This is a genomic window from Haloarcula amylovorans (assembly GCF_004681185.1).
GTDB classification, from domain to species: domain Archaea; phylum Halobacteriota; class Halobacteria; order Halobacteriales; family Haloarculaceae; genus Haloarcula; species Haloarcula amylovorans.
This window is the reverse complement of record NZ_SRIF01000010.1, coordinates 1-115,343: the sequence shown is the minus strand read 5'-3', so window position 1 is coordinate 115,343 and position 115,343 is coordinate 1. Positions and strand designations below refer to the sequence as shown.

The window sequence follows — 115,343 nt, the reverse complement described above, 5'->3', positions numbered from 1 at the left end:
CACTGCTCCAAATCATTACTGGATTACTCACTCCTTCAGAAGGAACAATCGCTCGCCCCTCCGGGTCAGCTCGGCCAATCGGTTATTTGCCACAGCATCCTAATCTTCGCGCTTCACAGACTGTGCGTGAAACCCTCGAATTCTATGGCACTCTCTTAGCCGATGCAACCGATACCGGCAGAATACTTGAGACCATCGGCCTCGATGCTGTATCAGAGCGCCGCGTTGGTTCGCTCTCGGGCGGCATGCGCCAACTGCTCGGACTCGGGGTCGCAGTTCTCGGAGATCCCTCCCTCGTTGTCTTAGACGAACCAACAAGTGGCCTCGATCCGCGGAATACCGAACACATCTTCGATGTAGTGGACACGCTCACCAACACCGAAACCAGCGCGCTGATGACGACGCATGACCTCACGTACGTCTCTGCCGCTGACGAAGTTGGGATTCTCAATGACGGCCGATTGGTCGTCCAAGCTTCACCCACGGACCTCCGAAACCGGACAACTGAAACGGACATGGCTGGCGTCTTCGGCTCGGTTTTAGGGCGTGACCCGTCGGTACAAACAGGGCACAAAGACTGATGCTGTAAGGGTTGGTTGAATTTGCCGCCCTGCTCAGCACCGCACGGCATTTCCGTACGCTCACCATACTGTATAGCACGGACCACAGATGCGACCGCAGATCATCACTTTGGCGCTCATCGTGGTCATCGTGATAGGGAGCGCCTCGTTTGTCGTCGATGTCAAACGCGAAGAGCCACGACCGGTTCCGTTCGAAGGAACCAACGAGGGTGGTCTCGCATATGGCGCAGTCTACGAAGCCAGCCAGACGCCGGCTGCTATTCCACGGGCGGAGGTGTATTACTCGCAGTATCAGTACGTCGCCGGGTACTACGGGATCTCCTTTCTCATCAACGATCTCCACGAACCAGGACACACCAGAGAGTTCGGCCGTCTGCTCACGGTTTACGTTTCTGATTTCACAGATACCGGTGTGAAGCTACGCTCTAACTCGACACTGAGCGTCCCCCCACCGAACGCCGCAGGCTGGGTCGCGGCCGAAAATGCCTACTTTGTCGTTGAGAGTCGCGCTCAAACCCCTGGAGAAACGCAAGCTATCGTTCCGTTTTCCACTCGACAGAGTGCGCATAATTTCACCCAGAAGTATGGTGGAAGCGTGATTCGATGGAACTCGCTTCGCAACAGACAATTCGATAGTGTAGATCGTACTCGGGACGAGTGGGAACAGACGGTTACAATGCGACAGACGTGGGCGAATCAGACAGCGACACGACGCCAAACGCTACTAGACCGTCCGGTAGAAACGGTCGTGGGGACCGATGCACCGACAGTAGCTGCGGCGATAGAACAAGCCCCGCCGAATACTACCGTTCGTGTTCCACCAGGAAGCTACAATGTAACCACGCTAACAATCAGCAAACCACTCACGGTTCGTGGTGCGGGACCGAACAGCACAACGATTACCGGTGATGGCAATGGCCATGTCTTCAGTGTCACCAGCGACCAAGCTGCTATCGCTGGGCTTCGAATAGCCGGTATCGGGACAAATGGCAGCGCTGCACGACCGATCGTTACGAACGGGACGTTCGCGAAGATATGGAAATCATACGGCCGTGGGGCCGCTGGCATCGCGTTTACACGCGCATCCGATTCACTCGTTGCGAACGTGACAATAGCGACGAATCAGACCGGACTTCTCATTCGAGAGAGCCCCCGAACCGTCGTTACTGACACCTCGATTTACGGCCCACCAGAAGCGGATGACGGCTCGATCGGAATCAGCGTGATGTCCTCCCGTATCCTGGTACAGGACTCAGCTATCTATGGCGGCTTTCACTCGTTCATCATCCACGATACGTCTGGCATAGTCGTCAGAGATATACACGCAGAGGGGGCGGTCACAGGATTTCACGGCCTCTATTTGCAGCAGGGGCTTGTGGCCAACAGCACATTTCGGGACATGTTCAAACCCGTCATGACCGCAACCGAGGGGTCTGCGAACGCCGCAATAGGAAACGACGTCCGGAATGCGGCCCTCGGAATCGACTTCGCGGGGAGTCGGAACTATATCGCCAGAAACACCGTCATCCACAATAGAGCCGGCATCCTTGTAGAAGGCCGCAGAAGCGTCTACACCGAGAACGTGGTCGGCTACAACCGCATCGGTTTCCAGGTTGCGAATCCGTTCCCGACGAATCGAATTACTCGAAACGACTTCGTCGGCAATGTCCGCCATGTGAAAATCACCGACGAGAATACACGCTACGTCTGGACCGAAGACAATCGAGGCAACTACTGGGGAGGATACACACGCTTCGACAGCGATGATAATGGCCTCCTCGATCAACCGATACGTCCCACTAGTACCAGTGGTAGAATGTCGTATCAGACGCCAGGCGGAGATACCCTTGTCCGGTCGCCAGCCGTAGCGATGCTTCGGGCACTTCAGACGGTCGTTCCGGGCCTCCGATCGAGTGGCGTTATCGATACAGCGCCACTCGCCTCACCAGTGTCTCCACAGGAAACTGCACAACTTGCGGACGAATATTCCTATGCAGAGCAGTATCGTCCCGCTACAGACACGGACCCGTACGACTATCATACGTCAGACCGAACGTACGGGTAAGGCCTCGAACTCCAGAGAGATGGCGTATTCAGAGAACCGACTGCTCGCTGTCTTCGAGCGGGAATTTCGGACAATTATTCGGTCTCGGACCTACGGGGTTATCGCGCTGGGTTTTGCAGTTGCGGTTCTCACACTCAGTGTGATCGGCGGTGTCTCCGGGTACATTTCCGTCATTCTGGGTATCCTCACGCCACTGGAAGTCCTTCTAGTCGTCTTAGGGGCCGCGTTTGGCTATCGTGCACTTCTAGCCGACGACCTCTCAGGAGAGCTCGATATGCTTCGTTCGTTTCCGATTCCGCGAGTAGCGTATACCGGTGGTATCCTTCTCGGCCGAATGACTGCTATCGTCAGCATCGTCCTCGCATCATTATTCATAGTCGGAGTAGTAGTTCAGCTCTCGCCTAGCGGTTCGACTGACTATCTCCTCCGCCGAACAGCGTACAATGGCGCACTGTTGTTCGTCCGTTTTAGCGTGCTGACGACGATAGCTGCAGTAGTGTTTTTCACAATCATAACGGCTGTCTCGGCTGCCGTGAACCGGTTGCAGCAAGCGATTTCGATGGTCGTCTTAGTTGCCGTCATGCTCGCACTCGGGCTAGATATGGCGATTCTCACCGGACTTGCAACGAACGTCCTGTCTCCTAGCTCACTTCCATGGCTCCTCGCGCTGAGTCCTCTCAGCGCGTACCGTGGCCTCGTATTAGCACTCGTTATTGAGCCGGCATCTGCAGCGACGCTCCAGTCAGGGTCGGTCCTCGCGAACAGTATCGGTCTGCTCGGGTGGGCTATTGGTTCCCTAGTAGTTAGTGTTCGCTTGGTCTGGTAGTAACCTCTGGGAGCGAGTATCCGAAAGTTCTCCTGATGTCCCCGGTGAACATCTTCCAACACAATGTCGTCTCATGCTGGCAATATCTGGGTTGGAATCAGTCAAACGTGGCTCGAAATCACCCTTTGTTCAGGACCAGTACTGATTGGCGTGAGTGCGCTGATATGGACCGGAATAGTGTCGATAGCCTTGCTCTCGCTTCCGATCAGCGCGATAACCGTCCTCGCGGTCGTGATTGGATACGATAGGGTGTCTCCATCTGTTGAGTGGTTCTCTCAGTGGCCACACGAAAGACGCAGTCCAGATTTGATTGTCTCAGTTATTGGATATCTTGGCGTGGTTGCGCTCTCGACACTGGTAGCTGTCGTTGCATACGAGATCACACGGACGCTTGCTGTCGGGATGGTCGTGGCGTCGCTCAGCGGGATTTGGTTCTTCAAGCATCTCCACTTTTTTCTCTCGCTTGACTCGAACACCGAGAAACAGGTCCACACTGAACGAGACTGAAAGGGTTACCTACAACCGGAGTTCCAGTACGTACGTTCATAGCAGTTTCAAAAGACAAATGACGATTCAGTAGCCAGCAAGACTATGCGACGTCGTCGATTCCTAGTGACTGGCGGGACGGCGTTCTTTACTGGGATCGCTGGTTGTGCACGTACGTCAGGTCAGTCGGCAGCGAATTTCAACGCCTCAAGCCCAGCATTCTCTACTAATAGTGAGTTACCAACCCGATTCACATGTGATGGGGCGGGGATTTCTCCACCACTTGTTGTCGAAAATATCCCCAAGCCGACAGCTGCACTAGCTGTCGCACTCGAGTATGATCGCGGCGTGATCAATGAGCCAGTACTCTGGACGCTCTGGAACGTCCCGACGCAAAATCGGATTCCCGCGGATATTCCTCGAACAGCAACCGTTGACTCGCTTGATGGCGCTCGGCAGGGACGACGGCCCGGACAGCCACCCGGATACGATCCGCCGTGTCCGCCAGCCGGGAAAGTATACGAACATCGGTTCCAAGTGCATGCACTCAGTGAGAAACTCCCGGTAAAAGGTGGCGCAACCCACGACACAGCGAGAGACGCGATCGGGAATAACGTCCTTGCAAGCAGTCGAATCACGGTTACATACACTCGTTCGGCTGAGACTACCGAACAGGAGTAGCGTGACGACTTCAGCAGCCGATAATCCGCCAAGAATCTACTGATTTAAATTATGCTGCTATTTTTCACCGAGAACAATCTCTCCATTTTCGACGCCGTATGCCAGTTGCTTCAATCGAATCTGTGGCAATGGCTTCTGTGACTGTTCGAAAGAAATCAGAACTTCTCCATCTAAGTCGGTTTTTCTGCCCTCTGCAACGAGTATTTCATTTACTTCACGCTCGGTCCCCAACCCCGGATTCCCGCGAAATTGTGTGAGTGTGGAGAGTACAACGATGGTTGAGCCAGTCCGTACTGTAGCACCATTCGGGAGTTCGACTTGGTCAAGAGTAATCGTCATACGAACTCGTAACTCCTGCAGTTCTGTAAGACCACGGTTTGTTCTAAATAGCACTCTCCTAGCTACAAAAGATACGAAATCGACATGTCGGCTTTAATAATATAGAGTGAATATTTTAATAACTATAGGGCAATTATACCCCCATATATAGCAGCTAGATTAATAACATTGGGCTGTCTAGCGTTCCATAATGACTTCGTCTGGTCGGGATTCACACGACGCGGCCGCTGAATCCCATGCACACGACCACGATGACGAAGAGCACGATCACGACCACAATCATGATCATGATCACGAATATGGCGAAGCAACCAGGACAGCAATAGAAGATGGTACCGTCGCTCAGTTCTCAGTTCCCGAGATGGATTGTCCGTCCTGTGCTGGGAAAGTCGAGAACAGCGTCCAGAAAATCGACGGCATCAACGATGTTGACCCGCAGGTGACGACGGGGACGCTCACTGTCTCCTACGAGAGCGACCAGACGACAGCAGACGCCATCGCCGACCGTGTGGAGAAAGCGGGATACGATGTCGACAATTCCGGGGCGGTCACGGCGAAATTCACAGTCCCGGAGATGGACTGCCCCTCGTGTGCTGGCAAGGTCGAGAACGCGCTCGAGGGGGTCGCTGGTGTGTCGATGTCGGACCCGCAGCCAACGACCGGCAAGGTTGCGGTCACGTACGATTCGACGACCGTTACTGCGGACGACATCGTCGCCGCCATCGAGAGCGCGGGCTACGAGGTCACAAACACCACCGCTGACGGCACCGAGGGCAGCGACGACCGCGATTCACAGGAGCGGATCTGGACGGGCGCACGTGCAATCAAAACGTGGATCAGTGGTGGCTTCGTCGCACTCGGTCTCCTCTTCGAGTTCGTTCTCCTTGGACAGAATACCCTGGTCGCAAGTTTCGTCGGCAGCGAACTCCTCGTTGCAGACGTATTATTTCTAATCGCCATCGCCGTTGGCGGCCAGGAAATCCTCCGGAACGGGTACTATTCCGCCCGGAATATGAACCTAGACATTGACTTCCTGATGTCGATCGCCATTCTCGGGGCGCTCGTCGCAAGTCTCGCGTTCGGGGAGGCGCTCTATTTCGAAGCCGCCACACTCGCGTTCCTCTTCAGTATCGCGGAACTCCTCGAGCGCTACTCGATGGACCGTGCACGCAATTCGCTCCAAGAGCTGATGGATCTCTCTCCGGACGAGGCGACCGTCAAACGGAACGGAACCGAAGAGACGATTCCAGTCGACGAGGTTGCGGTCGGTGATATCGTGGTCGTTAAACCTGGAGAGAAGATTCCGATGGATGGTGCGGTCGTTGACGGCGAGAGCGCAGTAAACCAAGCACCGATCACTGGTGAGAGCGTGCCCGTCGATAAGACCAACGGCGACGAGGTGTACGCCGGCACCATCAATGAGGAGGGCTACCTCGAAGTGGAAGTCACCTCGAATGCAGGCGACAATACGCTCTCCCGCATCGTCGAGATGGTCGAGGACGCCCAAGCCAACAAGACCGAACGCGAGCAGTTCGTCGAGCGCTTCTCTGCATACTACACGCCGGTCGTCGTCGTATTCGCCGTCCTCGTCACCGTGGGCAGTCCATACATCCTTGGGACGACGTGGTCGACAGCCGTCGTCTACGGTCTCACCCTACTAGTGCTCGCCTGTCCATGCGCATTCGTCATCTCGACGCCTGTCTCGGTCGTGTCGGGCATCACCAGCGCCGCGAAGAACGGGGTCCTCATCAAGGGTGGGAACCACCTCGAAGCGATGGGCGCGGTCGATGTCGTCGCCTTCGACAAGACAGGGACACTCACGAAGGGCGAACTCACCGTCACCAACGTCGTGCCGCTGAACGGTAACACTGTGGACGATGTCCTTCGGTGTGCCCGCGGACTTGAACAGCGCAGCGAGCACCCTATCGGTGAAGCTATCGTCTCAGAGGCGGGCGCAGCCGGTGTCGCCGAACGTGAGATTGACGAGTTCGAGAGCATTACTGGGAAGGGTGTCCGGGCAGATCTTGACGGGACGCCCCACTTCGCCGGGAAGCCCGGGCTGTTCGAGGATCTCGGCTTCGACCTTTCACACGTCCACGCGACGACCGACGGTGGGGTTGTCACCCGAACCGCAGAGCAGCTGTGTGAACGCAACAACTGTCTCGACCTCCTCGAAGACACGGTGCCTGACCTCCAGTCGGAAGGTAAGACCGTCGTCCTTGTCGGGACCGAGGACGAACTCGAGGGAATCATCGGCGTTGCCGACGAAGTCCGGCCTGAGGCCAAGCACGCGGTAAGCCGCCTGAAGGAGCTCGGCGTGGAGCGGACGGTCATGCTTACGGGCGACAACGAGCGGACCGCACGAGCTATCGCCGAGCAGGTCGGCGTCGACGACTACCGCGCAGAACTCCTTCCCGAGGAGAAGGTCGACGCCATCGACGGACTCGTCGACGAGTACGACGGTGTGGCGATGGTCGGGGACGGTATCAACGACGCGCCCGCCCTCGCTACGGCCACGGTCGGCATTGCGATGGGTGCAGCCGGGACGGACACGGCACTGGAGACCGCCGACATCGCCCTGATGAGTGACGACCTTGCGAAGCTCCCGTACCTCTACGAACTCGCGAACGATGCGAACGGCGTCATCCGCCAGAACATCTGGGCCAGTCTTGTGGTTAAAGCCGGGCTGGCTCTCGCTGTTCCCTTTGGCTACGTGCCCATCTGGCTGGCTGTTCTCGCAGGGGACGCCGGGATGACGACGGCTGTAACCGGGAACGCGATGCGGCTCTCTCGAATTACGCCAGATCTAGACACCGAAACCAATGCTTCGGAGGGATAAGATGAGTGCAGAGAACGAGGAAAACGTAAATTCCCATACAGAGTCAGATCAGCAAGAACACCCGTTCGGGCTCATGTCTCCACAGTTTGCCGTCCTTGTTGTGCTCGTTGGGCTCATCGGCCCCGGTTTGCTAGTACACACCTTCGAAGAGGCGAACCTTTCTGCCGTAGCTGATCTAGTGTGGATTGTCGGCTACGGCACGACGATATTCGTTGTGTGGTTCATTTGGGTTCGTCCGTTGGATCTCGTCGGATCCTCTGCGCAAGACGTGTCCCTCACTGAGGAGTCAGATCAGTCCGAAGCTGGAACTGACGAACACGATGACAAGTCTGAAGCCTCGGCTACGGTCGACTCTCCGGCACAGGATTTGACGTCAACAAAAGAAGATACGTCTCAGGTATCCACCTGCAAAAACCTAGAGACCTCGGATTCGAAATAACTCCAACTCTAACGTGGATCTATGACTCTGCACGAGGATACGGCAGAACATGAAGAGGCACCAGAAACAGGTGGCAGTACGCGTCGGCTTGCGCTCGTAGCGGCCGTCAATTTCCTTGGCTTCCTTGTCGAACTGGCTGGTGGACTCCTCTTTGGTTCGGTCGCCCTCATCAGTGACGCGCTCCACATGCTGTTCGACATGCTCGCATACGCGATGGCGTTCGGAGCAAGCTACACTGCCGAACGGTTCAAAGGCGGCGATGAGTGGTCTTATGGTCTCCATAGATTGGAGCCAGCCGCTGCGTTTCTCAACGGGATCTTGCTTGTTCCGATGGTCGGATATATTCTATGGGAATCCTACCAACGATTCTTGAATCCGGTCGCAATTAATCCCACAATGACGTTAATCATCGCAGTCGGCGGCTTGCTTGTCAATCTGGGGTCCGTCTATATCGTCCAAGATGGGAAAATGAGCCTCAACGAGCGCGGAGCATTCTACCATCTGCTCGGCGATGCCGGTGGCTCAGTCGCAGTGATCATTTCGACCATAGCCGTCATTGTGTTCGATTTGCCCATCGCTGATCCAGTAGCTGCCGTCCTCATTGGTGTCTTAATACTCGTTTCGGCAGGGAAGGTGCTCCGTGGGAGCACGTCAATTCTCCTAGAGCGGAGTCCTATTTCACTGGAGAGACTTCGAGACAAACTAACGAATATCGATGGCGTCGAGAATGTCGACGACCTGCACGTCTGGCAAGTTTGCAGTCAACTGACGGTAGCGACGGTGCGGCTCCAATATGAACCAACATCACTAGACCAACAGCAGGCGATCCGATCTCAGGTCCATCAGCTTTTTTCGGATCGTGAGATTGATCATGCGACTGTCGAACTCGTGGGTGACATGGAAATCAATACGGGGACCGCCGACCGCACGAATCACGACCACTAGTCATGGCTCCTCCTACAAGCACTCAGATGTTCGAAATTCTCGATGAAACCGAGAAAGACCTCGTCGTGATCCGGGTTGGCCGAGGGACCCAACGTGGTTACGACGAACTATACTCACTACTAATCCAGAAGACAGACGAATATGGCGCAGTCCGTGTTCTGGAAGTAGTTCCGGACTGGACGTTTTCGACGTTTCTATCTCACGTGTACGGTATCATCCCCGACCTACGCTACGGGTTGCAGTTCACTATCAGCCGTTACGCCGCAGTTGGCGATTCGGTCTGGGCCAAGCTGCTCTTCGATTGGTGGGAAATAATTCGTCCCGTCTGGCCAGTCGCACCCAACCGAATGCGCTATTTCGAGATGTCGGCATTCTCAGATGCGCTCCAATGGCTACAGGACGAGAAGATATAATCGCCTAACCGCGTTCCTATGCCGCCCCCATAGTAGGAAAGTGGTATTCACGACACTATGGATAAGTAAGTGCTACCCTTACGGCAAAAGAGCCTACAAAGATGACAATCCCCGTCAAACACGAGAGTACTGAGGGAGATTGTGGAGAACTAATTCCAAACTCTTGAAACACCATACGCTCAGTCATTGTTTCTGGAGCCCGTCAATCTTCCAAATCCCTTTCGACGAATGAAGTTTATATATTCCTGATTCAAACGACTGCGCCACAATTTGTTGAGAGGGGATTCTCTCTGACTTCGTCGAAGTTTCTAAATTAGCAAAGTCAATAGTTACCTCCTCAAGCAGTGTGTACTCGCCAGCTACCTCAACGTAGGTTAGCGTATATTTTTTAGCTGGTTCAAGGCAGTACTGATTACCTGAGCCATTGAGATCAGAAGCCAGAATCTCTATCTTATCACTAGATTGATTTTTCCAGTTGGTGATGTCATTGAGGACCTCTTGATAGGCAGTATTAACTGCTGTACACGCACGTCGCCAGATAATCATACTGAGTGAAATTCCGAGAATCGGGAATAATATAAAAACAACAAGAGCATACGAGCCAACCATCCATGCAACGGGCATTAGGAGTACGCCGGCCAGGACAAAACTGGCCACAAAATACCGAACCACGATGTCTATTGGGTTCCACGCCCGTTGCCACTGCCGGTGCGAAATCCCGGTTTCGTCTGGTATTGTAATACGGTGCATTAACTGAACCCTCGTTTAACGTCAGTTCTTAGAACCAGCCACAAGGTTAGATTTTGAGCTACGATCATTGTTGCATGTTGAGAGAGTACATTATGACTGCGAGGTCAAGTGCGACGAATATGCTGTTAGCGAGCACGCCGAGTTCCAACGAGACCGAAAAGAACTGGTTGGCCACGCCCGTCAGTAGAGCGCCGAGCATGATGACACCAAATCCGATACCCAGAACATGGAGCGAATCCTCACCCGTTCGCCGATAGGCTTTGAACGCGATGTAGGTGATTCTACCCTCGAGAAGTAGGATTGCGAACTTAACCACCGCAATCGCCGTTATTACTTCGTTCATACCTCGTCCCCCCATCATCAACCAGATGTCTGCAAGCCGTCCGTCGGTAGACTGCGGTGGACGTTCGACACTCACTGAAAATTCGCCTGTGTCGTCCATAGATATTGCCACGTTATCGGACGTTCGTAGTGGGTGGCTCGTCCGCCACCCGAACTGATCGTATCCCGCTCTCGTGCAAGAGAAGTGGAGCTGAGCAGTCCTAATTTGCGATACAACGTGGACTTGAGGAGGTCACAGGCATCTATGAGTTCGTTCGCAGTCATGGGTTCAACAGTTTCGCGGAGAAGAGCCTGGCACTCGGAATCATCTAGCGCATCAAGGATATCCTGTAACGCTGGTGTGTCCTCGGACGACACTGAATGGTCTTCCCATTATTCGATTATACGTGCTCGCCGGGATATGGTGTTCGATTACCGTTCGAGGATTCTCCCGACAGCACGAATCCAAAACAGATTGCAATCCTCAGTTCATAATGGACGAGCTGTCGAAAGAGTCGCGAGACGAGAATCGGTATGGTATCACTGGCAGCGGGGTGCTATGTGTACAGATATTTTCCAGCAAGTCGTGAGACTCCTTATCAACTTCGTGGGATGGCTCCGCAATGAAGAAATGGCGGAATCCCACTCGATGGGAATCCGGTCTGTATTTTTATCACCCGGAATTCAACAATTCAAATCGTAATTTGAGATACCCCCACCAACCGATAGATGGCTCAAAATTCAACGGGTTCCACCTACCTACGACAGACGATTCTGAATCACCCTCTTCTCGCGTTCATTCTCGTCACACCCACAGACTCATCTGTTCAAGGATGACTATGAGTCAGAACGAGACGACAAGCAGTATGATAACACACGAATTATGATAGAATACACAGGTCACTCGCTCACCCAACAGAACATCGAAGCTCTGCGTCTGAATAGCTTGAGTTCCCTCATTATTGATTCCATCCAATGACACAATCAACTTCACGAGTTGGCTCTGTCGTAACTGCGATTGGACTCACGTACGGTTCGACAATCATCGGCTCCCTCGTCGTCCTTATTGCTGGCGCCGTCTTGTCCATCTTCGGGATCAATGTCGCGACTCGCCCATCATTGCGCCTCGTGCTGAATACAGTCTTGTTGCAAGGATTAACGTTTGGAGGGGGTACTGTCCTCTATCTCAGATACCGCAATCTCGGCTTCGATTTCATCCCGCTCACAATTCCGGACAGACGTGATGTTGCCGTGACTATCGCTGGGATAGTTACGCTGTTAGGCCTGCTTGTTATCGCCTCAATGATCATCTCCTCGCTTGGTCTCGAATCAGCACAAAATCGAATCGTCACGATTGGTCAGCAGAATCCAGCGGTGTATCTCCTGCTCGTTCCTCTTTCATTTCTGTTAGTCGGTCCGGGCGAGGAACTGTTATATCGGGGACTAGTTCAGGGTACGCTCCGAAAAACGCTGCATCCGGCCCGTGCAATCGTTCTTGCGAGCGCTCTCTTCGCATCGATCCATCTCTTCTCATTGACCGGAGAAGGGAAGCTGGTGTACGTCGGTATCGCATTCGTGCTAGCCTTGGTACTGGGCGCAACCTACGAGTACACCGACAACCTCGCAGTCCCAGCCGTGGTTCACGGTGCGTACAATGCAGTACAGTTTGGAAGCGCATATCTGACGGCTACAAGCGGGATTTGAATCTCGTCGACTCTTGACCTACGGTATGGGACTTGCAACAAACGAGCAGTAGGCTTGTCAAGACAGCCATCGCCAGACTCCCTCTACTCCAGCCCACAGAAGACAGCCAGTGAGGAAGGCCGCCAGCTCAAGAACTTCTAAAAACCCCATCCAGACAGGTGTGATATACATAAGACCGTTCAAGTACTTCCCAGGGATGAACTGTTTGGTGAAAATCAGGACACGGTCACTCAAACTGCCCGTCTGTGAGTCGAGATTTACTTCCGTTGCACTCGGACCACCTGTACTCTCGTCTCCAGTCCCGAGACGTTCTGCCTCGTAGGGGAAGGCGATATTGACGCTCCACACCACCTCTCCTTGTTCATCAACTTCGAACACACGATTCCCGTTCGAATCTGTTATCAGAGTGTGGCCGTTCGGGAGCCGGTCGGCGTCCCGTGGCCACTGCATTCGCGCGTCTCGCCATACCCATGACTGTTCCCAGCGATTACCTGTTCGTTGATACTCAACAACGCGATTGTTCTCCGAATCTCCGACAAGGATAGCGGGACCACCATGCTCAGTCGGGATGTAATCCGGATTGTGCTGTTCGTAGAGGAGACTATAGTCGTCTTCCTTGCCGAGAGTCCACCCGTCGATGAGTCCACTCCGATTCAGGAACACGACCCGGTCTTGGTTCCGAGCACTCACCATGAGACGGCCATCTTCAAGCACTTCGATGTCGTTGATATGCGTCCAATCCTCAGGATATGGACCCCCTGTTTCTCTGGGGAATGCGCTACTGGCGTTCCACGTCCATTCGGTCTGACCGGAGGTGGTATTCACGATGAATGCCCGATCAAGATAGATATCCGCGACAGCTAGGTGTGTCTCGTTGAGCCGGTCAGCATCGTGGTAGCGGGTCGCTTCCTTCCCAGGGGTGGTTTCGCTCCAGATACGCGTCACCTCGCCAGTCGTCAAGTTAACTCGCTCATATCCGTTGCGCGTACAGGCGTTGGTCGAGCGAGCATCCTTATATTCGTTCCAGACCTCCTCGTCAACCCGGCGCTGGGTGAAGTTGCTGGTGTCCGGGCATGACGACGGCTCAAGGTGGTCCGCGAACATGTACTCAACGGTGGTTCTCGTTTCAGGTACCGGATCGACGTCCCAGTACCGCGTATGTGAGTCGTTATAGTAGAGGATGTTTCCGTCCGGGTTGAATGCGACGAGTTCCGCTCGGGCACGAGGCCCGCTACTCGCCTCACCTCGCCACGAATTCGAATCGGTCGCGATGACCGTAACATTGTCGCGAGGTTCAACGGCCTGGTGCTGTGGGTTCGCAACACCTTGGTTCGTGAGATGGCTCTCGAAGGTATCGTTGGTTGCGCTGAGCGTGTATCCATAGGCTAGGCCAATACTGGATAAACCGATAACAACGACAAAGAACACACGGAGAAAAGACTTGGACACCACGATAGAACCTCTGACTAGATACTAATTAGTTATACGTATGCTAAGAATTTGGGGTAGCACTATCCCGTGAAGTCACTATACGAGACGCTACCTTGGTCGACGATGACCTGGCTGTCTGGAACCTCTCCGTCCGGCGGCATATTCTCTTCGGCAGGACCACCTGGTTTGCCCACGACGATTCGGCCGACCATTCCCAGAGCTTTGTGTGGAATACAGAAGTAATCGTATGTACCCGAGGATTCAAACGTGTGCTCATAGGTCGCACCCCGTTCGCTCAGGGTTTTGCTATTGAACGTTTCCGCCCCCTCAGGGATCCGAGTTACTGAGGCTGAACTCGTCCCTTTCTTGTAGGCAGTCGCCGAATGACTCCCACTCTGGATCTCGAACGTGACCGTCTCTCCGGATTCAACGAACAAGCCGATTGGATCGAAATAATACTCGCTACCTTCGGTGACCATCATAACCGTATTCGAACCACCCGAGATACCGGTCTCCTGTGTCTCGGTTGTGGTTGGCCCACCGCCATCATCACTTCCGTTCCCTGAACTACTACATCCGGCGAGACTGGTTACGCCGCCTGTAGCGAGAACTCCGGCTGTCTTGAGTATACGTCGACGCTCCATACATACTTATCAAAGGTCCCGGTATAAGGGGCAAAGGCGGATTCCCAATACGTGGGACACCGCCCTCATTTGACGTGCCAAAATCGCAAAATCGGAGTGATGGCATTCCATTTGGTATGGGCCCGTTCCTTATTCGGCCTGTGGGTCACCGTTCAGACCAATAGAGATATTCGTAGAGGTGGAACTAATGGTTGATCCCGTTCTTGCAAGCCGTCTCCAGTTCGCGCTCACCACCATTGTTCACATCATCTTTCCAGTGATGAGTATGGGCCTCGCGCCATTTCTCATCTATTTCACATGGAAAGAGATTCGTACCGGACAGCCAGTGTACGAACAGCTTCGTCGGTTCTGGACACGAATCTTTGCAGTGAGCTTCGTCGTGGGAACCGTGACCGGTCTTGTCCTCGAATTCGAATTTGGGACGAACTTCGCCGCATTCTCGACGACCGCCGGAGAACTGTTCGGTGGTCCACTCGCCCTCGAAGGGATGATGGCGTTCATGCTGGAAGCTACCTTCCTCGGGATCTTCGTCTTCGGCCGCAACCGTGTGTCAGACCGGCTGTACTTCGTATCGAGTATTGCTGTCGGGGTCGGCACGTGGCTCTCGGCTGTCTGGATCCTCATCGCGAACTCATGGATGCAGACGCCGCGTGGGTTCAAAATCGTCGTGGAGAACGGCCAGCGGATTGTGAAGCTTACCGACCCACTCGCAGCCTATCTCAATCCGAGGTTCCCCTATATGTTCATCCATATGCAGAACGCTGCCGTCGAGTCGGTCGCGCTCTTCATGGCCGGCGTCGCGGCCTACTATGTGTTCCGACACCACGTCTGGGGCTATTCGGTTGAACATATCGATGTCTGGGAGAAGACGCTCAAAATCGCGCTCGTCGTTCTACTCATCACGGCCCCGCTGCAGGTGATTCAGGGCGATGAGTATGCCCGCCACGTTTCCGAAACTCAACCGCAGAAATTCGCCGCGATGGAAGCCGTCTGGGAAACCGACTCCTACGTCCCCGAGTATATCGTTGCATTCCCGACGGACGTAAACGACTTGCTGAACCCACGCACGAAAGAACTCTTTGGCTTCGGCATCCCGGGTGGAGCATCCTGGCTCGCGAGTGGCGGAAACCCACAGGCTACGATACGAGGACTCGAATCTTTCTCGACAAAAGCCCCACCTGTGGCGATCGTCTTCTGGGCGTTCCGGATTATGGTCGCGCTCGGCTTCTGGTTTATTCTGCTGGCCGTCTGGGGGGGCTATCGATGGTGGCGCGGCGAACTTTTCGAAGACGGCCTGTTGCATAAGGCGTTGATGGCGTCGTCTCTCCTGGGATTCGTCGCCGTAGAGGTTGGCTGGATCGTCACCGAAGTCGGAAGACAACCGTGGGTTATTCAGGGGGTAATGAAGACGAGTGCTGGCGTCTCTCCAAGTCTCACAGGCGCCGAAGCAACGTTCACACTCCTCGGATTCGTTACCGGGTACATCCTGTTACTGGGCCTCTACACATACGTCGTCGGTCGAATTATCCGAGCAGGACCACCATCGAAAGACGAGCTCAGGCAGAGCGATTCTGACCGCGTCCCAGATTCGGAGGTGACGTCAGGTGATTAGCATCGGAGCGCTGGCCACAAGGCCACTATTCGGATTACCACTTGCCGAACTCTGGTTCGCGCTACTGTTTTTCATCTTCGGGATGTTCCTCTTTCTCGACGGCTTTGATTTCGGCGTAGGCATCCTGTTTGCAACCCGCGACAATGACCACGAGAAGGAACAGCTGTTAGCAGCTGTTGGGCCGTTCTGGGATGGGAACGAGGTCTGGCTCGTCGTCTTCGGAGGGACACTATTCGCGGCGTTTCCGTCCGTGTACGCGAACCTCTTCAGTCGGTACTATCTGTTGATGTTCGCGATTCTGGCCGCGCTCGGTCTCCGAGGGCTCGCCCCAGAAATGTACGAGGAGCGTGAAGACAGCCGCTGGCGGACACTGTGGGGTTACTCGTTTGTCATCGGGAGCACCGTTACGCCGTTCCTCTTGGGGCTGTTCGTCATGAACTGGCTGGTCGGAACAACCGGCCTTATCACTCCAGTGGGATTCCTAGGCGGTGTCACAGTCCTTGCCCTCACGATCGTCGACGGTGCGGCGTTCCTCGGGCTGAAAACTCGCGGCGCGCTACGAGATGAAATGAGAAACTACGGTATCCAGGCTGCCGTGAGCTATCTTGGTATCACGATCATTACGCTCGGGACGATATATGCAACTGAGCCAGGGCTGCGCTCCTCCTTCCGTTCGCCCACCGTCGTTGCACTTGTGATCCTCACGGCTACACTGACTGGAATCTACGCCGTCGCACTCCGCAAACGTCGGTACTACGCCGCGTTTGCAGCGACAGCTACACTCGTCTTCGGATTAGTGGGGCTTATCGCAACCCTTCTGTATCCCTTCATGGATCGGACTGCAGGACTTACCGTCCGGGAGGCGATTATCTCTACGCTTCCACTCAATCTCATGTCAATCATGGCGAGCGTGCTGCTCCCAATCGTGCTCGGCTACTTTGTCGTGCTCTATTCAGCGTTCAGTGGTCCCGTTGATACTGAGGAAACCTACGGATGAGACGCATAATCAGGCAATTTCGTACCGTTGAGTTGTGGGGAAATAGTCCAGTGAGAAATCAACATAGATTCGTGAATATGGTGGCCTGAGACAGTGACATCAACACAGTCCAGTTCGGTGCCCCGATTGCTGTCTCGTATCGTAGTGACATGGGTCGAGCTTACGGTTGTCGGGTTTGGGGGAGGTGCAATTGGCACATCGATTGGTGGCCCGCCAGGGTTGATTATTTATTTCGTTACGACCCTCCTCTCAGTTGGTATACTCTTCTACAACGTGAACGAACTTATCAAAGATTGCATATATTCCTATGCGGAATTCACGTAGTTGTCTGTGTATATCGAATTCGATTTCATGAAGTGAGTGAATTTAACTGGATAGGCCAGTGAGCACAAAATGTTCCATTGGTGTAGCTCGGCCAATCATCTCAGCATCTCACGCCGAGGACCGAGGTTCAAATCCTCGATAGAGCATTTTCAACCGGTTACCGAACAGGGATAAGAAATCTCTCCCCACTCCGAGTGCCCTGTCGTGCCTCAATCATATCTTAGCTGGGACCTAGATGCTTATATTTGTTAAATTAACTACTGTGGAATTGTACTGATTTGTACTGATTTTAGTAATTAGAGAGATATATTATAAACTTGTCAATGTCTTCGGCTCCGAATGTTTCTCAGATCGGTGTGGACATCGAACGGATTCGGGACCGAGACAGCAGGGGTGGGACTCGGAGTCGGCAGACTCAGTAATGGGAGTGGTCGATCCGCCCCGTCATGTCTTCCTCGGAACCGACACATTCGGCGGTCGCGTGGTCGGACTACCTACCTGCTGAGTCAAGTCAATCAGGCTCCCGACGATGATGGGCTATCCCGGTGAGACTGCGAGAAAGAGTGGGGGTGGGGATCGCGATTTCAAGCGTCTGCCACGATACCAGTCGACTGCCTCAGTTGGATGCAACCCGAATCAAGAGATAAGATGGCAAAAATATTTGTTTAGACGCATCAAATTCTGTTTCATGGTTACCCCTAAGGTCGAAGATTGCCTGAAGGCAATTTATCGTCTTCAGGACGGAGACACCCCGGCCTCATCATCTGAGATTGCGGCCGCGATAGGGGTCAAGCCACCAACCGTGACGACGATGTTGCAGCGCATGGACGACGATGACCTCATTCATTACGAGAGGTATACAGGGGCCCGCCTCACTGGTCGTGGGGAAAAGCACGCGCTCAATGTGCTTCGCAACCACCGACTGCTCAAACTGTTCCTGACTGAGGAACTCGGGTACGAGTGGTCTGCGGTGCACGAGGAAGCAGACGTCTTAGAACACCATCTCAGCGAGACGCTGGTGGAACGAATCGAAGCGGTCCTGAAGTCTCCTACGGTGGACCCGCATGGAGAGCCGATCCCCACCGCTGACCTCGAAATTCCACGGCGTGAGACACAACAGCCGTTGGCAGAGTGTCAAGAGGGAACAGTTGCAATCCTCTCTGAAGTACGAGCGAACAGTTCAGACGTCCTTTCGTACCTCACGAAGGCTGGAATCTCCCTCGGAACGGAACTCGAAGTGGTCGAGACCGCACCGTTCGGGATGATCACATGCGAAGTGAATACGGCAGACAAACCACTCTCGCTACCGGCCGACGTCGCTGCAGAAATCTACGTTTCACGGCCAGGAGAATCGATTGAAAACGCCCACAGACAATACCACGAGGCAAAATAGATGCCATCATTAGATTATTCACAAGCAGCAGAGCTTTCAGACAAACTGGAACAACGACTCATCGATTCGCTCGACACAGACCTCAAGACCACCCGACGGGCAGTTCTCGGGGGGCTTGGTCTCGCAGGGAGCGCTGCTTTCACAGGTATCGGACGGGCAGACGGAAATGAGGATCACGGCTCCGGAAAAGACTCCCATGGGAACTTCGGAGCGGTCGGTGAGTACAGCGACACCGACTTCGACCCACACGAATTCCTGTACCAGTTCAACACGGGCCGAGGTGAACAAGAGAACGTCCCGCAAGACGTGTACCAGGAGGACGGTCGAACCGTTCGCGAGTTCACTTTTCAAGCGGTCGACACCACTGTCACCATTGCCCCTGGAATCGAATTCCCAGCGTGGGCCTATAACGGGCAGATTCCTGGCCCAACGATTCGGGCCGTCGAGGGCGATCTTATTCGAGTGAAGTTCGAGAATCTCGGACGACATGCCCACACAATTCACCCCCATCTCCGGAATCTCAACCCGGAGATGGACGGGATTCCCCAGAACGGGCCAGGTGTCCTCGATACGGGTGAGTCATTCACGTACGAGTGGATTGCCCAGCCTGCAGGCTGTCACTTCTACCACTGTCACTCACTTCCACTCAAAGAACACATTCATCGTGGCCTGTACGGGGCGATTATCATCGACCCAGCCCCTGAGCGCGTCGCGGACAGACCCGAGGAGTACTGCGACTCCCACCGCTCGCAGATCACTGATGAACTTCGCGCAGACCTCGTCGCCGAGGCTAAAACGCGGAACCACGAGTATCCCGAGAATGACGCCATCAACGAGATGGTGATGGTGATGAACGGCTTCGATGTCAACTTCGACGGCGGCAATGAGGTATACGCTGCCAATACCCGTGCGTTCGCCTATGGTGTCGGTGACACCAACGGTCAAGGTAACTGGGAAGCTGGCGAAACCAAGCGTCCGATTCAGATCGACAAGAATCAGCGCCAACGAGTGTACCTCGTCAACGCGATCGAGTTCGACCTCATCAACTCGTTCCACACTCACTCACAGTTCTTCGACTACTACGACCACGGAACGACGCTGACGCCGACCCACCAGACGGTGGACACGGTCATGCAGTGTCAGGCACAGCGCGGCATTATCGAACTGGACTATTCAAACCACGACCCAGGACTCTACATGTTCCACGCTCACCAGTCGGAATTCGCAGAACTTGGCTGGATGAGTTTCTTCGAGGTGGTCTAAATGAGCAAACCGAACACCGATGGCGGTACGACTGTCAGTCGGACCGAGCGTCCGCTGGGACTTCCCAAGTGGGCTGCAGCACTGCTTCCAATCCTCCTGCTCGCACTCATCGCAGGTGGGTTCTTCGCAGCGACACCGTTCGCGTCGCTCGACACCGGAGGTGAGCCGCTCCCCGACGTGTCGGTAACGCACACGACGCTACCGAACGAAGAGACGATGGTCCTTCACGTCACGAATAACGGCCCGAACGAAGTAACCATCTCACAGGTACTCGTCGCAGAAGCGTACTGGGACTACGAGGTGCAGGGCGCAGGCGGTGATAACACACTCGCTCCTCGTGAGAGCGCTCAGGTCGTCATCCCGTACCACTGGAATCCTACCTGGGACCTCGAAGTCGCGCTGGTACTCGAAGGGGGAGCGACGGTCCACCACACCATCGTCTCACCGAGTCAGTCGCCAGGGCTGACGGGCGACTTGCTGCTTACGATGGCCGTCATCGGCCTGTTCGTCGGGGTTATTCCTGTCGCACTCGGGATGCTGTGGTTCCCGTTCCTGCAGTCGATGAGCGACCGCTGGCTTCACGCGATTCTCGCCTTCTCGGCGGGTATTCTCGCTTTCCTCGCTATCGATGCCGGGTTCGAGGCATTCGAACTCAGTGAGCAAGTGCCGGGTGCGTTCGAAGGAACCGCTCTCGTCACGCTCGGCATCATTGGTTCACTTCTCGCCGTTCAAGCCGTCAGCGCATGGCGCCAGGGCCGTGCAGAAGCAGGTGATAAGCGCGCCCAGAGCGGCCTGTGGATTGCCTACTTAGTCGCGCTCGGAATCGGCCTCCACAATCTCGCCGAGGGGCTCGCAATCGGGAGTTCGTTCGCACTCGGGCGCGTCTCACTCGGTGCGTTCCTCGTCATCGGCTTCATGCTTCATAACGTGACTGAAGGGCCGGCCGTCGTCGCCCCTGTCGCACGTGGAGAACGTCCGAGTGCTCTCCACTTCGTCGGCCTTGGATTCCTCGCCGGTGCGCCCGTCATTTTGGGGGGATGGCTTGGCAGTCTCGCCTTCTCACCGACGCTTGGAGCCTTCTTCCTCGCTGTTGGTGTGGGCGCGATCATTCAAGTGATCTGGGAACTTCGAGAGATGGTTAGTCGGAATGGACGTGTTGGTTCTGCGCTGAACCTCGTGACGTTCCTCGTCGGACTCATCGTGATGTACGCTACCGACCTCTTCGTCGCACTCTAAAACCCTCAGATCTACCTTTACTCAAGCAATGAACCGACGGCAGATGCTCAAAGTCGGCGGAAGCACTCTCGGAGCAATGGCAATGACGGGTTGTTCATCCAACGGCCAGTCAGGCGGACCGACACGTGTCTCGATGAACGAAGACTTCGCATTTGATCCGGAGACGCTGACCGTCAATTCGGGAACGACAGTGAGATGGGTGAACGATAGCAGCGTCAAGCATACAGTGACGGCCTATGAGGACGAGATACCAACGGAAGCAGAGTATTTTGCGAGTGGAGGGTTTGAGTCTGAGAGAGCCGCACGAAACAATGTGAGTGGAGGTCTGCTCGCTGCTGAAGATACCTATGAATACACCTTCAAGGCTGCGGGGATGTATCAGTATGTGTGCATCCCACACGAAAGCTCTGGGATGACAGGAACGGTGACAGTTGAGTAGTCCGCACTCTCTCTCTCTCTCTCTCTCTCTCTCGCTTGAGTGACGGAACGAGGTTGAATCCAAACACACCAGTCATACAATCGACTCTGTTTCCTAAGAAGACCATCTCATGACGTATGCATTGGAACAACCAGTCTTCCGCTCCATTTGTCGGAGAGGCCGTCGCGACGCGGCACTCAACCAGCCAGCCGTACCACGTCCGAATTGCATCATGGACACGAGCAATCGTTAATTCAGCGTACTCGCTCCCCATATAGGAAAATATCTACAGCGGTCCACGGCTTCGGTTTCCGTGATGTCTCTGTCGGTGTCAACAAGGACAAGGAAACCATCAGTCCCATGCTGTTCTCGATACGACCGAGCATAGCGAGCGAGGCGGAGTGAAATGACAATAAATAGTTACTCCACCCGCCACTTATACGTCAGAATCGACTTCGTTGAGCGCTTCCGTCGCCACGTCTCCTAGTTCTCCAGCTTCGATATGTGAATACCGCTCTCGCACCATCTCCTCGGAGTTGTCGAGATACCGGGCGGCAACCGTATACCCGAACGCTCTGACGAGGACCTCTCCCATCCCCCGTCGACCGCCGTGAGGCGCGAGATAGTCGTGTTTCGGATGGTCGATATCGATCTCGGCCACACCTGAGAGACGCTGGAGAATCGACCGTGCTCCATCCGTCGTGATTGACGGCGGTCGAACGTCCTCATCAAGCGCCAACAGGAGGTCGCGAGCGTACTCCTCACGTCGCTCCTCAATTGTATCCGGGCGCTCCCCGCGGTCAGCCAGCTCGTCGTGTACAAGCGTCGCAAGTGTCCGCTGGTCAAACGTCGGGAATACTGGCCAGCGCTCAGTCGGTGGGTCCATTAGCTTTCGATAGCTCCGCAGCGGCGAAATCACTGGGTCGGGGAGACTCGCGGCGTCCCACTGCTGCTTCTTCCGATAGACGTCCATACTCCCGTCCTCAAGCGAGATGTCCTCCCAACGAACCCCACGTCGGCGTGGGTCGTTCGGATCCCGGAGTAGTTCCCCGACACGCACAGCTGTGTAGGCAAGCACGAATACGAGCGCGCGGTCACGAGCCGCTTTCAGCGCTTCGTAGCGCGCCCGCTGCTTATCGAGGGGGACCATATCTTCTGGACGTGTCGTGTATATCTCAATGGCCTCATGCGCCTGCTCGTCGACGTGTCGGGTGAGCGCGTGGCGCTGTTCGGATGTCCAGGCCTGCTGGTCGCCCGGCTTTCGGCCGTCGTCTTCTGGAAGCGGTGCCATCGCACTCGCCCGCTGGGCGTAGTGCGCTTCGAGATAGCCTTCGTTGACGCACCAGCCACACCACGCAGAGATATAGCGGTAGTAGGTTTGTACAGTATTCTGCTTGAGCCCGCGGTCACCAGCGAGATGGCGGGCATACTCTCGAAAGACGCGCTCGTCAAGCTCTTCAAAGGTAGGTTCCCCGTCAACGTCGTCGGGGACGATCCCGGTCCAGTCATCGCCACCGCGGTCGCCTGCGGCCCATTCGACGAACCGCTCAAGTTCGCGTGCTGCGTTGCGTCGATAGTTCCCGCCGTCGCCACCGCGGCCTTTTCCCTTATCCTGGAGGTACCGCTCGAACGAGTCTGTGAGTGAGGTCGATTGCGTTCGTCCCGTGGGTGTATTCCGGTTCATAATGCTCTCTCGAAGTGTCTAATGTAGTCAGTCGCACAGACAGACGCCGCCTTCCCGGATTTGACTTACTGCGAATTGATGGACCGCGATAGCAAGTTCGGTCATTGCTTCCGCCTGTTCTTCGGTTGGACGCCCGCCGCCGTAATAACTCTCAGTCCGATTCTCGCTGTAGAGGGCCTTCATCTGTTGTGCAGTCTCCTTCTCGAATAGTCCGATCTGGTGGGCACGCTCGTAGCTGAACTGGTGGTCCTGAAAATCTTGGAGTGTATCATTCGTCATCGAGAGCGCATACGCCTCGATCGACCGTTCAATAGCGCCGAAGCAAACCTCGATAACGGCCGTGTAGTACCCATCCTGTGATTGGAGCGTGTCAACGACCTCAAGGAGGCGACACGCTTTCGTCAGTTGCGTCTTCCAGTCCGAATCGGCACTAATTCCCTCTTCAAACTCCATCCGCCCTCGTCCAACCATCTCGAAAGCATCCTGTGCACGCTCGAGTGCTGCGAGCACAGAGGCCGGATCCGAGCCGCTATTCATTGGCTGCTCCTTCCTCCAAGAGGAGGTTTTCGACGGTTTCGAAATCACTCGTCTTGTAGACTGGAATTCCCGAGACAATGATTTCACGAATGTCAGCGGTGTAGGCTGGAATCGCTTGGACGGCCTCGACATCGATATCGTACACGTAGCGGTCACCATCAAACTCCGTCTCTTCAAGGTCACGGGCGATAGCGTTCGCTTCTCGTTGGCTTTCGGCCCGCCCGGTGCGAGTGAGCACCCAGAGATCGATATCGCTTCGTCGGTCAGCGTCCCCCCGAGCGACACTTCCGTATAGGATGATGCCGACGACATCGCTAATGTTCTCACGGAGTTTCGTTACCGCAGTTTTGACGGGGTAGTGGTACTCCGATTGAGGAATCCGAAGGATCGGCTCGTCTGGGATAGATAGGCGCTGTCTGTTGATTTGTATGAGTCGCTGGTTACTTTCGGTGGATTCGACGACTAAATCGTTCGCACTAAGAACGTTCACTGCCCGTCGGACGGACTGATGGGAGTGACCGATCTGCATTGCGAGTTCTCGCAGCGAGAAGTCGCTGAATCGGTGGTTAGTTAAAAAAAGAAGAACATCACTTGTCGCCTTATGTTTGAATAAGCCCGGGTCTGAAGGGGGTATTGAAAGCGAAATAGATGCTCCAGACGAGCTCGTACTTTCCGTCTCGCGGTTCATATGCCGTATCACGGACCACTCCTATAAAAACATTATATGTGAGACGAGGTTTCCATAAATATCTAACACGAGAGCGGCATCAGCACGTTTGCGGCGAAGGACAGCCATCAGCTGCTGGCCTCAGTACGTTCGGTCATTGGGGAGAGAAAGTCCACTCGCGGATGGCGAAGCTGACGGTTTCGGTACGCTGCTGGGGCTCTCGGAGTTCGCTTCATCTTCGGTCAGAGTAGCTGAGTGGGACCAGTCCTAACACGGATCCCGGTCTCGGCGGCTCTCCCCCGGGGGAAGCGTCGTTCTGAGGTGGTTGCAGCATTCGTGCTTACCAGACGGCGGCGGGGGACTTCAAAGTGGTCGTGATTATTATACTAATCACGACCAGTTTCAATATTCGGTCCATCGGGAGAAATTGAGTATCTGGAGTCTCTTAACGCCGGAACTCCGCACCGAGGGAAATTGTATATCGTATATCGCTATACAAATTCTCAGACCTCGTTCCTAGACCTTCGCAGTTTGGATTGCTACAAATCAGACGTTCGATGACATATCGAACTCCACCGCCGCCATCACCTTCAGTGGAGTCGCCAACCCATTTCCGACTGGTTCCCGTAGACGACGATATGGCTGACGACCCCGACGACGGCGTTCGCGTCTGGCTGGTTGAGCGGACGTACTCCGACGACGAGCAAAACCTCATCATCCTCACCTACGCGACCCCCGACGGCGAACAGTACTTCCGCAAGGAACGGGCGCTCACCTCCTTCACCGACGTTCGGGACACCACCGCCGCCGTCGACGCCAACCCGGACAATCTCGGCACAGTCGACGACGCCGACCTCCAAGAACAGTACGCCGCAGAGGCACAGCGAATGCAGGACATCCACGACCCCGACGACGTGATCTGACCACCCGCCCGAGGCAGCAGCATCGGGCAGACGTGTTATGTCCGCACGCCGCCTATCGACGGGTATGCGCGAACTCGTCTTCGCCCTCGAATACGAGCCCGGGTGCAACAGGGTGGCGGACGCCCTCGCCGACCATCCGGACGCCCGGATCCGCTCGCTGTCGCTGCACGCCACCGCCGAGCGCCTCTGGCGGGTCGACCACGCCACCGGCACCCCGGACGCGCTCGACGCCATCGAGGACGCGTTCCTCACCAGCGACTACTACGCCGACTGCCTCGCGACCGAGGACTGCGGCGCCACCCAGACCACGCGCGTCCTTGACCGCGAAGACGACACGCTCGTCCTCTACTCCGACTGGGAGCGCACGCCCGACTGCGCGTCCGTCCCCCACATCGCCCGCAACCACCTCGGCGACGGCGTGCTGTTCGAGACCCGCCACGAGGGCCGTCACTACACGTGGCGCATCATCCACTCCGGCGAGGGCGACGTGGCCGCGTTCTTCGACGACCTCGAGGCGGCCGTCGGGGAGTGCGCCCAGACAGAGATGCTCCGAACCGCAAACACCGTGACGACGGCAAACAACGGCACTGAGAACACAGGTGGGCTGTCGCCCGAGCAGGAGGCCGCCCTCCGGGCCGCCGTCGAACACGGCTACTACGAGTCGCCACGTGAGGTGGACGTGAGTGACCTCGCCGACCACCTCGACGTGCCCCGCTCGACGCTCACTTATCGACTCCGGCGGGCCGAGGAACACTTGGCGAAGCAGCACGTCGTTGGCGATTCGGTGCCGGACGAGCCGTCGGCATCGCTCTGACACCCCCGATTTGGAATATTCCAACTAAGGCTTATCGAACTGAGGCCCCTACGTCAGGGTGATGACTGATGAATCAAACGCGGCCGGGCGGGCGAGCGGGGACGGTCAGCGACAAGAGCTGACTGCCCGCCTCGCCGTCCCCGAGATGGACTGCCCATCCTGTGCCCAGAAGGTCGACAAGAGCCTCCAGCGCGTCGACGGCGTTCTCGACGCCACGCTCCAGCCGACCACCGGCACGGCCAACGTCACGTACGACCCCGACCGCATCAGCGAAGCCGACGTAGTTGAGGCGATCGAGGCCGCCGGCTACGAGGTCGTCGGTGGCTCGGACACCGACGGTGACGATGAGCAAACCGAGGCGGACGACGGCGTCGACATCGCGCCGCCGTCGGAGGTCTGGACGAGTCCACGTGCGAAGAAGACGTGGCTCGGTGCGGCGTTCGTCATTCTCGGCCTGTTCTTCGAGTTCTTTCTCACTAGCCAGAACGTCGCGGTAGCGAGCGTCTTCGACTATCCACTTCACGTCGCTGACATCCTGTTCCTCGGTGCCGTCGCCGCCAGCGGCGTCCCTGTCGTCCGCAGCGGCTACTACTCCGCGAAAAACCGAAGCCTCGACATCGACCTGCTGATGGGGACGGCGATCATCGCCGCAACCGGTATCGGCTACTTCGTGGAGGCCGCAACGCTGGCCGTCCTGTTTAGCATCGCCGAGTTACTCGAGGACTACGCGATGGACAGGGCGCGGGACTCCCTGCGCGAGCTGATGGAGCTGTCGCCCGACGAGGCCACCGTCGTGCGCGACGGCGAAGAAGTCACGGTGCCCGCCGATGAGGTAGAGGTGGGCGAGACCGTGGTCGTTCGCCCCGGCGACAAGATCCCGCTCGACGGCACGGTCGTTGAGGGCGAGAGCGCGGTCGATCAGTCACCCATCACCGGCGAGAGCGTTCCCATCGACAAGACCGCCGGCGATGAGGTGTACGCCGGCGCAATCAACGAGGAGGGCTACCTCGAAGTCGAAGTCACGTCGACGGCGGGCGACTCGACGCTCTCGCGCATCATTGAGATGGTGCAGGGCGCACAGGCGAAGAAGACCGACAAAGAGCAGTTCGTTGACCGCTTCTCCGGCTACTACACGCCGGTCGTGGTCGTGCTGGCAATCCTGACCGCCGCCATCCCGCCGCTGCTCATCGCCGACCCGGTGTCGGTGGACGTGGCCGGGTACGGGTTCAGCTTCGCCGGCGACTGGCAGACGTGGTTCATCCGCGGGCTTACCCTGCTGGTGATCGCCTGCCCGTGCGCGTTCGTCATCTCGACGCCGGTGTCCGTGGTGTCAGGCATCACCAGCGCCGCGAAGAACGGCGTCCTGATCAAGGGCGGCAACTACCTCGAGGCGATGGGCGAGGTCGACGCCGTTGCCATCGACAAGACCGGGACGCTCACGAAGGGCGAACTCGCTGTCACCGACGTCGTACCCGCCGGCGGAACCACGGAGGACGATCTGCTCCGTCGCGCCGCCGGACTGGAGCGGCGCAGTGAGCATCCCATCGCTGCGGCGATCCTCGCCCGCGCCGACGAGGCAGGCGTGGGCGATCTGCCCGACCCGAATGGCTTCGAGAGCCTCACCGGGAAGGGCATCCGTGGGGAGATCGACGGCGAGACGTACTACGCGGGCAAGCCCGCGCTCTTCGAGGAACTGGGCTTCGATCTCTCTCGGACACGCCGCGAGACGGACGGCGGCGTCGTAGCGGAGGCGACCGAGTCCGACGACGGGGCGTTCGCCGAGGACGCGCTGTCCGCGCTGGAGCGTGAGGGCAAGACGGTCGTCATCATCGGGACGGAGTCGGAACTGCTAGGTGCGATCGCCATCGCCGACGAGGTACGTCCGGCCTCGAAGCGGGCCGTCAAGCGCCTGCACGAGCTGGGCGTCGAACGCGTGGTGATGCTGACCGGTGACAACGAGGGCACCGCCCGCGCCATCGCCGAGCAGGTCGGCGTCGACGAGTACCGCGCCGAACTCCTTCCCGAGGAGAAGGTCGACGCCGTCGAGGAGTTGCAGACGGAGTACGGGGAGGTCGCGATGGTCGGCGACGGCATCAACGACGCGCCCGCGCTCGCCACCGCGGAGGTCGGCATCGCGATGGGCGCAGCCGGCACCGACACCGCGCTCGAAACCGCCGACATCGCGCTGATGGGCGACGACGTCGGGAAGCTGCCGTACCTCTACGAGCTGTCGCACACGGCCAACGGCGTCATCCGGCAGAACATCTGGGCGAGCCTCGGCGTGAAGGCGCTGCTTGCCGTCGGCGTGCCGCTGGGGCTGGTGAGCGTTGCGCTTGCGATCGTGGTCGGCGATATGGGGATGAGTCTCGGCGTCACCGGGAACGCGATGCGGTTGTCACGGATTGAGCCCGACCGGTTCTCCGACACCTGACGTCCTCCTTCACCCTTCAAGTCTGCTGTACTCTCGAAGCTGTCGCCGATGAGGGAGCGGTCGGGCTCTCGGACGAATACTCCAAGCCGTGGGACACCGAGATCGAGTACAAGATGATCAAGCCGCTGCTGCCGTCGATTCGGTCGACGGACTACCGGATGCAATTCTGCACGTTCGAGTGCAGCCTGCTGTTGTACAATCTGTGGCGGATAGTGGATCACTCACTGAAGACGTTGGTCGACCTTCCTATGACCGCGGTGGCATTGATGCTGTTGCCGGGCGGGGTTGATCCGCCGTTCTGACGGACGTCCATAGGCGAGATAAGTCACGTCGATCGACAACATGACTGGCGTCTCGAACTCCAGACAGGGCTTGGCCCGCGTCAAGATACGGACCACGCCCTGGTTGACCATCTCCACGATTTCCTCAGGGGAGGGTTCTTGATCGCCTCTATAAGTGTTTTGTCGTCCGGTCTGTCCTATGAGCTGTAACGTCTGACATACCATTAAGTGCATTTATCTTGTTAAACAGATTTAGAGGGTTTAGCAAACTATGGCAAAGAAACCGTATCGGTTGGCCGTATCAAACCAGAAAGGTGGGGTTGGCAAATCCACCATTGCGCTGAACGTCGCCGGGGCGATGAGTGAACGAGACGCTGAAACGCTTCTCGTGGATTTAGACCCACAGGGATACCTCACTAGTGGAGTCGGCCTCGACGACGAATACACCGCACCATCGCCGAACCTGAACGATGCGCTGAAATCGCCGAGCGAACACAAGGTCGACGATCTGGTTATCTCTCACGACGAATTTGATGTGTTACCTGCAAACATCGACATGTTCTCGCTGGAGCAAGAGCTTGTGAGCGGAATGCGAGGACGTGAACGGCTATCGATGTTATTGGAGGACTTGGATGGCTACGATTTCATGGTTGTAGACTGCCCGCCGTCGCTCGGACTGTTGACTGACAACGCGCTACTGGCCTGTCAGAATGTGCTCATACCGGCTGAAGCAGAGGATACGAGCATTCGGGCCGTCGAACTGCTGTTCAAGCAAATCGATTCGCTCGAAGATAACTTCGGGACGGCCATCCAGGAAGAGGCGCTCGTGGTCAGCAACGTCGATTATCCGCTCGACGGCGAGCAAAAAGAGATGCTGGAATGGTTCGACGAGACGTTTTCCGAGAATATTCCTGTCTTCGAGATACGGAACCGGGCCGCTATCAAGCGCGCGTTCAACGCGGGTGTATCGATCTTCGGCCACGACGAGGAGTGCGACCAAACTGATGAGCTGCTTCGCATCGCCGACTACTTCGAGCAGGAGCGTGGTCAGCGATGAAAGACCGTGACGAAGCGAAAGACGAGATGTCTGAACGGTTAGGACAGCGCTTTGAATCCGATAAATCCGATAAACCGGATGATCGGACTAAAGAAGTTAAACAAGATAAACAAGCTAATCGAGACAAGGAGGTTAAACAAGATAAACAGACTAAACAAGATAATTCAGCTAAGAACTATAAACAAGCTTGGGATAGTAAACTCATTCATCTTCCCGACGAATTGATGCAGCCAGTCGACAAGGAGTTCGACCGGATGCAGTACGAGTGCGACTGGCAAGTCAAGAAGGAACGGCACTACTACCCTGTGATTATCTCTGAGGGCATCAGTGCCGTTGAGAACATGTCGGGAGACGAGTTCACTAAGACAGTCGAAAATCTCAGTTTGCGGTAGCACAGGTACTCTCTTCGGGATTTACAGCGGAGACAGTGATGTGCCTACACTTCAAGAGGTGTCGAGTCCCTAACCGCCGTGTTCAAAGTAACCTTTTTCGCTATATTCTCCGCTGTGCTATCGAGGACACATCTGCTGTCGATGTCTGAACCGTACTCAAAAAGAGAGTCCCCACCACCGAAGTCCGGATCTTGCAGCTCGTTAGAATCTAATCTGTCGAGGCCTTGGTGACGAGTCTTAACCCGAACAAGATTCCGAAGATGATCCTTTAGACCCGGACGAATAGGACGACGGAGAGGTATAGGATGAGACGCTCGAAATAGCGCGTGAGAAGGCCGACATCCCATCGAGAAGGTACGCTAACAACAAAACCCATCGACGATCGCGGCGCCTACCACCAGTAACAAGAAGGCGAACAGATCAAGAGTCAATACGTTGGACCAGTCGAGCCGGCGTAACAGACCACTAGATCTCTTAACGAGATTATTAGGAAAACAAGTGCTCAGAACGCCGATAGCGTGCGCTACGCTGGTTCGTTACGGAAGCGAGTGATTGGAACCTCAGCAACGTCGTCGTAATCGTCGTCGGCACCGACAAGAAGCATCCCCTCCACATGCGCTGCGGTTCCGAGTGCAAAGGCATCACCGAGTGCTGGCGAGTAGCGGAATTTGAAGTCGGCCGCCGCGGGCCACGTCTGTTCGGTGTCAACCCGACGGATACCGCTCTCCTCAAGGACATCGACGACAGCGTCAGCGCGTTCCTCACCGTCGATTGCACGCACAATGTAGTGAACCTCGGCGAGGTTAATCGCGGAAATATACCCATCGGCTGCACCTTCGACTGCGTCAATATACATCTCGACAGTGTCACTTCCGGGTTCGTTGCAAAAATAGGCGACAAGTGGTTCGGCGTCGAAGACGATCGTCTCAGGAATGGTAGCCTCATCTGTCATGCGTCGGCCTCGTCATCACTGGCATAGCGCTGCCGCAACTCCTCTTCACTGGCCTTGTCCTGTTTCCGTTCCTCTCGCAGCCGTTCGACTGCCGAACGGCCCTGTTCGTCGGTTTTCCCTTCCAAGACCCCACGTAGGTCTGTGACCGAGTGGATGGGACGGACAACAATTTCGCCCTCCTCGGTGCGAACGAACTTCACACGACCGGGTGTGTCGATATCCAGCTCTTCTCGGAACTCCTTGGGAATAGTCGCTTGCCCGCGCGATGAGACAGAGACTACCTTTTCAGACTCTGTTTTACTCATACTTTCTCTAGTCATTACTTCGTTCCAGTCATACATAAGGGTATTGTCGAAGAATGTCTTGAATCGGCCTATGCTGAATCCCTCCCTTCCAACCGTTCTCTGAAGCCATTGATGCTAGTAAGCGGGAGAACCTCCGGAAATACGGGGTGTGGTACGGAACCTACGGAAACGGTGGTGTCATAGCTATGCGGTTAGCCTACGGAAACTAACCCCCCTCCTACGGAACCTGCGGAAATACTGGTCGCAGGTTTTTTGTGGTGTGCGCAAGTGGGGCATACTAACGATAAGCCTCGTTATGACTTCAGCCTTCGATGATTTATCCGAGAGCGCGATTTTCGCTAAGCGCGACGCTCTCGCCGATGAATACATACCCTCAGAAATTGTTGGGCGTGACGAAAAGAAAGAAGAGTACATGAATGCCCTCCTGCCCGTCTACAAAGGGGAAAGTCCAGATAATATCTTCCTCTACGGGCAGAACGGCGTCGGGAAGACTGCTGTTACTCACTGGGTACTCAATCAACTTGAAGCATCAGAGAAGCTCCAAACAGAGCTTGCAGTCCTTCATATCAACTGTGAAGGGGTGAATACGTCGTACCAACTAACGATTGAACTCGCAAATCAGTTGATTCCAAATTCTGAGGATTACCTTCCCTCAACAGGGCATCCCGAAAGTAAGGTCTATTCTGTTTTCTTTGATCAGCTAGATAAGATCGGGGGTACTGCTCTCATCGTCCTTGACGAAATTGACCACGTGGCAAATATCGATACATTCCTCTACAAAGCTACGCGTGCAGCGAGCTATGGCGATCTCACTGAGACGAAACTCGGCCTCATCGGGATTAGCACCGATACTGCCTTTGGTGAGAATTTATCATCAGATGTCCGCTCATCTCTTCGTGAGCGCGTCATCGAATTTCCGCCATATGATGCCGGTCAGCTCGAAGAGGTCCTCCGCCAGCGTGTTGAGATCGCCTTTTACGATGATATCGTCACCAACGCCGCGATCACCTATGCGGCTGCCCTTGGGTCAAAGAACAGTGGTGATGCACGGATGGTTCTCGATTTGATTCGGATCGCTGGTGACTATGCTCGCGAGCGAGGAAAGGATTACGTCACGGATGATCTCGTCGAAGAAGCAATGGATGAATACGAAATTGAACGGTCAATGTCTGTCTTAGCTGATCTCCCGGAAAACATCAAGATCGTCGTGTATGCCCTCGCAGTTCTCGAAGAGCGTGAGGACGACGAGGTTACATCATCCATTCTCTATGATCTCTATAGTGATTTTGCACAGATTGTCGGTCATGATCCCGTTTCAGAACGTCGAGCACGGGACTACTACGGGCGACTTGATGAGTTAAATATTATCGAGTCTCAGGTGAAACACGACTCCTCGGGAGGGCAGTACAAGATTCATTCGCTGAATCATCCAACTAATGAGGTACTCGCAGCACTCGATGAGACTATCAATACGATTGGAGTTGACAAGAGCGTTCAACACTTGGTCAGGTAGTGGATTGAACTGAGTGATAGGAGGAGCATGTTTCGCTCAAATAGTGATGTGGAAGGCAGCCGGCCTGCTCATGTGGTTTGACACCGCCTTCGCAACCGAGGTTCAATATAGCGGTATTTTGCGATAGGGAAGCGCTCATCTCAGATATTGAACGCGCCAGGGTGCGATATAGACACCACCGTTTCCGGAGGTTCCGCACGGGCACCACTGTTTCCGCGGGTGATCGTCAGAAAACGTGAAAACCGCAAGATGGCATAGAGATTTGGCTAGGTGAGACACACACCCTCCATTGTTTCCGCAGGTTCGGGTCAAGAGTGTCCGACGAATTCTATACCTCTAGCTCACTAGAGAAAACTTTATATTATAGTGAGAAAAACCAAAACCGTACTGCAAACAAGAAGGAGCACTAGCAGTGGAATATCTAGGTTGAGAAACGACACGGCCAATCCTTCCATCTCTACCTGCGGAAACAATGGGGAGTGTGTGTAACTTCCCCCTTAACTCGACCACTGTCTTGTGATTTTTCGACTAATTTCTCACCCCCTCCGGAAACAGCGCCCTGCCTTTGGAACCTCCGGAAGCAATGGGGTGGCTTCTGGAACCTCCGGAAACATTGGGGTGGGCTACGGAACCTCCGGAAACACCGGTGTGTTGCTTCACTGTTCCTTTTCGTGACGAGCAGCTATAGCTCCAAGATGAAGCACTATGGAGAGTCTGCCACAATCGCTCAGTGGATGTTAGATCTCGTCTCTTGATGAGATTTTGTGCCCTCTCAGCGGGTGGGGAGGAATCCCGATGACAGACTCACCACTCAGTGCGTTCAGTAGCGATAGTACCGACCTCACACCGAGCGCCGAAAGCGTTGCTCGCTGTGCGACCATCACGTCCGCACCTGATCGTCAGGGCGTCGCGTGGAGTGAGCCCGACAGCGACTGGGGCCTCACGACTCGTCGGCCATACTCGAGTATCCATACCTCTGGTGGTCGAGCACACCAGCAACAAACTCGCTGGGTCGTCGATGGCGATGTCGGAGCCCACGTTGGACAGTACGGCACCGAGGAAGTGCATTCGATTCCGAACACCTACGGCGAATTCAGCAGTGTCGAAACAGACGTAACGTTCGTCGACGGACTCGGGGCTCAGTATGGCTATGGCTTCGATGGCAGCGCAGTCGAGAAAGCACTACGCGTGCTCACTGGCGGTGGCCGGTACTCTGCCTCGAAGTATTCGCTCATTCCCTGTGGTCGCCAGCCGTGGGTCTTGACTGGCCCCGAAGGCACGCTGCTGTGTAGCTGTGCGCCAGTCGACCGACCTAGCGAAGGACGGCTCACGACCAAGGTCGAGACTGACAGCAGTACGGTAGCGATTGAAGAACAGAACCAGACAGTCCTCGACGGCGTCCATCAGTTTATCGGGCTCATTGAAGATTCGCTGGGCGGCCAGATCACTGGTGTCGAGTACAAGCGCTCCCGCGGCGAGACACAGCACGTCTTCGTCGACGACGAGGCCGACGAGCAGTGGGCGATCAGCGCCGGGGACCTCGCACAGTTGGCGTCATTGACGACCGACCCATCGAGCATCCAGGGCAGCGTCGGACGAGGTATCCAGCCGCCCCGTGGTGGTGAGACGATCGTCGCCGAGTGGGATGGGCCCGAGCATCCGGTCGGGTATCTACAGGACGGGGACATCATCGCTGGCTATGAGTTCCACTGGGAGACATCCGCTGGCGCTCTTGAAGACGTCGCGACGGTGCGGACCTATCGACTTACACAATCGTATGGGACGTGGACCGTTGAGTATCGCACCGACCGCATTGCGACGGTTGTGCCCTGATCGAGAGCGTCGGTTCGCATCGCTCTGCGCGTGTCGATTTTGTGCTTCCCCGATGGGCGAGGGAATCCACAATGAGTACCGATCAGCAGCAGCCAGCCGACGAACAGGAGCCAGCAACCGAGACGCCCGATACGCCCGACGGAGGCACAGATACCGAGCTAGACGACGCGTCTGTGCCTTTTACTGGGTCAGTCTCGACGCAGTTCGACCTTGCAGCAGACGTTGCAGTCCTCAAACCTATCTTCGAGGTGGCCGCCAGCCTCGTCGAGCAATGTCGGATAGCTGTCTCGGCGGATGGGCTTGCAATGCGGGCCATCGACGCCGAATGTGTTTCGATGCTCGAGCTGCGAGTGGATGCAGCGTCGTTCGACAGTTTCGACGTCACAGAGGGCGTCCTCGGCGTGAACGTTCAGCACGTCGCTGATGCGCTGTCAGTCGGTAGTGCAGACGACGTTGGGCGACTCACGCTGAACGCCAGTGTGAGTGAACTCGAAATCGATGTCGACGGAATCACCCGGACGACCGAACTTATCCCGACCGAGTCCATCAGAACCCCGCCGAGTCTCCCCGAAATCGAGTCGCCGGCAACGTGTCACATCTCGCGGTCAGACCTTTCGTTCGCGCTGTCTGCCGCGAGTGTTCTCTCGGAACGGGTCGAAATCGACGTCGACGCTGATGATGGGGAACTTCGATTCTGCGCCGACGGCGACATCGATAGCATGGTGTACCGTCGTGAATCCCAGGAACTGGTCGCGTTCGAGCCTGCCGACGCACTGGCGCGGTTCGAGACGAGCCGGCTTCGCACCATCGACCGTGCCCTGCCGGGTGAGTCCCCTCGCAAACTGGAAGTGGGTCAGCACAATCCCGTGCGAATTAGCGCACCATTCCCCGACGCCGAGGGAATTTGCCAGTTCCTGGTCGCACCGAAACTGCCGACCTGACTGCGCTCTCGGGCGAAAAGCTCCGGACACAGTGGTGTATCGCTAACCAACACTTCGGTGGATGACTCACTGACTGTTGGTTAGTCAGTTTTCTGCCTCCCTGCCGAAGTGAGGGGGCGACCTCTCGAGACATTATGGACGAAACTATCCCAGACTACGAACGATTCGAGCGCCGCCAGCTAGCTACCGACTGCGACACGGGAACGGATTCACTCTGTATCGACGAGTCGCTCGCACATGATATCGTCGAGGACCTCCGTGCCGAGGGAGTGGTCGACGTGATCCCAGCGGAGCAACTACTCGCTCATTCGCCGTCGGGAGAGGTGTTCGAGTCGAATCAAGCGCTCGCGTACTTCCACGTGGGCTGGGCGGCCGCGAAGTCCCGAAACGACGAGTAGCTCCCAGCCGGCGATTTTCTGACCCCCCGGAGGAGGTGCGGGGGCGTACCCGAGAGTGCGTCCCGACAGAATCCAATGGCGACAATCCAAACCGACCTTCCCGACGCAGAGACGTCTCACCAGCAAACTACGCACTCCTTCGACGACTCGGACACGCGAGCCGACGACATGCGTGACCAGCTCGATGCGTGGGTCGAGGACCTCGCCGAACTAACTGACGAGGCCCAGGCCAGCGAGCAGTTCCAGCAGTGGCTTGAGGTCCAGAGCAAGTTCCACGACTACTCGGCCCGGAACACGCTGCTCATCCAGTTGCAGTGTCCTAACGCGACTAAGGTCGCCGGGTACAACACGTGGCAAACGGAGTTCGACCGCCACGTCCAGCAAGGCGAGGACGCGATCTGGATCTGGGCACCCATCATCACGAACAAATGTCCCGAGTGCGGGAACTCGCCGTCCTATCACGTGAATACGGAGTGTGAGTACGACGAAACCGAGCCCGACGAGTGGTCCCGAGGGCTGGTTGGATTCCGGCCGACCTCGGTGTTCGATATCTCTCAGACTGATGGGGAGCCGTTGCCTGACCTCGAAACCGAAGCGTATGGTGATGCGGACGGTCTCGTCGAGAATTTGTTGTCCGCGACCGACGCCATCGGCGTTGATGCGACTATCGTTGCTCCCGACGAGTGGAAGCACGGGTCGGCACGCGGGGTGTGTGAACGGCGGAGTCCGACGACGACGAATCCGGTCGTGGAGGTGGTCGACCGCGAAAACCAGGCGGATCTTGCGAGTACGTTGATTCACGAGTTTGCCCACGCAACCATGCACTTCGAGCGCGAGCCGGGCGAGAAGAAATCCCGCTTGGAGGTCGAGGCTGAAGCGGTGGCCTACATCGTCAGTCGGCACTTTGGCTTGGACCCGGGCAACTCGGCGTTTTATCTGGCGGCGTGGGACGAGGATGCGCCGGCGACGGTTCGAGACCGGTTGGATCGGATTTCGAGTACGGCGGCTGATCTTATCGAAGCTATTGAGAACTAAGCCACGAGGCCTGTCTCTTACTGGCTGCTGCAAATATCTTTAGCATCCGTCTTTAGCTAAGAGAAGAATCGCGTGACAGCGGCGGCTTATCGAGGCTACTTTTCGAGAGGAATGAGGAGGAGAAGTCTGTGCACAACCCTCGCTCCTCATCGAGAATTATGCGTCGACTCACTACGCTTTTTCCATCTGAGTTCCTCGAAGAGCACGCCGAGGAACTCGGCGTGGTCGAGCGTGAGGGCAAGCTTCAGGTACCAGTCCTCGTGTGGGCGCTCGTGTTCGGCTTCGCCGCAGGCGAAAGCCGAACACTTGCTGGGTTCAGACGTAGTTACAACTCCACAGCTGACGAGACGATCTCTCCCGGCGGCTTCTACCAACGGTTGACGCCGTCACTCGTAGAGTACCTCCGCGACCTCGTCGAGCGGGGCCTCGACGAGGTCGCTGTTCCTGATGCTGTTGACGCTGATATCGACCGATTCAGGGACGTGATGATCGCTGATGGAACCGTGTTGCGGTTGCACGAGTTCCTCTCCGATGAGTTCCAAGCCCGTCACGAGGAGCAGGCTGGAGCGAAGCTCCACCTGCTCCACAACGCCACCGACCAGACGATTGAACGGATCGACGTTACTAACGAGAAAACGCACGACAGCACGCTGTTCAAGACAGGGTCGTGGCTGCAAGGACGGCTCGTTCTGTTCGACCTAGCGTATTTCAAGTACCGCCGCTTCGCGTTGATCGACGAGAACGACGGCTATTTCGTAAGTCGGCTGAAAGAGAGCGCGAATCCGGTGATTACAGCTGAATTACGGGAATGGCGCGGCCGCGCCATTCCCTTGGAAGGCAAGCAGATCCACGATGTGATCACTGACCTCTCACGGAAGTACATCGACGTAGAGGTCGAAGCCGAGTTCAAGCGGGGTCAGTACGAGGGAACTCAGTCGCTGGATACGAAGCGGTTCCGCGTCGTCGGCGTCCGCGATTCGGACGCCGACGACTACCATCTCTACATCACGAATCTGCCGAGAGACGAGTTCCTGCCGGCGGATCTAGCAACGTTGTATCGATGTCGATGGGAGGTAGAAACGCTGTTCCGTGAGTTGAAGACGCAGTACGAACTGGATGAATTCGACACGAGCAACCCGGATGTCGTGAAAATTCTGCTGTACGCAGCGTTGCTGTCGCTGTTGGTGAGTCGTGATCTGTTGGATCTGGTCACCGAGCAAGCCGACGACGAGATCGTGTTCCCGCCAGAACGCTGGGCGGCGACCTTCCGGTCGCACGCCCAGCTCATCCTCCACGAACTCGGTGAATTCCTTGGCTACTCACCACCACCGCTGTTGGAGCGGTTGATCGAAGATGCACAGAAGATCCATCAACAACGACCGATCTTACAAGAGACGCTCGCTACCGCTACGCAACCGAGGTGTGAGTCTTAGCTAAAGACGAATGATATCTTTAGTTGCGACTTTTATCACACCTCGTTTCGAATGAACACGCACTCCCAACCACTCTGTATTTTTCAACGGAAACAGTGGTGTGGATTTATCGAGGGCGGTAGCTATCTGTAAGAGTAACAGCCCACTACATAGTTTAATTTCCATCTATAAATAATAAGGTAATTTTAAGCAAATATATTGAAAACTCTACTGAGCTGATTCACACTTCTTGTTTGTCGAAAGAAGTTCTAGGCAGCAGATCGGTCTGTCGGGTTCAGTACCGATACGAAAAATTCTGAAGTAGCTGGATCTAGCGCGGGAAGAAGTGGAGGGCTTAGGTGGCAAGCTGTTTCTCTATCTTGGATCGACTTTCGTTGTGTACACGAAGTACATGCCCCCAATGAGTAGTAAGATGCCAAGTGCTGGGTTCGTGAGCACGAACGCGATTACCACAGACGTTAGTGCGGCTCCAAGTAGCGCACCAACAGCTGCCTGTGAGAGCCAACTCGCGAATCCGTTTTGACGCGAAGTGTATTGGCCCATGTTGTTCCGATACGGGTCGTTCCAGAGGAGGGCGATGACGGCACCGATCATCCCACCCATGATGGTAGTAGCGGGTTCGACCATCTGCTAAGCATTCGACATCTGGTAACTTAAATCTTGCAACCGGTCGATAATTATTGAAGAATAGATGATTGCTCAGAGGGATAGGGGGCACCCGCTCAGTAGGGCTGTTTGTGGTTCATACAAGTCTATTCAGAAAGAGATGCGGTGCATCTTGGTGAAATAGTCATAGCCACCCGCTTCAAGAGAACAACTTGACTGCCCTGATTTTGTGCACCTCTGGCGGGTGAGAGGCTCAGCATGAGTACTGACAAACAGCAGCAAGTTGATGAAGAGGCACACGACCAAACCGACGAAGTCGCTACCATCGCCGCCGAACATCGCCGTGCACAGGTCTCGGGCGAAGTATTTGAGGGCGAGCCAGGCGGAGAGCGCTAGGACCGATGAGTGACTCTTTCGAATACTCAATCATGAACGCGAACAGGAAACAGAAACTGATAGCGGTAGGTATAGGCGCAGTAATCACCAGACCCGTCGTCGGAATCGGGATTTCACTCCTGTTCTTTGCGATGCTCATCGCCACCGGAGGGTCAGGAGCCACACTTGGATGAACTATTGCCGGCGGTCTCGGATACGGCTTCGAGATGGCGACCACCGGTCCGGTCATCGCGGGGAACATCCTGATCTACTCAAGATGCACGCCGTCGGACTCGTAGTCGCAGTCCCGGTCTGTCGCCGACTCTGGCCCGCAGAGTAGCGTATTACTTACACCACGCTACACGTAGGCTCTTAAACCAGGCGGCGTTATTGACGGTTATGCTTCATTACTTCGAAGCACTGAGGAGTGGGCTTATAATCGACTACCTGTGGGGAATTCTGGATTGGTTACTCCACCTAATCGTTGGTATTGCTTGACTGCACCGTCGAGAAATCAGTATTTCACTCGGAGATACAGGTCTCGGAACGCGAATCCGACGCATACGATACCTCTTAGAAACAGTACGGCGAGGACATTCAAAGACGTCATCCGAGGTTTTACCAAGAACAGACCTCGAATCGACTGGAGTAAAGTGAGGCTGCCGATAGTAACCATCACGGTCAAAAATCGAAGGCTGTAGCCTGCACGGTGATTATCTCCGTCCGCGAATGAATCACTCTGCATATCTGTCCTCTATTACTGCCAGCTGACAGTCGAAACCGTATCTTGTTCCTAGCCGACTACCAGAGACTGGATCGCGATCAATCCCGTTCATTCTGCTGTTCAGGTATTCAGCAATCCGTGATTTTGTGCGCCTCTGGAGAGCGAGAGGATGTCCCAACAAGAGTCTCGACCTCGGCGACCTTCTGGATCGTGTCCCAATCAGCAAAAGGTATCTGTCGAGTCGGTCACAGAGACGGTTCGAATGCAACGGACTCCGGAGACCGATTTCGAAGCACAGGTTCTGCGGACTGTCGCTCAGCAATCGGAGAGGATCACCACGCCGGATATCTTGGCACTCCGAGTACAGTTGGACGTCGACGTTGCTGAGCAAGCACCACTCCGACAGCGAGTTCGAACCGTCGTCGACGCTATCACCGAAACGGTCGCGACGTGGGACCAGCAGGAGATGCGGGTATGAGCGGTGATACCGACGCCGTGGTTCTGGAAGATCTCCCGCCCGAACGACTCCTGTCGAGCGACCAGCTCCAGCCGATTCTGGCTGGAATTCGCTGTATGGACTCCATCGAGACGATTCAGGCGTATCTGGCCTACGAAACGAAGCATCAGGACCGAACGCACGTTCAGGACAAACTTCGGTTACGAGCTCGTGAACTCCGGCGGGGTGACGGCGATGAGTGACAAGCGACTCTTCATCGAGGTCCATGGAATTGGCCCCGACGATATCCCGGTTCACGCGGATGAGCCATCGGTCCCCGACGAAGCGACGGCCATCGCGAACGACATTCACGATCTGCTTCGGGAGGAGTACGGACTGACCGACGTCGAAGGTGTTGCGACCGTTGTGAATCCCGATGTCCACGAGCAGTTATTGGGCGAGTCTGATTCCTGACTGAGTGCTTCAGACGGCGATTTTGTGCGCCCCAGTGGGGTGAGGGGCGTTCCAGAAAGAACGCTCATCGCCTGTACCAATGTCCACTGCTATCGCCATCCTTGAAGCATCGCTCACGACCGTTGCTGTCCTGGAGGTCGCCGATGACCAGTAACCATGCCGACGTGGACGACCGGACAGTCGCTGCGCTGACCGAAGTAATGTCCGTACTGGATTCAGTTGGGCGAGTCCGAAACGTGCCGGGCCTGTATCTAGTCGTCTCCTCGTCAGGGTCGGAATATCTGGTCGATATGGCCGAGGGACGCTGTGAGTGTCCGGACGATTCGCATCGGCCGTCTGTTACCTGTAAGCACCGCCGTCGGGTCGCGTTCGTCATCGGCGAGCGGCCAATTCCCGAGTGGGCGAATCAGGATGCGCTGGATGACCAATTCGGGTTGCACGTCGACGCCAACTCAACACGGGCAGTCCCCGACGGTGGCGTCGCCCAGGTCACAGCCGACAACAGCAGTGTCACTCAGTCAGGCAACGGTCCGTTCACAGTCGAACCCGGCGACGATCCACGAACGAAGCGAGCGAAACGCGAGGCTATCGATGTTTCCTTCCTGCAGAAGCCCGGCCGGTACGAGGTGTATTCAGAGTTAGACAGTGTGTACATGGTAGACGTACTCGAAGAGACGTGTAGTTGTCCGGATGAGGCGTCTCGTTGTAAGCATCTTCGGCGGGTCGACATCGAGATTCGAACTGGGTTGGTCCCACGACCCGACGGCCGACTGCCCGATGCGTAGGCAGTCGACTCTCGGCGAATTTTATGCCTCCCACAGAGGGTGAGGAGTCTTTCAATGTCTTCACAAACTGTCCAGCGACACGAGTCGAGCGTCCCGATACAGCGCTGTCCCGAATGTAACGGCGACCTCGTACAGACCGATCAAGAGACCCACTGTGAATCGTGCGGGCTCGTCGTTGGGGATTCACCTGTTGATTACGGACCCGAGTGGCGGTCGTTCGACCGTGCAGAGCGCAAGCGGACTGGTGCGCCCCAGACCGTGACGATGCATGACGGCGGTCTGTCTACCGAAATCGGACTTGCCGGCGAGGAAGATCTGTCGTCGCAGAAACGCCGGCGACTCAATCGTCAGCGACGGCTACACGGTCGGTCGAAGTTCGAGTCTAAGCGAGACCGGAACCTGGCGCATGGGCTGGGCGAGATTCGGCGACTGGTCGGCGCACTAGAGTACGGACAATCAGTTCGTAAGCAAGCGTCGAAGCTCTTTGAGCAGGCACAGGACGCAAACCTGCTAGTCGGACGGTCGATTGAGAGCGGGGCGGCAGCAGCCGTCTACACCGCCTGTCGATGCAACACGGTCGTCCAGATGGATGAGATCACGGCGAAAGCCCGCTGTTCGAAACAGGCAGTGTGGACTGCATATCGGGCGTTCCAGACTGAACTGGAAATTCCGATTCCCGTCCAGCGGCCGGTCGAATGGGTATCGAAGGTCTTCTCCGAGCTACCAAGAGATATTCCGATCTCGGTCAAGCGAGACGCAACCCAGATCGCAGAACGAGCATCTGAGTCTGCGGAGATCAACGGTGGTCCAGTCGGTATCGCCGCATCGTGTGTGTATCTAGCAAGTGAGCACGCCGATATTCGACTGACACAGACGACGCTGAGTGATGCGGTGGATATCTCGGTGAAGACGCTTCGAACATGGTTCCAGCGGCTTCAGCAGATTGCTGCCGCATAGCTTACGATGCAGTAGTGTCACGTTCGAAGGGAGGCCCATGGGAGCCAGCAACTCCCAGTGAGGGCGGCGTCGCCCCGTTTCACATATCAAGGCGACGAACGGTCGACGTCAGTGCTGGAACCGTACGTGCCATGGATTGGCACTCGGTAAATGTTTTCTGGTGGGCTTCTCGAACTGCAATTTGAGCGTTTCCTGTGAATTAGCTGCGCAGCATGGATTGTAATGCCTAATTCTCAGTAGCTCTTCTAGCCTCTGAGAGTCGACTGGACGGCTGCTAAGCGACCGAACGGCCAATAGAGTTTTAATACATTCTCGCTTAGCGATAGTTGCACGAAATCAACCGTGCGTTCAGAGACACGGTCGCTGCCGCAATAGTGACCGTTGGTCAAGGGTGCGAGTTTGGTAGTGGGATGCTGTCTGGATCCGAATAAGGTCCGGCCAGTGCGGTTCTCTCACTTTCCAGAAGGGAGGCCCAACATGAGTGCAGTTCTATCTTCGTGGGAGTTCGTCTCTCCGATTACTTCAGACAGCAGAGCCAATACCTCACAGCTCACGGCTTTCTGCTCGGGATAGCGACGCCATTGAGGGTTGCCCGCTGTCGAAGGGCACAGAGATGGGAGCAAACTCCGGTCTCTGTGAAGTCGCCACAACTGCACCAGCCTGCATAGTCGCCTGCTGGTTGTTGAGCGAGGCTACAGTTCGCTGGATGGCTGTCGTCGAGCGTGACGACGAACAGGTCTGGTCGGCCGCCGTGTTCGATAGTCACGATCGCTTCGAGGGCGGCGCTCCACGTTATCGGTCGGGTTTCCCGAATGGCCGGAAAGTCGAGAGCGCGAGTGCCGTCAGGTTGGACCGCGACGTAGGTCTCGATGCTGGTGGAATCGCTGGTCGGGGTGGGGGACTCGGCTGTTTTCATGGTGAGTCCGCTGTGGTGTGTACTCGTCCCTCATAGTGCAAGAAAGTTACGATAGAGAGCTTTTCTCCGCGATTTTGTGCACTCTCCGGTGGGTGAGAGAGACCAGCCATGGGTAGCACACAGCGATCAGGCACGACGCTCGAATGGCGCTGGAAAGACGAGACTGACAACCGAGCTTTGCCCGAGTCTTGGGCGACAAAGGGCCAGGAAGAACCAGTCGGGGAGGATGAACAGCCACTGTACGCGATTCAGTGTCGGGGTGGCCTCCTCCTGGAATGGACAGTCAATCGGCAAACCAACGCGCCTGTCGCCGGACCGAACCGAGAGCGACCAGCGCTACGTGTGCTGTACGTCACTCGTGACGGGCAGCAGGCCGCCGTTCGTGAATGGGACGCGACTCACGAAGGGACCAGTTGGACCCCCGAGTCGAACTTTGCGAGTGTCATCGCCAAAGCGCCCGCTGCTTGTGATGACACCGACTCTGAGAACCACGCCACCTATCGGTCGCTCGTCGAGGAGCGCTACGACGTCAAGTCCAGTGACCGCTGAATTCTCTGCGCTCTCTGCTGGGTGAGAGAGCCATGAGTTCCCCACAGATAGAGTGCGACGGGATCGTCGCGATGCTCGACCAGATTCGCCAGCGCGGTCACAGTGACCACACGGTCTTCGAGGACTGGGTCGACCTCATGCTGTACGCCCTGCAGCGACGGGACGACCCGTACCGGGATATCGTCGACAGATATCGTGACCGCGCCGATATGGACCAGCCCGACGGGCAGCGTTCGGGCGATCTCTTCTCGAAAGCGTTCGGTCAGCTTCAAGACCGAATGGCCGCCACCGACGCTGATGTCCTCGGCTCGGTCTACGAGGAGTACGGGATGGGGAGCGATGCATTCGGCCAGCACTTCACGCTCCATTCCGTCTGCGAGATGCTGGTCGAACTCACTGACGTCGTCGACGAGTCTCGCGACAATCAACGTCCGACAATCACGGACCCCGCATGTGGTAGCGGACGGATGCTTCTCATGGCCGGGCGCAAGCAGCCCGAGGCGTTGTTCGTCGGGCAGGACAAAGACCCGCTCTGTGCGAAGATGACGGCACTGAACTGTTGTTTCTTCAATCTCGATGCCTACGTGATTCAGGGCGATTCTTTGACCGTCGAGTACCAGCGGGCGTGGCGGACATCGTTCTCGTCACTCGGTGGCACCGTGCGTGAACTCGACGAGGACGAAGTAGCAGCCCTTCGAGACGCGATGACTGGGGCCGAGGAGACACCACCTAGGAGCGACACGGACGACGCTGCAGGACAGTCCGAGAGCAGTCCGTCCATTCCTCCCTCGACACTACCCGACGGCGAGCAGGCGTCGCTCCTGGCGTTCGACGGTGACCGCTAACCCAGCCGCGATTTTCTGCACCCCCGGTGGGTGCGGGGCGTGTTCAAACACGTCCCGAAACAATCCATGACCGACGATACCACCGCAGACGACATCGAACGCGTCGAACGAACAGACATCGGAGCCAGTATCGAAGCACGGCTCAAACGTGGCACAGGCACTCGTGACGAGGACAACATCACGATCAAGGGGAAAGGCGACAGCGCAGCAGATGCCCTCGAAGAGTTCGAGATGCTGCTCGCAAAGTACGAAGCGGCGTACAGCGACCGGCTGCGAGCGATTCAACCGTCACAGGACGACGAAGGCGAGCTATAGCAACACGCGACAAGTGGCAGTACTATATTTATCAGGCTTTGTTGGACCCTATTTTCAGACACTCTCTCGCGTGAAACGGCCGGTAGTTAGGGTTGCGTACTGAGTACAGGCTACTGGCAGTCACTCGGTTAATCAAAAAAAAAATCTGCGTGAAAACCTTCGGGGTTAATCCGAATTCAGAACCTAAGTATAGCATCTCATGACCGAGAATAGCATACCGAGGGATACACCCCGTAACGAACCACCTTCTGCCGACGAAGATGTGGCGAAACTCCGCCTTCAATTGAAGCACCTCTCACTCGAAGAACTAGAAGCAAAAGAACTCGTGAGGTGGAATAGAGACGAACACGTTGTGAGGAAAGGGTCAAAATTCGGCGAGAAGAATACCAACTAAAAGTTTCTGCGAAAAACGGCGAAGATCGTTATTTCATTCCCCTATATTGACCACGTCAAGTCAGAATAGATCCTCTTCTGTGGATTTCAACAACACCAATTATCGACATTCCAGCCGAGATCTGAGGGAGGTTCGTCGCTCGTCGATTTTGTGCGACCTCCAGCGAGTGGAGGCATTCCACAGATGCACGCCGAATCAGTTGACGGAGTCGAACCGACCTTCCTCGAAGAAGCACCCATCGGTCCCGATATCGACCGAGTGCTTGTCGCCGAACACGGCTTGCCCTTCTACGTCGACGTCGACCGTCCCGAGGACGTGCCTGCTGACGAGACCGAGCAGATGATTGATCTCGCCGAACGAGTGCTCTCTGCCGGCGGCCATCGGACTGGCCTGGGGCATCACGAAGACATTCGACAGTCGATGGCTGAGTGGGCGCCCGACCGAAACGAAGACCGAGCGGCCGATCCGGGCTATTGGCGGCAGATGATGTTCGCTCTCTCGCCTCGAGAGCGGAATTTCGGCTGTCTCGAGGGGGAGTCCGACGAGCGAGTGAAGAAGGCCAAAACCGTGCTGGCGTGGGCAAGTGACTGCATTGGTGCAGATATCCTAGAGACAATCGAACAATCTCAATTCGACGATATCGAGCAAGCCTGGCGGGATGCTGTCGCAGCCGAGAAAGAACGCCGGGAGATTGAGGCCTTCGCCGCAGATCCGCCGGCTGAGTATGCGGGCTGGTCCCGGTTCGATGCTACTCATGATTCGGTTGAGGTCGCCTATGAAGCGGAGAATCATGGGACGCCTGTGGTTGCAGCCGTGTACCGGACGACCGAGGGCGAACGTGTAGCCCGAGAGTTCACGGCGACAAAGTGGGCTCGCAGCGGGGAGAATCCTCGCAACGCCCAATGGAATCGGCCCTGTGTGAGCAACGCAGGCGAGGGGGCCTATGCACGTCTGTGGTCGCATCTGCAGACGTTCGACGTCGAGCCTCGCCAGTAATATTCTCCATGAAGGGTGTATAATAGATTCTCAGGGCCGTTCAGTCCAGAGAGACAACAATCGGATGTTCGGTAGGACCGTTTCTCGGTCAAGTGTGCTCATATTGCTCTGTAACAGGCTGCTCTTCAAGACTAATTGCGCCCTTTTCGTCGACAGTCACTTCGTGTCCTGCATAACCGAATGAAATTCTTCCGCCGGACATCTGTTCGACAGTCGTCTCTAAAGCATTCGGATTGATAGTGTCATGCAGTGGCGGCAGCTCAGTGATGTCGCTATTGGTCGTTGTCGCTACCTGTTGGACGACTTGTTCGGAGATCGTGCTACTCGGTTGTCCCATGTTGTCCCCTCACTAACGGACAGTACATAAGATTTGTCAGATGACTATACGTATCTCGGCATTTGAAACTATACCTCGGTAGATTCGTATAGAGACGCTCTTTTCTGAGGGATTTGGAAACAGCTCAACGATAGTGAATCGTCTGTAAGCACACTAACTAACCCCCCGCTATCGATGTGTTTTCTGCGGCACCGCGGTGGGATGGCGTTTATCAATGAAGACGAGAACATCCATATGTGTGACCGATCGGAATCCCGAATTTGACCCGGCTGATATCCGTGGGACTGCCAGTTCGGATCCCGAGACAGCGAGTGCTAATCGAGAGGCGCTTTCCGGGAACTATCCAGACGATGGTGTAGCGGCTGATTCCGGGACCTGTAGGACCTGTTGGCGAGAGACGCCCGACGGCCGGCCGCAGTGTCCGTTCTGCGCCCAGAACGGTGTTGCCGAGTCAATAGTCGAAGGTGGCGAGACGACCGAAGAGTGGTCGTTCGGTCGCGTTGTCATCGCGGTTGTCGAGGCTACCAGCAAGTACCATGCGCGGGCGCTTGGGGCTGCGGCCTTTGCAGTGAGTGACGATCTGACGACCGACGCCGAAACGCGTGCTGAGGTCAAATGTCGGGCAGACTTCGACACCGAGCCAGCTCCACAGTTGACCGCGGGATGGCCGGCACTTCCAGATACTGTCCGGGTTGATGCAGTCGTGGGGCAGACAATCTTCTCGACCGCTGTCGAGAAAACCGAGTGGAATGATGTCGAGACCGAGCCAGTACTTTTCGTCGAGGACGGCGATGGGTTAGAGAAGTATAGCGAGTTCGAAGCGCTGGAGGCGGTAATCGCAGAGAATGATGAAAACTACTGGATCGTGCCCGGAGTCGTCCAGCGGTATGCTGCCGGGGAGTCTGTGGATACTGCATCGACGTTCTACTGTGTCGCGTGTCAGGAACCGGCGCCACACTCCTTTGCTGGCAGAGACGGGATTGGTTCGTATCCAGTGGTCGGCCGGTCGATCTGGGCCTGTGACGCGTGTGGGCAACCGCGGTTCGTCGACGACGTTGCAAGTGAGACGAATCAGGAGTCATCTCGTGAGTGGCTGCCCGAGGGGGTCTCGTACGAGGATGTCCACGCAGGCGAGCCGTTACCCCACGAACGCGAATTCAACCAGCAGATTACGGACTACTACGAGCGCCGTGAACAGTATCCGTGGCAGTAGACTCAAATAGACAGCCGGTGACGTCCCAACAAACGAGGTTGTCTGCATAAATGGATATTCCGCCACAACTACAGTGTTTGTTTTCGGCTGAGATTGAGGAGGATAGTGAGTCGTTCGTGGTTGACGTTCCCGAGAACGAGATCCAAATCGGTAACATAGAAGCTGGTGAGACGTATCGGGTCGCGCTCCTTCCAACTGAATCAAGTCCGCCACGACGGGACGCTGGCAGACAATCGAATGAAACACAGGGGCCGCCAGTCGAAGAAGGGGAGACGCGTCGGGTCGAAATCGAAGATATTGGCGAGCAAGGTGATGGAATCGCGCGAGTTGAACGGGGGTATGTCATCATCGTCCCCGAGGCGGAACTCGGTGAGCGTGTGGCTATCGAAGTTCACGATGTGCAATCGAATGTGGCCTTTGCTGAGGTGACCAAGCGGCTCCCGCTCGACGAGTGACGTCAAGGGCGTTTCTCTTGACCTCATCCGTTGTCTGTGTAGCGCAGCGATTTGAGAAAGATAATGTCCAGATTCGCCTTGCTCGCGCTACCAGCCACTATCGAGTTTATGTCGTGTTGAGCGAGGTTGTGAGCTGTTGCTGTGTGCCGAGTCCGGTCTGGAAGCGGTCAACAATCTGTGACTGATGGTCCTCACAGGCAAGCACAGCAACTGCACCATTTTGGACTGGAATCACAGGATGGCGTGGATTGTGGGCGGCGAGGTGACAGCTGGGGCAGTTCACACCGCCAGCAGGGTGATGGTCGAGGAGTTCAGCAGTGTCTGTAGTTGTATACGCACAGATATTGGTAAACTTGTTGAGGTGAGCGTCACAACCTACTAGCGGCACTGTGAGCTGATCGAGGAGCAGAAATGAGGGTGTGTCGTTTGACTGGAGCGCAGACTCACACGCAGGACATTGAACCGGCGGCTGACTCAGAGCGTCGGCCGACTGGGTGGAAGACTCTGCTGGACACATACTGAAGAGTGTGGACCGGCTCGGTTTCCCACGCGGGTAAGTGCTGGGATAGACGTGTTATTTCGCCTAACTGAGCAGCTGTATTAGTGAGAGGCTCCTCTCACTGACAACGCGTAATGGGCAGCTCAATGGCTGTTCACCTCCCTCACAACTTGTGACCCTTCTCTGAAAGAGAGCGCTTGCTACGGCTGATGCTGCTGTTGATCCTGTGGACGCGCGGAGACCTGACGCCACGATGGCGATTCAATGCCCAACCCGCGGGCTCGTACTTCGGTATTATCGTCATCGGTCATCTGGACGTCGATAGTTCCGTCGCAGTATTGTTCGATCACATCGACTGTCAGATCATCCTGCATCGAGCTATCGAGCACGAACACGCCCAGATCATCAGTTGCGATGACCCGGCCGGAGAGCATATGAATGAAGCGGGAGACGGCCTCTAGCTCGGCGTGGGCGATCAGCGCTGAGACGGAAAACACGCCGACGCGGACGCGATCGTAGCCGCGTTCCAGCAGCGTCTCGTAGAGCACTGAGAGTTCCATCTGTATCGCCGTGAGATCGCCCGGATCGTCAATCGATTTCTCGTGTTCGTCGAATCGCTGCTGATCGTCTTCAAGGCCCGAACAATCGACGATTCCGACTCGATCACGATCGAGGGTCTCCACCTCGTGGGCCGCTCGCTCGAGAAGGGTGCGGCCACTGGTATCGGCCGAGAGTAACAATACCCCTTCGTTACTGCTGGTGCCCGCGAGCATTAGACGGAGCGCCACGTCACGAGCGCCCTGTCCGGAAGACCCACTGACCAAAATGTTGGTTCCTGGTTGTACGGTCTCTGGCTCTAGGTCTGGTGGGAACGTGAACTGTGGCCCGCCGTTGGACGCCATTAGCGTCCTCCATCATCGCTGGTATCGGCAGGACGAGTAGCCTGCATCTCCGCCCCGTTCTGGCGTTGTCTCAGCACTGTGAGCCAGTCCATTACTTCGGCTGCCAACAGTTCCAGATATGCTTCGTCTTCGTCGGTGAATTCGCGGGGTGTGTCGTCGTAGATACACACTGTTCCGATCGGATACCCCTCCTTCGTGGTCAGGGTCGCGCCGGCGTAGAAACGAATGTCGAACTCTTGCAGGAGTTCGCTGTCCCCAAAGTGGGAGTCTGCTCGAGTATCTTCGATTACGGTCACTCCCTCACTCAGAATCGTATAGGTACACAGTGACTGCTCACGGGGTGTTGTCTCCCAGTTCTCGCCGTGGCAGGCCAGAAATTCCTGGGTCTGTTCGGTGATGATATTCACCGAACTCTGGGTCACGTCGAAGTGGACAGCAGCCAAATCCGTAATACGCTGGATTACTGGAAGGAACACTTGGGCATTGAGATTGTACGCTTCAAGGGCTGTGAGGCGTTCCCGTTCGGTCGCTGGCAGCGGATACGCAGTTTGACTCCGCTGTGCTGCCGTGGTTCGGGTAAGTTGAGCGATTCGCGTCTCTGACTGGGCGCTATCTTTCTTCACGAACTCGACGACGTGATCGTTCGCTTCGGCGGCGATCAGCTCGCGATCGGCATCTGTACAGATGATTACACCCGTATCCGGTGCTACCTCTCGGACGTGCGAAATGAGTTCTAGACCGGTTCCGTCTGGGAGTTCATACTCTGTGACGAGACAGTCGATATCTCGATCGGCAACGATCTCCTGTGCCGCTGCGAGTGTCTCTCGTTCGAGGACTTGGCACGCTGGCTCCTCAACTAACCCGTCCAGTGGGGCCGTCCAATTTGTTTTCGGATCAACGCAGAGGATGGTGAGTTGTGACATGGTGTTAGTTGGGACTGTCTTTGGTGTCTACTCGATATCTGCTGGTGTGGCTGTCAGCGCACGTCGGGGTACACCCTGTCTTTGTGACCAAGTTTGAGCACGGAATACTGTCTCGCCTACTGAATGAGGCTTCGAGATACAGGTCCTGCTAGCTTCGATACCAGCGACCGCTTTGTATTGGTGCCCTTTCATGAGTTATGATACCACAGCGCACCCTATAATGATATGGTCGCCTATCTCGCGCAGGTTCGATACCCATGCGATAGATGTCTCTGTAAACTACCGCTTGGTGGGTGTTGCTGTAACGAAGCGGCTTTTTAGGGCTAAGTGGTATCGGTCGCCGCCACCAATTCATCGTAGAATGCCGTGAGGAGAGTTTCGAGCTCTTGCTCCACAGTGCCCGGCGCTGCTTCCCAGAGTTCGACGTCAAGCTCCTGTGTGGCTGTTACCTGGCCGTCTGTCGCGGTGAGATGAATAACAAATGCGGTCTGTTGTACATAGCGCCCGATTAATTGCGGACTGCATCTATCTCATCATATGCCCCTTCAATATATATTGGTAGTATAAAACTCCTGAATAGATTATAAAAATGCGTACTTATAACTGCTCAGCGTAATCTTTGCTGAGCGTACTATGCTTCCATTACAGGCGGTACCGTTAGATCCACAGCAATATATTCCGCCGGTCGTGAGCGCAGCTACGACTGTCGTGTTGTTCATCGTCGTGTTTGCGCTCATCTACCTGCTCGGAAAGTCTCTCATGTCTCGGACAGTAGAGAAAAGCCTTGAACACCGGAACTTCGATAGAACACTTATTGATCTCGCAGTGAGTGTGACCGTTGCAGTGGTCGCCGTCGTTGCGGTGGCGCTCGCCGCCACTGTCGCTGGCTTTGGCGTCGTTCTCGCTGCATTCGCGACATTGGCCGGTGCGCTCGCACTGGCGGTTGGCTTCGCCGCCCAGGACTTGATCGCCAACTTTGTCGCGGGTGTATTTATCATTCAAGACGAACCATTCACGACGGGCGACTGGATCGAATGGAACGGGAACGCTGGTGTGGTCCGAGAAGTTCAGCTTCGGGTTACCAAGCTCGATACGTTCGATAACCAGCTCGTTACCGTCCCCAACAGTGACCTTGCGAATGCGGCGCTGATCAACAACGAGGCAAACGATGAGCGCCGAGTCTCGGTTGGCTTTGGCATTGGATACGAGGACGACATCAAGCAAGCACGTGAGGCTATCATCGACGAGGGGTCACGCATCGACGGTGTCCTCGACGACCCCGAACCAACTGCCCCCGTGACGGAGCTGGGCGATTCGGCGGTCGTGCTTCAGGGTCGGATCTGGATCGACCCCGAAGAACACAGCTATGGGGCAGTTCGTGCCCGGTTCCTCGAGGCTGTCAAGGAGCGCTTCGACGCTGAAGGGCTCGACATGCCTTACCCCAATACGGAACTCTCCGGTGGGATCGAGGTTACAAACGCTGGCGAACTAGAGGCGACTGCCGACGACTGACGCTGCGTCTCACAGTCGATTTCGGCACGTCGTTGCTATCTTCGTTATTTGGTTGAACTAATTAGAATCAAGTAAGCTATTGACGAGATATACTCGCAACCAGCTATAACTACCTTATTTTGTATCATAAGGCGGGACACACTCATACTGCGTGTTTGTTCGCTGCCGTGGCACCGACAGCGCTCATTAACCACACCGTCTCTCCTGTTCCGCAACAGCAGTCAGTCCATTCATGTCAATTAGGAACGGCAGCAACCACGACCAGACAGGCACGGACTAATGAAGTTCTTTCTTTGTGAGGCACTCGAACTCCCCCGGTCAAGGCCAGAGCCCTATTTACGAATCAACCGAAGCAGAAAGAGAAAACAGCGAGTGGAGTGACCGATTGGCTCAGTATCCGGGTGGCTACTCGGTCTCAACGAATGTTGCAGCTCCATCTTGTTCAACAGTAATTCGAAAGCCTTCATAGGTAAATTCGACCACCATTTGTGCCTCCTCTGACGGTGGGTCCGAGAATAGATGTGCTAAGACTTCCTCGGTACAGTTCCAAATTGCCCTCAGGTCAGTTTCGTCTTGGCCCCGTAACTCAGCGACAATCGCAGCGACTTCTGTAGATGGGTTCTCTCGTTTGGTATCGAGCGTTCTACGTACGCTCTTGCTCTCGTGATTTTCAGTCATATGCTATATTTAGTTGGATCTCACTATAACTATCGGGCTGCTATTGCCATTACCCAGTAGAGTCAGTCCAACTCACGAAGCCTGATCAGGCGCATGTGGCTGAAGTGACTATAGCGGGTGAAGAGTTGATGGCGAGCAATGGGGGTTAATTCAGTGGGTATCAGGACTGGCGATACCGATGCGCCGGACTTTCTACCGTAAATGCACGAGAATATTTCCGAGGATGACATCGTGATATTCTTGGTGAACGTCTATGGCTTCGAGTGGCGACGAACCGTCGGTGATTCTAGTCAACTATCTCTGGTTGCCTACGAACTGGGATCGTTGAAACACGCTTCTCTATCCCTGTCGATTACAATGCTCGACTGAGATAGGGAGACTATGAACCTTGAGTCGGTGATCTCGCAAGCAAAACCAGTCAAGGATATCTTTAGTGAGAAGAACGTGACGTTTCTCGCAGGGAGTATCGCCTACAGTGCGTTCGTTTCCCTCGTTCCGTTGATCATGTTCTTTCTTCTCGCCGTCTCCATATTCGGAGTCCCTGAACTACAGGACCAGATCATCGCCGTTGCCACAGAGAACGTATCTCCGGCAGTTGGTGGCATCATCGAAGTGATGATCGAACAACAGCGGAGCGCCGATTCTGGATCAACTCTTAGTGCAACTCTCATCGGCGTGCTCACACTCGTCTGGGGGGCGATCAAGATCTTCCGTGGCCTCGATACTGCCTTCTCGGAGATTTACGAGACGACCGGGGCAGAGTCGTTTCTCGGGCAGATCAAGAAGAGTCTGTTAATGTTATTGACCCTGACGTTAGGGATCGTCGCGATGGTCGGTGCCACCAGTATCGTCGCGTTCTTCTCGTTTCTCCCGTTCATCGAATTCGTGGTTCCGCTAGTCCTTGTTGTCGGGCTTTGTCTGGCGTTTTTCCCGATGTACTACTTGTTCCCGGACATCGATGTCGAACCACGGGATGTGCTTCCCGGGACCATCGTTGGGGCTGTCGGATGGGTCGTCCTGCAGGTATTATTCCAAGTGTACGTGTCGCTAAGTGGTGGCAGCGGTAATCTCATCGCGAGCATTCTGCTGTTGGTTACGTGGCTGTACTTTGGTGGCGTCATCTTGTTGCTGGGAGCTGTGGTCAACGCAGTCGCTATCGGCCGAACTGACGAAATTATGGCGGAAGGGAGTGAGTCATCTTGAATATGGCTCTGAACCGCCAATATCACTCCATCTCAACTCGGCTTGAAGTTATTTAAGGGTATTAAACATTGTATAAGATATTTTCGACATATTGTTCGTTTCGTATATAATTAGAACCGGTTAGTAAACGGTAGTAATTGTATATTAGATACTATACGAACAATATACAAGTAAATATATAGTGAAGCTAAAGCTAAGTAGAAATTAGTTATATAAATCCCCGGACAGTAGAGGCGAGTGCTTGTGTCCGTATTTCTCCGAAGAGATACGAGACACAGGGAATACCATGACAGCTACATACGCAATTGGAAGCAGTATCGCCTTACAGACAGTCCCGGATTCCATCCAACCATTGGTCGATGGGCTCCTTTCGGCTGTCCCGTTAGTCGTTGGCGCACTCATCATCCTCTTGTTGGGGTGGATTTTCGGTCGGATACTTGGCGGCATTGTCAAGCGTCTCGTCAGGCGAATTCGTCCATCACAGTACACTGCAGAGACACCCCTCGAACCGGCAGGCGAACCAGATGACGATATCGCACAATCGCTTGGAGATTTAACCAAGTACGTCATCTATCTCCTCGCGCTGCTCGCCGTGCTCGATTATCTTGGGATCGCCATCCCTGGAGCGTTTCTGGCAGGCATCGCCGGTGGTGCCGTCCAGTTCGTTGTGGCGATCGCTATCCTCATCGCAGGAGTTGCTATCGGTCGGGTCGTTGGCGATCTCGTTGCGAATATTGTCAGCGGGTTCGGTCTCACCCGGCACACCCGAGGAACGCCCCTTGCCGACGCGACTGATTCGGTCGGTGGCATCGGTCACGCTGCCGGGAAGCTTGCGGAATATCTTATTTATTTCCTGGCGCTGCTGATCGCACTCGATTATGCCGGCATCAGTCTCCCCGGGGTGTTCCTGACGAACATCGCTGGCGGTATCGTCCAGATTATCGTCGCAGCCGTTATTCTCGTTGCTGGGATTGCTATTGGCCGATTCGTTGGTGATTTCGTCACGACCCTCGTTGGTGGGTTCGGTTTCGACGAGTACGTTCGTGAGACCCCGTTTGAAAACCCTACTGCTGCAGTTGGTGGGGTCGCAAACGCGGTCGGAAAGACGGTTGAATACCTCATTTATTGGCTCTGGTGAATCGCTGGACGGCGTCGGCTTCGACCGTCAGAACTAGTGGAATGAAGCGGGAAACCGCCGATGGTTCATGTCGAAGATCTCCCGCTTCACGAGCAAAGCGGTTCAGTTAGCTAAAAATGCTGTCGGTGGCCGAGGCGAAGTCGCCGCCCCCGACGGGGGTGGCGGCTTCGCCGACTACGCCGTCGTATCGCTGCATTGTCTGCGGGTTTACTTGGAGAAATCTTACCGAGAAGCACTTGATTTGCTGAGCGAGATGCCTCAAATACTCGGGGAGATCGGCCTCAACGCGGCCGATCTCCCCGATCATTCCACGCTAGTCAAGTGGTTTGACAGAATCAAGACAGCACTCTGGCGAGTGCTGCTGCGCCTCTCGGCGCAGCTGCACGAGCCGAGCGGTCACGCCGCAATCGACGCGACGTTTTTCGACCGCGAAAACGCGAGCAAACACTACTGTCGGCGGACGAATTACCGGGTTCAGACGCTCAAAGCGACAGCTCTCGTTGACACAGAAAGTCAAGCAATTCTGGACGTTCACTGTACGACCGAGAAACGCCACGATACACAGCTCGGCTGGCAGGTCGCCCGCCGCAACGCGGGCGACCTCGCCAGCCTCGCTGCGGACAAAGGATACGACTGGATGGAATTACGCGACAAACTCCGCGAAGAGGGCGTGAGGCCGCTGATCAAACATCGTGAGTTCCGGCCCATCGATCACGCGCACAACGCGCGGATCGATGGGCCTCGATACCGCCAACGAGCGATGTGTGAGACCGTCTTCTCGACGATCAAGCGCACGCTCGGCGACGCCGTGCGTGCGCGAACTTGGTACGGTGAATTTCGAGAACTCGTCCTGATGTGTGTCGTTCACAACATCAAGCAGTCGCTGAAACCGTGAAATCAAGCTACGTCTGGCGATTCACCACGGCCGAATTCGCGGAAGAGATCACCATTAGCGCTGGCCAAGCGAGGAGTATGTCTACTGTTGCAACTCAATCAGGAGAATATCGTATTTCAGTGAACACAGCCGTTGCCTCAACGGAATGGGTAGCAAGTACTGACCAATGTGGAGACTATCTTTTCAAAATAGTACTGACTAAAGCGGAGATTAGCCGTCAGCAACCCGGATGCGACTGATTTGTCGAAATGACCTGTATAGAACATGGATGCTCGAAATATTGTATGACCGAGGACCACCCTGTATGAACCGTCGCCGATACCTCTCCAGCATCTCAGCAGTCACAACAGGAGTTACTTTGTCTGTCCTTAGTGAGACAACGCGGTCTAGAGAATAGATACTGCCCCCGACAACGTATCGCACTAGCGTCGCAGTATCCAAATTGACCGGTGTAGAGTCGCTATGTCCGATAAAGACCGCTCAGTTTTCCGTTTCAACACCACACTTCACACAAAACTTATGATAGCAGTTTGACCACAACTAGCTGATGCCTCCCCGCACTCGTAGAACCGTCCTCCAGTGGAGCGGGCTTGCCCTCGGTGGGCTGCTTACCGGCTGCACCGGTAAGACGTCACCTGATCCCGCTTCAGCAACACCGTCTGGGCCGACAGCGACAGAGACGGCCGAACAGTTCCCACCACCAGAGCCGACAGCGGGTGCGCCTCAGGATCCAAAACCGATGCCAACGACGACCGAGTGGACGCGGTTTCAGGCCGATACAGGCAATACAGGTCATCGGCAGGATGTGACGGCAGTCCCCAACACACCGGCAGTCTACTGGCAGTTCTTTGTCCAATCCTCACCACCGGTCGTAGCTGACGGCACCCTCTACACAACCGAATACAGCAGGAAAAACGCTCTCGTCGCTCGAAATGCTGCTACCGGGCGAGTACAGTGGACGACACAAGTCGAAAACGGTGGCGCGCTCGGTATGCCAGTCGTCGACGATGAGACGATTGTCCTGCAGAGCTACAGCCTGCTTTTTGCCTTCGACCGCCAGACGGGCACCCAACTATGGAAACAGGATATCGGCCGCGGTCCACCGGGATCACCCGTTGTCGTTGACGGAACTGCTTACCTCGCCAACGGATCGTTTGCAGAGTGGGCTACTGAAGCCTTCGCGTTTGACGTAGCAACTGGGGAGAAACAGTGGCAGACCGAGCTCGGCACAGGCGAATTACATCTTCGAGGCTCCATAGCTGTCGCTGACGATCTGCTGTTCGTCGTCGATGGTGACCTCGTCGCACTCAATACTGCTGATGGCAGTGAAGCTTGGCGAGTCAGCTTTGCTGTCCCTACTGAGACGACGCCATCTGTCGCTGATGGAACGGTCTACGTGACCGATACGGCCGGACACCTTCACGCAGTCGCAACGGCAGACGGAACTGAACACTGGTCGGCAAAGGTGGGGAAACCCGACCGAGGAACAGCTGCTGCTGTCACCGGCGACGACGTATACGTTGGCACTGAGACAGGCCTCCACGCGCTAACCGCTGCCGGAACGAACCAGTGGCAGTTCGATATGAACCAAGCGACGACGCCGACTGTCGGGACGGATGCCGTCTATGTTGGTGAAGGCGGATACGACCACCGAACAGTGTTCGCGATCGGTCGTGACGACGGCGCTAAACGCTGGCAACATGGGACAGCCGAACAAACGATATCAGATACAGTACAGGCAGGCGTTCGTGGGCCACCGACGCTAGTTGAAGGTGGCGTATACGTGGTCGCAGCTAATGGGATGTATGCGTTCGGACGATAGTCACTCGTCAGCTATCCAAGCAAACTGGAATACTCTGCAGCCGTCAGACGACCGCTTGTCCACTCACTCTATCGCGGATCCAAACGCTCGCTGGGTGGATATTGATTTACTCTCGGAAACAGTCGCACTGATCGTGTCTGGGGCCATGCAAGCGTTTATACGAGAGAAGACCCAAAATTAGGGTGACCAATGAGTCTTGATGAGGCGGTTGACGAAGCGCTCGCGACGTACAATATGTCGCGCAGCCAAGAGGCCGAAGAAACGGGCCGAACAGTCGCCACGCTCCAAGACTAACGACACTCCTTAGTCGAGGGTCCGAATCTTTTCAGCGAACGCTGCTTTCGATAGCGCTGGCGTTTCCTTCAAGTCTGGATACCCTGCGCGTTCGACGGCCTCCTCGACGAACTCGATCCATAGCGCTTCGTGCTGCTCCGCATAAGCGATCTTCGCCTTACTCGGGTACATATCCAGCTCATATGCGGTCAAGTCGATTTCGACCGCGTGTTTGCGCTCAAGCGTTCTCGCGCCGAAGCGGTACAGATGCTTGAAGAGGACGTTCTTCCGTCGAACAGTCAATAGCCGCTTTGACTCGTTGATGTACTCGTTCACCCACTCCCGCCAGTCGTACGATTCTGGACCGATTTCGACGGACGTGTCCGGCATCGAGAAGTCCGGATTCAGACGCCGGAGGTAGAACTGGACCAGTGCGACAGCCGTCCGGTGGTTAGCGTTCGGAAGTGCGTGTTTCAGAATCAGGTTCGAGGCAAGTCGACCCGCAACAGCTGTTGCTGCGCCCTCCCACGCCGTCCGATCAAGCACGTCAGGCAGCGCGTCGACGTCGATCTTCTTGTATGCCTCGACAGGAACGCCTTCTTCCTCCTCATTCTGAGCGATGAGGGCGCGGTAGATCTCAAGCAGCCGAACGACGATGGTGCTGTTGTCCTCGCTCATCTTCGCGAGTGACTCATTCAGGTTGAAATCGATTTCACGAACAGGCTCACCACCGACGCGGGATGTATAGATGACGTAAAATTCTTCGTCGATATCGTATGCCTGGACCTTCACTGCGACGTCGTCATCGTAATCAATGATCTGCGAGACGATTTCGACCGGGTCCGAATGTACGTAGTCAAGAGAGAATTGCTTGTCACCGGGATGGTGGTAGTAGACGTGACCCATTTGCGTACACAGTAGTCATCTGCGCGTAGTAATCAAGGTCACGAGCGAATAATCTCGCTGTGTACTATTCTTTGTCGAGTCGGAAGAAGTTCAGCTGATATTCTCGCGGAAGGATCCCACCGTATTGGAGAGGCCCTCTATAGTGACCGGTCTGGGTGTACTGAATACAGCGGAGCGGGACTGAATACGCTATGAGGATGAGCGTGCGAACTGTTCAGGATGTAGGATACCACCACTAGGGCTCTGCTCCAGCTGACACAAAGCCTATGCGCCATACATATAGACAGGTTATCATGTCGGAGCCGTCCCGTCGAGATGTGTTAGCCAGTCTCGGAGGTTCGATCGTCATAACTGGGTGTTCGTCACCGTCTTCTAACGAAGAGATACCAGCGTCAACTGGAACGCAGAGGTCGGAGACACCAACTACCACGAAAGTACAGGAGACGGGGACACCATCATCCACTAAGATAGAGAAGTTGCTGAATGAGAAAATTACCATATCGAGTACAATCCAATCACAGCCGAGTTCAAGCGAGCCCTCAATCATCGAATTCACCCTCTCGAATGAGACGAAGACAGAACTAACGATTCTCCCTAGTGGAAGTGGCCAGGCTTTGGAGAAACTACGGAACTACAAGTACAATGCCGGTGAATTTGAGGTGATCCCGTATCCAGTTAATCCGGAGCACATGGGGTATGGTCCACCAGTATCCGAAAGCGCTGAGAAAACTGACTGTTGGCGGCTGCCGGCTGATTTCTCACAAATGGTTGAGGATTCTGTATTCGAACTCTCAATTCAAGCCGATGAGACTTATTCAAAACGTCACTATCTGTTCTATGAGGGACCTAGTGACACCTGTCTCCCTAGCCATGAATACGAGATGGTCACCCAATTAGGGGTGATTAGACCGACAGGAACCGAGACTGAAGTACGACTTCACAGCCAACTCACCATATCTGAGTCACAACAGCTCACAGCAAATTCTCAGTTTGAGTTCTATTCTGCCTAATGAATCAGCAGTCTGCACTGAGCGATCTGGATGCAGTGATTGCAGCGGAGAACAGCTGACTGAGCTGTGAGGGTAAGCGAGCGGATTATCCATACTTTTAGTTGCCTTTGATTTGACCATTGAAGTGATGAATATTCCACTGATTCTTTTCGGACTCGGCTTATCTATGCTTGGAGGATACAGCATTATACGGCCACAGGAATTGGTTGATTTCGGTTCAGGAAACAGGTTTGAGAATTCTGAATTATCTGAACAGGGGATGCTCATTCAACGAGGAAAAGGCATGTTAGTCGTTTTCCTCGGTATGATGACACTCTTCGTTGGCTTTATGGTCTAACGCTAATCGTCGCTACTCTGTCTCTACTGCGTCTGCAGCATAATGAGGTATTCTATGACTGCTCGTGTTGCATTCCCTCGGACGAAATTACGATAGTATGCTGCTCTGCCAATCCACCTTTCTCTGTAATTGTGACCTCTGTTCCAATCGACCCTCTATTTTCTACCCAGACATCAAACCGGTACTGTCCCGGTTCGTCGATAAATATATCTTGCTGAAGTGTGTCACCGGGAGTTACCCGATAGAGGGCCTGAAATTGGATATCTTGATTCCACTCTGGAGGGGTTGAGCCAGACTCTAACGCGATTTTTGGGTCATATGTTCCAATCAATATCGAGATCGTTCGTTGTTTGTTGGGTTCCTCATCACCATCGAATTTGATGGTGAGACTGTCTGTTGACTGAAGCGCACCAACGCTACTACAGCCAGCCAGAAACGACACACCACCAAGAACTCCGAGGTGCTTCAGCGCTTTTCTTCGGTTCATGATATCTGAATAGATAGTGATATCATATATAACCTTTCAGTAGGGCCGTTTCTGGAAGGATACAACCACTCTATCTCCACCTCGATTCTGAACTATTCTGGGAATTGACTACTCGGCGTGATACTGCGTTGACCTATCTAACACACAGCGACAGCAGTGGCGTAGTAGTCTCCTTGGTACTCAACAAAGTACGTTGAGGTCCATGCATCATCTGTTTCGTCAAGCTCAGCATCTCCGTTTTCAAGCGCTTGTGTAAACTCCTGTTTTCGTTTTTCGGAGAGTTGGCTAAATGGAGTAGCACCCTGCCCAGAAGCGTTTACTTCGCTCTCATTAGTTTCATCTACGTAAAGAAGTGGTGGGCAATCCGATCCATTCTGACACCCAGCGATTCCAGAAGTTCCTATAGCCACCGCGGCGAGGAGAGAACGACGGTTCATATACCTGACTTTGTATATCGTACCAAGTGCTTTCGGGGAACTGGCACGATAGATGGGTCACCTGCACTGGCCGGTCTGGATGTACTGATTGCAGCGGAGCAGAACTGAATAAACTACGAAGGTGAGCGTAACAGTGAGTTCAGACCACATTACCCGAAAACATATGCCAATTATCAACAAAATGGTGTCATGACTCGCCCTTGGTCCCGGCGGGCAGTTCTCTGTTCGGCAGGCACAGGAATTGTGCTCCTCAGTGGCTGTACCTCCTTTGAGTCAGAACAATCTACAAACTCAACGACAACGCCAGTATCGGCGACAGAGATTGCCAGCCTTGAGTGCCCTCCATCTGACGATGATGACGAGATAGTGTGTTCCCAGACGGTTGAGGCCGGTGCTGCTTCGGTATACCTCCTTCCAACGCCGACTGTCGGTGACACACCAGACTCGCTTGAACTCACTCTCACGAACGCATCAAGGACCGACCGTACGTTCAACCCGTACTCGTGGTCAATGTGGAGAAAGAGTGCGTCCGGCTGGTCGGAGATCGAACAGAGGAGTTCGGGTAGCGGAAAACTGACAGTCACAGCTGGTGACTCGGAGACATGGACTGTCGACACAGTTATTGGGTATATCAACGAGTCGGCCACGCTCAATTCGGGAGCGTACGCTGCGGCAATTAACGTCCCGAACCCGGATGGTGACGACTGGATAACGTGTCTCGCCGTATTCGGCCTTCGGTGACAACTGTCGAATCACCATTCGTGCTCCCTGTCGACGATTGATAGACGTATACTCTGTACTGACTCCATCGAGTCAAAATCTATCACCTGTTGCGGATTTCAACAAGGCTGCGTTGCCCAGAGGCTCTCCATATCTCGGTCCACAGCTGGGACCTGTCTCGATTGGCTTGATGACTCTGCGCCGAGCCGAGTGACTAGGTGGCTTCCCTTCAGTCACCGCTTCCAGCCTCCCACAATACGCATCAAACAGCCCGTAGCACCTACCCAAACCAACGAGCGTCCCGCCGCGCCGCTACCCGACGCCGGCCAGGCTTACCGCAACAGGCTCCCAAGCTAACCAACCATGCCCACCCGTACCTCGTCACTCCCACTGGTACTCCCGAACAGTCTCGCAAAAGCGAGGCCGACCTGATGACGGCCTCGCCGATACACCTACGGACGCTGAGAGGCTGATGGCGTCGTGAGCCATTTCAGACGGCGAGTAGCGCTCAGCGTCCATCTATTCATTATACGTCAATTGTTGTCAATGTTGGGACTGATTCAGACCCGATACCGGTGCGCACGCGACGAGCCCTCCATTGTGCCGTTGCTCACCATATCGAACCGACGCAGTACCAGCTATACAGCGACGAGGAATGGGGGCCCGACGCCCGCGTACGGAAGGGGGTAGGCAGGGGAATGGTACAAGCCGACGACGGAACGTCGGACCCATCTTATCAGTGGGCGAGACTATGTGATAAAACCCCAGCACTACAGCGTGATAGTCGGCCACGTCACGACTGCAACAGATGTGGATTCCGGGAATAATGGTAATCGCGGTACGGACAGGACCCAACCGGAATCCACAGGTGATTATCGCCAGCACACAATGTAGTGCTTGTGGCCGGCCAGGGAGGCCCGGAACTGTGGCCTACCGACCACGGTCGTGCAGCGACATGAAACGTGGGCCCTGCTGCCCGCGCTCAAGGAGTGGTCCGGAACGGAGCTTCAACGAAGTGACGAGCCCAGGACCCGTCTAGCCAGTGACCGAACCGCCATGTTAAAAATACGCCAAAACAAGCCAGAAATTATTGTACGGCGATTATAGGCCTGTGACGACAGGAGTGGATTCCGGCGGTGGTGATGGTCAAATGGGACGGTAGAGTGCGCCGGAATCCATATCCGACTATCCCTGTGCGACGGATAGTGCTTGTGTCGGGCCTTGCGCTCTCGCTACTACTGGACAATACAGCACCAAGCCACGGCTCACCAGTCTCAAAGTGCGGCCGAGTGAACGGCCACACAGACACACCACTGGCCGCTGGGAGTGCACAGTGGGCCATCCATGACAATGGCTGTGCGCCCAGCTACCAGTTAGACGCTGGACGGTCTGTCTTGTCAATCTTGTTCCGTTCAACCACATAGTGGCGACTGGCAATCGCTACCGACGGCTCCGAGACGTCGACAGCGTGATCCAGAAACGGACTCCGGGGAGTTCGCACAATGGTTCGCCTTGGAGTATGGCAGTCGCCCAAAGGCGATGTGAAGCGTGCAGGTTCAGCTGTATCATGGTCGGGACGACCACGGATACGACGGTACCAAAACGGGACGCCGAACACGATCTCAGTACGGCCGACCGAGAGGCACAGTGATATCGTTTCGCGTAACTTGAACCGGGACATCACAAGCAGTGGACCATGCGTATCGTCCGAACCGCCGGGCGACACACCCGACGGTTCGGGGAGGAGACCCTGCAGGCAAGTTCGTCACTTGGGGGGTGCCAGGGTCCATTCATTATAGTGTCACCGACTGTGAAAAAGATACTGTCAGCGATTCACATAGCTATAGACTGATTCACATATGATGTGTGTGTTCAGTCCCTGCCGCTGCAGAAGTCTACGAGAACCACGGTCGCTGGCACGTCATCGCAGGTGATCGCCTCCCTTCACAGGGGAACTCACCGCTCCCGATGGGTGGTAGTGCTGTATGCCTGCACCCACTATCGGCGAGATCGTCGTAGTGACCGCACTCAACAGCATCCCACGACTACTCGTCTCCGACGTCGACGACACTGTCGAGACGATCACGGATATCCTGCTTGCTAATTGTGCCAACGAGATGCTTTGGGACAGCCGGGGTGGATTCCGGGACCAGATATGATTGTACTGAGGGTCAATCGCGTTCCCCGAAATCCATCTGGGGCTGTTGCACGCCTACAGAATAGCCGTCCGTGCAATGGCGCTCGAGAGGTGGCCCAGCCATGATAGCCACACAGTGTTCCGCTATCGGCGAGATCGGCGGGGTGACCGAACTAGAGGTGCCCTACGACTGCTCGTCACTGGCGTTAACGATACTGAGAAAACGATTCCCAGTATTTCCCTAGCCACTCTTGCCGAGGAGACATTCTGAGCGTTGCTTGGTCGACCATCGGTTGCATCGGGAAAACACGGTGACGCTGTCCGACGAGCCGCAGAACTCGCGACGGTCTGTGTGTCATCCAACAGGCGATAGCATCGGCTCTACTCCTGACAGTGCTATCGTACTGACAACCCCTATATGCGAGTAGCGATATCCTTTTGACCCAGCTTCGAGCAATGGAGCGATGTGACTACCGTTCTCGTCTACCACGACCTACCTATTTCTAAACATCTCATGAACCAGCGGGCAGGGCTGACCGTTCGCGGCGTCGATACGTCCGAGGAAGCACTGCTGGCGCTTCCAGACGCGGATGTGTTCGTCACGAATCCAAGCGGTTGGGAAGACCGATTCCTTGCCGGGCTCGACCGCGGCGACTGGGTGCAGGCAACGAGTTCGGGCTACACGGCGTTCCCCGTCGAAACGTTCCGGGAACGCGGTATTACATTCACAAACGCCACCGGCAACTACGACGCCGCGGTGAGCGAACACGTCTTTGCGCTGGCGTTCGCGCTCTCGCGAGGTCTCCCGACGTTCATCGACAGCCAGCGCGAGCACGATTGGCAACGCGAACACGGTACAGCGCTCACCGACTGGACAGGAAAGACGATGACCATCGTCGGTCTCGGGAGTATTGGGAACACAATCGCAGAGCGCGCCCTCGCATTCGGGATGGACGTCTACGGCACGAAACGGTCCCCCGACGACTACGAGGGTGTCCTCGCGGACGAACGCGTCATCGCGTCGGACGATTGGCGATCGGTACTCCCCGAGACAGACTTGCTCGTTTTGACAGTGCCGCTCACCCCGGACACACGAGGCATGGTTGCCGCCGCCGCGTTCGACGCCCTTCCCGACTCAGCTGTCCTGGTGAACGTTGCCCGTGGCCCGATCGTAGATGAGGCGGCCCTCGTCGATGCACTCGAAGCAGGCGACATTAGTGGTGCGGGCCTCGATGTCTTCGAGACTGAACCTCTTCCTCCCGAGTCACCACTCTGGGAGTTAGAGGACGTCATCATTACGCCCCATGTCGGCGGCCGATCGGCCGTCTTTGTCGAGCGGTTCGCGGATCTGTTCCTCGATAATTACGACCGCCGCCGAGCCGAGAAGTCGCTCCGAAACGCCATCGTAGAATGACTCAACACGCAAAACTATGCCAGGACTTTCCGAATCGAACAATTGATCCAATAACTCTCCCAGCTGTTTGAGCCGGACATTGTTCCGCCGATTCGTGGTCAACCGCTCCGACTCGACAATATGCGGATCAACCCACTTTTGCTAGGGTTCATCGTTAAGGTGGGCCCGCGGCATGTCGAAATCCGGATTGATGCTCTCGGTACAGAACTGCAACATCGCAGTTCCAGTCCGTAATTCGCGTTCGGTAGCGAGTGGCGGAGAATCATAGCCGGACCTCCCGGATGATTCATTATAATCGCTACTTGAATGGTCGCGTACTAATACACAAACATGCGCCTCATAGCTCGAACCGTCCACTCTCGGTACAGTACCACAAGAACTACATGACTTTCGGACGAAGACATTCTTACCGATTGCTGCCGGGGTCTACGGTCGGTTCCACTGCCCGGTGAGCCTCGCCTTCGCAACCAATGAGCGAACGCACACAAACGCAACAGCGAGTCGACGAAGACGAACAGACTGCGGAATCCACCTCCACGGCCTGCCCGGAGTGTTCCGGAACGCTCGTCGTAGACGACGAACACGGCGAGACGGTCTGTGAGGACTGCGGCCTCGTCGTCGAGGAAGATGAGATCGACCGCGGTCCGGAGTGGCGCGCCTTCAACGCCAACGAGAAAGACGAGAAGTCCCGCGTCGGCGCGCCGACGACGAACATGATGCATGACAAGGGCCTCTCGACTAACATCAGCTGGCAGAACAAGGACGCCTACGGTAATTCGCTGTCGGGCAAGCAACGCCAGAAGATGCAGCGCCTGCGCAAGTGGAACGAGCGCTTCCGCACGCGTGACTCCAAAGAGCGGAATCTCAAGCAGGCTTTGGGCGAGATCGACCGCATGGCCTCCGGGCTTGGCCTACCGAAGAACGTCCGCGAGACCGCCAGTGTCATCTACCGCCGCGCCTTGGACGAGAACCTCCTGCCCGGTCGCTCCATCGAGGGCGTCTCGACGGCGTCGGTGTACGCTGCCGCCCGACAGGCTGGCGTCCCGCGCTCACTCGATGAGATCACAGAAGTGTCTCGCGTCGAGAAGAGCGAGATCGCCCGCACGTACCGCTACGTCGTTCGCGAACTCGGACTGGAAATCAAACCCGCCGACCCCGAGAGCTACGTCCCGCGCTTCGCCTCGGATCTCGAACTCTCCGATGAAGCCGAACATCGCGCTCGCCAACTCCTCCAGAACGCCAAGGAACAAGGCGTTCACTCCGGAAAGTCTCCCGTCGGCCTCGCCGCCGCCGCGGTGTACGCCGCCTCGCTGCTGACCAACGAGAAGGTGACACAGATGGCTGTAAGCGAGGTTGCGGACATCTCCGAAGTCACCATCCGCAACCGCTACCACGAACTGCTCGAAGCCGAGCAGGGCCTGACTATCGCGTAACACGTTCTCTCTATTCCCACCGATGTAATCGACGAACGTCGCTAGTGAATTCGAGCCGAAGCCGCAATGGGGTGGCTGACGCGTACCAAGCGTTTCAATACGATTCGACTTTCACACCGTCGAGTACCTCGAAATCAGCCGTATTCTGCGTCACGACAGTCGCCCCAAGTTCTTTCGCGACGGCTGCAATCAGGAGATCACCAGTGAGGGCGTTGATCTTGTCCTGATTCAGCTTGTCATCTTGGCGCAGGCTGGCTTCCATTTTCCCGGCGGCAATGGCATGTTCGAACTGAAAGGGAATGATAGTCGTCCATTCGAACTTCGCACGCAGTTCAGCAGGGCTGAGTTGCCCCTGTATCGCCCGCCCAACCGCGAGTTCCTTCATATTCAGCGTCGTCGTCACGAACTCCTGGTCGTCGTGGGCCGTCAGGTAGTCCGCGACCGACTCTCGGCCAGCCCAATAATGGATGAGAAACGTCGTATCGAGGAGTTTCACTCGTCGTCCCCTTCCCCGCCCGTAGACTCTGTCTCTGTCTCCATCGCATCGGCGAGTTCTTCGAGCGCTTCTTGCTGGCGTGTCGCGAGGCCGCTACTCATGTTAGTGCGAGACTCGGCGGCAATGCGTTCGAGGTCCGCCGCCGCTTCCGATTCGAGCCCCCCAAACCCGTCGCGCCAGTCGCCTGGCGATTCGTCTAACAGCCTGTCCATCAATTCCGTGAAACTCTCACCCTCGCGCTTTCTGGCTTTCAGGCGCTCATAGACGTCGTCCCGAACGCCGATGGTTTTCGTTCCCATGTCTTGTGTTTGTGTACACAAACACAAAACGCTATCTCCGCTCACCAGCGATGCCGACTCGGTACCATCGACTCACTTTCGGTCGACAGTGAAAACGTGGTCGGCGCTCTCTGGCGTATCGTAGGTTACCTCGATGACGTGTGGTTGCCCCTCGGTAACCGTCACGACACACCGGAAGTCGTAGCTCGCGTTCCCACACTCGACGGTCGCCGTCTCGCCATAGGGTGAATACTCTCCAACAACGAGGGTGAGGCGCCCAGCATCGACAGCGTAGCTGACGGACTCCAGCGTCGGTTTGTTACAGCGAGCAGGATCCATGCTCCCGGTCACAGTCACGTGCTGCCCATTGAAGGTCGCATTAACATCCTCCTCGGTCGGGGCGTGACTATCGACGACCCGGAAGGTTGCCGTGACACCGGCGGCAGTCTGCTGGATCGCAGTCGGCGTGTTCTGTGGCTTTGCGGGCGAAGAGGCAGACGTCTGATCAGCACTGCTGGGAGTTGTCGACGGTTCAGTAGATATGTCCGTCTCACTGAGACAGCCAGCGAGCGTGACACCACCAGTGACGGCGGCGAGGAGGGCTCGTCGACGCATACCCGAACCTCACACCAGGTAAATAAACAACTGGGGGTCGCTCCAGTTTCGCTTTGACCCTCTTGCGTGAAGAGACGCTAGCTAACCAACAGTGCGAAGGATATACAGCCCGCTGTTGGTTAGCAGATGCGCAGCCATTCCTACACCGAAACAGCACTTGCACAACGTCAAGAAGGAAACAGGACGTCACTGAATGAGCGGCGGCCACAACCTACGATCAGCAGTGACTCATCTTGATACCCTTCTCGACAACCTCGACACAGCAACCACGGACGACTAACCGACCAACGTCGAGACACCAGACTAGGATCTACTCTGGTCCCGTGATCGATCGGCGAACTACGACGGTGAGGAGAGATGGAGCGTGAATCATGCAGTGAGACACAGACTGCAGTAACCCCATTGAACTTCACCCCTCACTGTGTCATCCCATACCTGGACTGTCCAGACGCCGATCTAATGCATGGCAGTAGCGGATTACTGGTCGCAGCCTCACTGCGTCGCTTTCGCTTGCTGACCGACCGCAAACAGCCTCGTCCTATAACAATTCAGAGAAGTACAGCGATTACAATCCTCACAACAAAACAAGCCAATCCTGAGGCTGGATAACAGAGCGCTCCGGCAGTAAATCGGCCGTCTTAGCGGTTTTCGGCCGTCAATCCTAAGGTTGGAATAGTAACACGAACTTCGAAACCTAAGGTTGGAATCGTAACAAATCCATAATTAGCATACCTAAGTGCAATATTCACCAGTTTAAGACGCTCTAAGGCTGCATCCACGAATCCAAGACCCACGACGAAATCCTGAGGCTGGATGTTACGGCCGCAATCCAGCCCTATACCGCGCTTCGGAATTTTGTGACCGTTATATCGGTCTCCGCACCTCCAAAATCGTCCAAAGGAAGGGTGGGGTACGAGGGACGAAATCACTGTGTTCCACAGGCCGACTACAGTCACAGCAAAGCTAACGCGACTAGCAAAAATATCAGATTAGGAGAATAACGAGAACGGGACACGCTACCAGCGACCTCAACTAAACGGATTCGCCGGCGTCGCCAGCCGAGTGATGTCCTCGATCACATCAAAGTCGTTGTCGAACGAGTACAGATATTCGATCTCTTCTCGGTGCATGTACGCAACGATAGTCGCATCCCCGAAGGAGAGCCCATCATATGTTTCGAACAGCGAAACCGCACTGGTGAAATCTTTCTGTGCTGCCTGAAGCACCTCGAACCCAGCGGACTGATTCAACCGTCGATACGCCTCGACAGCCGTGTCGTGACGCTTTCTACTATGAATCCAGTTTAGCGTTTCCAAGAGAATATAGTTCGTCACTCGACCCGTCGGCAACTCGCCGTGATCCATGCCACGGACGATTTCCATCGCGACGTCGTGATGCTGGTCCTCGGTATCTGCCATCCCGATGAGAACACCCGTATCGACGACCGCAACTGCCATCACTTGGACTCCGAGAAAGCGGCATCGTCCTCATACCCGCCGAGATCGTGTGTCTCCGATCCATCGCCGCCCATCGGAACTGGCTCAAAATCGTCGAACGCACCGTAATTTTGCTTGACGACCTCCACCGAGAGGTTCCCCTCGTCGTCGGCATCCCAGCGAAGTTTGTCGCCCGGTTCGATGTCGAGACGCCGGCGAAGCGACGCCGGAATCGTCACCATCCCACGGTCGCTGACCTTTGTTTCCTCGGGTGCGTCGTCGGCTGCCATACTCGGTTGTACAGGCTCACTGCTGTTACATGTTGCGCCACTTGTGGGCGACAATGACTGGAACTGAACCGCGATCGAACTCGCGATTGTCTCGTTACGGCCCTCTTCAGAGGGATGCCGAGGCGACTTGATCAAAGCTCTACTGCTACTGATGTCCCAACTAGAGTTCGTCGACGTCATCAAGACTACCGTCAAGAGTGCCGACCGGCGGCTGTCACACCTGCCGACTTAGCGAACAACGCCGTCGCCGTGCCCGACCTACCAACATCGGTTCGCTATCCAACGTTGGACCATGACACACGCGGCCGACGTCAAAGCGATCGTCACCGGCAGCATCGACGGACTCGGAGACAGGACGGACACCCGAGGTCGTCACGACAGTCAGACACCCTAGCCGGGACGAGACGATGGACACCCCACCCGGTCCACCCGGTCAACTGTTGGCATCGACAAAGAGAGCGAGACGTCAATCGCCGACAGTCCTACCGAAGGAGGGACACCCACTAGACTCGCCGGTCATGGACTGACGACACTACTCGGTTGGCGTTCTCGGGCCCTCCATAGCGGCTGTTCCAACCAAACGTCCCACCGAACAGATAGCGCAGGGACACCTCGTGACCCTACTCGAAGGTCGAAGAGTATCTCGATGGACGTCGACGACTTTCCGTGGAAGAACAGGGGTTGCCACGCCGTTGGGTTGTCAGTAGTTTCCTCGAGAAACTGTCGAATGACCCGTTAGAGAGAACAGGAGAGTAATCGATCTAAATCATGGTAAAAGAGTAAAATAAATTGATGACTAATGCTAGCTACTGTGGTGCAAGACACAAGTGGGATCGTAGGCCTCCTGTTAGTAATCGCGGGAGCATATATTGCTTTCAAGGTTGGTATTCCACTAATTAGAGCGTTTCTCGACGGTGATTTTTCTGACTGGATTGCAATCCCACTATTGATTGTAGGACTCATGAGTGTCGTTGCTGGCCTATTCTTTGTCTTCTCGCTTGTAGGGCTGATATTCTAACAGGAACCCAAATCAACACATCTCGTTTGAAGCTATCTGTAGAACCACTGTATTGGTTGATCTTAGTTCAGAAAACCGGTTTGAGAGTGCTGCCGTCTCTGAGAAGGAAATACTCGTACAGCGAGGAAAAAGCATGTTAGTCGTTTTCCTCGGTATGATAGCACTTTTCGCTGGCTGTATCGTTTACCGCCAATCGTCGCTACGCTGTCGCTACTGCGTCTGCAGGTGCTGAGTTCCTGTACCCAGAGAGAACCTCTATGACTGCTCGTGTTGCAGTCCTTCGGACGAAATTACGATAGTATGTTGTTCTGCCAATTCTCCCTTCGCTGTAATTGTGACCTCTGTTCCAATCGCCCCTCTATCTTCTACCCAGACATCAAACCGATACTGTCCCGGTTCGTCAATGAATATGTTTGGCTGGAGTTGCTCGCCGGGAGTTACCCGATAGAGGGTCTGAAATCGAACATCTTGACGCCACTCCGGAGGGGCTGAGCCAGACTCGAGCGCGACTTGTGGATCGTATGTTCCGATGGATATCGAGATCGTCCGTTGTTCGTTGGGTTCCGCATCACCATCGAATTTGATGGTGACACCGCCTGGTGACTGAAACGCACCAACGCTACCACAGCCAGCCAGAACCGACATCCCACCAAGGGCTCCGAGGTGTTTCAGCGCTTTTCTTCGGTTCATGATGTTTAGATAGATAGGGTGATCACATATACCCTTTCAGGAGGGCCGTTTCTGGACGGATACAGCCTCGCTATCTCACGCTCTGATTCTGAGATATTCTGGCAGGGTACTACCCGGCGTGCTACTGCGTTGATCTATACTGTGCAAACCACATCCCGTTCGAAGCTCGCGTCATCTCGGTGTCAACGTCGCTGTCGAGGTGATTGTCTCAATGGCCGTTGCCGGGCTATCGCCACACCCCGGTATCGAGATGTATCGAGTATGTTGGGTGTCCAAGGTGTCCCGTCTCGCTTGGGTGTCCTCAGTGTGTTACACCATGGTTGGGTGTCCCCCTATCATCGCACTGATTCAGTTCCGGGTAGAATGGGGACATAGAGGGTCGAAGCGATTTTGCTTCGGAACAGAACATAATCGCAAGACTGCACGGCTTCGAGGTGCTTCGAAGTAGGGTTCGAAGTAGGCTTCGAGGTAGGTTTTCAGAGGGTGGGTAGAATCCTACTTCGAAGGGCTACTTCGAAAGTGGATTAGCCAGAATTGGGCCCAAGTCAAGAAAGGCAAACTGGGACCATGAACTATATCTACGCGACCTGATATTCCGTCCCGGCGTGCTGGCGATAGTTACCCTCGACGAGCGCACCAGCATCGGTCAGTTCATCGATGCGCTTCGAGATCGTCCGCCGGGAAACGTCAAGACATTCTCGGCCATCGGCAGCCGCCAGATCGACGGCTTCGGAGACGGTGACTGCCTCGTCGTGGGCGAGGAGGCAGTCGTACAGGGCACGAGCACCCTCGGAGACATCGAGGTCCTTGGGGTCGGGGTGGTCGCCCTCGATGGCTGTCGCTCGGTTCCTGTTTAGAGATATCAGTTCACCGTCCGCTCGGAGTGCGAGGTTGGTTACTAGCTCGTCGGGATCGAGCACGACAAGGTTCCAGTCATCGCGGTCGGGCCTCTCACCATTGAATAGTCGCTCGGGAATCACGGGTTGCTTGACTGGCCGCCATTCTTCGGAATCGTCAACGTCGCCCTCGATTTCGGGATACGCCTCGGCGTCTTCGTAGATAGCATCACTATCGTCGAAGGTCGCTAGCTCACGGCCCTCACTATCCGAAAGGATGTACGCCTCTCGGTCGGCGTCGAACCGCCACACACTGTTGTGTGCGTCTGCTGGCCGGAGCATACGGTCACCGTCGATACGGAGATCACGTCGATTGTAGAACCGGCGGTCACCCTTGGGGTCACCGGCGGCCAGCAGCGGCGGATCCGAGAGCGCGCCCTCGACACGGCGAGCGGCGTCGGGCCGCGCGACGAATAGACACCGCTCGCCACGATCGACGGCCTGTGCGAGGTTCCTAATTGTCTGACCCGGCTTGGTGCTCGTCTCACACTCGGCCTCAACACTGACTGTCTCACCGCCCGTCAGCTGGTCGAGTGTCGGGTAGTCCTCGGCGAAGTTCTCAGCCACCACGCGCGTCTCAGCCAATGATAGCGCCTCCACGTCGACATCACGCATGGGTTCAGGAGTAGCGCGGGCATCGGGGAGGTCGCCATTACCATCCTGCTGCACGATATCGACGCAGAGTCCAAGACGGGTCAGCGGTTCGTAGCTGTCTCGAAGCAGCTGCCGGTGTTCGAGGCCGCCAGCATTCTCGTCGTCGCCACTGGCGAACACCTCGCTCTGACCGCGATCTGTCGTTCGGAGATGCGTCTCGCCATCGCGATGATCCCGGTCGAGAAGATCCTCGGGGACTCGCTCGACGATGTCCCACACGTCGGCGATACCGTCACCCCTGGCGTCAAGATAGTCTCGTATCCGGGCCTCGGCGTCACCCTTCGGAACGAACCCGCCAGTCTCGACGCCGTTGGCATGGATGCTCTCGTCGAACACGGCTTTCAGTACGGCTTGCTCGGCGGTCTGGTCGTCGCGACGGATGTCGCTATCGTCGGTTTCGACATCGCCTCCCTCGCTGTAGAAATGGCTCGCCTGGCGCTGTTGGGCGGGCGACTCGGCTTCCTCACCATACTGCTCGACGCTCTCGCGCTTGAGCTGGGTCAGTTCATCATCGGACAATCCAGCCTCACCGGATGCCCGCTCTCGTGTCTCACCAATCGGCGGGAAGGCATCAACCTTGTAGGAGTGGGTTAGTTCGTCATCGGCGTCGTGGGTCCGCATGTAGAACCGATACTTTGAGAGGTTCGTCAGATCCGCTTGCTCAACGTCGCGAGAGTGCTGACCAGCAATCAGACGGGCATCGTCGCGCCCGCCAGGATTGAACGAGATGAACGTCTCACACTGGTTCTCGATGGCTTTCTGCACTCGTTCGGGAAGCTGGTTCGAGGGGTTCTGACAGGACAGCGTGAGGCAGAACTCGAAGGCCCGCGCTTCTGAGAGGATACTCGCGATATCAGTCCGTTCGGAGACGATACTGTCGAACTCATCACAGATCACGTAGAACGGTGGCGCGTCGGTGTTCTCCCGGACAGCAACCCATGCACGACGAATAAGCGCCGTCGCGAACAGTCGCTTCTCGGTCTCTCCGGAGGAAGGCGCGTTTCGAACGACGACGACCTTTCCCTCGCGAACGACGTCGCGGATGCTGACCGTCGACTCTCTCGCCGCGATCAAGTCCCGAATCGCGTCGTTCTGGATCCACTGGTCGAGCCGGCCAGCTAGTGGTTCGAGGTCGGCGTCGTCGAAGCCCTCGATGCGTTCAGCGGTGCGCTTGATGAACTGGAGTCGTTCACGATCCATCCACTCGGTGAATCGCTCACGGTTCTCTTCGGCGGTACACAGTGCTGCGAGGTCGAGCAGCGTGCAGGTCTTCCCCGATTTCGCCATCCCGCGGATGAACGTCCGGACGACGCGGTCCATCCGAGCGCCCCAGTAGTTATCCTGACCACCAGCGAGTGCAACCATACTCGCGAGATCATCACACAGTGCCTCGACAGTCGAGGCGAACTGTCGACTATCAGGGTCGGCGTCGCTGGGGACTTCGAGGAAGTTGAACCGAACCTGCTTCTCGAACTCGTCGGTGAGATCGACAAAGACGAAATCCTCGCGGTCGCGGTCGTCGGGCCACTCCCGAACGAACTCATCAGCATCTTTCCCCTTTGGGTCGAAAATCAGCGCGCCATGCCCCCGCTGCATGACCTGGCTAGCGAAGTTGACCAACCACGTTGTCTTTCCTTTCCCGGTCCCGCCGCCGACGAACTGGTGCGTCTCGAGGGTTTCTGGCGTCACACCAGCTTCGACGCCGTGCCGACTCCCGAACCCGTACCAGTAGGGATCGCGCACTGACGATTCGTCGAGCATCGCGACCTGCTGGACGTCATCGTCGGCTCCGGCGACGTCGTGAGCCTGAAAGTCGAAACGCGGCGTTCCCGGCGGAATCCCCTCACCCGGTCGGGACATCGACCAGCGCATCTTGTTCGTAGCAACGTGATCAGCCTCAGGAACGTTCAACAGTCCCGACACCTCCCGTTGAGCCTTGACAATACCGTGGTCGGCCCACTCTCGTTCGGCTGCTTTCTCGACGACGTTGCGCAGTTCGCGGCCGTCAAGCGGGTCGGGAACGAACGTTTGCTCGGCGTTGTTCTCGTAGAAGTTCCGGAACATGCCCGCCGTCGAGGAGGCCCGAGAGATTGCAACGTCGGGGTCGTCGGAAATCGCGAACACGCGAAGGCACAGCCGCCATCCTTTCTGGCCTTGCTGTTCTTCGAGGAGTTTTGCTACTTGCTTCTCAACTTTCGAGGGCGGGTATTCGATTGTTTCTCGCGTGAACAGCCGCCACTGTTTCTCGAACGTCGGCTCTCGGAGGTTCATCGCCAGCGATTTGATACTCGGATCGCCCCGGACTCGCTCGTCGCTATCGTCGAGGACGCCGTGACCATTCTCGATACCATCTGTCCAGTCTCGCTGGGCGGGCTTGAACTGGATTTGCACGACGACGTCGGCATCAGTCGCGTCCTCGGCTTGCTGACCGACCATCTCTTCGAGGATACTCCCCATTGGGTCGGTCGTGAACCCCGGCAAATCCACGTTCTTGATCGGGTACAGCGTATAGCGTCGGAGCTGCAATCGCGCCCCGGCGATATGCCGCCCCTCAACGCCACTTCCGGAGAGTAACTCCGAGGAGGTTCGTGAGAGTTGTGAATCGGGATACTGCGAGGTCAGTTGTCGTTCGAGAGAGCCATCCGTTCGGTCGTCGCCGGCAACGTAGCGAAGCGACAGCACGCGGTCGCCACCGTCGTCGGGTCGCGTATAGCGGACTTCGAACGAGTGGGCGGGACTGATATTCTCGTCGCCACCACGGAGGAGGCCCGACGATGTTTCGACACTGTGTAACGACTCCAGGACGCTATCCATCGCTTCAATCCCGCCGTTGTCGCGGTTTGGTCGCACCGAGATCGCGTCGCGTTCGCCCGGCGAAGTCAACGCCTCGGCGAGGTCAGCGTCAACCTGCGTAGTTTCGTACCCCGATGTCTCCGTGTCGGTCGTTGAAGCGAAGCGGTCGAGAAGTCCCATTACTCTCGCCCCCCGTTCTCACCGGTCGCGTCAGCAGGCTGTGAGGTGCCACTCTCGCCGTTCGAGGGAATAGCCGTTCCGTCGGTCATGTGTTCGACAAAGTCCTCTCTTGCCGTGCCGTGACCGCCTGCCTCGCGCCGAGAGTAAGTGAGCACTCGATCTTCCAGCGGCGTCGCCTCGACGTAGCACGGGATCCAGCCCTCGATGTCCTCGGCGTCAATGAGACACTCGGAGTAGCCTCGACCCTCTTTCCCACGAACAGCTATGTCCTGCACGAACTCCCGCTGGGCACTGTTGAGCCCGAACTGTGCGAGGACGTCCTCGTCGACTCGCGGCGTCCGGAAGAAGTGCACCGTCGAACACTGGGCGCGGATTGTATCCCGAGCATCTGTTTCACCGTCCCCTGAGACGAAGTCCTTTGGTGACTGACTGAGGAACCACAGTGAAGCGTCATACCGAGCGAACTCCCGAGCAGCCTTCTGCAACCAATCAGCCGTGCGGTCAGCGTCGAGAAGCACGTGGGCCTCGTCGAACATACAGACGACCTCGCCATCGGTTTGCTTGATTTTCTCCCGCACTTGCGAGAGCATCAACTGGAGGTTCGCCGATTTCTCAGCGTCATTACTGCCACCGACAGCGTGCAAGTCGAGGTAGGCCATGTCGACGTCCTCGTCGAGCAGTCCTAGTTCATCAGCTCCGAGCAGACTCTCGTACTTCCCGCCCTCCTGGAACGAGCGGAGTTTCGTCAGGAGTTCGCCGACCTGTTCGAGGTGCGTCTCACCTTCGTGACCCTCACCGTCGGCCATCGTATACTCCTCAGGGTTCGAGGTCATGTCCGTCAACGTCTCGAGGAGGTCCGAGAGATTCGGGTTCCCGGCGTCAAATGTCTCGGGCTGGCCCGGCTCGATACCCGCGTTTGTGAGTGTCCGTTCGGCTGCCTGAGCCAGTAGCGGCGCGTATTCCCCAGCATCAGTGACATCATCGGCCCGAAGCAAGCCGACGAGAAAGCCGACCGTCTCCTCGACAGTCATACGGAACTCGTCAGCGCCCTCGGCGCGGTGATCCGGCGAGGGTTCGATGCGAAGCGGGTTGACTGACTGATTCCCGTCGACGACGATGTGCTCGCCATCGCAGAGTTGGGTCAGCCCGTCGAACCCGCGTTGGGTATCACAAACAATGAGCGTCCGATCATCGCGTTCGAGATACCATCGGAGCGCTGCCTTCGACGCCGAGTAGGTCTTACCCGATCGTGTCTGTCCAATCGTCAGCATGTGCGGCCCGCCACCGCGCTCAAACGGCGAGAGGCGAAGGTGGGATCCGTTCTCCTCGTTGCGGCCCCAATCCATACCCGTCGCTTCGCGCCGGTCGAGAGCTGCGAAGGGAAACATTGACCCGATGACTGCGCCCGGGACGAGACGGTCTTTTTCGGCTGGCGTCTCGGCATCCCACCGATCACCCGTCAACGGCGAGGCTGCGCGGAAGGCACACTCTTGGGCAGCACCGGGAATAACGGGCGTCGTGTTCGCCGGTGCGCCGGTTAGTGTGTCGCGTACCGTTTCGCGAGCGGTCTGCAGGGCCCGCCGCTTTGCTCCCTCGACGTCGTCGAACGTCGCGAGTTCCTCGGTCGCGGCGTCAAGCGCATCCTGGTCATCGGCCCGGACTACGACGTAGGTCGAGAGCCGCCACGGTTGAGAGGGAGTCTGGCGGAACAGTTCGCGTAGCTTCCGTGTTGCCTCTCCAGCAGTCTCGGTGTCCATCGCCGTAATGTCCCGTTCTTCGGCGCGTTCTTCACCTTCGGAGCCGATATCAGCGGCCTTCGCCCCCGCCTCGTGGACGCCGTCGTTGAGCGGGACTGGATTGACGTTGACTGTCACGTCAAAGTCGACACCGCGAAGCGTACAGAGGTCTTTGAGCCACAGACTCGCCGTCTCTGTGGGATATTCAGCCAACCAGAGAGCCGTCGCGTATTGATCGCCAACTTCCACCCATCCATTTCGTGGATCCCACGTCTCGGGTTCGACGACGCGGGCAAGACGATCGGTGAGGTCCTCGCTGTACTCGCCGTCCCGACCGTCACCAACGAGGTCTTCGACCAGCTCGTCTGGAAGATCATCATCGCGTCCCCAATACTCACGCGCTACGGTCAGCGACTCGTGAGGCGTCGGGTTGCGAGCCTCTAAGCCAGTGACGCTCCCGATAGCGGCCTGGACAGTCTCGACGCGATCAGCGAGCGTCGCCTCAACTGCGCTGTCAGAGACCGCATCGGCGTCGGCCAGTGGATTCAGTATGTCGATGAACGACGGCTCATCGGCGCTCATCACTGCGCTCGCATCGGCCTCGACGACAACGTAATGCCGCCAGTCGCGGGCCTCCCAATTCGGTGCGTCGGCCTCGGTCAACCAGTCGGCGACATCAAGCAGCACCGACTGTTGTAGCTCATTGGTCTCTGGATTGAGGGCACGTTGTTCGTAGCGCTCGGCGATCTCGTCAACATTGGTCTCTCGCGTCGTCGAATAGAACCGAAACGGCATGTCGGTCAGCTGTTCGTCGATTGCTGAGGATAGCGACGCCGCGAGCCTGTGCCGTTGGTCGGCATCGAGCATCGCCGTGTTCCGCGGTTCGACCGGCACCGGCGCGACATACCTGCCGTCGTCCATTTCGAGGAAACCACGCTCGGTGACGCCACAAACGCCCGTCACGTCCGCGAGAACATCATCGGGACTGTCGAGGTACTGCCGGCGGAGGTGCGACGACCACGCTGAGACGCGGCCACGCGGCGACGTGTAAGCACGGTCAGAGACTCGGAGGTAGGTTCCGGTGAGACCTAGCCCAAGGCCGCCAACGAGGCCGCCGATAGTAAGTATCGGCGACGACGTCGCTACGCCGACGCCACTCCCAAGGAGTGAGGCCGTCGCTGGTGCGTAGACCTTCATGTCGCTCCAGGTGTAGCCGCCGAGTAGTTCTGGGTCAGTATCCACACGCGGCGGGACTAGCTGACCGGGATCTTTGCGTGTCTGTTTCGTCGTCTGAGAGTTGTTACTCATGGGTTTCTGAAAGTGAAGGGTTAATATCGCCCATTGAGGGCTTCGATACGTCGCTTCCTGCTTGTGTTCGGAGTGCTATTCGACGAGTTCTCGCTGTCAGGCGACGACAGCGAGGACGCCTGTCTAGCGCCGGGTTCCGGCGAGGGCGTGTAGTCGTCAGGGACTGTCCGCGCTGCGCTAGCTTCGCTGCTGCCTCTCGACCATGTCGGTGATGGAACCGACGACGGAGCGGCCGTTGTGGCCCGGGACCGGGCTGACAAGGCGTAGTTACTGGCTGTTCCTGCCGCGCCACCAGCCCTGTCTCTCGCAACCGAAGCCGATGACTCAGCAACCTTGACACCCGGCGTCCCGAGGACCGTCATCACTTCGGGCACGAAGTTGCGGCCGATGACGACTGGAACGCCGACGAAGGCTACACCGAGGCCGACCGCCGATCCCAGTAGCGAGAGCACAGCGTCACCGACGCCGCCGGATAGTGACCACTCGCTATGAAAGACGAAGAAGGCGATACAGGCTTGCACGACCTTCGCGCCGGCGACGCCGACATACATCGAGAGACCGATGCCCGACGCAGCGTTCGCAAACCCGGAGTCCGACGGTCGGAGGCCCCACCAGATCGGCCACCCGGCGACGGCCGCGATAAGCACAACGTGCTCGACGAACACAACGACGACCGCCGTCGCGACGAGAGTGGACTGGGTTAGCAGCAGCCCCGCACCCACGAGGATGCCGAGGCCGAGCTTCCCGATATTCCCTGGTGTCGACAACAGCGCTGAAGCATCCGGAGCCAGCGCCATCGCGATAGAATCAGCGAGGTGCAGGCCGCCGATCGCGACCGGCCAGCCGGCGAGGATGAGGACACCACATTTTCCGATTTCGCCGAGCTTTGCTTTCGTTTCTCGTCCCGAGAGAGTCCCTTGGACGCGCATAGCCTGAAAGACGAGCAGTGCGAGAGCCAGCGGGACGAGCGTCCAGTACAGTGCCCACGCGCCCGACCAGAGGCCGGCTTCCGGTGGGCCCCACGACGCGACCTTGCCAGCACGTCCTGGGAGGCGGATGCCGAAGACGAATCCGTTGAACGTCTCTAGAAGAGTCGTCACGCCGCTGACGACCGAGTCGACCGCCCACTTGACGAGCGACTTCACCGCCGCTATCGGTGACGGGAACACTCCGCCACCGGCGTCTCCGGCCGTTCCATTCGTCGCGTTCGACGGCGACGGTGGCGGCGTCTCTGCCGGCGTTTGGACGGAAGAATTGTCGGACACGGGCGGGCTCTGTTAGAATGGAAGCGCAGTGACGCCGGTCATGAGGACGCTCCATTGACTTGGCGACATACAGGAGACCGTCGAAATCCCCAGCACCTCGAAGACGCCCGCGGCGACAGCCGGAATGAACGCCGCCGAGAACGTCTTCGCTGAGCCGGCCATGGCCTCCTTGCCCTCACGGGCCGACTGCTGTTTCGTCGAGCCCATTTTGTCCATCGCGGTCATGGCCTTTGCGACGCCTTTCAGCACGAAGTACAGGGAACCGGCGATGAATCCAAACCCGACGAGTTGCCCGACGCCGGAGCCACACATCGCGCTGCCCACTTCACTGACACTCTGTGCAGCCGCCACGCCCGACGTTGTCGCCGTGACACCCAGCAGGATCGCGATTGAACGCACCTGCTGGACGGACAGCTGATCGAGAATGCTTCGTTCGACCGCGTTGAGACGGTCGACGAACTGCGCTGCCGTGTCCCCGAGATCGTCGGGGAGCGATAGCTCGAACATGGACGAGAGAGGGGGCGTACGTCATCAGTGTTCTAGCACCTCTTACGCCTAGTCTAGACAACACACTCACTAGCAATAAAAGTTTGGTCCAAAAGATACCAAGTTAGTCCAAACTACTATGAGCGTTCAAATTGAATAGTATCTTATCAATGACGGCGAGATACGACGGCATACGACCACACTATTACATCGACTACGCGCTGCATGGGGCAATCAAGGACGTCGCTGATCGGCGGGAGATCGAAGTCTACGAGGCATACGACCTGGCCGCTCGCTTCCTCATTGCCCTCGATGGCAGTACCGGATACAAGCCCCGTCCAGACGATGATGGGCTCGCCGCCGTGTATGACAATCTTCGTGGTAAACGAGCAAACAGGGGTGAGGGCTGAATGTCTGCTGCCGACGTCGTTGAACTCGCGGCCCGAAGGGTCGTTGGATTTCTGGTCTATGTGGTTGTTGCCCTCGTCGCTATTTCAATTCCACTTGTGGCGTTTGAATCACCAGTCAGCCAGGCCGCTGGTCTGTTAGTGGCGATATACGTCGCCCGGTGGATCGGTCGCCGTCTCGTCGGTCTTGACTGAGCGACCCGTGCTCTTTTCACGTATGCCGTCTCACCTAGCGATGGTCCGCGTTGCCTACTTACGAGAGAGGGGGCGCAGACCACTACGCCCCGTGTTCTAGCGCGGGGCGGTCCTTTCACTCTTAGCGATGACGTCGCACAGTTGGTGGGACGCAGTCCAGGGCGAGATCGATATGACTGCCCTGTCGTTAGCAGTTGGTCACTCTCGGCGTCAATTGTACTGCTTGGCAACGAATCGATGTCTCTGCTTAGGCGTGAGGCAGACAGATAGCCGAAAGACACCGGGTTTCCGGTGAACGACATCGTGGGGCTGGCGGCCAGGAGCATACGTCGGGAGGCTGGTGTGTGAGCGGCGTGGGACTGACAGACTGGCTGGGTATGGTTTTCCCCGTGTTATCGAATGCAGCGGTAGCAGCCGCCGCTGTGCGGCTGTGAGGAGTGGCGAGATGCCGGGAACGGTAGTCCCGAATGGTGCACCGATTGAGATGCAAGTACGAAAAACCGTTTCTGGGCGTGTACTGCATTTCCGGACGAGAAGAGCGACGGGGTTCTAACTAGATTCTACTTTGGAGATCCATGTCGTTACATATTAACAGAGATTGTCCGGAGATAGTCGAGCAACGCTATCTCGGTGATAATTGGCAGGACTAACACGCGTACCGCTGAAATCTTCCAGAGATAGCGAACCGGAGTAACTAGATTCGGATTGACGGTGACAGTAGTGGTGAGACAGAACCAGCACATCTTGAAAGCCCCACGGCGCTGGCGGTCGCTCAGCGACATCTCCTCGCTGCGCTCGGAGAGGGGTCGCTGAACCGACCACAGCAAGCGCCAGCGCCGAGCCCCTTTCAGTCCCACCCGACCACACCAACAGAACCCTCGGGGCCGCCCTCCCTCGCCGGAACGAGGACGTTCGCTTCGCTCACTGTGTTCCGGGCGCGGCCAGAGGCCGTGCCGGGCTTTCACCCATCCGGCACTCGGGCGGCCCCGCGGGATGCTCACAGAACCGCACCGCACAAGATGTCCCCCGCCGTCGAGGGTATCCCACTAACCCTCATTTATATACTAACTTCGTCTGAATTCGGAATAGTAAAACGTCCTTTGAGCAACTCTATAGCCATCTTATTCCATTTGAAGCAATACTTTCTAGTCGTTGGTCTTAAGTACCATGCACCCGTGTCTTTATGTACGGAAAGGCACGACACGCGGCGCTCACGAAGGCAGTTTCACGCCGCAGGAAATCGGGTGCTAGTACACCCGACAAGTGTCTTTCCGTGGCTACCGAAAGACAATGTACGCTAACGACTCCGGCAGTAAGAAAGCATCGTCCGATATTGACCAGCAGCTGCAACTCGGTGCCCACGTCGACGGTGGTCCCGAGCACCTTCTACAGGAAGTCGCCGAAACCGCAAACGGCGACGAACTCGACTACCGCCCCAACCGCGGCAGTGACTCTCGCGGGAACTACTACGCTCGACAGAACGACTACGACTGGACCCGCTCGACCGATGTCGCCCCGGATCGCCGCCACGGTGAGACGCTCGCTGCCCAAGAGCAACGCCACGGCGAAAACGCCGAACAAGCCCGCCACTCCAAGCAGGCCCGCGATGCCCACGACGAGATCGACCGCGAAGCCTCGGCCCGCCAGCTCACCACCCACGAACAAGAGCGACCCGACAATTTCGAAGCCGAGACGGACCCACGCGCCGACATGGACGCCGACGCGCTGGCCGCCGTGAATCAAGACGCCACCACGGTCAGCGACCAGACGGGTATCAGCACCGCCGCAGCAAGCCGCCTCGTCGCTAGCCACACGACCGAGAGCGACTCACGCTTCGACGGCGTCTTCGGTGCGCTCACGGCCGCCCGCGCCGCGATGAACGCGCCGGTCCCGGTCGCGGATATGAACCCCCACGGCTACGAGGCAACCATCGAGGGAACGGTCACGCATCTAATCGAGGACCCCGCCGCCTCGAATCAGTATCAAGTCGCCTACGTCGAAGACGATAACGGCGACACGGCGAAGGTGACGGTCTGGGTCAAGTCCGTCCACGGCGGTGCGATGGTCCGGACCCTCCACGAAGGCGACCGCGTGCGTATCTGTGGGGGCAAGCCCGGCGAGTATAACAGCCTGAAGACGCTGGCCGTAACGAGCAAGACGGCCATGTGCATTCTCGAACGCGGCGACGGTCCCGCGCCGACTGGCGACTGTCGCGCGTCATTCGGGTGTTCCGGTGAGAGTCCCCAACTCGCTCCGTGGGACGTGGAATCAGACGCTCATGCATGGGCGAACCGGATGGACATGGCGAAGGCCGTCGAGGTGACGCTGGCCGACTAGAACCGTTCGGCCAGCGGTTTCGCCGTCGAGACGAGCCGTCCGGTCGGCGCGGAGCTACCTCGCGCACGCGGCCTCGTCGCCGCCCACCGGCAGAGCGGGGCGGCGACGAGCCAACCACGCGCACGGACTGGGGCCGTAGCCGCAAACGGCGTCAACGTGGGTCAGTCAGGCTGGGTATCCAGCGTGATTGGCTCTCTGATGGACACTCTCCTAGGCCAGCCAGTGGGGTGGTGAAGACTGTCTGGTGAGTGTTTTCGACAGCGCGCGGCGCCACCGGAAGACTCACCCTGTTCGTCTTCCGAGCCCTCGTTCGCTGACGCTCACGAGGACGACGGAGCGCTGCGCTCGGCGCTAGGCGCGCGCCTCGCGGCGGTCCACCGTGCTCACGCCGTTGCGCGCGGTCCCGCCTGCTGCACACGATAGAGACACGGTAGCGCACAGACTCTAGAACCGATCAGTACAGGGCAAATACGTACCAGGACTACTAACTACTTATTTGAAGTCTATCAGAACGCCGTGCAAGATATCGAGGATAGATACAGCATCGACTTGCTGGCATTTAGTCTAGGGCAACCTCACAGTGAGGACAAATTTCAGCACACATAGGAATCTGTTTCTCACAGTCGGGGCATTCGATATCCTCTGCTGTCCGATATATCGGAGATTTGTGCATGGATTACACCTACAATAAGTTCAATCTCTGCCGACATATATCTACCTTATTAATAATTATGTATGATATTCGTCCATTCAGTCGCACGTGATGGATACGCGCGCTGTATCTTGCACGACTATCGGAACCTCTCTCTGAGCTGGTAGAAACTCCGATATCCAATACGCACACCTACTGAGCAGATGAGTCACGCCAGCGGTGATGAAATCAACCTCTTGTGTACTGTTCTATAATTCCCATGAATGCACCACTGTCCAAGACCGGACTCACGGCGGTCAACGAGCAGGCGATGCGGATCAGCGACGAGGTGACGAGCGGCTAGTCGAAAGCGGTCGTCGCGAAGCAGCTGGCCGAAAAGTGCCAGCGCGGTGAGGACGTGACGAAAGCAGTGCTGGAGATACCCGAAGAAGCGACGGCGACTCGCGCGGATGCGCCGTGAACAGACACGTGGTCGCTGGCGGTCGAAAGCAGAACGGAATCTCGCACACGGGCTGGGCGAAGTTCGCCGGTTGGCGAGTGCGCTCGAGCTTTCCGATTCGGTCCGTGACCAGGCGTGCCAGCTCTTCCGGAGCGCCCAGAACGAGGATCTGCTTCGTGGCAGATTCATCGAGCCATCGCCGCGGCCTACCTCTACAAAGCGGGGCGGTGGATGACGCAAAGCGACGTCATGGAGACAGGGAACGTCACGCCAACGACCATCCGGATGCATCACGAGACGCTCGATGAACTCGCTGTCTAGACCGGCCATGTAGGAAGCGAGGGCGTCCCATTCTCCCAGTAAATCGCCTCTACCGCCGATGGGAACTGCTGCAGTCGGTCATCGAGGACGGCGAGTGGATGCGCGTCGAGAAACGTCGCGCTATGCCGAGCGACGGGCGTGTCTTCGTGGTTGAGTTGAATGTGACAGGGTCCAAGGTCCGGATGATCGGCGTCCTGGTGGAAGCCGAGCATCAGGTTCCGGTCCGGTTCGACCCAGTTGATGCGGTAGTATTCATGGTCGACGCCGGCGGGGTACCAGAAGCGAATCTCGAGTCGTACGGTCGACGCATCGTAGGAGTCACTCAGGAACGTCGTCGGATCGACATCCGCGATGACGTACCGGGGTCGGCGTTGCGACGGACGATAGCGCACGTCTGCACACCCAGCCTGCCTCGTCAATCGGTCGTGAACGTCGCGGAGGAGGGTCCGCTGTGTATAGCGGTCACGACCGGCGAGAAAGATCATTCTGTGAGAGAAGGGGGATTAGCTCGTGGCGCGGTCAGCCACGTCGGTCATCTGTTCGCGGGCGGCTTCGACATCAGAGTAGAGTTCCAGCGCGTGCTTGATGAGGCGGCGATCCTCCTCGTTCTCACGCCAGAACGCGATGACGTCGCGGCGCTCGCGGAGCTCGGCACTTGCGAGATCACCGTCGGCGAGCGACTGTTCGAGCTCTTCCCATGTCTCGACGTCGTAGGTCGCCTGCCACTCCTCGATCTCTTCGGTGATCGCCGCCAGTTCGTTACGTAGCTCTTCGCGAGTGTTCTCCTCGATGAGCGTCCGGATTTCCTCGAAGAGCAGTCGCGTGTAGTCCGGCTGATAGCGCGTGGTCTCGCCGGCCTCGACGCGACGCAGCTGGCCCTGGTCGACGAGCGCTTGGAGTTCCTCGTTGGTCGTGCTCCAGGCGGCGTCGGCCTGCTCGCTGATCCAGTTGACCGACCGCGGTTCGCGAAGCGTCTCGGCGACCGCTCGAATACGGTCTCGGGCGCTCATCGACTCGGTCCACGACTGGACGCCATCTCGCGGGGATTCGGACATGCTTAGCACCTCTTACGATAGTGTTGGCGCTGTACTCCCATATATGTTTGTACCTTCTCGCATAATCGAGAGTGCGTTGCGAGCGAGGGCGTCCGGACGTTGAAATGCGATACTGACAGAAGCTATGAACCAACCGATATTCTGACTTTGAGGAACTGCGGCCGACCGGTGAGGCGTCCCACATTCCAGACACGAGGCTGGACAACGCCTGTAAAGGGGATCCCCAGCGGCAACGCGTTGCGACGAGCTCTGGTGGCTACCCCAATTCACCGACGGCCACCGACGGCGAGTGCCGGTGCTGTTGGGCCTCAGTCCCGGACGGCCAGACGAAATGCCGGTTCTGTCTCACCAACCATCTCGGGGGTGACGCGACTAGCACGGACGATTCAGCGGCGACGACGGTCCTCGGCATCGTCCACCTGGTCGTCGAGTCGACCACGTTCTACGGTGCCGTCGCGAAGGGCGGCGCCGCGGCGAACCTCCTCTCTGCCAACGAGACGGAGCCGGCCGTCGACGACTACACGCTCATCTACGATCTCGACGAGGCGCCGGCGCGCCAGCTGGCCGAGCAATGGCCCTCACTTCCCGACGCGGTACAGGTGTCGGCAGGGGAAGGTGAGCGGCTTCTCAGTGCCGTCCGTGACCGGACTGAGTGGCACGGGCAGGGAGCGTCGGAGCGTCCGGAGCAGCCCCCGACGCGCCTCTACGACCAGCGGGGGAACGGTATCCACGAGGCGTCGCATCTCGACGCGGACCATCTCGACTACCTCCACCACGAGGCGTTCTTCGTGGTGTCGACGACGTTCGAGGTGACGCCTACCGGACGCTGTGGTTCGGCCTTCAGTACGATTCGGAGACAGTCGAACAGGGAGAGACGGTCGGGAACGGCGCGCTCGCGACGGTGCGCTGGTACGACAGCGAGCAGGTCGGCGACGGCCACCTGCAGGGACAGTTCGCGGCCCTCAAAGACGTCGTCGGCGATATGCTCGACAAGGGCGTCTTCACGCCGTCGACGGCGAGACAGTACCTGAAAGGGAAGCTCGCTGAGCGGGTCGGAGACCGACAGGAGCTGCTCATCCCCAACTCCAACCTCCGCCCAGTCCAACCCGATTAGTCACAGTTCGTTCGTAACGTCACCGTATTCTCTGACGTGTAAAGGAGACCACGGCTGACAGGGATGCATCCCGTCGAAAAGGCCTCGGATACAGCCCACAGCTCGCTACCGTCCTCAATGTTCAGACCCATAATTCGGTCAGTCGTCGGAACGACGACCGACTCTCCAACGACCAATGGCGAGCCTGCGACATCGAGAGTCTGCTCCCAGTGAACATCGCCATTTTCCAGGGCAAGCGTGTACACGGTTTCCTTATCCGCGCTGAAGACGCGGCTATGCCCGACCACTGGCGCAAACAGGTCACCATCATATATCGCCTTCGACCACTGTCTCTCCCCACTCGCGGCATCGAACGCCACGAGTTCGTAGCGGTCGTAACTGGCGAGAACAACATCCCCGGCGCGAACCAGCGGTTCTGGGACGTTCGGGCCGGGGATCTCCCACTGTGTCTCACCAGTCTCGCGGTCAAGCGCGTAGATTCCCTGGGCGGCAGAACCGTCAGCAGTGATGTACACGTAATCGTCGTCGACGGCCGGCGGAGCAGGGATGCTCGCACGCTGATGATCGTCACCGAACGTCCGCGTCCACCGGGTATCACCAGCAGACGCATCAAGCGCAGTCACGTCGCCGTGGTCGCTCGTTGCAACGAGGAGACCGTCGGCGACGGTTGGCGGGTTCGGCCGGCCAGCCGCATCGTGTGTCCACGTGGTAGTCCAGCTAGCGGTATCGAGTGCGACGAGGCCGCCGGTCGACGGGTCGGTGAAGTCACCCAAGACGGGTATGACAGCGATTGAGCCGACGAGAGCTGGCGGCCCAGTCGGTCGCCGATTGAGTTGGTGAGTCGTATCGGAGGCCCCGTCGTCGAGTTTCACGGTGGTCAGGATGCCGTTGTGCTCCCCGGGCGTATGGCCGGCGACGACAGCCGTGTTGTTAGCGGCAACGAGGCCGGTGATATCGATGTCATCTGCGAGGGTGGTCGTCCAGTAATCGCCGCCAGCGGTGAGCGTCGGCTGGTCGGGAACAGCGTTGGTGTTCAAAGCGGTACTTCGCGCCTGGGGCCAGCGCGCAACGCCAGGGTTGATCGGTGTACACGAGGTAGTCTGACAGCCGGCGGTGGTCGTAAGGGCTGACGTGGCCGAGATCGCAAGGAATTGGCGGCGAGAAATGGAGGGCATCTCCTCAAATAATTGGAGACGAAACCCATAGGGGTTTGGACGTCAGTTCGGTGGTCGATCTGCTTCGTGGCCGCAGCTGTTTTTCTGGGGTAGGAATGGGTGAGCCCCGCCGTAGGCTCGTGATTCAATGACCTCAGACGACAACCCGTTTCACGACTGCGAGTTGGGTCTCGAGGCAATCCTCGGGACACACACGTTCGAAGACGTCCTGTTCACCGACGAGACGGAAACCCCGGTGAACGTGCTCACTGTCGAGACGCCAACCCATTCGCAAGCGTCCGTCGAGGAGGCAAAGGAGTTCGCGGTGAGTATCGACACCGACACGCCACAGATCGCACTGCCGGCGTCAGTCGAGACGCAAGTTGAGACTCAGAGCAAGCCCTACACGTCGGCTGCGTTCTTCCACTTCAACGCGACCGGCTCGCTCGAGCGTCACCGCGCCTACCACGCCGCGTACGACTCGGATGCGTTCACCGTCGACTTCGAAGCTGACTACGCGTCGGGCGATCTAACCATCACAGTCGACCGAGCGACCGAGTCCTAAGAATCGACCGCTAGATCAGGTTTTTCGAGCGCCGGCGATGGGTGCCGGCGCAGCAAGAGCGAGCGAGCAACCACTCCCGGTGCGTCGGCGCTTCGAGGTGTTCGAGATGCACATGGTAATTTACGCTCTGGTAGAAGAATCGACGCACGACGACGCACTGGCCACCGGAAAGACGGTGTTCGACCGCCTGGTCGGTGCGGACCCACACGCCGGCGCCGTCTTCGACTACCACGTGACCTTCGACGAGGCGGACACGTCCGCTTCGGGGAAGGCGCGATGGGGAGAGTTGCCGACTGCAGCCCCCGTCGACTCCGAAGACGGCCAAGACTTGGTCGAGCGTGGCTGGGAGGCGACGAAGGAAGAGTTCGAGCGCAATCTCGACCGGGTGAAAGAGGCCATCGACGAGCTCTCCGACGAGGAGATCATGCGCGACGAGGACCTCGCCCGGCACGCCTTCCACCAAGTCGGTGCGTACGACGGCCCGACGATCTTCCTGTACACCGAACACGGAACCGGTATTCGCCACCGTGGGCAGCTGGATCGACTCCTCGAGGAGAGTGAAGAGCTCTGGATCGTGCCCACTGACATCCACTTCTAACCAATGCCTCGCATCACCAACTGGCGACGCGAGAGCCGCTCGCCGACACTCGCGTATCAGAACACCGAGACCGGTGCGCGAGCTGTCCTGCATCGAGCGCCTGATTCCTACCGGTACAAATGGCGTGGGGCAATCCTCGTCGACGGCTACCCGGTGTGTGGTCACGGGGGTACGAGACGAAGGACGCGAAATCATTCCGTGACGAGCTCCGAAAGCGGCAGGCTCCGGGCCTCAGCTGCCAGGAGTGTCCGAACGACGACGTCCTCATCGGCGAGAAGGCGGCAGACGGGGCGAAAGTCCAGCGGTGGTACGACTGCCCCGACTGTGAGTACGAAGCTCCCTCACGCATCGTCTACGGCGCCGAGCGGGAGTGAGTGAGCGCTGGACGCTGTTTTTCGGCCGGGCACGAGGTAGTGGCCCGGGACGGCTGGGTTAGTCAACCTATGACCCTCGAAGTACTTGACCGACACAGTGAGGCACTGTTCGAGTCCCCTCTGGTGCCCCGTCTGCGGGCAGGAGGTGGCAACAGACATATGCGAGAGCGCTATGTGCCAATTAGATACAGAGATGTACGACTTGACTGGCTTTCAACGAGACCTCCTGTACGTAATCGCTGGTGGTGATGATCCACACGGGCTTGCTCTCAAAGCAGAGCTCGAAGACTACTATCAGAGCGAAATTAACCACGGCCAACTATATCCAAATCTTGACACGCTCGTCAACAAAGGACTTATCGAGAAAGGCACGCAAGATCAACGAACGAACATTTATTCACTCACTCGGCGTGGTCGCCGTGAACTTGAGGACCGCCAAGAGTGGGAGCAAAAGTACGTTGAGCCGGCAGAGACATCGTCTGCATAGCTCCGTTCTGGTCCCTGAACTGGCACCCTTAGCACCGAGAAAATGGATCAACAAAAGATGTAGTTGCTGCTAACCAACAGCCTGGTTTTCTCATGGCTCGTGTTGGTTAGATATCGTTGCTCATAGCTAATCAGCCTGTACAGTTCTTTTCTGGTGAGTAGAGTTACGCACAGTGAATGGTCGAGCACCTACTTCTGAAACGCCGATTCGTTCGTTATCGGAGTTTCCAGAACGCTTTGTACGAATCTGCGAAGTCCAAGAAGTCGAAGATGAAGTAGAGCGGTTTTGCTCCCTTCTCGACTTGGAACGCGAGTTCGCCCCGTCGTGATTCACCGGGGGCAATGTCCGACCCCTCTTTGTAACCCCGGTCGAGCGAGGACGAGCCCATGATGTCAGCAGTATACGAGAGGCCGGTTCCGGTTTTGACACGCATTTGAAGGAGCGTTGAGACGGTGAGAGCTTCGTCCGTATTGTTCGTGATCTCGATGTCGGGGATCACATACTCGTTCCCTTCGTCTGGCTGTGAGAACTCCCCAAGTTGTGACTCGGTTCGAACGCTATGGACTGTTGCTTTGACATCGTTCTTCGAGGCCGAGTCGCCTGGAGATAATACGTCGACGCCGAGGTCCTGAGACAGATCGGTAACGCTACCGGCCGTCTGTCCGAGGTTAATCACGACGCGCTCGAAGTCGAATAGGTCGAACGCAGTGAAGTCGAACTGCATCTTCAGATTTTCCGCGTTCTTCGGGACTTCGTAGACGACATCGCCACGGGACACTTCCCCTGGTGCGAGCGAGCCACCATCAAATGGGTGGGCGGTAGCTCCGAACGTTGCGTCATAGACATGGTTCTGACTGTCCTTGAGGCGAGTCTGCCAGAAGCTGCTGAAGTCGATAAATGAGTCGCTAGTGTTCTTGACGGCGAGGCGAATGATGACGAACTCGTTGCCGCTCCCGGCTTCTTGGAATTCACCGAGCTTGGTTGCCGTGGAGGTTTCGAGGGCGACCATCGAGATATTCCCGCCTTCGACAACCTCACCAAGTTTGACTGCAGCACTCTGTGACCCTGTCTCTGCTTCGGTGGCTGAGTCGGTAGCGTCTCCACCACTCGATGTAGGGGTATTTGACGCGTTTGCGTCTCCATCCCCACTCGGGGTAGATGTATCGTCCTCACCAGAACAACCTGCGAGAGCCGCGAGTGTGCCGAGTGCCACGAACCGTCTACGAGAGAATTGTTTTTCGCTGGACATTTCGTAGTAGCGATATGGAGATAGGATACATAAATATAGGTAATATAGTTACTAGTCCTATGAACGTTCATTCTATTAACGAAACATGGCGCTCTCCGAAAGCCAGCTAAGTATATCCCAGGCCAATCCATATAGATATAATCTACATACCAGTGAGTACTCGATTGTCCCAATAGGGGACGTTGTGCCCACCGGAATAATCCACGAGAGGTTGACTTAGAAGGGATATCGTTAGGCGTCGGGTCGGGGCATATCCTCGACGTTCTGAATCCGGGCGGTCTTCTTCACAGACGCGTATTCTCGCTGCCAAGCATCCTCGGGAAAGAGTCCGTTCTGGTCGAACAGCTCCCTTGCCGCCCCGGTGAGCACGTAGAACTGTCGGGGGAAGCCATGTACCTGCTTCCCGCTCTCAAGCTCGAGGACGTCAACGACGCCCACCTCTTTGAGTGTATTTAGGTGGCGACGAACCGCGTCTTCGCTTAACGGCGGGTTCATGTAGTCTAACTCTTCGACGGACGGCGCGCCCTTCGGATGGCCGACGATATCGGCGATAAGGTCAGCCCGTTTCTTGTCAGTCGCCTTCTGCAGTGCTCGCCACGTATCGAATCCATCCTCGTCGCTGTCGTGACCCGTCTCCGCCGTCTGCCGACGGCTCGTCTGACCGCCCCGTGTTTGGTCCGGGGTTGCTGGTTCGGGCCTCATATTCTTCACTTCGAAAGCCAGCATCTTAAACACTCGCACTCAGATGAGGTCGAAGTCACAACTGAAGCCACAACTAAGTCCGCACGTGAACCCACGATTAATAGTGCCGGGCGGAATACGCTGCTGTAGTGACTGATAGCAACAATCGCGGCAGTAGTGAGGACTCTACAGACGCTACTGCCTTCGACGAGTCAGCGGCACTCGAACGCGTCGAGAGTGTGGAACTCACACCCGCCGAGCACCAGCGAGTCAAAGATCTCGTGAATGGTGAGCAGATGCAAGCCGTCGCGAACCACGACCGTGTGTATCTCATCGCCGGAGCAGGCGGTGAAACCGGGGCGGCGACTCGTCGCAAAATCGTGTATGATCTTCTGGAGGATCGATCCGATCCGCCAGCTATCTCGATTCAGTTGGAGGATTTCGGCCTCACGAAGGACCATATGCCGCTCTGGTGCCGGGTATTTGACATTCTCTGTGGCCGGGCGACCTACATCGTCGCCGTTATCGAAGACTTCGATGGCGGCTACGTCTGGGAACTGGGACTTCTTTTTGCACCCAGCTATCGCGAAGACGTCTATATCCTCAAGCGAAAATATGCCGATGCAGAGGTCGAGCGAGACAAGTACGATAACGGCATGGCAATCTCGCATATGGAACTTCTTCTCGATAGTGATAGGATCCACGAGTGGATTGACGCTGATGAACTGAAAGCAGTGGTTGCTGAAATCCCGTAGCGGTATCGCGTACTTTGCACAGCTAGTGAACAGCAACGTGATTTTGCAGGGACCAGATCCGGAATCCCTTCTTTTTGCAAATTGGTAGCTATTCTGGTTTTACGACATCTTCACAGGCTGGACACTCGGCCCAGATGCCCGTTGTCCCGTCGTCTTTCTCGTACTCGACTAACAGCCACGCCGGGGTAATGCCTTCATCACAGTCTGGACACCGGCCAAGTATCGACATATCACGAGTCATGTATTGGGGGAGATCTAGGTATCAGTCTCAGCTCTATTCGCTCTGGGATGGCTTCCGTAGTAAGTGTTGGGTGGGCAATAGTTCAAGACGTGAGCTGCCGAGACCTGGCTGGATTAGAGGTCGTCCGGATCGAGTTCCTGCAGTCGATCCCGGCAAGTGTGAGTGCTTTCACCCTCTGGGACGCCCCCTGTGTCGGCTGTACCCGCACAAAGCGAACAGTCTGGCCAGTGGTCGGGGAGTTTCTCACGCGTTGTTTCTTTAATCTCTGTAGCTTGCTGGAGCGGTTGACAGTCTGGATCAGTGTGGATATGGATAGTTGTTCCGACGCCGACTGGCCCACGTTTTTTGACCCATACTGTTTCGCTTGGCATGACTCAGTCCTATGGCCGCGTTCTCTATGCGTAGGCTTACGCATTTCGGCCGCTACTGGTTCTTGAACCCACTATTGCCAGTCTTCGCCTGCGTGTAGACTGACCAGCACAGCCACAGTCCGACTCCCAACGCGAGAATGCCGCCGAGACCGAACAGGGCAGGGAGCGGACCGGTCATGACTGCAGTACAGCGTGGTGGAATCCCAGCATCGCCCAGGCAGGCTTCGGACGCGAGCGCGAGCAAAAACAAGAGGAACGCGAAGAGACCGAGTGAACAGCTGGCCACCAGACGTGTCGTAATCCTCTGCGTGTGTTCTCTGGCAGCCCACTGCTTCTGGACAGCCTCGTGTTCCCAGTCTGTGCCCCGCTCCATAATGGGTCCTATGTTACCACGGCACAAGATTGTTTCAGAGAGTATCTGCTACTTTGTTGGGAGTTCCATAGGACGAATCAGTGTGTTGTCTCGGTCCAGTATTAGTCAGTCGGGATCACGTCTTCCTCAAGGTACTTGGCCTCCCACTCACGCCGGGCATCGATCTCTCGCTGTCCGCGTCTGGTCAGTGCATAGAAGTTCGTCCGCTGGTTGATCTCACCCTTCTCGACGAGTCCCTTTTCGACGAGCGCATCGAGGTTTGGATAGAGGCGGCCATGATGGATCTCCTTTTCGTAATACGCTTCCAGTTCATCCTTGAGTGCGAGGCCATGTGGCTTGTCCAGTCCCGCAATAACGTACAGACAGTCTCGTTGAAACGCTGTTAGATCGTGCATGCTATAGTATACCATAGTCAGTGATATAATGATAGTGGGAGTGCCGTCGGTTGCGAGGGACTGTACGTCGTTGAGTTACCTTTGGATGGCTTCGTCGTCGATGAGCCGAACTATGTATCGAAGCCGAATCGTGACGAACTCCAGTTCACGGAGAAATGGGGGTTCTCCGCTAACCAACAATAGTGTCTCTTACTAACGACAGTTGGTTAGTGATCGTCAGGCCTCGCTGGGTAGCTGGCTCAGGTCATATCTAGCGGTGGAGAACTGAGATGGACTCGCCTGATAGTCCAATACACCCCACGCTGACGGAGCGCATAGCAGAACGGTAGGATGCCAACTGTCGCGATTACAGGAGCTAGTTCGTGGAGTTCGATTGAATTATTAGATTTTAGGTAATTCGGAGCCAAGGAGGGTGTGCGAGACCGTGGTGAAAACGCTCTGTGAGCGTGCCGACGCCAGCTCCAAGGCAGAGATATGAGACTGATTTTTCGCTGCACGTTCCACCTGGTTATGGGGTGGTGGTCGGCATCAATCTGGAATCCAGTGAAGCGCGACACGCGTAGGTCTGCCAGCCATCCGAGGCAGGGGGTTGTTCGCAGTATCGACGTGAGTGGATGCAGTTCATCTGGTGAGGTGCTTTGTGGTCGAGTGTACCGGCATGCGGTGGCTACATCTATGATCTGTGAGAGGTTCAGTAGCCACCGAAATACAAATCGATGACGGGGGGTAAGATGCTCGACGACAACCCTCGATAAAATACCCTGAATCTCGATATGTTTATTCGGTTACTATCGCGACTACCCGCCGAATTTGTGGGGCAAGTAAAACGGTCATGCTAGATTTGACTAATCCGGTCGCCGTCTTGCGATTAGTGTGACTCCCCAGCAATATTTTCTTGTATAGATATGACTCTACCCCGCTACGTCTTGCGATTACATCTTAATACTCATATGAAGAAATGACTTTACTGAGAATGTTACTAGTTCGGCGGCTCGAACTAGCTATCAGAGATAAGCAGGTACCCAGCGGAATGAGGATTCAGCGTCGAGGAGCGCTAATCAGTTAGCAGACTAAGATGAGAAACCAGATATTCCTCAATCAGATGCCGGGGTGAGACGAGCCGTAGAAACCAGATCGTCGATAGAAATTGAACGGCCAAGAAGAGTAGGTAGTTACATGAAGTCAGCCGCGTCGAAGTCATCGTCTGTAGTGTCGGACTCAGACTCGGCTTCGGACGCAGAGGTGGTTGCTGACTCACCTGCTGGAGACTGGTCGTCGGTCCCAGAATCAGCGACAGTTTCCTTGGTCTCAGCATCGGCAGAAGATGCTGACTCTGTGCCGGACGGGGATGTTTCTGAATCTTGATAAGAACCGGGTCCGTCGTCCTCAGCCGGTAGGCTAGTCTCGTCCCTCTCACTAGGAAGTGGTGAGTCCAGCTGGTTTTCGAAGAGCGTCTCGGGTGCCTCCGTCTTATCATCTGCATCTGGTCTCACAGAAGTCTGGATGGCGTCCTTCGTTGCCGTACGATAGGCTTCGCAGAATGAATCACTCAGCTGGAGCACTGTCGTTCGTTTCTCGACTACGTCAAGCGTCTCGGTTGGTGTCAGTCCAGTTTCCGCACAGAGTTCGACGAGCATCTCGCGGATTTCAAGAGTCGTCCCTTCCCCATCGGGTAAGTCCAGCACACGCCGATCCAGCATCTCACAGAGGTCTGAGAGCGCGTCGACGTTCTGGCCCTGCGTGACTGGAGCGCTTTCGACATCAAGACGAGAGAGGGCATCTCGCCAGCGGCGGTTGCTATACGTAATCGATGGCGTCTCCTCAACGTCGGCAGCCCAGGCATCTGGATCAGTGTCAGTAGTGGCCGGTTGAGTCTCCGCACTTTCCGTGGAACCCCCCGTGTGCTCGATGAACTGTCTAAGCATGGTCAGCCAGCTATCCGTCTCGGTGACATCTCCGTCGGGGTCTTCCTGCCGTGGCGTCTCGGGAGATTCGGCACCTCGTTCGGGTAGGCCAGAGCGAACCTCGTGCAGTTCGTGTGTCTGTCCGTACCACCAGTTCGTTCGCGTCACGGTCACGCATTCACCCGGCTCAAAGTCGCGTAACTGGCCAGGTGTGATGGGCGCTTTCTCGGTCTCTCGAAAGCTCTCACGGGATTGGGAACGCTGGGTTTTCGACCCAGTACTTCGAGACATCGAGTGGGTTTCAGTTCGATCTAGCACTCGTCGCTCGCCAATTTCATTGCGGATGAACTCCGTCGACTGTGCGTCACCCGGCCCGAAGTACAAACCCTGCGGGCAGTTGCCCAGAATCCCGGAGATGTCGCTGTAGGTGTCCGAGAGTTGGCCGATGGTCTGGACACCGACCAGTGCCCGTGCTTTCTCCTTGCGGCCACGCGCCGTGAGGTTCGTGATCTGGTTGAGCGGTGGGAGCTGGTCAATCTCGTCGAGGACGTGGACCGTTGGGTTGGGCGATTCCATCGCAAAGCGAATCGACCAGTCCAACAGCAACTGGAACATTGGGCCAAGCGTCGCCATTCGGGAGGGCATTGAATCGACGATGAGGACTCGTCCATCGGGATTCCGGATATACTCCCGCAATGAGAACGAGCCATGCTCGGCGAAGTCCTCGACGAAAACTGGTCGTGTGTACTCGATGAGCGTTTGATAGACATTCTGTGCAGCTTTCCCCTGGTCAGTATCTATGTGTCCGGCTTCGAGTTGGTCGTAACTGTCGAGTGCTTCGTAGATTCCAACCCGCCCCTCTTCGAGCAACGAGACGATGTCCAGATGCGAGAGATTCTCCCGGCGGTTATTCTTCTGGGCTTCGAGATGCAGGTAGCGTAGCATATCCTCGAACACCTGCTTGGCTGGCGTGTGGAACGGATTGTGTCCAGACGGGTTGCCGAAAATCGCCGCTGCAATCTCACGGAAGTCCTGCGTTGAGTCGGCATCTTGGAAGAGATTCCAGGTGACGTCACCATCCAACCCCACGCGCTTGACGTCGAAGCCCAGATCCGCGTAGAACTGCTGGAACTCTTCGCCAGCGTCATGGGCAATGATTGCTGTGTCTCGGTCGTAGGGAAGCTGGTAAGCCAACAGTTGCATCGCGGAGGATTTCCCGCTTCCTGTCTCACCGAGGACGGCAGTCGAAACGTCTTGTTTGAGCGTCGGCGACGAGGGTGCATCGTCGTGTTTGGATTCAACACTCCCGTATGGGACAGCCAGCTCGTCGTCGTCACAATCCCATGGGTCCCGCGTCAGCGACCGAGGCGAGGTGCGGCGGCCGACATCAACGACACCAATCAGCACAATTGAGATAGCGTAGACCCCGATCCCCACCTCGTAGGAGACGACGGGCGGGGCGACACCGGGTAGCTGTACGCCGGCGAACAATCCGATGACCGAAGCCGCTGCAACGATGTGGGCAAAGGGGAATATCAGGGCCACCAGCCAACTGCCGCTGAGCAGCACCTCAGCGAAGAGCAGCCCCGTTACGATGGCGAACCCACAGTAGATGTATCGCCACGCCCAGAAGCGTCTGTGGAGCGCTTTGTCGCTATCTACCCACATCGGCGGGACCAACAGCATGAACACACTCCAGAGAATCATCGCCGGTTCGTCGTATTTCAGACTCGACGGCAACTCGGTGGGCTTCTGTCCCGGCGGTGTCGTCGAAGACTCTGAGTCTTGGGGCATTACCGACCGCCACCGAAGTCGAAGTCACGTTCTGGGGCTGCTTCTTGGTCGATCTGTTCGACGGCGTCCAGATCGGCAGTCTCTACGCGGTCTCGTTCTTGAACACGCTCAGCGCCAGTGTCAGTAGCTACCGACTCGGCATCTCGCTTGGCGGTCTTTGTCTTGAGGCGTTCCGGTTCATCGAAGACGTCACTGGCGCGGCTACGAAGTTGCTTGATGTCGTCAGCATCCATCCGGAGTTCCAGTTCACTCCCAGTCGCCGCAACATGTGAATGAACGATCTCAGTGTCTGTATGCACGGCATAGACGTAATCTGTCGTCGGCTGCCGATCGAACGCCGATTTCATGAATTCACGTGTGTTGGACTGGACTTCTTCGGGCGTGAATTCGGCATCAGGGTCGGGCGAGACAATGAAGTGACGTTGGAAGCCGAATTGTTCGCTCTTCTCGATGAACTGCTCGATGCGTTGTTCGTCGACCTCCCGACCGAGCCGGTTCCGAAGCGGGACTTTTTCTCGATCCGCATCTCGATCCCGGCGGATGTATTTCAGCAGCTTTCCAGCACCGCTCCGCTGAAAGTCTGTTTTCAGGATCATCTATCTGCGGCTAGCAACGCTTCGAGCGGCGACGTCTGTGCTGTCTGACCGTCGTCACTCTGGGTCGGTAGAGTCGTTCCACTTCGAGATTCGCTCATCTCGAGGGCCGCTCGTTTGATGGCCCCTTCGCGTTCGGCTGGGCTGTACTCTTGTTTGAGCAGTTCCCACAGCGCGATGACGTACATCGTCCGCAGCGATTGGAGATGTTCGATATCCGGTGTTGCCTCGGCTTGTAATTCCTCGATAGAAGCAGCGAGGCTACTAATTCCGTCGTCGAGGGTCTCCATGATGTCCTCGTCAGCCGAGTACCGAGCGAGACGACCGTTCAAGTCCATGCCGTGGTGCTTCTTCAGCACCATCTCACAGTACTTCGATTTCGAGAGATCGGCCTGCTCAGCACGCTGTTCGAGTTTCTCGTTAACTGCTTCGGTCGTGTAGATCTGCAGTCGCATTTGCTCTGGCATTAGGTGTCCTCCTCCCGCTGGTGCAGTTTTTCTAAGCCCGTGTCTAGTCGATCCGATGCGTTTGCCAGCGCATCGGCCTGTGCCTCGCTAGAGTGGTTTGTGCCAAGCAAATCCCACAAAGCCACTTCGTAGAATTCCTCTTCGTCAGTCGATGGTGAGAACGTCGTCGCTATCTCATCGAGAACTGCCTGCTCCATTTCATCCAGGTGTTGTTCCAACTCCGTCTTCGAGATCCGCTCAGAGCGAACATCACGGGCCAACTGCATATCGAGCGCTGCCACACAGTACTCGGAGACAGTCATCCCCTGTCTGTCGGCCATCCGCTCGATCATCTCCTTTTGCGCTTCCGGCGGATAGAACGCGACCCGTTCACTCATTCGACCCACCTCCGTTCTCATGGAGTGCTTCATCTGTCCCGGTCCCGGTAAACGGGCTGTCTGTCTGGCTCTGCATCTGGAGTTGTGACTCAGTGTCAATCATTGAATCTGGAAGGGTTCCGTCGTCAGTTGGCGAACGTTGCTCCTGCGTCTCTTCGTTTTCGTCGGCAATCCCCCGGTCGAGGGCAATCGACAATGCTTCGACCAATTCTTCCTCGGAGAGTCCTTCGAGGATGTAATCAGCTTGGTCAACCGTCAGCCCGTAGTGGGCCAGTACGCCTTTCATCGCCTCCGTGCTGAGGAAGTCTTCGAACGCTTCGATCCGCTCTGGCTGCTCCTCGATGAGGATGTCCAGCGGATCTTTCTCGTGGGTGTCGAGATCGATGACCTGCTTCTCTTCCCACGACGTCCGGACCTGTACCGGGTAGTCGCCGTGCTCGTCGATCCGAACCAGCGCTTCGCTGTAGCCCTGGTCAGTCCCGACCGACTCCTTGCCCGCTTCAGCGTTGTTCACGAAGTGTTGTTGCTCGCGGGTCATTCCGGCACGTTTGGCAGTTTCACCATCCAGCTCCGGCTCTCGGTGATGGACCATGATTGGGCACATCCCCGCAATTTCCTCAGCGGCATCACCATCGTAGAACTCTTGGAGTGTCTGGGAGAGCATCACAAGCCGAATTCCGGCGTGGCGCTGGTGACGAGCGATCTGATTCAGGAAGGCGAGATTCGCGTCGTCGGCGAACAGGTAGTGCGCCTCGTCGATTATCACCTCCACCTTCGTTTCCATGTTCTTCGCTTGCTGGTACAGCGTCGAGAGCAGCAACTGCATGATGAACGACTGCTTGCCCAGTCCATCACCGGAGCCCTCGACCTGCTGAAGGTCCAGATAGACGGCTTTGCTATCGTTGTCGATAAGATTCAGGTTTGACTCTTCAGCGAGATTGCCGTAGGTGCTGCCTCGGCGGAACGGCTGCAGAGCGACGGACAGTTCATCGGCGTACTCTCGAATGGTCGCCTTTGCACTCTCTGTTTCAGCGCCGGGGAACATTCCTGGGTCCGCCTGAATCTCGTCGATGAGGTCCAGCAAGTCTTGCATCGTCGGCGAGTTCGCCGGCGTGTGTGTTGACGGATCATCGGGGTCGATGGCCGACCGCTCGAAGATGGTCTGAATCAGGAACGTAATCAGCCCGCTGTGCATTTCGAGGTCGATATCCCGTGACGTCAGGAAGTTCATGATGACCCCGTAGACTTCGTCCATCTTCGCCCGGACTGGCTCCATGTCCGGCGACGCATCGAGGACGTGCTGGGGCGTCGGATGCATCTCACACGGATTCAGCGGCGTCTCTCCGCTGACCGTGATACGCTTCGCGTCCAACAGTTCAGCACTACCACGCATGTCCCCGACTGGGTCGATGAAGACCTGCTTGACGTCCGACCGCTTCTTCATCATCCGCAGGCCCCGAGCCTGTGTCCCGTGGGTCTTCCCGCCGCCGGGCATTCCAGTGACGAGTTCCGAGTGGCCGGTCTCTAACTCCCACGGGTCGATCAGCACCGTCGAATCGTTATGGTCATGCGTGCCGTATCGAATCCCGTCGGCCATCCGGAGGTAGTTTGAAGAGAAGGGGAACAACGCCCCGAGGGCTTCGCCGGTCATCGACGACAGTCGGTCGTGGCCGAGTTCGTTTCCGCCCAGTGGTGAGACGGTGACCAATCCTTGTTCTTGACGACGGGTCGCCCGCTTGATCGAACAGTTCGCTGGCGAGTCCCGCATCAGCGTCTCCAGATGGTTGGTCTGTTCGCGCAGTTCCTCTTTGCTGTCAGCAGTAACGCGAATGAACACGCCGGCTCTGTAGAGCGAGGCATGATTCCGCCGGACGGCTTGCCGGATGTACTTCGCTCGTTCGATGTCCTGCTGCAGGTCTTCCGTATCCAGTTCGCCGACGTCCTCCTGTAACACGCGTAGCGAGGAGACCCACTCTGAGATAGCCGAGACCGCGTCTTGTGCGTCGTACGGATTAATGTGAATCGAGACGTCGGCTTTCAGCTCCGTGTCCAACAAGAGTCGTTCGAGCATTCCGCTGATCGGGTGCTCGGGAAACGTCTCGACCCAGAATGTCCGGGCATAGGTCTCGCTCTCAATGACCGTATAGTCTTCTTCCCAGTCAATCACGGAGGGCGCTAGCCACGACCGTTGTTCTTTACCCGGCTGTCTGAACGCCGACGGCACTTCCCCGACATCATCGTCATCGAAGTCGGCCACCTCATCTGCTTCGAGGTCCCCAATGTCGAGGTCCAGTGCGTCAGCGTCTTGGGACTGAGAGTAGTGGACCGGTGAGAGGTCTGTGGTTTCGTCAAGGTTGCCGAAGGACTGTGATTCACACGCCCAGTATTCCTTCGTGAGCGTCGCCAGCTGCAGTGGTGAGACAGGGTCCCCACTACAGCGATAGAGACTGTTGACAGCCCGAGCCGTCGTGCCGACTCTGTCCTTCAGTTTCTTCGCCTTGTAGGAGTCTCGCTCGCTTTCGGTAAGGCCATCCGAGGAAACCATCTCGGCAACATGGCCGACGACCGGCAGCGACTCTAGGGACCCGAGCAGTGAGGCGGACTCGTGGTCGATGTCGTCAATATCAGTGTCGGTGACCGAGACAATGATGTAGTACTCTCGTTCCATCTCGGTCCCGTCGACGGGCTCACTGTCGTCATCCGTATGGCGGTTGAGCCACTCCATCAACAGGCCTCGGAGCATTGGCAGCCGTTGGGTGTCACCGTCGTCGAGGCGTTCCTGGTGGGCCGTGATGTGTGCTTCGCGGTCGATCTCTCGCGTAGTGACATACAGGTTCGTCTCGCCCTCTAGGGAGTTCGCTAAGTCGGTGAGTGATCGAACAGCCTTCTCCCATTGACCGTCATCTTTGAGCGCCATGTTGGCGGGCGTGACCTGCACAGCACCACAATGCGCTCCGTCGATGCGCTTGACGCCGTGAGGCAGGACGCGATCAAGCCGCGTGACCGTCCGCGTATCCTGCGCACCATCGCCGAATAGGTACTCCGGTTTCTTGAGCGCCCACCGGAGACGGACCTCGAGCCACTCGGTCAGCCGATAGTACCGGGGTCGGGCACGATGCAGGCCGAACAGTACCAGTTCAGTCGCGAGTAGCAACCCCGTAGCTGGCAAGAGGAAACTGGCCGGGACGAAGGGCAGGCCCAGGAGAGCGAAGTAGCCGAAGACGGGACAGATGAACAGAACCAGTTCGCCGAAGGTGTACTGGCCCCAGAACTCGGTGGTGCCACCGAGATCGTCGTGGATGATGTTCGTGTTGAATTCGCTGGACGAGTTACTCATCGGTTTGCTCCTGTGGAGAATTCATTGCTTGGTCGTCGAGGCGGTAGGCTTCGGGGCCGAGCACGTCGGCATCGGTTTTCAATTCTGCACGTAGTCGGTCGCCGACGGAATCGAACTCTTGCTCAGTGTCTGTCGTCGAGTCTTCGTCGTGGTGATAGACCTCGGTATCAGTGTGGTTCGGCACGGAATCTCCGCTCTGCATAGCCTGCGTGGGACGACCAGCAGCGCCGCTGTGTGCTGACTGTCCAGATGATGGTGACGGCGTGGACGAACGGCCGCCCGCTGAGGACGAGGTGGAGGATCCACTGCCGCTGTGTGAGGCACCGGCACTACTACTCGTCGAAGGGGTACGTCCGGATGCGCCACTAGTTGCTCCCGATTGGCTCGGTCCGGCTGGTGGATTGACCGTACTCCCAACGCCGCCTGTACTCCCACCACTGCTTGCGCTACCACCGCTGCCAGACGATGGTGGTGAAGATGGCCCACCTCCAGACGATCCACTTCCCGAAGGTGGCGACGATGCGCCGGACATCTCGCGATGAACCATCCGCGCACCAGTGGCGGCATCCCGCGAGTTACCTTTTAGCACACCCTGTGCGGCCTGGACGGTCCCGCCAGCAGCAGGCCCACCTGCTAGATATGCCCCAGCAGTCAATCCCGCCCCACCGACTGTCCCAGCAACGCTAGCAGGTTTCTTGCCCGCTGCGACTGCTTTGTCGCTGAGTTTGACGAGTGTCGGGCTGCTCTTCTGGAGCATCGCCTTCTGCAGTTTCGCACAAAGCAACAGAACGAGCGGGCTGATGAACAGCCCTATGCCGGGCACTCCCCAGTTGTTGACTTCGATGGAGATGCGGATGAGCAATGCTGTCGGGATACTCGCCGCGATAGCGCCGGGATATGTGCCGGCGATCTGCTTTGAGAGGCCACTGAAGCTCTGGAACGGCCAGACTTCTAGCGCCCAGAAGGTTGCTACCAACGGCATCGCTAACGTGGTGAGAATCACCGCCATCCACCGGGTGATCGACACCACAAGCACCTTCGCGTAGATATAGAGCAACGCGAATAGCAGAAGGAATGAGACTGATGGCGAGAAGAGAGACAACTTCCCGAAGACGAACAGTTCCTTAGCTATCTCTCCTTTTTCCGCCGTGGTAAATGTCGAGATGCTTTGTCCAAGGACATCGAAAAATTGCAATGACAAGGACGCAATCGGAAGCCAGAAGAAAAGCGCAAAGAACGCTAATACCATCCGACGGCCCACCTTTTTTCGGACTGCTGGGTTGATCGCTTGGTAACGAACCCCCACTGCGGCGAGGACAATAAGCTGAATTCCGAACGCCAATCCGGCGACATATTCGAAATAAAGGGAGTCTATGAGCGTATTCCACGGACTGTTTACGGCGCTCTTGAATGCAATATTCAGTCCGCTTGCACCGGATCCCTCTGGTGCTGGAGTGCCGACGAGCGGCTCAATGAGAACATCGAGCACGTACTTACGGAACCAACTCTCAAATTCCTCTGGAAACAAGTTGAGGAGATCAAGTAGTGACTGGAAGAACGTGTCTCTGAGAGTTCCCAGCCCATCGCCTTGACCCCCGGTTGGAGCTGGAGTCGGAGTCTGACTCGGCATCGGTTACTCTGTCTGCGCCCTGGTCTGCGTTCGTTCAACGATACTCTGTTGCCCTTTCAGCGAGATCTGACACGAATTCTCTCCATCAGAGCTGTAGCTAAACGTCTGAGTGAAGGTAACTGGATCACTGAACGCCGATTTCAGTGTCAATGTAGCTTCTCGTGTGTGATTTTCTGGACAGCCGAAGATTTCTGCGAGGTAGGTACGCACCGGTAGCAGCTTTGTCGACCCCGGCTTGACCATCATATCGATGGTATAGTCCGACGTCTTACTGTCGAACGCTTCTAGATGCGGCCCATCTTTCGAAATGACTTGCCGAGCAATGTCCGCGTGCTGTCCAGTGTTTTCGACGAGAAGACCGATCGGTCTTCGCCCATCACGCTCTGGCGGTGGGAGTTCAGTGGAGTCATCTGGACCGACGACATCGCGGAGTTCAAGTGATGCCGAATAGGTCACTGGGATCTCAACTTCCGTCTGTTCGCCGATGAGGACCAGCGTGTTCTTTCCCTGTGTAATCCGTTCGGACGGGTCGTCAGTAAGGCGCGCAACAACGAAGCTGGCGACAGTCTCACGGGCAGATATCAATGCTCGGTTCACCTCATTTCCCATCCCGTTTATCAACGCAATCCGAGTAATCCTCGAGTCCTCTGCAAGTTTGAAATGGGCCTTGACTTGGGGACTGACACCAGATTTTGGCTTGAAGGTCAGCGATTTCAGGACATCTGACTTCGAACTGGGACTCTGCGTTGCGGTCGGTCCTCCAGCAGTGCCGTTCGACGACCCACCGATGTTGCTACATCCCGCGAGGGCCGCCATACCACCGCCCATCGCACCAAGGAGTGTTCGTCGGTCGATACAGCTCGATTCTGTCGACTGTGAAGTTTCGTCTGTCATGCTGAATAGATGCCAAGCAATCGTCCGTTCGTCCAGACGTCGAATCCGTACAGCAACAGCCCCAGTGGGAGGAACCACAGCACCGTTACGACCACTAGGTCCACGATATCGGTGAACTGTGGGACACTGGAGCCGAGCCATTCTACTGTTGTCGTCCGCTCGGTCGCAACGACGTTACTGACGACCGGGTTCCCCTGTTCCCACCAGTAGTACTTCGGCTGGTAGGTCAGAACCACCTGATCGAGACCGCGCTCCGGTATCGTGATAGTGAACGTCCCGCGTTCGCCGGGACCGAGCGTATGAGTCCGCGTGCTGTTGCGAGCGGTCAGCGTTACGTTCCCGAAGTCGACGGGATACCCCCGCGTTGACTCAACTGTCACCGCCACTGTGGTTCCATTCGTGGTTCTGTTGACCACTGTCGCGCTCATATTGGCTGGATACGCATCAACGACGGCCGACGTCGAGAGCCGACTCTCCGTGGTGTCCCCACGAACGATACCATGCACTGTCGGCGACCGATAGGCGCTCAGCGGATGGGTGTCGTTTGCCCGGAGTGTGAAGCGCTCCGTTCGGGTGTGGGTCGCAGATTGATTCAGTCGCACGTCGACTGGGAGTGGGGCCTTGTTCGCTTCCGGCCCTTTCCGGTAGGAGACGACGAAATCCCGCTGGATACGCTCGTAGTCGTCGCCGACCTCGAAGAACTGTGCGTCCGTCGCCAGCGAGTGCTGATCGAGGTTCGCCAGTGGGCCTCGCCGAGCGGGTATCGCATGGACCTGCAACGGGCGCACCCGCTGTGTCGACGAGACGTTCGTTCCCGACGATGTGTTCCACTGTGCCCAGCCCGACGGACTCCGAGTATAGAACCGCCAGCGACTGTAGACCACGTCGCCCGTCTCGAACGCCACACTACGCCACAGCTTCGGGACTGTCAGACTGACCCCCGTACTGTTGCGGTGATTCGCCAGCGATACCGTCGCGTCCGATGGCGTCACCTCGTAGGCAGTGACCTGCCGTGAATCGCGTAGCGTCCGATTGTACGTCGTCGTGTTGCTCTCACCGCTGTCGGTTGTCTGGTTCACTGTCACCGAAAGCGACAACCGCACTGTCAGCGTCGTCGGGCCGGTGAGATTCCGATACTGGAGTTCTGCCGTTGGCGACGTCGCAGTGTCCTGTCTCGTTCCGTTAGCGTACAGCCCGACCATATTGACACTCATTGACTCGACAACACAGGAATCGTTCGTCGTCCTGTTCGCACAGCCAAGGGCCGAGTCATTGTAGCGACCAATTGTGCGAACCGTCCCGTTTGGGCGGACGTACTGCGTCGTCTGGGACCCGTTATGGACGACCGTCGAGGGATTGATCGCGAAAATCTCGATGTACGACGTGTTTGCCACGAGGCTCTCGGTCGATACGACCCGTGCTGGATACTGTGACCCGCTACTGTTGTTGTAGCGGTTGAGTTCGCGGTCGTTCCACGCTTCGACGGCCGGTGGTGCGCGGAACATGATGTCCCCCGAGCAGGACAGGCGGCCCAGTGGACTCAACGACGACGTGTTGTCAACGCTTGTGTAGTCCGCGTCACCCGACCAGTACGCCCGGAACGACGACGAATTGAACGTATGCGTGTAGTTCGGTGGAGTGGTTCCCGGTCGCTCAGGTCGGGCCGAGCGGTTCGCAACGCACTGATGTCCTGTTCTGCCGACTGTCTGGGTGCTAGTCTCGTTGGATACCTGCGGTGACGCTGCAGTGCTATCCGAAGCGGAGACAGCTACCGCTGGTGTCACCAGACTACTGGCGACGACCGTGATCACGACGAGTCGGCCTATGAGTGACATCAGTAATGGAGAGGTGGGGGAGCGTCGTTAGCCGCCGAAGGGATTGACGCAACTGGAGAATGAGAAGCCGAGCTCGCTACCCAGCTTCGAGATGATCTCCGGAGCGATTAGGGCCAAGAACACGATCGCCAGCCCAGTCACGGAGAGAATCAGGTCTTGGCGGGCCTGGTTCTGCTGGTTCGGATTCCCTGTCGCCCGCATGTAGGACAGCCCACTCCGGCCCGTGAAGAACATCGCTGCTGGCATCCCCAGTGCTGCTATCGCGCCAAAGACGAGACTAATCGCCGTCTCGACAGGTGTCCCACAGTACACCGAGCCGACGCTGGTCTGTGCCATCGCCGACCCGCTAAAGAGGACGACAATGAGCGATAGTTGGAGGAGTGACCGAAATCGTGGATTGCTCGTTGCAGTGAGCAGCCCCCATCGGGCATGCTCACGAATGGCCGTACGGCGAGTCTGGTTAGATGGCGAGTCGTCCGATGCGTTCGATGTTGCGCTCATATGAACTTGAATACTGATCGCTCTGGTTAGCTGGCGATACTGCAGATGATCCTGTTCAGCGACGCCGGGTGGACGCCATCACACGCACCCAGCCGAGATACAGGCTGTTTCGTCTGACACCGGTGTCAGATATATTTGAAGTTTACCGTTGGAATCGTGGTGTAATCAACTCCGGATTCATACACTCCTCTCTTTCCGGGGGTTGTCGGATATACTCACCCCTGGTGACGGTGTCACCGGGCATGAACACGTAAAAGGGACAGCAAGCAGCGAGGAAAGAGACAGGCGTGTTATCGGCGGTTTAGACGCATTGGCATCCCATTCTCGGTGCGAATCGTAATCCGGGGCTCAAGTGTGGGCTCTCGATTCGCTGTCCAGTCAAGCTGGAACCGCTGCCCGATCATCGCGAGAGCGATCTTCGCTTCGAGTAATGCGAACTCTCGGCCAATACAGGTCCGTCGGCCACCACCAAACGGCGCATACGCGAAGTCTGGCAAACTCTCTCTAAACTCATCCGTCCATCGATCAGGACGAAATTCGAGCGGATCATCATAGAACTGCTCGTCGCGATGAATATGGATCAGCGAGAGATGGAGTTCGTGCCCCTTTGGAATGTGATACCCGTTCATCTCGACATCGGTGGTCGTCTTGCGGGGAATCGTATGAATCGGGGGATAGAGTCGAAGCGCTTCAGTGAGGATACGATCTGTCACCTCCAGCTCCTCAATGTCCTCGAGAGAAGGTGAAGCGCCATCAAGGACTGCATCGAGTTCGTCGTAGAACTCCTCACGGATGGTCGGATGTGTGGCAAGCAGATACCACGTGAACGCAAGCGCAGTCGCCGTGGTTTCATGCCCTGCAAAGACCATCGTGACAAGTTGATCTTCGATTTCCTCGGTGGTCAGCTGCTTCCCATCTTGGCTATCGCGAGTCTGTTCGAGTCGCGAGAGGAGATCCATGGTGTCTGAATCGCCGGACTGTTGTGGGGGACCAGCCGACATCCCATCGGCTAATAGCGTTCTCACTTCTTCTTGAAGCCGGTTAGTGGACTCCTTGAAGCGTCGGCGGGCCGGTGTCGGCATCCAGTGTGGGAGAATCCACGAGGTCGGCGCGAACCACTCGTTGAGTCCATCAGCAGCCTCGCGGATGTCTGAATCCTCGCCTGGAGACAATTCCCGACCAAATAATGTCGCAAAGAGAATCTCGAGTGTGAGCGCACTCATCTCCTCCTCGATGTCTCGGGTTTCACCATCCTCCCATGTTGCAAGTCGCTGCTCGATGCAGGCGACCATCTCATCGATATAGCCGGTGATTCGGTCACGGAAAAACAGCGGCTGCAAAATATCACGTTGCTGTCGCCATTGTTGTCCCTCAACTGATATTAATCCGCTACCGAACGCTCGGCGAAAATCATCTGTTTTCCCAAATTTCTCAATGTCGTCTACAAGCACCTGAGCGAGATAATCTGGGTGGGCAAGCACGAATACGTCATCGACGCTCGGAAGCTCCATCCGATAGAGATCTCCGCACTCTGTTGTGGCCTCTTCCACGAACTCAAACGGGTCACGTGCGTAGCGAAGCGAGTGCTGGAGGACTGGATGCTTGGATGGTGCTGGTGGTAGCTGACCGCTCACATCTTTCGCTCTCGGTCGGTCCCCTGTAAATACTATCGGCTAATGGCTCTCCAATTACATAACTGACATGGAAGCCCCATCAAGCGATGACGTCGCTGTCCGCTAACAAGACAGATATATTTGAATTCTATAGTCAACTTCTCGATAAATTCATAGGGGGTAGGAATAATAGTTGATTATAGGTGCGAATGTGTGACACGCGATGATCGTGTGGCGACGAATCCGCTCACGAACGAACAGTTAGTTGTTCGAGAGGCAATCAACAATCTGGTCGATTCGGCTCGGCTAGATGTGCTCCGCGCACTTGCAGAACAAACACGGACACCAGCGGCAATCAACGCTCAAGGGGTGGTCGCACGTCAAACTGCGTCGGACCATCTCGCACGGTTTACAGACCGAGGGCTCACGAAACCAGTCGCTGAGCAGTGCGGATATGAGCTTACTGCTGGTGGAAAGATCACGCTTGAAGCCCTTGAAACGTGTTTAGATGTACTCGACTGTGAACAGCTGGCCTGTCTCACCCGCTCTACACACGCGCTCGACGTATTAGACCATCTCGCCACCGGATCAACTCGGCCACATGAATTCGCTAAGATGGGAGCTGATGCCCCCTCTCGCTCCACTGTTCAACGGCTGCTCAACATGTTTGAAGCGCAGGGCTGGAGCAGCACTTCCGGCGGGACCCACCGAATCACAGCCGAAGGCCAAACGGTTTTAGATGCTTACAACGACCTCGCGCTCTCGATCGAGCAAGTAGTGGAGAAAGCTCCGTGGCTGCAGCGACTCGACCAGTGTCGGTCGGATCTCCCAGTGCAGGCACTTGCTGACGCAAAGGTTGTTGTTTCTAGTCCAGATTCACCTGGGCTTGTCGTCTTGGCCGCACTGAATCTCTGTGACAGCCAGTTCAGCCAATTCCGGGCGCTCACGTCAATTTACAATCCACCGCTGTTCAATGCCTACAATGAGTTGCTCGAAAGGGGACTTCCAGGAGAGGCAATCGTTGACCAATCTGTCTATCAGGAACTCCATGAAGACGGGCTCCAGCACTTCCTCGATGATACAGAATTTGCGGACTTCGACATCGGGTGGCTTGAAGAGGAATTAACGCTCGGCATCGGACTGTACGATGATCGGAAAGTCGCCATTGGAGCATACAATCAAACCGGTGCTGCGGACCATATTGCGATGCTTATCAGCACCAACCAGACAGTCGTTGACTGGGCCATCGATCTTTACAACAGATACTGGGAACAGGCTCACCGCAAGACAGAGCGGACTCCAGAAGCTGTGAGTGGCTGAACTAGCAGGTAGTGGAACTCCGAGCCACGAATAGTGGTGACATGAAGAGAATACCAGTCACTGTCAAACGACGACCGGGAAGTTCTGTTTCTCCGCTATCAGTCACAGCGACCAGTTCATCGCACAAAGTCAGTCCAGTAAGCCGAGCTCAGTGAGCCGATCTTCGATTACGGTGAGCGCGTCTTCGGCATCGCTCAATCGCTTGCCACCCGTGATGACGAGTTTCCCGCTGCCGAACAGCAGTGCCACGACATCCGGTTCGTCAAGTCGATAGACGAGGCCCGGGAACTGCTCTGGCTCGTATTCGATATGCTCGAGACCGAGCCCGATCGCTATCGCATTCAAATTCAAGTTTGCTTTTAAATCAGCGCTCGAGACGACATTCTGGATATCGACATCATCGAGCCAGCTGAACCTACGCAGTAGCCACATCCCATCCAATAGCGGTGTTACAGGCAATTCGAGGCGGATACCACAGGATTTGGCTGGGGGGCTCACGGATCAGCTACTGGGAGTGCCCTATGAGAACGTGGTGGGAGCAGATAGTTCCCGCGTCGCCGTGTCGTGAGATACTGGAGAATACCATTGTTCAATCGTTGTCCGACTGCGGTTTTCTCGGCAATCTCGGTCCCGTTCATCGCTGTTCGTGTTCGGACGAACTCCTCGATGGTTTCCTGCACAGCGAGAAAGTGAAGGCCCGCGTTGCCGCCATCCGTCGTATCGAAGTCCCGCCGTAAGATGACGGGACTGTCGTCTCGACGAGCGCTCACCATCTTCTGTGAGTGCCCGACAACACCGAACTGTTCAGCGGCCGCCATCGGGGCAAGTGTTTCATCCATTTTTGCGGTGGCACCAAGATTGGTACCAACACCCGCTACCAGCTCATCGTCGGCGTGCGTCGGTGCAAACATCTTGGCAATCCGCTGCCACTGATCATCCTGCGTGTACCAGGGTTTCAGATTTAGATCGAGCGCCGACACGTGCTGGGTAGTCCCGCCAGCGAACGGTCCCTCAGTAATCGTTACCCGGTTCTCACTGGCTTGATTTTTCGCGAATCCGGATTTGAACCCCATAAACAACGGCGACTCTTCGGGCACAGCGTCGGTTGGAACGTCCGGCACCTCCTCAGCGAACTTTGCGGGTAAGCCCTCGCCGACGAACCCAGTGCGCCGTGCCGGGTACTCGGACGGAGCCTCGAATACGTCCGTAAGTCGTGTCTCGACTGTCAGCCCATTCACAGTATCTCGGTTACCGAACAGTGCTTCTTCGGCCTCGACGACGACATCTGCGTTGTCGCTAGCCAAATGGACAACTGCGTCGTACGTGTCGAGTTTCGGGTCTTCGAAATCGGCCAGTGACTTCGGGGCAGGGAGATCAACGCCGCGGGGGCCGGCGTCGAACCGGTCGAAGTACGCGGGGCTGTAGCCAACCGTGAACAGTAAGCCCTCGTTCGACCACTCGTAAGCTCGTTCCAGTGTCTCGAGGGCAGTAGCGACGATCGTTCGATCCGTATTGGACGGACGCCCCTTCGGATAGGTGAGAAATCGAAGGACGTGGTGGCGCGCGTTTGACACGTTTCCGTGACCATCGGTTGCGAGGAAATCGTCCCACAGATGCTGCCCCTCCGGAAGTGTTGCCGGATCGTCAACGCCAGTCGGCACATCTGTCTGACCGAATCGGCCGACACAGGCAGAGAGTGCGGCTGTTCCGCCGACTGCAACGACTGCTTTCATGAACTCCCGTCGATTCGTGGTGTCGAGAGTAAGGTCTGTCATGGAGCGGTGGCCTGTTTCGTGGGGTTAGATCGTGAACGTCTGTGACTCAAGGTCCATGAACGCAGTTTCGTAGCCGATATGGCGAGCACCCTGTGGCGGCGTCGAGAATTCGACGACGACTTCGTCGCCGGATTCGAGTGGGGGCGTTCCGGCACCGTAGTAGTGTCCGAACTCGCCGTCAACGGCAGACGTCAGATCGCCGGTGAAGACCTCCTGTCCGTCCCGAGTCACAGTCGCGGCGACGTTCATGAAGCCTGTGGGATACCGATTGTACCGGGTCTGTGTCGCAACGATTAGTGCGTGGTCGCCGCCGCCGAATCCGAGCGCCGTCGGCTGTTCGTGGATGGCGACCGCAACGCCGAGGTCGTCCGTGTACTGCGTGTCGGTCGCGACGGGGAGATCGTCGTACGATGGTTGTTGCGAGATAGACATCTTGCCCATCGACATCGGCGAGAGTGCACCTGCTGTCAGGTGGTCGTCGCCAGTCGGTTTATCTTCGATACTGGCAGCGGTCGCTGGATCGAACTGCGTCTCGAACGAGACCTGCTGTTCGGTGAATACGGCTGCCAGATCAGTCGACAGAACGCTCTTGGCGGCGTTCACCGACACGTCAAACGTGTAGCTTCCCTCGCCACTGAGAGCGATGTTGTCCCCATAGTGAAAGCCCATCGTCTGGGAGAGCATCGGCCAGGGTTGGTTCAAGGCAACCTCCTCGCCGTCCTTGGTAATGGTGATGGTCGGCTCGACCTGCGGAGCGACCGCACCGGTCTTCATGTCGTGCACTATCGCCATGAGGTGCATCGTGTCGTCGGACTGGATAGTAGCCTCGTTAGTCCGAGTGCCCGTCACGACGAAAAATGGATGCGGATGTGTATACGAGAGCGAAACCATGAGGCGACCGGCTTTTTTCATGCCGATCATCTGCATCGTCGCTGTGACTGCCGGGACGTACACGCCGTTCGGACGTGCTGGCGCAGGTGTCTCACTCGTTTCGTTTGGGGTTGTGGTGGCGGGATCCGACGTGGGTGTCTCACTCGCTTCGTTCGGATTTGCAGTGGGCTGGTTTGACGAGGCGGTGCATCCGGCGACACCGAGTGCTCCTGTCGCGCCAATCCCAGCGAGTAGTTGCCGTCGCTTCATTCACTACTCGAATCTAATTGGATAGCATATGGTTATGAGGGGTTAGAAAATAGGTAGCGACACGCTAACTGCCACTTCCGCCGAAACGAGGCTTTGGAATATGTGTTGTCCGGGGTCTTTCGCTCCACGTGACCTGACACACCAGCATCCGCCAGAGGGTCGTGTTTAGTTAGTAGCATTGAGCCAACGAGCGAAACTCTGCAGCCAGTTTTCGGCTGTTTCCGGTTCGACGTGGCTGAAGCAGTTCGAAAAC

109 protein-coding genes and 6 pseudogenes (1 of these 115 running past the window's edge) are annotated in these 115,343 nt (G+C 56.6%); 64 read left to right on the top strand and 51 right to left on the bottom strand.

Annotated features, from left to right (window positions below):
* The 5 genes from E4S61_RS21990 to E4S61_RS21970 all read left to right on the top strand — a co-directional run.
* Positions 1-581: the 3' portion of an ABC transporter ATP-binding protein gene (locus E4S61_RS21990; RefSeq protein ID WP_135306063.1), read on the top strand. It extends 157 nt beyond the left edge of the window; the window shows 581 of its 738 coding nt (coding positions 158-738); its start codon lies off the left edge, out of view; it ends in the stop codon at positions 579-581.
* A gap of 88 nt (positions 582-669) precedes the next feature.
* The gene (locus E4S61_RS21985; protein ID WP_135306062.1) at positions 670-2,646 is read left to right on the top strand and encodes a NosD domain-containing protein; all 1,977 of its coding nucleotides are present in this window, start codon (positions 670-672) and stop codon (positions 2,644-2,646) included.
* Positions 2,647-2,665: 19 nt separating this feature from the next.
* A complete protein-coding gene (locus tag E4S61_RS21980; RefSeq protein WP_167768619.1) occupies positions 2,666-3,472 on the top strand; it encodes an ABC-2 transporter permease in 807 nt (268 codons plus the stop codon).
* Positions 3,473-3,622: 150 nt separating this feature from the next.
* Positions 3,623-3,979 carry a hypothetical protein gene (locus tag E4S61_RS21975; RefSeq protein ID WP_135306060.1) on the top strand — a complete coding sequence of 119 codons (357 nt, stop codon included), beginning with the start codon at positions 3,623-3,625 and terminating at the stop codon, positions 3,977-3,979.
* A gap of 84 nt (positions 3,980-4,063) precedes the next feature.
* Positions 4,064-4,639, top strand: a complete 576-nt coding sequence (locus E4S61_RS21970) for a YbhB/YbcL family Raf kinase inhibitor-like protein (RefSeq protein ID WP_135306059.1) — start codon at positions 4,064-4,066, stop codon at positions 4,637-4,639.
* A 57-nt stretch (positions 4,640-4,696) separates the two neighbouring features.
* On the opposite strand, the gene E4S61_RS21965 is transcribed toward E4S61_RS21970, so the two are convergent.
* Complete coding sequence (locus E4S61_RS21965) at positions 4,697-4,978, bottom strand: hypothetical protein (RefSeq protein WP_135306058.1); 282 nt, start codon at positions 4,976-4,978, stop codon at positions 4,697-4,699.
* Positions 4,979-5,168: 190 nt separating this feature from the next.
* Between E4S61_RS21965 and E4S61_RS21960 the strand changes: the two genes are divergently transcribed.
* Genes E4S61_RS21960 through E4S61_RS21945 form a run of 4 tightly spaced genes read left to right on the top strand, consistent with a single transcriptional unit; the run spans position 5,169 to position 9,614 of the window.
* Entirely contained in the window at positions 5,169-7,817 is a 2,649-nt protein-coding gene (locus tag E4S61_RS21960; RefSeq protein WP_135306057.1) for a heavy metal translocating P-type ATPase, read from the top strand.
* 1 nt (position 7,818) lies between these two features.
* On the top strand, positions 7,819-8,256 hold the full coding sequence (locus E4S61_RS21955) for a hypothetical protein (protein ID WP_135306056.1): 438 nt from the start codon (positions 7,819-7,821) through the stop codon (positions 8,254-8,256).
* Positions 8,257-8,277: 21 nt separating this feature from the next.
* The gene (locus tag E4S61_RS21950; protein WP_135306055.1) at positions 8,278-9,201 is read left to right on the top strand and encodes a cation diffusion facilitator family transporter; all 924 of its coding nucleotides are present in this window, start codon (positions 8,278-8,280) and stop codon (positions 9,199-9,201) included.
* Between the two features lie 26 nt (positions 9,202-9,227).
* Positions 9,228-9,614, top strand: coding sequence for a SpoIIAA family protein (locus E4S61_RS21945; protein ID WP_135306054.1), 387 nt, complete (start codon positions 9,228-9,230; stop codon positions 9,612-9,614).
* A 183-nt stretch (positions 9,615-9,797) separates the two neighbouring features.
* Here the strand turns inward: E4S61_RS21945 and E4S61_RS21940 are convergent, their stop codons facing one another.
* Together E4S61_RS21940 and E4S61_RS21935 are read right to left on the bottom strand one after the other, a co-directional pair.
* Complete coding sequence (locus tag E4S61_RS21940; protein ID WP_135306053.1) at positions 9,798-10,364, bottom strand: hypothetical protein; 567 nt, start codon at positions 10,362-10,364, stop codon at positions 9,798-9,800.
* A gap of 64 nt (positions 10,365-10,428) precedes the next feature.
* Complete coding sequence (locus E4S61_RS21935) at positions 10,429-10,707, bottom strand: DUF7521 family protein (protein ID WP_135306083.1); 279 nt, start codon at positions 10,705-10,707, stop codon at positions 10,429-10,431.
* Positions 10,708-11,660: 953 nt separating this feature from the next.
* Between E4S61_RS21935 and E4S61_RS21925 the strand changes: the two genes are divergently transcribed.
* Positions 11,661-12,389, top strand: coding sequence for a CPBP family intramembrane glutamic endopeptidase (locus E4S61_RS21925; protein ID WP_135306052.1), 729 nt, complete (start codon positions 11,661-11,663; stop codon positions 12,387-12,389).
* Between the two features lie 57 nt (positions 12,390-12,446).
* On the opposite strand, the gene E4S61_RS21920 is transcribed toward E4S61_RS21925, so the two are convergent.
* Both E4S61_RS21920 and E4S61_RS21915 read right to left on the bottom strand, forming a co-directional pair.
* A complete protein-coding gene (locus E4S61_RS21920) occupies positions 12,447-13,841 on the bottom strand; it encodes an arylsulfotransferase family protein (RefSeq protein ID WP_135306051.1) in 1,395 nt (464 codons plus the stop codon).
* A 59-nt stretch (positions 13,842-13,900) separates the two neighbouring features.
* Complete coding sequence (locus tag E4S61_RS21915) at positions 13,901-14,299, bottom strand: plastocyanin/azurin family copper-binding protein (RefSeq protein WP_245180905.1); 399 nt, start codon at positions 14,297-14,299, stop codon at positions 13,901-13,903.
* A gap of 352 nt (positions 14,300-14,651) precedes the next feature.
* Here E4S61_RS21915 and E4S61_RS21910 point away from each other — a divergent pair, with 352 nt between their 5' ends.
* The 6 genes from E4S61_RS21910 (at position 14,652) to E4S61_RS21875 (ending at position 21,728) form a co-directional block, all read left to right on the top strand.
* Entirely contained in the window at positions 14,652-16,076 is a 1,425-nt protein-coding gene (locus tag E4S61_RS21910) for a cytochrome ubiquinol oxidase subunit I (RefSeq protein WP_135306049.1), read from the top strand.
* Positions 16,069-17,073 carry a cytochrome d ubiquinol oxidase subunit II gene (gene cydB, locus E4S61_RS21905; protein WP_135306048.1) on the top strand — a complete coding sequence of 335 codons (1,005 nt, stop codon included), beginning with the start codon at positions 16,069-16,071 and terminating at the stop codon, positions 17,071-17,073. The genes E4S61_RS21910 and cydB overlap by 8 nt, the downstream gene beginning before the upstream one ends.
* Positions 17,074-18,085: 1,012 nt before the next feature.
* A complete protein-coding gene (locus E4S61_RS21890) occupies positions 18,086-18,790 on the top strand; it encodes a metal-dependent transcriptional regulator (protein ID WP_135306047.1) in 705 nt (234 codons plus the stop codon).
* A complete protein-coding gene (locus tag E4S61_RS21885) occupies positions 18,791-20,053 on the top strand; it encodes a multicopper oxidase domain-containing protein (RefSeq protein ID WP_135306046.1) in 1,263 nt (420 codons plus the stop codon).
* Positions 20,054-21,289 (top strand): ZIP family metal transporter, encoded by a 1,236-nt coding sequence (locus E4S61_RS21880; protein WP_135306045.1) that lies wholly within the window; start codon positions 20,054-20,056, stop codon positions 21,287-21,289.
* Positions 21,290-21,422: 133 nt separating this feature from the next.
* Complete coding sequence (locus E4S61_RS21875) at positions 21,423-21,728, top strand: plastocyanin/azurin family copper-binding protein (RefSeq protein ID WP_245180904.1); 306 nt, start codon at positions 21,423-21,425, stop codon at positions 21,726-21,728.
* A gap of 415 nt (positions 21,729-22,143) precedes the next feature.
* On the opposite strand, the gene E4S61_RS21865 is transcribed toward E4S61_RS21875, so the two are convergent.
* Genes E4S61_RS21865 through E4S61_RS21855 form a run of 3 tightly spaced genes read right to left on the bottom strand, consistent with a single transcriptional unit; the run spans position 22,144 to position 24,616 of the window.
* Positions 22,144-23,391 (bottom strand): tyrosine-type recombinase/integrase, encoded by a 1,248-nt coding sequence (locus E4S61_RS21865; RefSeq protein WP_135306043.1) that lies wholly within the window; start codon positions 23,389-23,391, stop codon positions 22,144-22,146.
* Between the two features lie 27 nt (positions 23,392-23,418).
* Positions 23,419-23,928: a DNA-binding protein gene (locus E4S61_RS21860; RefSeq protein WP_245180903.1), complete on the bottom strand. Its 510-nt coding sequence runs from the start codon at positions 23,926-23,928 to the stop codon at positions 23,419-23,421.
* Positions 23,921-24,616, bottom strand: a complete 696-nt coding sequence (locus tag E4S61_RS21855; RefSeq protein WP_135306042.1) for a nucleotidyltransferase domain-containing protein — start codon at positions 24,614-24,616, stop codon at positions 23,921-23,923. Before E4S61_RS21855 ends, E4S61_RS21860 begins: the two co-directional genes overlap by 8 nt.
* Positions 24,617-25,233: 617 nt before the next feature.
* Here E4S61_RS21855 and E4S61_RS21850 point away from each other — a divergent pair.
* From E4S61_RS21850 to E4S61_RS21820, 6 genes are all read left to right on the top strand, one after another.
* On the top strand, positions 25,234-25,518 hold the full coding sequence (locus tag E4S61_RS21850; protein ID WP_126665164.1) for a hypothetical protein: 285 nt from the start codon (positions 25,234-25,236) through the stop codon (positions 25,516-25,518).
* 64 nt (positions 25,519-25,582) lie between these two features.
* The gene (locus E4S61_RS21845; protein ID WP_135306041.1) at positions 25,583-26,332 is read left to right on the top strand and encodes a helix-turn-helix domain-containing protein; all 750 of its coding nucleotides are present in this window, start codon (positions 25,583-25,585) and stop codon (positions 26,330-26,332) included.
* 61 nt (positions 26,333-26,393) lie between these two features.
* A complete protein-coding gene (locus E4S61_RS21840; protein ID WP_209309584.1) occupies positions 26,394-28,763 on the top strand; it encodes a heavy metal translocating P-type ATPase in 2,370 nt (789 codons plus the stop codon).
* A 113-nt stretch (positions 28,764-28,876) separates the two neighbouring features.
* Positions 28,877-29,065 (top strand): hypothetical protein, encoded by a 189-nt coding sequence (locus E4S61_RS21835; protein WP_135306040.1) that lies wholly within the window; start codon positions 28,877-28,879, stop codon positions 29,063-29,065.
* A 250-nt stretch (positions 29,066-29,315) separates the two neighbouring features.
* The gene (locus E4S61_RS21825; RefSeq protein ID WP_135306039.1) at positions 29,316-30,101 is read left to right on the top strand and encodes a ParA family protein; all 786 of its coding nucleotides are present in this window, start codon (positions 29,316-29,318) and stop codon (positions 30,099-30,101) included.
* The gene (locus tag E4S61_RS21820; RefSeq protein ID WP_135306038.1) at positions 30,098-30,493 is read left to right on the top strand and encodes a hypothetical protein; all 396 of its coding nucleotides are present in this window, start codon (positions 30,098-30,100) and stop codon (positions 30,491-30,493) included. The genes E4S61_RS21825 and E4S61_RS21820 overlap by 4 nt, the downstream gene beginning before the upstream one ends.
* Positions 30,494-31,016: 523 nt before the next feature.
* Here E4S61_RS21820 and E4S61_RS21815 read toward each other — a convergent pair.
* Complete coding sequence (locus E4S61_RS21815; RefSeq protein WP_135306037.1) at positions 31,017-31,445, bottom strand: PIN domain-containing protein; 429 nt, start codon at positions 31,443-31,445, stop codon at positions 31,017-31,019.
* Positions 31,442-31,750 carry an AbrB/MazE/SpoVT family DNA-binding domain-containing protein gene (locus E4S61_RS21810; RefSeq protein WP_135306036.1) on the bottom strand — a complete coding sequence of 103 codons (309 nt, stop codon included), beginning with the start codon at positions 31,748-31,750 and terminating at the stop codon, positions 31,442-31,444. Before E4S61_RS21810 ends, E4S61_RS21815 begins: the two co-directional genes overlap by 4 nt.
* A gap of 259 nt (positions 31,751-32,009) precedes the next feature.
* Here E4S61_RS21810 and E4S61_RS21805 point away from each other — a divergent pair, with 259 nt between their 5' ends.
* From E4S61_RS21805 to E4S61_RS21780, 6 genes are all read left to right on the top strand, one after another.
* Positions 32,010-33,263: a Cdc6/Cdc18 family protein gene (locus E4S61_RS21805; RefSeq protein ID WP_135306035.1), complete on the top strand. Its 1,254-nt coding sequence runs from the start codon at positions 32,010-32,012 to the stop codon at positions 33,261-33,263.
* 795 nt (positions 33,264-34,058) lie between these two features.
* On the top strand, positions 34,059-35,096 hold the full coding sequence (locus tag E4S61_RS21800) for a hypothetical protein (RefSeq protein WP_135306034.1): 1,038 nt from the start codon (positions 34,059-34,061) through the stop codon (positions 35,094-35,096).
* A gap of 71 nt (positions 35,097-35,167) precedes the next feature.
* Positions 35,168-36,037, top strand: coding sequence for a beta clamp domain-containing protein (locus E4S61_RS21795; RefSeq protein WP_135306033.1), 870 nt, complete (start codon positions 35,168-35,170; stop codon positions 36,035-36,037).
* 134 nt (positions 36,038-36,171) lie between these two features.
* A complete protein-coding gene (locus tag E4S61_RS21790; RefSeq protein ID WP_135306032.1) occupies positions 36,172-36,435 on the top strand; it encodes a hypothetical protein in 264 nt (87 codons plus the stop codon).
* Between the two features lie 75 nt (positions 36,436-36,510).
* Positions 36,511-37,470, top strand: coding sequence for a zincin-like metallopeptidase domain-containing protein (locus tag E4S61_RS21785; RefSeq protein ID WP_135306031.1), 960 nt, complete (start codon positions 36,511-36,513; stop codon positions 37,468-37,470).
* 158 nt (positions 37,471-37,628) lie between these two features.
* The gene (locus E4S61_RS21780) at positions 37,629-38,903 is read left to right on the top strand and encodes an IS4 family transposase (RefSeq protein WP_135306030.1); all 1,275 of its coding nucleotides are present in this window, start codon (positions 37,629-37,631) and stop codon (positions 38,901-38,903) included.
* Between the two features lie 354 nt (positions 38,904-39,257).
* On the opposite strand, the gene E4S61_RS21775 is transcribed toward E4S61_RS21780, so the two are convergent.
* Positions 39,258-39,530: a hypothetical protein gene (locus E4S61_RS21775; protein ID WP_135306029.1), complete on the bottom strand. Its 273-nt coding sequence runs from the start codon at positions 39,528-39,530 to the stop codon at positions 39,258-39,260.
* Between the two features lie 237 nt (positions 39,531-39,767).
* On the opposite strand from E4S61_RS21775, the gene E4S61_RS25710 reads away from it, so the two are divergent.
* From E4S61_RS25710 to E4S61_RS21750, 6 genes are all read left to right on the top strand, one after another.
* A complete protein-coding gene (locus E4S61_RS25710) occupies positions 39,768-39,905 on the top strand; it encodes a hypothetical protein (protein WP_167768617.1) in 138 nt (45 codons plus the stop codon).
* 965 nt (positions 39,906-40,870) lie between these two features.
* Entirely contained in the window at positions 40,871-41,086 is a 216-nt protein-coding gene (locus E4S61_RS21770; RefSeq protein ID WP_135306028.1) for a hypothetical protein, read from the top strand.
* Entirely contained in the window at positions 41,083-41,307 is a 225-nt protein-coding gene (locus E4S61_RS21765) for a hypothetical protein (protein ID WP_135306027.1), read from the top strand. The genes E4S61_RS21770 and E4S61_RS21765 overlap by 4 nt, the downstream gene beginning before the upstream one ends.
* Positions 41,300-41,518 carry a hypothetical protein gene (locus E4S61_RS21760; protein ID WP_135306026.1) on the top strand — a complete coding sequence of 73 codons (219 nt, stop codon included), beginning with the start codon at positions 41,300-41,302 and terminating at the stop codon, positions 41,516-41,518. The genes E4S61_RS21765 and E4S61_RS21760 overlap by 8 nt, the downstream gene beginning before the upstream one ends.
* A 143-nt stretch (positions 41,519-41,661) precedes the next feature.
* The gene (locus E4S61_RS21755; protein WP_209309583.1) at positions 41,662-42,303 is read left to right on the top strand and encodes an SWIM zinc finger family protein; all 642 of its coding nucleotides are present in this window, start codon (positions 41,662-41,664) and stop codon (positions 42,301-42,303) included.
* Between the two features lie 54 nt (positions 42,304-42,357).
* The gene (locus E4S61_RS21750) at positions 42,358-43,260 is read left to right on the top strand and encodes a transcription initiation factor IIB (protein WP_135306025.1); all 903 of its coding nucleotides are present in this window, start codon (positions 42,358-42,360) and stop codon (positions 43,258-43,260) included.
* Positions 43,261-43,810: 550 nt separating this feature from the next.
* On the opposite strand, the gene E4S61_RS21745 is transcribed toward E4S61_RS21750, so the two are convergent.
* Positions 43,811-44,176 carry a hypothetical protein gene (locus E4S61_RS21745; RefSeq protein WP_135306024.1) on the bottom strand — a complete coding sequence of 122 codons (366 nt, stop codon included), beginning with the start codon at positions 44,174-44,176 and terminating at the stop codon, positions 43,811-43,813.
* Positions 44,177-44,284: 108 nt separating this feature from the next.
* Between E4S61_RS21745 and E4S61_RS21740 the strand changes: the two genes are divergently transcribed.
* The 5 genes from E4S61_RS21740 to E4S61_RS21720 all read left to right on the top strand — a co-directional run bounded on the left by E4S61_RS21740 (position 44,285) and on the right by E4S61_RS21720 (position 47,275).
* Complete coding sequence (locus E4S61_RS21740; RefSeq protein WP_135306023.1) at positions 44,285-44,725, top strand: hypothetical protein; 441 nt, start codon at positions 44,285-44,287, stop codon at positions 44,723-44,725.
* A gap of 32 nt (positions 44,726-44,757) precedes the next feature.
* Positions 44,758-45,570 (top strand): N-6 DNA methylase, encoded by an 813-nt coding sequence (locus tag E4S61_RS21735; RefSeq protein ID WP_135306022.1) that lies wholly within the window; start codon positions 44,758-44,760, stop codon positions 45,568-45,570.
* Positions 45,571-45,636: 66 nt separating this feature from the next.
* Positions 45,637-45,885, top strand: a complete 249-nt coding sequence (locus tag E4S61_RS21730; protein ID WP_135306021.1) for a DUF7389 domain-containing protein — start codon at positions 45,637-45,639, stop codon at positions 45,883-45,885.
* Positions 45,886-46,084: 199 nt separating this feature from the next.
* On the top strand, positions 46,085-46,279 hold the full coding sequence (locus tag E4S61_RS21725) for a hypothetical protein (protein WP_135306020.1): 195 nt from the start codon (positions 46,085-46,087) through the stop codon (positions 46,277-46,279).
* 183 nt (positions 46,280-46,462) lie between these two features.
* Positions 46,463-47,275, top strand: coding sequence for a hypothetical protein (locus E4S61_RS21720; protein WP_135306019.1), 813 nt, complete (start codon positions 46,463-46,465; stop codon positions 47,273-47,275).
* Positions 47,276-47,363: 88 nt separating this feature from the next.
* On the opposite strand, the gene E4S61_RS21715 is transcribed toward E4S61_RS21720, so the two are convergent.
* Positions 47,364-47,612, bottom strand: a complete 249-nt coding sequence (locus E4S61_RS21715) for a HalOD1 output domain-containing protein (RefSeq protein ID WP_135306018.1) — start codon at positions 47,610-47,612, stop codon at positions 47,364-47,366.
* Between the two features lie 238 nt (positions 47,613-47,850).
* On the opposite strand from E4S61_RS21715, the gene E4S61_RS21710 reads away from it, so the two are divergent.
* On the top strand, positions 47,851-48,825 hold the full coding sequence (locus tag E4S61_RS21710; RefSeq protein ID WP_135306017.1) for a hypothetical protein: 975 nt from the start codon (positions 47,851-47,853) through the stop codon (positions 48,823-48,825).
* A gap of 116 nt (positions 48,826-48,941) precedes the next feature.
* Positions 48,942-49,280 carry a TRAM domain-containing protein gene (locus tag E4S61_RS21705; RefSeq protein WP_394346466.1) on the top strand — a complete coding sequence of 113 codons (339 nt, stop codon included), beginning with the start codon at positions 48,942-48,944 and terminating at the stop codon, positions 49,278-49,280.
* A 699-nt stretch (positions 49,281-49,979) separates the two neighbouring features.
* On the opposite strand, the gene E4S61_RS21695 is transcribed toward E4S61_RS21705, so the two are convergent.
* Together E4S61_RS21695 and E4S61_RS21690 are read right to left on the bottom strand one after the other, a co-directional pair.
* Complete coding sequence (locus tag E4S61_RS21695) at positions 49,980-50,681, bottom strand: DUF7504 family protein (protein ID WP_135306014.1); 702 nt, start codon at positions 50,679-50,681, stop codon at positions 49,980-49,982.
* Complete coding sequence (locus E4S61_RS21690; protein WP_135306013.1) at positions 50,681-51,604, bottom strand: GAF domain-containing protein; 924 nt, start codon at positions 51,602-51,604, stop codon at positions 50,681-50,683. Before E4S61_RS21690 ends, E4S61_RS21695 begins: the two co-directional genes overlap by 1 nt.
* A 633-nt stretch (positions 51,605-52,237) precedes the next feature.
* On the opposite strand from E4S61_RS21690, the gene E4S61_RS21685 reads away from it, so the two are divergent.
* Positions 52,238-53,116 carry a mechanosensitive ion channel family protein gene (locus E4S61_RS21685; protein ID WP_135306012.1) on the top strand — a complete coding sequence of 293 codons (879 nt, stop codon included), beginning with the start codon at positions 52,238-52,240 and terminating at the stop codon, positions 53,114-53,116.
* A 405-nt stretch (positions 53,117-53,521) separates the two neighbouring features.
* On the opposite strand, the gene E4S61_RS26855 is transcribed toward E4S61_RS21685, so the two are convergent.
* Positions 53,522-53,794 carry a HalOD1 output domain-containing protein gene (locus tag E4S61_RS26855; protein WP_135306011.1) on the bottom strand — a complete coding sequence of 91 codons (273 nt, stop codon included), beginning with the start codon at positions 53,792-53,794 and terminating at the stop codon, positions 53,522-53,524.
* Between the two features lie 381 nt (positions 53,795-54,175).
* Here E4S61_RS26855 and E4S61_RS21675 point away from each other — a divergent pair, with 381 nt between their 5' ends.
* The 4 genes from E4S61_RS21675 (at position 54,176) to E4S61_RS21660 (ending at position 58,852) form a co-directional block, all read left to right on the top strand.
* The gene (locus E4S61_RS21675) at positions 54,176-54,997 is read left to right on the top strand and encodes a YihY/virulence factor BrkB family protein (RefSeq protein ID WP_135306010.1); all 822 of its coding nucleotides are present in this window, start codon (positions 54,176-54,178) and stop codon (positions 54,995-54,997) included.
* Positions 54,998-55,349: 352 nt separating this feature from the next.
* A complete protein-coding gene (locus tag E4S61_RS21670) occupies positions 55,350-56,135 on the top strand; it encodes a mechanosensitive ion channel family protein (RefSeq protein ID WP_245180899.1) in 786 nt (261 codons plus the stop codon).
* Between the two features lie 67 nt (positions 56,136-56,202).
* Positions 56,203-57,030, top strand: a complete 828-nt coding sequence (locus E4S61_RS21665) for an IS5 family transposase (protein ID WP_135306008.1) — start codon at positions 56,203-56,205, stop codon at positions 57,028-57,030.
* Positions 57,031-57,577: 547 nt separating this feature from the next.
* The gene (locus E4S61_RS21660; RefSeq protein ID WP_135306007.1) at positions 57,578-58,852 is read left to right on the top strand and encodes an outer membrane protein assembly factor BamB family protein; all 1,275 of its coding nucleotides are present in this window, start codon (positions 57,578-57,580) and stop codon (positions 58,850-58,852) included.
* Positions 58,853-59,155: 303 nt separating this feature from the next.
* Here the strand turns inward: E4S61_RS21660 and E4S61_RS21655 are convergent, their stop codons facing one another.
* Positions 59,156-60,031, bottom strand: coding sequence for a hypothetical protein (locus tag E4S61_RS21655; protein WP_135306006.1), 876 nt, complete (start codon positions 60,029-60,031; stop codon positions 59,156-59,158).
* A gap of 293 nt (positions 60,032-60,324) precedes the next feature.
* On the opposite strand from E4S61_RS21655, the gene E4S61_RS26000 reads away from it, so the two are divergent.
* A complete protein-coding gene (locus tag E4S61_RS26000) occupies positions 60,325-61,041 on the top strand; it encodes a hypothetical protein (RefSeq protein WP_209309582.1) in 717 nt (238 codons plus the stop codon).
* 389 nt (positions 61,042-61,430) lie between these two features.
* On the opposite strand, the gene E4S61_RS21645 is transcribed toward E4S61_RS26000, so the two are convergent.
* Together E4S61_RS21645 and E4S61_RS21640 are read right to left on the bottom strand one after the other, a co-directional pair.
* A complete protein-coding gene (locus E4S61_RS21645) occupies positions 61,431-61,865 on the bottom strand; it encodes a hypothetical protein (protein ID WP_135306004.1) in 435 nt (144 codons plus the stop codon).
* A gap of 137 nt (positions 61,866-62,002) precedes the next feature.
* Positions 62,003-62,275 carry a hypothetical protein gene (locus E4S61_RS21640; protein ID WP_135306003.1) on the bottom strand — a complete coding sequence of 91 codons (273 nt, stop codon included), beginning with the start codon at positions 62,273-62,275 and terminating at the stop codon, positions 62,003-62,005.
* Positions 62,276-62,545: 270 nt separating this feature from the next.
* On the opposite strand from E4S61_RS21640, the gene E4S61_RS21635 reads away from it, so the two are divergent.
* From E4S61_RS21635 to E4S61_RS21625, 4 genes are all read left to right on the top strand, one after another.
* The gene (locus tag E4S61_RS21635) at positions 62,546-63,043 is read left to right on the top strand and encodes a hypothetical protein (RefSeq protein ID WP_135306002.1); all 498 of its coding nucleotides are present in this window, start codon (positions 62,546-62,548) and stop codon (positions 63,041-63,043) included.
* A gap of 1,964 nt (positions 63,044-65,007) precedes the next feature.
* A complete protein-coding gene (locus tag E4S61_RS25705) occupies positions 65,008-65,181 on the top strand; it encodes a hypothetical protein (protein ID WP_167768614.1) in 174 nt (57 codons plus the stop codon).
* A gap of 444 nt (positions 65,182-65,625) precedes the next feature.
* Positions 65,626-66,573, top strand: coding sequence for a D-2-hydroxyacid dehydrogenase (locus E4S61_RS21630; protein WP_135306001.1), 948 nt, complete (start codon positions 65,626-65,628; stop codon positions 66,571-66,573).
* Between the two features lie 470 nt (positions 66,574-67,043).
* Complete coding sequence (locus E4S61_RS21625; protein ID WP_135306000.1) at positions 67,044-68,006, top strand: transcription initiation factor IIB; 963 nt, start codon at positions 67,044-67,046, stop codon at positions 68,004-68,006.
* A gap of 94 nt (positions 68,007-68,100) precedes the next feature.
* On the opposite strand, the gene E4S61_RS21620 is transcribed toward E4S61_RS21625, so the two are convergent.
* The 5 genes from E4S61_RS21620 to E4S61_RS21600 form a co-directional block, all read right to left on the bottom strand.
* Positions 68,101-68,502, bottom strand: a complete 402-nt coding sequence (locus E4S61_RS21620) for a type II toxin-antitoxin system VapC family toxin (RefSeq protein ID WP_135305999.1) — start codon at positions 68,500-68,502, stop codon at positions 68,101-68,103.
* Positions 68,499-68,801, bottom strand: a complete 303-nt coding sequence (locus E4S61_RS21615) for an antitoxin VapB family protein (RefSeq protein ID WP_135305998.1) — start codon at positions 68,799-68,801, stop codon at positions 68,499-68,501. The genes E4S61_RS21620 and E4S61_RS21615 overlap by 4 nt, the downstream gene beginning before the upstream one ends.
* Before the next feature lie 72 nt (positions 68,802-68,873).
* Positions 68,874-69,395, bottom strand: a complete 522-nt coding sequence (locus tag E4S61_RS21610) for a hypothetical protein (protein WP_135305997.1) — start codon at positions 69,393-69,395, stop codon at positions 68,874-68,876.
* A 1,028-nt stretch (positions 69,396-70,423) separates the two neighbouring features.
* Positions 70,424-70,852, bottom strand: coding sequence for a type II toxin-antitoxin system VapC family toxin (locus tag E4S61_RS21605; RefSeq protein WP_135305996.1), 429 nt, complete (start codon positions 70,850-70,852; stop codon positions 70,424-70,426).
* A complete protein-coding gene (locus tag E4S61_RS21600) occupies positions 70,852-71,121 on the bottom strand; it encodes an AbrB/MazE/SpoVT family DNA-binding domain-containing protein (protein WP_135305995.1) in 270 nt (89 codons plus the stop codon). The genes E4S61_RS21605 and E4S61_RS21600 overlap by 1 nt, the downstream gene beginning before the upstream one ends.
* A gap of 814 nt (positions 71,122-71,935) precedes the next feature.
* Between E4S61_RS21600 and E4S61_RS21595 the strand changes: the two genes are divergently transcribed.
* A complete protein-coding gene (locus tag E4S61_RS21595; RefSeq protein WP_135305994.1) occupies positions 71,936-72,139 on the top strand; it encodes a hypothetical protein in 204 nt (67 codons plus the stop codon).
* A 255-nt stretch (positions 72,140-72,394) separates the two neighbouring features.
* Here E4S61_RS21595 and E4S61_RS21590 read toward each other — a convergent pair whose 3' ends face one another.
* The 5 genes from E4S61_RS21590 to E4S61_RS21570 all read right to left on the bottom strand — a co-directional run bounded on the left by E4S61_RS21590 (position 72,395) and on the right by E4S61_RS21570 (position 82,168).
* Positions 72,395-72,829, bottom strand: a complete 435-nt coding sequence (locus tag E4S61_RS21590; protein WP_135305993.1) for a twin-arginine translocation signal domain-containing protein — start codon at positions 72,827-72,829, stop codon at positions 72,395-72,397.
* Positions 72,830-73,407: 578 nt separating this feature from the next.
* The gene (locus E4S61_RS21585; protein WP_135305992.1) at positions 73,408-77,352 is read right to left on the bottom strand and encodes a type IV secretion system DNA-binding domain-containing protein; all 3,945 of its coding nucleotides are present in this window, start codon (positions 77,350-77,352) and stop codon (positions 73,408-73,410) included.
* On the bottom strand, positions 77,352-80,396 hold the full coding sequence (locus E4S61_RS21580; protein ID WP_135305991.1) for a VirB4 family type IV secretion system protein: 3,045 nt from the start codon (positions 80,394-80,396) through the stop codon (positions 77,352-77,354). The genes E4S61_RS21585 and E4S61_RS21580 overlap by 1 nt, the downstream gene beginning before the upstream one ends.
* A 20-nt stretch (positions 80,397-80,416) precedes the next feature.
* Positions 80,417-81,661, bottom strand: coding sequence for a hypothetical protein (locus E4S61_RS21575; protein WP_135305990.1), 1,245 nt, complete (start codon positions 81,659-81,661; stop codon positions 80,417-80,419).
* A gap of 12 nt (positions 81,662-81,673) precedes the next feature.
* A complete protein-coding gene (locus E4S61_RS21570) occupies positions 81,674-82,168 on the bottom strand; it encodes a hypothetical protein (RefSeq protein WP_135305989.1) in 495 nt (164 codons plus the stop codon).
* Positions 82,169-82,317: 149 nt separating this feature from the next.
* Here E4S61_RS21570 and E4S61_RS21565 point away from each other — a divergent pair, with 149 nt between their 5' ends.
* From E4S61_RS21565 to E4S61_RS25995, 4 genes and pseudogenes are all read left to right on the top strand, one after another.
* Positions 82,318-82,557: a hypothetical protein gene (locus E4S61_RS21565; RefSeq protein WP_135305988.1), complete on the top strand. Its 240-nt coding sequence runs from the start codon at positions 82,318-82,320 to the stop codon at positions 82,555-82,557.
* A complete protein-coding gene (locus E4S61_RS21560) occupies positions 82,558-82,749 on the top strand; it encodes a hypothetical protein (RefSeq protein WP_135305987.1) in 192 nt (63 codons plus the stop codon). It begins immediately after the preceding gene.
* Positions 82,750-84,039: 1,290 nt separating this feature from the next.
* Positions 84,040-85,086, top strand: a complete 1,047-nt coding sequence (locus E4S61_RS21555) for a single stranded DNA-binding domain-containing protein (protein ID WP_135305986.1) — start codon at positions 84,040-84,042, stop codon at positions 85,084-85,086.
* Between the two features lie 1,077 nt (positions 85,087-86,163).
* Positions 86,164-86,405: pseudogene (locus E4S61_RS25995) on the top strand (transcription initiation factor IIB family protein); the annotation flags it as partial.
* 89 nt (positions 86,406-86,494) lie between these two features.
* Here the strand turns inward: E4S61_RS25995 and E4S61_RS21540 are convergent.
* The gene (locus E4S61_RS21540; RefSeq protein ID WP_135305985.1) at positions 86,495-86,983 is read right to left on the bottom strand and encodes a hypothetical protein; all 489 of its coding nucleotides are present in this window, start codon (positions 86,981-86,983) and stop codon (positions 86,495-86,497) included.
* An 18-nt stretch (positions 86,984-87,001) separates the two neighbouring features.
* The gene (locus E4S61_RS21535) at positions 87,002-87,553 is read right to left on the bottom strand and encodes a DUF7342 family protein (protein ID WP_135305984.1); all 552 of its coding nucleotides are present in this window, start codon (positions 87,551-87,553) and stop codon (positions 87,002-87,004) included.
* Positions 87,554-87,708: 155 nt separating this feature from the next.
* Between E4S61_RS21535 and E4S61_RS26850 the strand changes: the two are divergent.
* Both E4S61_RS26850 and E4S61_RS25990 read left to right on the top strand, forming a co-directional pair.
* Positions 87,709-88,305 (top strand): annotated as a pseudogene (locus tag E4S61_RS26850) (hypothetical protein); the annotation flags it as partial.
* A pseudogene (locus tag E4S61_RS25990) lies at positions 88,303-88,667 on the top strand (DUF6735 family protein); the annotation flags it as partial. The pseudogenes E4S61_RS26850 and E4S61_RS25990, both read left to right, overlap by 3 nt.
* Here E4S61_RS25990 and E4S61_RS21525 read toward each other — a convergent pair.
* The gene (locus E4S61_RS21525) at positions 88,664-89,704 is read right to left on the bottom strand and encodes a PQQ-binding-like beta-propeller repeat protein (RefSeq protein ID WP_209309581.1); all 1,041 of its coding nucleotides are present in this window, start codon (positions 89,702-89,704) and stop codon (positions 88,664-88,666) included. The pseudogene E4S61_RS25990 and the gene E4S61_RS21525 sit on opposite strands and share 4 nt — an antisense overlap.
* Before the next feature lie 265 nt (positions 89,705-89,969).
* On the opposite strand from E4S61_RS21525, the gene E4S61_RS21520 reads away from it, so the two are divergent.
* The 4 genes and pseudogenes from E4S61_RS21520 (at position 89,970) to E4S61_RS21505 (ending at position 91,845) form a co-directional block, all read left to right on the top strand.
* A complete protein-coding gene (locus E4S61_RS21520) occupies positions 89,970-90,386 on the top strand; it encodes a hypothetical protein (RefSeq protein ID WP_135305982.1) in 417 nt (138 codons plus the stop codon).
* Between the two features lie 106 nt (positions 90,387-90,492).
* Positions 90,493-90,984, top strand: coding sequence for a hypothetical protein (locus E4S61_RS21515; protein ID WP_135306078.1), 492 nt, complete (start codon positions 90,493-90,495; stop codon positions 90,982-90,984).
* Between the two features lie 3 nt (positions 90,985-90,987).
* Positions 90,988-91,358, top strand: a pseudogene (locus E4S61_RS21510) (DUF7568 family protein).
* Positions 91,359-91,551: 193 nt separating this feature from the next.
* Positions 91,552-91,845, top strand: coding sequence for a PadR family transcriptional regulator (locus E4S61_RS21505; RefSeq protein ID WP_135306077.1), 294 nt, complete (start codon positions 91,552-91,554; stop codon positions 91,843-91,845).
* 214 nt (positions 91,846-92,059) lie between these two features.
* Here the strand turns inward: E4S61_RS21505 and E4S61_RS21500 are convergent, their stop codons facing one another.
* Positions 92,060-93,094, bottom strand: a complete 1,035-nt coding sequence (locus tag E4S61_RS21500) for a DUF4352 domain-containing protein (protein ID WP_135305981.1) — start codon at positions 93,092-93,094, stop codon at positions 92,060-92,062.
* A gap of 231 nt (positions 93,095-93,325) precedes the next feature.
* Positions 93,326-93,796: an ArsR family transcriptional regulator gene (locus E4S61_RS21495; protein ID WP_135305980.1), complete on the bottom strand. Its 471-nt coding sequence runs from the start codon at positions 93,794-93,796 to the stop codon at positions 93,326-93,328.
* A 218-nt stretch (positions 93,797-94,014) separates the two neighbouring features.
* Here E4S61_RS21495 and E4S61_RS21490 point away from each other — a divergent pair, with 218 nt between their 5' ends.
* Positions 94,015-94,530 (top strand): hypothetical protein, encoded by a 516-nt coding sequence (locus E4S61_RS21490; RefSeq protein WP_209309579.1) that lies wholly within the window; start codon positions 94,015-94,017, stop codon positions 94,528-94,530.
* Between the two features lie 88 nt (positions 94,531-94,618).
* On the opposite strand, the gene E4S61_RS27025 is transcribed toward E4S61_RS21490, so the two are convergent.
* From E4S61_RS27025 to E4S61_RS21430, 13 genes are all read right to left on the bottom strand, one after another.
* On the bottom strand, positions 94,619-94,771 hold the full coding sequence (locus tag E4S61_RS27025; RefSeq protein WP_449405171.1) for a DUF7837 family putative zinc-binding protein: 153 nt from the start codon (positions 94,769-94,771) through the stop codon (positions 94,619-94,621).
* Between the two features lie 423 nt (positions 94,772-95,194).
* Entirely contained in the window at positions 95,195-95,515 is a 321-nt protein-coding gene (locus E4S61_RS21485; protein ID WP_135305979.1) for a hypothetical protein, read from the bottom strand.
* Positions 95,516-95,616: 101 nt separating this feature from the next.
* Entirely contained in the window at positions 95,617-95,910 is a 294-nt protein-coding gene (locus E4S61_RS21480) for a PadR family transcriptional regulator (RefSeq protein WP_135305978.1), read from the bottom strand.
* A gap of 1,172 nt (positions 95,911-97,082) precedes the next feature.
* Positions 97,083-99,608 carry a type IV secretory system conjugative DNA transfer family protein gene (locus tag E4S61_RS21475; protein WP_245180896.1) on the bottom strand — a complete coding sequence of 842 codons (2,526 nt, stop codon included), beginning with the start codon at positions 99,606-99,608 and terminating at the stop codon, positions 97,083-97,085.
* Positions 99,608-100,204 (bottom strand): relaxase/mobilization nuclease domain-containing protein, encoded by a 597-nt coding sequence (locus E4S61_RS21470; RefSeq protein ID WP_135305977.1) that lies wholly within the window; start codon positions 100,202-100,204, stop codon positions 99,608-99,610. Before E4S61_RS21470 ends, E4S61_RS21475 begins: the two co-directional genes overlap by 1 nt.
* Positions 100,201-100,668 carry a hypothetical protein gene (locus E4S61_RS21465; RefSeq protein ID WP_135305976.1) on the bottom strand — a complete coding sequence of 156 codons (468 nt, stop codon included), beginning with the start codon at positions 100,666-100,668 and terminating at the stop codon, positions 100,201-100,203. The genes E4S61_RS21470 and E4S61_RS21465 overlap by 4 nt, the downstream gene beginning before the upstream one ends.
* Positions 100,668-101,045 (bottom strand): hypothetical protein, encoded by a 378-nt coding sequence (locus E4S61_RS21460; protein ID WP_135305975.1) that lies wholly within the window; start codon positions 101,043-101,045, stop codon positions 100,668-100,670. Before E4S61_RS21460 ends, E4S61_RS21465 begins: the two co-directional genes overlap by 1 nt.
* Positions 101,038-104,382 (bottom strand): VirB4 family type IV secretion system protein, encoded by a 3,345-nt coding sequence (locus tag E4S61_RS21455; protein ID WP_135305974.1) that lies wholly within the window; start codon positions 104,380-104,382, stop codon positions 101,038-101,040. The genes E4S61_RS21460 and E4S61_RS21455 overlap by 8 nt, the downstream gene beginning before the upstream one ends.
* Positions 104,375-105,910, bottom strand: a complete 1,536-nt coding sequence (locus tag E4S61_RS21450; protein ID WP_135305973.1) for a hypothetical protein — start codon at positions 105,908-105,910, stop codon at positions 104,375-104,377. Before E4S61_RS21450 ends, E4S61_RS21455 begins: the two co-directional genes overlap by 8 nt.
* Positions 105,911-106,015: 105 nt before the next feature.
* Positions 106,016-106,828 (bottom strand): hypothetical protein, encoded by an 813-nt coding sequence (locus E4S61_RS21445; protein WP_135305972.1) that lies wholly within the window; start codon positions 106,826-106,828, stop codon positions 106,016-106,018.
* Positions 106,829-106,902: 74 nt separating this feature from the next.
* Positions 106,903-108,411, bottom strand: coding sequence for a hypothetical protein (locus tag E4S61_RS21440; RefSeq protein ID WP_135305971.1), 1,509 nt, complete (start codon positions 108,409-108,411; stop codon positions 106,903-106,905).
* Between the two features lie 357 nt (positions 108,412-108,768).
* The gene (locus tag E4S61_RS21435) at positions 108,769-109,242 is read right to left on the bottom strand and encodes a pilin (RefSeq protein ID WP_209309578.1); all 474 of its coding nucleotides are present in this window, start codon (positions 109,240-109,242) and stop codon (positions 108,769-108,771) included.
* A 290-nt stretch (positions 109,243-109,532) separates the two neighbouring features.
* Positions 109,533-110,876, bottom strand: coding sequence for a cytochrome P450 (locus tag E4S61_RS21430; RefSeq protein WP_135305970.1), 1,344 nt, complete (start codon positions 110,874-110,876; stop codon positions 109,533-109,535).
* Between the two features lie 192 nt (positions 110,877-111,068).
* Between E4S61_RS21430 and E4S61_RS21425 the strand changes: the two genes are divergently transcribed.
* The gene (locus E4S61_RS21425) at positions 111,069-112,175 is read left to right on the top strand and encodes a transcriptional regulator FilR1 domain-containing protein (RefSeq protein ID WP_135305969.1); all 1,107 of its coding nucleotides are present in this window, start codon (positions 111,069-111,071) and stop codon (positions 112,173-112,175) included.
* A 129-nt stretch (positions 112,176-112,304) separates the two neighbouring features.
* Here E4S61_RS21425 and E4S61_RS21420 read toward each other — a convergent pair.
* The 4 genes and pseudogenes from E4S61_RS21420 to E4S61_RS21405 all read right to left on the bottom strand — a co-directional run.
* Positions 112,305-112,562 (bottom strand): annotated as a pseudogene (locus E4S61_RS21420) (TATA-box-binding protein); the annotation flags it as partial.
* 107 nt (positions 112,563-112,669) lie between these two features.
* Positions 112,670-113,950, bottom strand: a complete 1,281-nt coding sequence (locus E4S61_RS21415) for a DUF7405 family protein (RefSeq protein WP_135305968.1) — start codon at positions 113,948-113,950, stop codon at positions 112,670-112,672.
* Between the two features lie 24 nt (positions 113,951-113,974).
* A complete protein-coding gene (locus E4S61_RS21410; RefSeq protein ID WP_167768612.1) occupies positions 113,975-114,904 on the bottom strand; it encodes an iron transporter in 930 nt (309 codons plus the stop codon).
* Positions 114,905-115,255: 351 nt separating this feature from the next.
* A pseudogene (locus E4S61_RS21405) lies at positions 115,256-115,343 on the bottom strand (IS6 family transposase); the annotation flags it as partial.

Excerpts from the sequence above, each read along its gene's own strand:
- E4S61_RS21985 (WP_135306062.1), top strand. The coding sequence starts at position 670 with ATGCGACCGCAGATCATCACTTTGGCGCTCATCGTGGTCATCGTGATA.
- E4S61_RS21980 (WP_167768619.1), top strand. The coding sequence starts at position 2,666 with ATGGCGTATTCAGAGAACCGACTGCTCGCTGTCTTCGAGCGGGAATTT.
- E4S61_RS21970 (WP_135306059.1), top strand. The coding sequence starts at position 4,064 with ATGCGACGTCGTCGATTCCTAGTGACTGGCGGGACGGCGTTCTTTACT.
- E4S61_RS21965 (WP_135306058.1), bottom strand. The coding sequence starts at position 4,978 with ATGACGATTACTCTTGACCAAGTCGAACTCCCGAATGGTGCTACAGTA.
- E4S61_RS21960 (WP_135306057.1), top strand. The coding sequence starts at position 5,169 with ATGACTTCGTCTGGTCGGGATTCACACGACGCGGCCGCTGAATCCCAT.
- E4S61_RS21955 (WP_135306056.1), top strand. The coding sequence starts at position 7,819 with ATGAGTGCAGAGAACGAGGAAAACGTAAATTCCCATACAGAGTCAGAT.
- E4S61_RS21950 (WP_135306055.1), top strand. The coding sequence starts at position 8,278 with ATGACTCTGCACGAGGATACGGCAGAACATGAAGAGGCACCAGAAACA.
- E4S61_RS21945 (WP_135306054.1), top strand. The coding sequence starts at position 9,228 with ATGTTCGAAATTCTCGATGAAACCGAGAAAGACCTCGTCGTGATCCGG.
- E4S61_RS21940 (WP_135306053.1), bottom strand. The coding sequence starts at position 10,364 with ATGCACCGTATTACAATACCAGACGAAACCGGGATTTCGCACCGGCAG.
- E4S61_RS21935 (WP_135306083.1), bottom strand. The coding sequence starts at position 10,707 with ATGAACGAAGTAATAACGGCGATTGCGGTGGTTAAGTTCGCAATCCTA.
- E4S61_RS21925 (WP_135306052.1), top strand. The coding sequence starts at position 11,661 with ATGACACAATCAACTTCACGAGTTGGCTCTGTCGTAACTGCGATTGGA.
- E4S61_RS21915 (WP_245180905.1), bottom strand. The coding sequence starts at position 14,299 with ATGGTCACCGAAGGTAGCGAGTATTATTTCGATCCAATCGGCTTGTTC.
- E4S61_RS21910 (WP_135306049.1), top strand. The coding sequence starts at position 14,652 with ATGGTTGATCCCGTTCTTGCAAGCCGTCTCCAGTTCGCGCTCACCACC.
- E4S61_RS21890 (WP_135306047.1), top strand. The coding sequence starts at position 18,086 with ATGGTTACCCCTAAGGTCGAAGATTGCCTGAAGGCAATTTATCGTCTT.
- E4S61_RS21885 (WP_135306046.1), top strand. The coding sequence starts at position 18,791 with ATGCCATCATTAGATTATTCACAAGCAGCAGAGCTTTCAGACAAACTG.
- E4S61_RS21880 (WP_135306045.1), top strand. The coding sequence starts at position 20,054 with ATGAGCAAACCGAACACCGATGGCGGTACGACTGTCAGTCGGACCGAG.
- E4S61_RS21875 (WP_245180904.1), top strand. The coding sequence starts at position 21,423 with ATGAACGAAGACTTCGCATTTGATCCGGAGACGCTGACCGTCAATTCG.
- E4S61_RS21865 (WP_135306043.1), bottom strand. The coding sequence starts at position 23,391 with ATGAACCGGAATACACCCACGGGACGAACGCAATCGACCTCACTCACA.
- E4S61_RS21860 (WP_245180903.1), bottom strand. The coding sequence starts at position 23,928 with ATGAATAGCGGCTCGGATCCGGCCTCTGTGCTCGCAGCACTCGAGCGT.
- E4S61_RS21855 (WP_135306042.1), bottom strand. The coding sequence starts at position 24,616 with ATGAACCGCGAGACGGAAAGTACGAGCTCGTCTGGAGCATCTATTTCG.
- E4S61_RS21850 (WP_126665164.1), top strand. The coding sequence starts at position 25,234 with ATGGCTGACGACCCCGACGACGGCGTTCGCGTCTGGCTGGTTGAGCGG.
- E4S61_RS21845 (WP_135306041.1), top strand. The coding sequence starts at position 25,583 with ATGCGCGAACTCGTCTTCGCCCTCGAATACGAGCCCGGGTGCAACAGG.
- E4S61_RS21840 (WP_209309584.1), top strand. The coding sequence starts at position 26,394 with ATGACTGATGAATCAAACGCGGCCGGGCGGGCGAGCGGGGACGGTCAG.
- E4S61_RS21835 (WP_135306040.1), top strand. The coding sequence starts at position 28,877 with ATGATCAAGCCGCTGCTGCCGTCGATTCGGTCGACGGACTACCGGATG.
- E4S61_RS21825 (WP_135306039.1), top strand. The coding sequence starts at position 29,316 with ATGGCAAAGAAACCGTATCGGTTGGCCGTATCAAACCAGAAAGGTGGG.
- E4S61_RS21820 (WP_135306038.1), top strand. The coding sequence starts at position 30,098 with ATGAAAGACCGTGACGAAGCGAAAGACGAGATGTCTGAACGGTTAGGA.
- E4S61_RS21815 (WP_135306037.1), bottom strand. The coding sequence starts at position 31,445 with ATGACAGATGAGGCTACCATTCCTGAGACGATCGTCTTCGACGCCGAA.
- E4S61_RS21810 (WP_135306036.1), bottom strand. The coding sequence starts at position 31,750 with ATGAGTAAAACAGAGTCTGAAAAGGTAGTCTCTGTCTCATCGCGCGGG.
- E4S61_RS21800 (WP_135306034.1), top strand. The coding sequence starts at position 34,059 with ATGACAGACTCACCACTCAGTGCGTTCAGTAGCGATAGTACCGACCTC.
- E4S61_RS21795 (WP_135306033.1), top strand. The coding sequence starts at position 35,168 with ATGAGTACCGATCAGCAGCAGCCAGCCGACGAACAGGAGCCAGCAACC.
- E4S61_RS21790 (WP_135306032.1), top strand. The coding sequence starts at position 36,172 with ATGGACGAAACTATCCCAGACTACGAACGATTCGAGCGCCGCCAGCTA.
- E4S61_RS21785 (WP_135306031.1), top strand. The coding sequence starts at position 36,511 with ATGGCGACAATCCAAACCGACCTTCCCGACGCAGAGACGTCTCACCAG.
- E4S61_RS21780 (WP_135306030.1), top strand. The coding sequence starts at position 37,629 with ATGCGTCGACTCACTACGCTTTTTCCATCTGAGTTCCTCGAAGAGCAC.
- E4S61_RS21775 (WP_135306029.1), bottom strand. The coding sequence starts at position 39,530 with ATGGTCGAACCCGCTACTACCATCATGGGTGGGATGATCGGTGCCGTC.
- E4S61_RS25710 (WP_167768617.1), top strand. The coding sequence starts at position 39,768 with ATGAGTACTGACAAACAGCAGCAAGTTGATGAAGAGGCACACGACCAA.
- E4S61_RS21770 (WP_135306028.1), top strand. The coding sequence starts at position 40,871 with ATGCAACGGACTCCGGAGACCGATTTCGAAGCACAGGTTCTGCGGACT.
- E4S61_RS21765 (WP_135306027.1), top strand. The coding sequence starts at position 41,083 with ATGAGCGGTGATACCGACGCCGTGGTTCTGGAAGATCTCCCGCCCGAA.
- E4S61_RS21760 (WP_135306026.1), top strand. The coding sequence starts at position 41,300 with ATGAGTGACAAGCGACTCTTCATCGAGGTCCATGGAATTGGCCCCGAC.
- E4S61_RS21755 (WP_209309583.1), top strand. The coding sequence starts at position 41,662 with ATGACCAGTAACCATGCCGACGTGGACGACCGGACAGTCGCTGCGCTG.
- E4S61_RS21750 (WP_135306025.1), top strand. The coding sequence starts at position 42,358 with ATGTCTTCACAAACTGTCCAGCGACACGAGTCGAGCGTCCCGATACAG.
- E4S61_RS21745 (WP_135306024.1), bottom strand. The coding sequence starts at position 44,176 with ATGAAAACAGCCGAGTCCCCCACCCCGACCAGCGATTCCACCAGCATC.
- E4S61_RS21740 (WP_135306023.1), top strand. The coding sequence starts at position 44,285 with ATGGGTAGCACACAGCGATCAGGCACGACGCTCGAATGGCGCTGGAAA.
- E4S61_RS21735 (WP_135306022.1), top strand. The coding sequence starts at position 44,758 with ATGAGTTCCCCACAGATAGAGTGCGACGGGATCGTCGCGATGCTCGAC.
- E4S61_RS21730 (WP_135306021.1), top strand. The coding sequence starts at position 45,637 with ATGACCGACGATACCACCGCAGACGACATCGAACGCGTCGAACGAACA.
- E4S61_RS21725 (WP_135306020.1), top strand. The coding sequence starts at position 46,085 with ATGACCGAGAATAGCATACCGAGGGATACACCCCGTAACGAACCACCT.
- E4S61_RS21720 (WP_135306019.1), top strand. The coding sequence starts at position 46,463 with ATGCACGCCGAATCAGTTGACGGAGTCGAACCGACCTTCCTCGAAGAA.
- E4S61_RS21715 (WP_135306018.1), bottom strand. The coding sequence starts at position 47,612 with ATGGGACAACCGAGTAGCACGATCTCCGAACAAGTCGTCCAACAGGTA.
- E4S61_RS21695 (WP_135306014.1), bottom strand. The coding sequence starts at position 50,681 with ATGGCGTCCAACGGCGGGCCACAGTTCACGTTCCCACCAGACCTAGAG.
- E4S61_RS21690 (WP_135306013.1), bottom strand. The coding sequence starts at position 51,604 with ATGTCACAACTCACCATCCTCTGCGTTGATCCGAAAACAAATTGGACG.
- E4S61_RS21685 (WP_135306012.1), top strand. The coding sequence starts at position 52,238 with ATGCTTCCATTACAGGCGGTACCGTTAGATCCACAGCAATATATTCCG.
- E4S61_RS26855 (WP_135306011.1), bottom strand. The coding sequence starts at position 53,794 with ATGACTGAAAATCACGAGAGCAAGAGCGTACGTAGAACGCTCGATACC.
- E4S61_RS21675 (WP_135306010.1), top strand. The coding sequence starts at position 54,176 with ATGAACCTTGAGTCGGTGATCTCGCAAGCAAAACCAGTCAAGGATATC.
- E4S61_RS21665 (WP_135306008.1), top strand. The coding sequence starts at position 56,203 with ATGTCGAAGATCTCCCGCTTCACGAGCAAAGCGGTTCAGTTAGCTAAA.
- E4S61_RS21660 (WP_135306007.1), top strand. The coding sequence starts at position 57,578 with ATGCCTCCCCGCACTCGTAGAACCGTCCTCCAGTGGAGCGGGCTTGCC.
- E4S61_RS21655 (WP_135306006.1), bottom strand. The coding sequence starts at position 60,031 with ATGGGTCACGTCTACTACCACCATCCCGGTGACAAGCAATTCTCTCTT.
- E4S61_RS26000 (WP_209309582.1), top strand. The coding sequence starts at position 60,325 with ATGTCGGAGCCGTCCCGTCGAGATGTGTTAGCCAGTCTCGGAGGTTCG.
- E4S61_RS21645 (WP_135306004.1), bottom strand. The coding sequence starts at position 61,865 with ATGAACCGAAGAAAAGCGCTGAAGCACCTCGGAGTTCTTGGTGGTGTG.
- E4S61_RS25705 (WP_167768614.1), top strand. The coding sequence starts at position 65,008 with ATGCCTGCACCCACTATCGGCGAGATCGTCGTAGTGACCGCACTCAAC.
- E4S61_RS21625 (WP_135306000.1), top strand. The coding sequence starts at position 67,044 with ATGAGCGAACGCACACAAACGCAACAGCGAGTCGACGAAGACGAACAG.
- E4S61_RS21615 (WP_135305998.1), bottom strand. The coding sequence starts at position 68,801 with ATGGGAACGAAAACCATCGGCGTTCGGGACGACGTCTATGAGCGCCTG.
- E4S61_RS21610 (WP_135305997.1), bottom strand. The coding sequence starts at position 69,395 with ATGCGTCGACGAGCCCTCCTCGCCGCCGTCACTGGTGGTGTCACGCTC.
- E4S61_RS21605 (WP_135305996.1), bottom strand. The coding sequence starts at position 70,852 with ATGGCAGTTGCGGTCGTCGATACGGGTGTTCTCATCGGGATGGCAGAT.
- E4S61_RS21600 (WP_135305995.1), bottom strand. The coding sequence starts at position 71,121 with ATGGCAGCCGACGACGCACCCGAGGAAACAAAGGTCAGCGACCGTGGG.
- E4S61_RS21590 (WP_135305993.1), bottom strand. The coding sequence starts at position 72,829 with ATGAACCGAAGAAAAGCGCTGAAACACCTCGGAGCCCTTGGTGGGATG.
- E4S61_RS21585 (WP_135305992.1), bottom strand. The coding sequence starts at position 77,352 with ATGGGACTTCTCGACCGCTTCGCTTCAACGACCGACACGGAGACATCG.
- E4S61_RS21580 (WP_135305991.1), bottom strand. The coding sequence starts at position 80,396 with ATGAGTAACAACTCTCAGACGACGAAACAGACACGCAAAGATCCCGGT.
- E4S61_RS21570 (WP_135305989.1), bottom strand. The coding sequence starts at position 82,168 with ATGTTCGAGCTATCGCTCCCCGACGATCTCGGGGACACGGCAGCGCAG.
- E4S61_RS21565 (WP_135305988.1), top strand. The coding sequence starts at position 82,318 with ATGACGGCGAGATACGACGGCATACGACCACACTATTACATCGACTAC.
- E4S61_RS21560 (WP_135305987.1), top strand. The coding sequence starts at position 82,558 with ATGTCTGCTGCCGACGTCGTTGAACTCGCGGCCCGAAGGGTCGTTGGA.
- E4S61_RS21555 (WP_135305986.1), top strand. The coding sequence starts at position 84,040 with ATGTACGCTAACGACTCCGGCAGTAAGAAAGCATCGTCCGATATTGAC.
- E4S61_RS21540 (WP_135305985.1), bottom strand. The coding sequence starts at position 86,983 with ATGATCTTTCTCGCCGGTCGTGACCGCTATACACAGCGGACCCTCCTC.
- E4S61_RS21535 (WP_135305984.1), bottom strand. The coding sequence starts at position 87,553 with ATGTCCGAATCCCCGCGAGATGGCGTCCAGTCGTGGACCGAGTCGATG.
- E4S61_RS21520 (WP_135305982.1), top strand. The coding sequence starts at position 89,970 with ATGACCTCAGACGACAACCCGTTTCACGACTGCGAGTTGGGTCTCGAG.
- E4S61_RS21515 (WP_135306078.1), top strand. The coding sequence starts at position 90,493 with ATGCACATGGTAATTTACGCTCTGGTAGAAGAATCGACGCACGACGAC.
- E4S61_RS21505 (WP_135306077.1), top strand. The coding sequence starts at position 91,552 with ATGTACGACTTGACTGGCTTTCAACGAGACCTCCTGTACGTAATCGCT.
- E4S61_RS21500 (WP_135305981.1), bottom strand. The coding sequence starts at position 93,094 with ATGTCCAGCGAAAAACAATTCTCTCGTAGACGGTTCGTGGCACTCGGC.
- E4S61_RS21495 (WP_135305980.1), bottom strand. The coding sequence starts at position 93,796 with ATGAGGCCCGAACCAGCAACCCCGGACCAAACACGGGGCGGTCAGACG.
- E4S61_RS27025 (WP_449405171.1), bottom strand. The coding sequence starts at position 94,771 with ATGACTCGTGATATGTCGATACTTGGCCGGTGTCCAGACTGTGATGAA.
- E4S61_RS21485 (WP_135305979.1), bottom strand. The coding sequence starts at position 95,515 with ATGGAGCGGGGCACAGACTGGGAACACGAGGCTGTCCAGAAGCAGTGG.
- E4S61_RS21480 (WP_135305978.1), bottom strand. The coding sequence starts at position 95,910 with ATGCACGATCTAACAGCGTTTCAACGAGACTGTCTGTACGTTATTGCG.
- E4S61_RS21475 (WP_245180896.1), bottom strand. The coding sequence starts at position 99,608 with ATGCCCCAAGACTCAGAGTCTTCGACGACACCGCCGGGACAGAAGCCC.
- E4S61_RS21470 (WP_135305977.1), bottom strand. The coding sequence starts at position 100,204 with ATGATCCTGAAAACAGACTTTCAGCGGAGCGGTGCTGGAAAGCTGCTG.
- E4S61_RS21465 (WP_135305976.1), bottom strand. The coding sequence starts at position 100,668 with ATGCCAGAGCAAATGCGACTGCAGATCTACACGACCGAAGCAGTTAAC.
- E4S61_RS21460 (WP_135305975.1), bottom strand. The coding sequence starts at position 101,045 with ATGAGTGAACGGGTCGCGTTCTATCCGCCGGAAGCGCAAAAGGAGATG.
- E4S61_RS21455 (WP_135305974.1), bottom strand. The coding sequence starts at position 104,382 with ATGAGTAACTCGTCCAGCGAATTCAACACGAACATCATCCACGACGAT.
- E4S61_RS21445 (WP_135305972.1), bottom strand. The coding sequence starts at position 106,828 with ATGGCGGCCCTCGCGGGATGTAGCAACATCGGTGGGTCGTCGAACGGC.
- E4S61_RS21440 (WP_135305971.1), bottom strand. The coding sequence starts at position 108,411 with ATGTTCCGCGCACCACCGGCCGTCGAAGCGTGGAACGACCGCGAACTC.
- E4S61_RS21435 (WP_209309578.1), bottom strand. The coding sequence starts at position 109,242 with ATGAGCGCAACATCGAACGCATCGGACGACTCGCCATCTAACCAGACT.
- E4S61_RS21415 (WP_135305968.1), bottom strand. The coding sequence starts at position 113,950 with ATGACAGACCTTACTCTCGACACCACGAATCGACGGGAGTTCATGAAA.